Below are 89,434 nucleotides of genomic sequence, written 5' to 3'. Positions count from 1 at the left end.
TCCACGCCGTCATCCGACGGATCGTGGACGCGCCCCTTTTTCGCAGTCGACCGAACGTGGGCTACTGCTTCGCGGTCAGCTGGATGCTCATCGACTGTTCGTCGGCGTCGTAGTTCAGCGACAGGCGGCTTCCGGACTCGCCGTTGAGGTATGCGCTCGTGTCATAGGAGGAGTCCTCGGTGAAACCCTTCTCCTTGCAGGCTTCGATGTACTGCTTGAACTGGTCCCGGCTGATGCCGTAGGCGTCGTAGGAGACCGCGGTCTTATGGGCGTAGTTGTCGATGACGAGCTTGGACTTGGGCTTGGGCAGCGTCCTGGTCAGCGCATCATCCTTCCAGTTGACCGCATCCTTCACCTCGCTGTCGATGGTGGTCTTCCTGTTGACCAGGTCGTAGGTCGCCTGACCGATCTTGTTCGCGCTCTTGAAATACACGACGGTCATGACGTCGGGTTCCATGATCGGCAGAAAATCGCCGACGGCCTTCCACCCGCCCACGTCGCATCCCTGGTTCTCCACGGTCCCGCCCGATTCCACCAGCCGATCGCTGGTGCACTTCAACGGCAGGTCCTTGGACGAGGAGTATCCGTCGTCATCCATGCCGCCCTTCCTCAGTTCGGCGAACGCGGCCGTCTTCTGTTCCTCGGTGACGTCGCTCTTCTGACGATATGCCACCTGGACCGACGCTATGGCGAACCCGGTGTCGTTGGTATAGGACATGGCGAGCTGCCGCTTGCCGTCGATCGGCGTGGACTCCACCGAATACTCGATCTTCGACAGGTCGAGTTTTTTCACCGCCGCCGTGGTCGACTTGGCGGAATCGCCTCCCGCATTCCCCGTCCCGGATCCGCATCCGGCCAGCGCGGCCATGGACGCGGCCGCCAGACAGGCCACGACGCCCCTCATCATCGTTTTCATGGTCATGGGTTCTCTCCTTTTCACCGACGTCGACCCTGTTGTCTTCGTCAAATCCACCATACCGCCAATCATGTCAAAATATTAGCTATATGACATTGGATTATTCATATGTACTAAAAATATCCTTCCGTTGTCATGATTGACGATATCGGCAACCAACCCATGATTGCGCGACATACCACGTTCCGCATCAGTCGGCAACTGAATTTCCGACGGACGCCTATAGTGTGTTGACGTAGAGCCAACACGAATCGAATACGAGAGGTGATTGCTGATGGGAGAATCAGCGGGGGAAGAGACGACGTCCACGGTCAAGGAACCCGAGCACAAGGGCGCGGCCGTCAAGGCGGCGTTGGCGGCGAACATCGGCGTCGCCGTCTGCAAGGTGGCAGCGGCCGTCTTCACCGGATCGTCCGCCATGCTGTCGGAAAGCGTGCATTCGGCCGCCGACTGCTCCAACGAGATCGTGCTCATCATCGGCGAGAAGGCGTCGCATCACAAGACCGACGGCGACCACCCGTTCGGCCTCTACCGAGCGAAATACCTCGCCTCGTTCGTCGTCGCCACGCTGCTGTTCTTCGTCGGCGGCTTCTACTCCACATCCGAGGCCGTCAAGAAGATGCAGCTCGTGCTCTCCGACCCGGCCGCGCACACGGCGAACCGGTTCGAACTGGCCGTCGCGCTCGCCGTCTGCGTGGTCAGCGCCTGCTTCGAGGGCATGGGCCTGCACAAGAGCATCCTCGAGGCGCGCGAACGCATGCAGCGCGTCGGCGTCGAACGCATGGGATTCCTCAGGTTCTGGCGTCGCACCAAGTCGGCCGAGCTCGCCTCCGTCATCATGGAGGACACGCTCGCCCTCATCGGCCTGGCGTTCGCAGGCGCCGGAATCGGCATCGCCATCATCACCGGCGACGAGCTGTGGGATGCGGTCGGCGGCCTCATGGTCGGCCTCCTGCTCATGGTCGGCTCCGTGCTGCTGGCCACCAAGTCCGGCTCCCTGCTGCTCGGCGAGACCGTCGACACCGAGACCCGCACCAAGATCGTCGAGGCCGTCACCTCCACCCCCGGCGTGGAACGCCTGCTGAACATGCAGACGATTCATATGTCAGAGGATGACATCCTGCTGTGCGTCAAGGTGCAGACCTCCAAGCTCGACCGCGACTACGACGTGCAGACCGTCGACAAGATCGAGAACGCCGTGCGCACCGCCCTGCCTTGGTACCGGTTCGAGATCTACGTGGAACCCGACATCTACCGCCGCGACCACGACAAGTCCATCACCGGCGAACGCTGACCGCCCGCCACCATTCGGCGTCGGCGTCGGCGACGCCGACGCTACTCCACGGATTTGAGCGCGCCGAGCATGTCGACGTCGCGCAGCCGGCGGAACACCAGCCATCCAAGGACGGCCAGCACCACGCCGACCACCGCGGCCGGCACCGCGAACGCCTGCCACGCCAACGCAGGGTCGAACATGACCTCGTCGGGCGGCACCACGTCGATGATGTACCGGTGCAGGGCCGCTCCCCCAGCGTATCCGGCCAGAATTCCGAGCACGGACAGCAGCAGGGTCTCCCGGTAGATGTACATGGTCGTCTCGCCGCTGTGGAAGCCCAGCACCTTGATGGTCGACAGCTCGCGGATACGCTCCGACACGTTGAGGTTCGTCAGATTGTAGAGGATCACCACCGCCAGCAGCGCGGCGACGAGGATGAGCACCTCCATGATCTGGTCGAGCGAGTCGACGATGGTGCTCACCTGGTTCTTCGACGTGGTGTTCTGCACCACTCCCCTGACCCCGTCGAGCCCCATGAACGCGGCGCCCTGCGTCTTCGCATTGGCGATGGAGCCGTCCCCGAGTTTCACCAGATACGCGTTCGGCCGGTATGACGAGTGGAATGCGTGCTCGTAGCCGCCCGAGGTCATCACCATGACGTGTCCGATGTACATCTCCGAGACGCCGTCCACGCGCACGCGGCGCTGCGCACCGCTCTCGTCGGTCACGGTGATGATATCGCCGGTCTTGGCGTCCAGCATGGCGGCCATGCGTTCGGAGATGACGGCGCCGCGGTCGGTCAGCACCTGCGGATCGTGTGAGACACGGTCGCGCAGGGTGACGTAGTCGCCGAAATTGTAGGCGTCGTCGGTCACCAGCAGCGTGATGTTCTGCTTGTCGTTCTCCTTGCCGGCGATACGGCTCAGCTCCTCGTATCGGATGGGCGTCGAATCCGAGACGGCGTCCCGTTTCATCGCCTTGGCCACCTCGTTGCGCTGGTCCTGGTTGTTGTCGGATTTCTCGGCGACGATGAGGTCGTAGTGGATGATCTCATCGAACTGGCGTTCGCCGATCTGTCCGATGGACGCCTGCACGCCGAGTCCCGTGGTCAATAGTGCTACGGCGCCGCAGACGCCGAATATCGTCATCAGCCCGCGGGTCTTGTATCGGAACAGGTTGCGTGCCGTCACCTTGCGGGTGAAGCTCAGCCTGCCCCATAGCGGTCGTATGCGTTCGAGGAGGATCTTCGAGCCCTTCGCCGGTGGTTTGGGCAGCAGCAGGCCCGCGGGTTTTTCGCGAAGCTCCCGGAAGGCGGCCGCCCATGCCGGCGCGACGGCGCTCAGCCAGGCCAGGGCGAACGCCGCGACGGTGATCGCCGGATGGAACATCAGGCTGATGCGCGGCATGGTGAAGCCGGTGCCGTACGCGTGGTTCACGATGAGTGGCAGCAGTGTGTGCCCGGCGGCCACGCCGATGGCAGTGCCGATGGTGGAGGCGGTGAACCCGTAGAATATGAACTTCTTCATCACGTCCGCGTTGCCGTAGCCGAGCGCCTTGAGGGTGCCGGAGTTGACGCGCTCCTCGTCGACCATGCGTCCCATGGTGGTGAAGGTGACCAGTGCGGCCACGAAGTAGAGGAAGACCGGGAAGATGTTCGCGAGCCTGCCGACGATGTCGGCGATGATCTCGTACACGCGGTAGCCGTTCGAGGTCAGTCCCTCGCGTCGGCCGTCCACCGAGTAGGCGGGCACGTCGAGCGAATCGACTTTCTCCCGGGCGAGCCGGATGCTGTTCTCCGCGTCGGCGATCTTCTTCTCTGCCTCGGGCTTGGCCTTGTTGAATTCCTGTAGTTTGGCGTTGTATTCCTCCTCGGCTTTTTCGATGTCGCGTTTGCCCTGGATGAGCTGGCCGGCGCCGCTGCCCGCCGTGCCCGTGGATGCGGAGACGGCCGTGCCGAGTTCCGTCTGCTTGTCGGCGAGCTGGTTCGCGGAGTCGGCGATGGCCGCGGCGTTCCGCTGGTATTCGTCGGTTCCCTGCCGCAGTTCGCCGGCGGCGGCGTTCCATTGCCGCAATGCGGTGTTGTAGGCGCGCAGTTTCGTGTTGTAGTCGTCTGCGGCCGTGTTGTAGGCGTCCGCCGCCTGGTTGTATTTCGTGCTGACGTTCTCGTATATGCCGCCGGTCAGGCCGGTGTTCTCCCATTGCCGCAGCAGGGTGCCAACCTTGTCGAGCACCTGTTTGGATGCCTCCAGTTGGGTTCGTGCGGAGTCGAGTTGCGGTTTCGCCTGCGACAGTTCCTGCCATGAGCCGCTGAGCTGCGTCTGTCCTTGCGTCAGCCGCTGGGCTCCGGCCGCCAGCTGCGTCTGCGCGCCGGTCAGCGTGGAGCCGGCGGCGGCGATCTGGGCGACGGCCCCGGAGAGTTCGGCCGATGCCGATGCGGCCTGGTCGGCGGCTTCGCTGACGCTGTCGGCCATCTGGTCCTTTGCGGATTCGATCTGCCGTTTTGCTTTCCCGAGCTGGCGTTCGGAGTCGTTGAGCTGCTTCTTGGCGTCGTCGACCTTTTTCTGCGCCTTGTCGATCTGCCTGCGTCGTTCCTGTCGTATGGATTCGGCGCGGGCGGCCGGCTGGTTCGTCAGCCGTTTCGTCAGGTCGTCCTTGTGCTTCTGCACGCGGTCGCGGTAGTCGACGGTCCAATAGTCGACGCCCCGGGTGTCGTCGAACGTCACCCGGCCAATCATCGTCACGTCGGAGTCGAAGACATCCGGTGTGACGACGGCGTACCCGTTGAGTTCGCCGCTGCCGGCCGTGGACTGTCCCATGTTCAGCGTGGATACGGTCTCGCTGGCGTTGACGAAGCCGACCACGGTGAACGAGTCACGGCCGAGCACGGTGTCGCCGGCCATGTCCGGCCGTTCGGTGATGTTGATGGTGCTGTCGACGGCGAACCGGTCGCGTTCCCTGGAGTCCAGCGCGATCTCCGTCGACGTCTTCGGCAATCGTCCTTCCACGACCTGATAGATCGACACCCGTTCCGGATTGGAGTATATGCGCAGGCTGTGGTCGCTGCCGCGGATGGTCACGTCCTTGAAGTAGCCGAATTCCGCGTCTTTGACGCCGCTGGTGCCGCGCACGACGTTTTCGTCGTCCTTGGTGAGCCCGTAATCGCTGATCACCGTGACGTCGGCGAGGTTGTGGCTGTCGTAGAAGTCGGTTCCGGCGGCCTGCATGTCCGGTCCGGTGACGACCAGACCGACCAGGGCGAACGAGCCGAGCATCATCAGGCTGACGATGGAGAGGAACCGTCCCTTCGATTTCGCCATGGTCTGGCGGATGTCCTTCCACAGCATGCGTTTGCGCAATGAGACCGTCATGCGAGGGCCTGTCATGCGTCGTGCGGATGCCGCACGCGGGGCCTTGTGCCGTCTGCTCGTCATCGTCACCACTCCAGGTCCTTGATGTCCATGGGGTGTTCGTTGATCTCCACGCTTTTCACGCGGGCGTCGTGCATGCGGATCACCCGGTCGGCGATGGGCGCGATGGCGGAGTTGTGGGTGACGATGACCACGGTCGCGCCTTTCTCGCGGCTTTGGTTCTGCAGGATGCGCAGCACCTGCTTGCCGGTGTTGTAATCCAATGCGCCGGTCGGTTCGTCGCATAGCAGAATCTTCGGGTTCTTCGCCACGGCGCGGGCGATGGCCACGCGCTGCTGTTCGCCGCCGGAAAGCTGGGCCGGGAAGTTGTCGATGCGGTCCTGCAATCCCACGTCGGCGAGCGCCTGCACGGGGTCCTGCGCGTCGGGCACGATTTCGGACGCCAGTTCCACGTTTTCGCGTGCGGTCAGGTTGGCGACGAGGTTGTAGAACTGGAATACGAATCCGATGCCGTATCGCCGGTAGTCGGTCAGTTGGCGCGCGTTGTAGTTCGCGATGTCCTTGCCGTCGATGATGACCTGGCCTTCGGAGTTGGTGTCCATGCCGCCGAGGATGTTGAGCACGGTGGATTTGCCGGCTCCGGAGGCTCCGAGGATGATGGCGAGTTCGCCCTGTTCGATGCCGAAGGTCACGTCGTTGTTGGCGACGATGGTGGTGTCGCCCATGCGGTAGCGTTTGAAGCTGTGGACCATTTCGATGTACGCCATGGGTGTCTCCTGTTCCCCGTTGAATCGGTGGCATGCCCGCAATGCACAACATGTCGATTTTCTGGTCCGATTGTAGGAACGTGAATATGGTGCCGACAATGGTCAGAATCGTTGGAATTGTTCATAATGAACGGTTTTTCGGAAACTGTTCATTCCGTTTGCCGATGAACGGTATGTTGATATAACCTGTGGAATCAACGTCGGAGGAGACAGGGCGACGATGCCGTAAGGGAGGCGGATCATGGCGACGACGGCACGAAGGCAGACCAGGACCGAGGCGAGGATCCGGGACGCGTTCATCGAGCTCATGCAGGAGAAGGGGTTCGAGTCGATGACGGTCAGCGCCATCGTCAGGGCGGCCGGCGTCAACCGCGGCACGTTCTATCTGCATTATCTCGACAAGTTCGATTTGAAGCAGCAGCTCATCGACGACACCATCGACGACCTGACAGAGATTCTCGTCGGCGACGACATGCGCGGTGGCAGAAGGTCAGTGGATGACGTGCTGGACATCTTCCGTACGGAGGCGATCGCCGAGGCGCTGCGCTATGTCAAACGCGAGTATGCGTTCTTCGATGCGATCTCCCGTTCGGGCAGTGACATGCAGATGTACGACCGGTTCAAGGACATACTCAAGCGGATGCTGATTTCGCAGGCGAAGCGTCTGAATCTCACGTCCAACACGTATGCGGACATCCCCCGGCCGTATGCGATGGAGATTCTCGTGTCGTCGGTGTCGTCGATCATCTGGCTGTGGATTCGCGGCGGCTGCAAGGAGACGCCGGAACGTATCTGCTCGATCATCGAGAGGAACAAGACGATGGCGCCGGTCGACATCCTGCGGTGACGTGTTGCGGACCGTACCGCCTCGGGCGATTTACATCGTGCATACGTGTGCGCGGGACTTGCAGTCGCGCACATGAACGAGACCCCGGAGCTGTGTTTCAAACCCCGGGGCCTCATGGTTGTATGGTGTCTGCCATAGTCACCTCTTCAATTGTCGGGCGGATGGGTATCCGCTTGTCTGGTTCATGATGGTTCGATTATCACTGCCTGCCTCGTTGCGCATCCGCTCTCGACGTCCTCAGTCGGATGCGCGATCATCGTCGCGACCTCGTGCATCGCGATTCCTTCATATGCGTTCTCTTCAGTTATCGGCCGCCACCTTGCGGCCCTGCAACCTCGGTCCGTTGCCGTACCTTCCGCCGCTTCGTTGCGGCATCATGTCGAAGATCGGAAATCAAACACTACCTCGTGTTCGTTTTCTCTGGTTGAATATTTCCAACCTTCGCTTTCAGTATAGCACACGAACACAAATCGCGGCGTCAAAAAACGTTGGAACACCAACGATTATGCGGCTTTGTCACCAATTGTTCGATTCGTGGGAAGTGCCGAGGATATCGTGTTATTTGAGAGCAGTAACACGTATTTCCAACAGGACGATCAACGGCAGTCAGCACGCTTTCTGGTCCATATCGTCGTTTCCCTTGTCCGGGGACCGGACGCATATTCGCCAGATTCGGGGTATAGGCAACATAAGTGTTTGTGATATCTGCTATAACCTTGTCTTATGACACTGCTGCAGCTGAAATACATCGTCAAAATCGTCGAATGCGGCTCCATGAACGAGGCCTCGCACGAACTGTACATCTCCCAGCCGGCGCTTTCCTCCGCCGTCAAGGAACTGGAGAAGGAGATGGGCATCGAGATCTTCACCCGCTCCTCGCAGGGCATCGCCCTGACCGTCGACGGCGCCGAGTTCCTCACCTACGCCCGCCAGGTCCTCGACCAGTCCGCGCTGCTCGAGGAGCGCTACAAGAACGCCAAGCCGCGCAAGCAGCTGTGCCAGGTCTCCACCCAGCACTACATGTTCGCCGTCGAGGCATTCGTGGAGCTCATCAACTCCATCAAGTCCGACGAGTACGAGTTCACCATCCGCGAGACCCGCACCAAGGACATCATCAACCAGGTCGCCAACATGCAGTCCGAGGTCGGCATCCTCTACCTGTCCGACTTCAACAAGGACGTCATCGGCAAGCTGCTGCGCGAGAAGCACCTCGAGTTCCACCCGATCTTCCGTGCCGGACTGCACGTGTTCCTTTCCCGTTCCAACCCACTTGCCGGCCGCAAGAGCCTGACCATGGAGGATCTCAAGCCGTATCCGTGGATCCAGTACGAGCAGGGCGAGGAGGGCAGCTTCTACTTCGCCGAGGAGGCCGTGTGGCCCGAGTACTCCCCCAAGCAGATCAACGTGACCGACCGCGCCACCATCCTCAACTTCATCGTCGGCCTCAACGGCTACACGGTGTGCTCCGGCATCGACAACGAGGACCTCAACTCCGAGAAGATCGTCACCGTGCCGCTGGAATCCGACGAGAAGATGCTCGTCGGCTGGATCACCAACGAACGCGCCAAGCTCTCCAAGGCCGCCGAAGTGTATCTCGAGAAGCTCAAGTCCGTCATCGCCGACCACGGCTACACGCTGATCGACTGATTTTTCACAAACGGCCAGCTTTCCGTTACGGGCATACATAAAGGGCCGGTTGCATAAGACATCTTGTTACTTATGCAACCGGCCCTTTGCCATATTCGCATGCTTGGCATACTTCATACGCCGGCGTCGCTTCCGCTACTGCAACTCCCCCGCATCGATCATCACGCCGTCGAGGAACCAGTAGTCATGGTGGTCGCCGACCAACGCGGTGAACGGCTTCAATTCCACGCCCCGCTCCTCGGCCTTGCGCAGCAGATAGTTGCGGATGATCCACGGATCCTCAAGCACCCCGCTGCGCAGTTCGATGATGTCGACGATGTACTGCTCGTCCACGTCGAAGTATTTGGCGAGGTCGGCGGCCGTAAGCCCCAGCAGCCCGAGGTTCTCCTTGAATTCGCGAATGGTGTTCCTGCGTTGCGTCATGCTCAGCGACATTGTGATCCCCCGTTCCTTGGCAACCGCTACACCACTGTACCCGCCACAGCATTCACTCTTTTCGCCGGTTCCGCAAGGAGTGAACGGGAATGACCCCAAGAAAACATGACTTGCCTGGAATATCGACGATTCGACAGTCGAATGATGCTGCATTTCATGTATCCGCGATTCACTCCTTCACGGGCTGCGAAAAGAGTGAATCGCGAATTCCGGACGAATCCTACTCGCGGACCAGACGGATCTTCTTGACGCCTTCCTTGCTCGTCTCACGGTAGAGCACGAAACGGTGGCCGATGGTCTGCACCAGGTCGGCGTGCAGCCGCTCGGCGAACTCCTCGCCGGCCTCCTTGGCGGTGTAGCCGCAGCCGTCCAGCAGCGAGCACTTGATGAGCTCATGGGCCTCGAGGCTCTCCTCCGCCTGGGCGATGGTGGCGTCGGTGATGCCGTTCTTGCCGATGATGAGCTCGGGCTTGAGCTGCTGGCCGAGCGAACGGAGCTGCTTGATCTGCTTCTTGGTCAATGCCATGGGTTGGTTCTCTTTCTTCGGATTCCTAAAACGTTTGCGAACAAGCCACTGTATCATGCGGCGTTGAGGTTCACACGGCCTTCACGACCTTGCCGGCCCAATCCGTCAGCAGCCGGCCCGTCTCCTTCGGACGGTCGATGTGCAGGTTGTGTCCGGCGTTGTCCAACACCACGAACCTCGTGTTCGGATAATGCGGCAGCAACGCCCTCTGGTCCTCGTAGCCGACGATCTGGTCCTCATGGCCGGTGACGATGAGCGTGGGGCCTCCGAACGTGCCGAACACCTGCTCGGGCACGTCGTTGAGGAAATATCGTTCGCCGAGCCTCCTGCACGCCTCGCGGTCGCACAGCCGCACGCCGGGAAGGATGAACCTTTGGTAGCGTCGCCATGCCTCGAAGGACTGGTTGACGCCCATGGTGATGAAGTCGAAGACCTGTTCCTGAGGCAACGCGTGGGTGAGTTTCGGGTTCGGGTCGGCGATGACATGCTCCCCGACCCTGCGGTGTGCGTGACGCGGGTCGACCACGGGCGCGATGAGCGCGAGACCGAGCACACGCTCGGATTCACGGGCCAGTATCTCGCGGGCCAGGGCGCCTCCCATGGAGTTGCCGACCATGGCGAAAGCCGTGCGCGGTCCGACGATGTCGTCGATGATGGATTGCAGCCAGTCGGCCATCTCCGGCAGTCCGCCCGCGCCATCCAGAGCCGGGGTTTTGCCGAAGCCCGGCAGGTCCAGATAGATGCGGCGCGTCGGCTCGGGGAAGACGTCGTCCAATAGCATCAGCGAACGATGGTCGACGCCCAGGCCGTGCACGAATACGACGGGGATGCCATCGCCCTGCGTTTCATTCCCCCGTATGACCATGTTCGCCTTCGGCCGCGTCATTCATCGCCCTTTCGTTCGTCTTCCGGACGAGACGATGATACGAAGCCCGACGAACAAGACGCCACAGTCAAGTCGACGAATCCGTACCGATGAAGCGAGGAACCAGCTGCCCTCACCGACCGAGAAAATATAACTGGGCAACATGTTGAATCGTAATAAGATGGCGACTTTACGCCATCGTTATCGGCCGATCATTTTTTCGCGATGAAGAAGAACCGGCGGAACTTGAGGATGACCTCGCCGTTGGCCTGCGGCACGTAGGCGGAGTTCACGCGCCAGGCGACCTCCTGCTCGAAGCGTTCGGCAGCCTTCCCCGATTCGTCGCGTTCGTTCAGTGCGGCGATGTAGCGTTGCATGCGGGCACCCTTGACCCATTCGACGAGCGCGTCGGCGGACGGCATGCGGTGGTAGTAGGTCGTCTCCCATTGGGTGAAGTCGGAGCTGGTGGCGGCGAGGATGTCGAAGTATTCCTCGGGCTGCAGCGTACCGTTCTTGCCGCGCAATACGTCGCCGAGATTCCAGCGCGGGTCGTTGGCCACCTCGTAGATGATGCTGAACAGCGGCGTCTGCTCGACCATGGGGATCTGCACGGCGAGCACGCCGCCGGGGTTGAGCGACTCCATGAGCTGCGGTATGAGCAGCCGGTGGCCGGGTATCCATTGCAGGCAGGCGTTGGAGAACATGAGGTCGTAGCGGCCGTGCAGGTGATGCACGTCGCCGAGCAGGAATTCGATGCCGGGATGGTCCTTCTTGGCGCTGGCGATCATGTTCGGCGAGTTGTCGATGCCGAACAGCCGGGATTCGGGGAACGCGCGACGCAATACGGTGGTGCTGTTGCCGGGGCCGCAGCCGAGGTCGGCGATGATGTTCGGACCGGGGATGACCTGCTTGACCCTTCGGGCCAGATCGATCGACGGCTGCGTTCGCTCCGCCTCGAACTTCAGGTACTGCTCGGAATTCCAATCGGACAATGGGCTCACACTCCTTAGGCCCTGCAACTGCGTCGTTCGCCTGGCACTCGTGTTTCAGTGTAGTCCCATCCATGGTCTCGGCCATGGCCGCCGGCGTGGCCGGTCGTGGAATACGGGAACGTTCCGCACCCGCAGTGCGATAGACTCTCAATCATTGTGCCGACCGTATCGCAACCGGATTGTCAAGGACCGTTAAGGAGCGACATGAGCAACGAATCCCCCGTCACCGACGTCATCTTCGATTTCTGCGGCGTGCTGCTGGACTGGCGGTGCCGCGCCTGCCTCGAGGGGCATTTCCCGCCGGAGGTCGTCGACCGCATCTGCGCCGACGATGACCCGCATGGCTTCTTCCGCTACGAGGACCGCATGGATGCCGGCGAGGACGTGGCCGATATCATGCCTGACGTGGTGCGTGAGCAGGGCGAGTACATCGCCGGCATCTTCCGCTACTACGTGGACCATTACGGAGACGCGCTGCCCCGTATGCTGCCCGGCATGGAGCGGCTTCTGCGCGACCTGAAGTCCGCCGGCTATGGCGTGTGGGGACTGACGAACTGGTCGCATGAGACCATCCACATCGCGTTCGACAAGTTCCCGCAGCTGGACGAGCTGCTTGAAGGCACGGTGGTCTCCGGCATCGAGAAGCTGCACAAGCCGAACGCCGACATCTACGAGCTCGCGCTAAGCCGGTTCGGCCTCAAGGCCGAGTCCTCAGTGTTCCTCGACGACACCGCCAAGAACGTAACGGGCGCGCAGGCCGTAGGTATGCACGCGTTCCGCTTCATCGACGCCGAGCAGGCCCGCCGGGACCTCGCATCATTGGGCATGAAGTTCTGATCCGCGCCTTTCCGGCTCTCCGCCCCACCGGCTCATGAACGACGGAGCCGATGGGGCGTTTGCTATTCGTGGGCCCAGTCGACGACGGCTTCGATGTTGTTGCCGTCGGGGTCGAGCACGAACGCGGAATAGTATCCGGGATGGTAGTCGCGCGGGCCGGGGGCGCCGTTGTCGCGCCCGCCGGCCGCGAGCGCGGCGTCGTGGAAGTCCCGGACGGACTGTCGGCTTGGTGCGAGGAATGCGATGTGGGTGACAGGCGTGGGTGATGTGCCGTCGCCCTTGTTGCCGTCGGCATTGTTTGCCGGAGAGATGTAGAAGTCGGAGTGCGGGGTGCCGTCGTCGACGCCGAATCCGAGCGTGGACTCGTGGTGGGCTTTGACGATGTAGCCGAGTGGTTTGAGCGCCTTGGTGTAGAAGTCGATGCTGTGGTCGATGTCGCGTACGTGCAGTGTCAGATGGTCGAGCATGGTTTCATGCTACGCCGATGATTGCCAAATTCTTGCGAGCCACTTGTTAAAAATATCGTATTTCGATATAGTAATATTGTTATTCGATATATTTTGATTGCAGGAGGTGTGGTTATGTCGAAATACATGAATCCCTGGGTGCTTGGAGGGCTCAAGGCCATCGTCGTGCTCATCTGGCTGGCGTGCCTGTGGGGTCAGGTGTTCGCCGTTCCGACGTTGAGCGCCGCGATGGCCGGATTGTATCCCGGCCAGGCGGCGATGCGATGGCCGTATCTGGTGTTGGGCGTGCTGTTCCTGCTCTGTGTCGAAGCGGCGTTCGTCGGCGTATGGCGGTTGTTCTCGCTGTCCGGTTCGGGTGTGGTGTTCACGGCGAAGGCGCGGCCCTGCGTGAATCTCATCATCGGCGGCGCTTCCGTCGGAACGGTGTTGACGGCCGTCGTGCTGGCCTGTTTCGCTGTGACCGGCTCGTCCGACGCCGCCATGCCGGCCATGGATTTCTTCAGCGTTCTCGCGGTGCTGGGCGCGACATTGGTGGCCGAGATCGGGTTCATTCTGCTCATGGTCGTCATGAAGGGTCTGCTGCGGGCGGCGACCGACCAGTCCGACGAGTTGGAGCAGGTGATCTGACATGACGATCCGCATCAACCTCGACGTCATGATGGCCAAGCGCAAGATCGGCGTCGGAGAGCTCGCCGACCGCGTCGGCATCACTCCGGCCAACGTGTCCATACTGAAGAACGGTCGCGCCAAGGCGGTGCGGTTCACCACGTTGGACGCCCTATGCCGGGCGCTCGACTGCCAGCCCGGAGACATCCTCGAATGGGTGGACGATAACGAATAGTCGAGTGGCGCCGCATATGAAGCCGACGACGAATGTCCGCCCATCATCCATCACCACGGTGGCATAATCGGACTATGAGTCGTTTTCTTTCACGTTGGCTGGTATTGACGATTGCGGCGGGTGTCATGGTGGCGTTGCTGCCCGGCATGGAGGCGGTGGGCGAGCCGCCGGTTCTCGGCGTCGCCGCGTTCTCCCTGTTCCTGGCGCTCATCAACGCGTCCATCAAACCGGTGGTTCATCTGATCGCCCTGCCGATCTCCATTCTGAGCTTCGGACTGTTCGCGCTGATTCTCAACTGGCTTTTCATGGAGCTGGCCTCATGGCTGGCGATGTCGTTGTTCAGCGTCGGCGTAATCATCCATGGGTTCCTGTGGGCGGTGCTCGGGTCGTTCATCATGGCCGTCGTCTCCGGCATCGTCGACGCCGTGATCGGTGAGTGATGTGCAGAAGATTCGCGCTTGATCTGGATTGGGATGCCGTGGCGGCGCGGTTCGCCGTGGATGACGATGACGTCAACGCCGACGCGTTGCCCGAGCCCTCATATAACATCGCACCCAGGCAGGCCATCGCCGTCGTCGCCCGGAGCAGGGATGGACGTCACCATCTGACCGGTGCCGACTGGTCGCTCATCCCCCGCTGGAGCATGACCGACGACCTGCCGTATCCCACGTATAACGCACGCGTGGAATCGATTGCGACCAAACCCACGTTCGCCGACTCCACACGTTCCATGCGATGCATCATCCCCGCGTCGGGATACTACGAATGGCATGGCGCGAAACCGTTCTATTTTCACGCCGGCGACGATAATCCGTCCGGCATGCTGTCCATGGCCGGACTGTACTCATGGTGGCGAGTCTCGGCATCGGCACCATGGCGGCTGACGGCGACCATCATCACCTGCCAGGCCGTGGGCGGTCCGGCGACCGTACATGACCGTATGCCACTGCTGGTGTCGCCGGCGCTGTGCGATGCGTGGCTGAATCCGACCATCGACGGTTCGGCATTGCTGCCGCAGGTGCACGCGGCCGGCGAGCCGCTGTCCCGCGCGCTCGCCTTCCATGAGGTCGCGCCGCTGGACGGCGACGGGCCCGGACTCATCCGGCCCGTCATCCGCGAGGAGCCGCTTCGTCTGTTCTGACCGGCGTCCGAATCACTCCGCCGGATGCGCAGCATGATGACCGCCATGCGCGTGCGCATGCGTGGGAGCGGGCTTAGGCCGCACCTTGGCGGTGAGATATTCCGATTCGATCTTCCATACGGTCACGCTTCTGACCTGTGCGTCGGTGAATTCGACATGGGGCATGTGCGCCTGATGCGCCATCAGCAGCTGCATGCCATGGCGGCATTCGTCGAGATCGTCGACGATGGATGCGACGCCGTTGCCGACGACGGATTTGAACGATTCGCCCCAGTTGCATGCCGTGCGCCCCTCGACCACCTCGCAGTCCGTGCGCATGGCGAACGCGACCGGCAGACGGTTGCCGGCGGCGCGGATGGCGTCGAGCTTACGGCCGTGCGGAGCCGAATGCATCCACAGGACGAGTCGTCCGCTCCCCCGGTCGTATTCGTAGCCGAAGTTGACCGGCACGACGGTCAAGCCCTCGGCGTCCGTATATGCGACGTCGGCGATGTCACAGCCGTCGATAATTGAGGCGATGACGTCGGCATCCGTGACCTCACGGTCGGCGCGCCGCATCATGCGATGCGCGCCCGCGATTGTGCGCTCGTTCTCGCGACGGCGCACACGGCCGGCGCCGTCGTTCTCCTTTGCGTAGCCCACGCTCATCATCGGCCTCTTTTCCGTTTCGTCATGACGTCATGTTCATTGCATTATGCCGCGTATTCGCCATGCCGAACTTCCTCGGCGAGCAGTTTTCCGCGCGCCCGGGCCGGGGCGATCATGCGGCCGTGGCGTTGCAGATGAATCAGGATGGCAGCGGCGAGACCGCCGAGCACCAGTACCGGAACGACGCTGGCTTCGAGACCGAAGGAGCCGCCGGTGAGCAGGTCCGGGCCGGTCCATTGCGCGACCAGCCATGACTGCTGGGCTCCGGTGCCGGATACGATCGAGCCGAATATCGGTCCTTCGGCGATGTTCCACATGGCATGGAAGCCGATGCACCACCATAGCGATCGCGTTGCCAGATAGATTGCGCCGAACAGCAGTCCCGCCTCGATGGCAATGGCGATGCCGCCCCACAGCGTGCCGTCCGGATTGGGTACGTGCAGCAGACCGAACACGAGCGCGGACACCGCCACCGCGCCCCATGAGCCGAGACTCTCCTCGACCAGACGCAGAAGGATGCCGCGCATCATGATTTCTTCGGCAACGCCCGCGGTCAGGCCCAATGTCAGCAGATCGGCCCACGGATTATACCCGGCGTTGAATCCGACGATTCGATATCCGCCAAGCAGCGCGATGATACCGATGCTCACGGCGATGCACGCGAACGATGCGACGCCTCCGCGCACCAGATCAAGAGCGCGGGCCGGCGCCAGTTCGATTGGCAGGCGGCGGCCCTCCATCACCATCACGACAATCAGATACGCGATGATAGCGCCGAACAGTTCGCCCCACGATACGAGCGTCATATCAGGGGTCACACCCGCCCCGGAACCCGGCAGCGCCGCCTTGCCGCCGGAGCCGGCGCCGATGATCGCAATCGCCGCGACGATGAACACCACCACGAACATAAGGCCCCGCAAAGGTGCGCTGTAGAGTTTCTTGTCTTTCCCGCCATATCGGCGAACCGGATGGTCGTCGGTCATCAGATCGGTCTGACGGAATGCCGGAGCGTCACCCAGTAACATCCTGTGCATATCGTTCATCGTCATGCCCTTCTCAAGAATACGCCGTTGTCCTCTTCCAGTATGGCACCGCCGAGACGGCGACGCCACGGGCATTGATGCACCTAAGATGGTTTCCAACCGTATCGCAGAGGAGCGAAAAAGGAAAGGACGGTCAATGGGGAAACCGACGAAGAAGGGCAGTAGGAATAGGAAGGCCTTGCAGAAGGCTCAGCAAGCCGCTGCTCGTGATTTGGTCGCCGTATCGCATGCGGCCTCGGATCCGATTAACCATTATGCGCAATTCCGCCACCGTCAACGACGCTTCATTCTGCATGTAGGCCCCACCAACAGCGGCAAGACCCATGATGCATTGCAGACTCTCAAGGATTACGATTCCGGCATATACCTTGCCCCGTTGCGGCTGCTCGCGTTGGAGGTCGGGGAACGGCTGCGATCATCCGGCTTTGCGTGTGACATCATAACCGGAGAGGAACGGTCCCTCGAACAGGGAGCACGGTATTCGTCACGAACCGTCGAGATGGTCGACCTCGAACACCCCTATGCGTGTGCGGTAATCGATGAGGCGCAAATGGTTGCGGACGACAGACGAGGAGGGGCATGGACCCGCGCCATACTCGGTATCGATGCTGCGGAGGTACACGTGTGCATGGCCCCGGAGGCATTGGACATCGTGATGACGCTCATCGCCTTGTGCGGGGACGAAGCAAGTGTCATCCGTCACGAACGTATGACGCCGTTGAGCGTCGAACGGAACCCATTGGACGGTGACTGCGAGCCAGGTGACGCGTTGATCGCGTTCGACCGAAGGGAGGTCCTCTCCAAGGCGGCGAGCATCGAGGAGCGTGGAATCCCCACCGCCGTCATCTACGGCGCCCTGCCTTGGCCAGCCCGCAGGGCGGAGGCGGAACGGTTCGCCTCCGGCGAGGCGAAGGTGCTGGTCGCCACCGATGCTGTGGGCATGGGGCTTAATCTCCCAATACGTCGAGTGGTGTTCACCGCAGTAAGCAAATACGACGGAAGACGCAATCGTCCGCTCACCGCGTCGGAGGTACGTCAGATAGCGGGCCGGGCGGGACGTTTGGGCATGTTCGACCACGGATACGTCACCTCGACCTGCGATGAGAACGACTGGCTGAGAGAGAAGCTCGAAGCAGTGGTTCCTCCGATCACGTCGGCGCGATTGCCGTTCCCCCGAGAATTGGGGGAAGACGCCGAGGTTCCGTTGAGCATCGTGCTCAAGGCATGGTCAAAGTCTCCTCTCCGTTTCGATATGATGCGTCGCGTCAATTTGAGGGGGCCGATAACCATCGCATCCATGCTGGAACGACGGGGCGCTGGAACCGGTCAGGGAATTGCCTCCAGCCGACGTACCCTGCTGAAGATGGCTTTTCTGCCCGTCGACGAGAACCGTGACCTCGATGAGGTGAACGGTCTTTACCAGGGATTGAAACGCAAACGACACCCCATGCTTCCCGGCGGCGAAATATGGGAACGGCAGTACGATCGGGAGAATCACGATCTGGCGCAGCTTGAACGAATGGTCCGGACACTAAGCATCAGATTCGCCTTTGCACGGACGATTGGCCTGCTGAACGAAACCCTGGAAGCCCGGTTTGCCGAAGAGAGAATACGCTTGGAACGCCAGGTGATCGCCAAGGTAACCGGACCGAAGGCCCCGCTGATTGAAGATCGGCTTACGACGGATTTCCTTGACTCGGAAGGCAACGACGGAAGCGTGACTGGCGTTTGGAGATTCTGACGGTCCCGGAGAAATCCGCGAGACTCAGCGCCGGGTCTCGCGGATGGCGGCCTTGCAGGCCCATTTGGTGAGCAGGTACTGTCCATAGCAGCTCACGGCGATGACGCCGACCATGATCGCCGTGGACGCAATCGTCGGCACAAGGCCATCGCGGTTCTTCAACGCCTTCCATGGGCAGCATCGCATGGGTCCGTTGTCCACGATTTCGGGAGTGACATTTTCCATGTCGTCCATCCCGTTCATGTTCCTGATGTCATCGTTCACGGCAATCCTCCTTGATTGAATACGTGCATCCATGCCACATTCAGCTTAGCAACCAACATCAATCGCAACCAATCCCCATGGATGTCTCCGATAAGTTTTCAATATAGCCCCAAATGGTAAATCGAGGCATCATCCTCCGGAATGAGTTCCGGCATCGACAGCATCATGTGACTAGTCCTCACGCACGATATCGGAAACCGTCGTCCCTTCATATCGTCGGACTCAAGGCGACCGTGAGGATCCGGCCGACTTGGCGAAGGTAAGGACACGGATATGAGAAGCAATGAAGACCATACCGAAGGGACAATCGGCTGCGAAACCGCGGTCGAGGCCATCAATGTGCGTAAGACATATGGTTCCGGCGCAGCCAAGACGGCCGCGGTGGCGGGTATCACAGCCCGGTTTGCAAAGGGACAATTCACGGCGATTGTGGGTCCATCCGGGTCGGGCAAGACCACATTGCTGCATCTGCTGGCGGGTTTGGATACGCCGACTTCCGGCCGGGTGATTATCGATGGCGTGGATATTTCGACGCTGTCGGATGACGCGATTTCCGATCTGCGGCGTGACCGGATCGGGTTCATCTTCCAGGATTTCAACCTGCTGCCGTATCTGACGGCGGAGCAGAACATCGAGCTGCCGTTCACGCTGCGCGGCAGACAGCCCGACCGGCAGACAATACGCGGGATCGCGCGTGAGCTGGACATCGAGAACCGGCTCGATCACAAGCCGCAGGAGATGAGCGGCGGGCAACGACAGCGCGTGGCGGTCGCCCGCGCGTTGGCCGGGAATCCCGCGGTGGTGTTCGCGGACGAGCCGACCGGGGCGCTGGATGTGAAGTCGTCGCGTCAGTTGTTGGCGATTCTGCGGGATATGGCGTCGCGTCGCGGGCAGACGATCGTGATGGTCACGCATGATCCGAACGCCGCTGCCTATGCCGACCGGGCGCTCGTGGTGCGTGACGGGTTGATCGCGGCGGATATCGAGCATCCGACCGCAGCCGACGTGACGAGCACGCTTGAGCACGATGCTGATTCTCCCCTCCCGCTGGCGGGAGGTGTCGCCGCAGGCGACGGAGGGTGGTCGAACATTGCTTCTCGGAAAGAAGGCACGCGATGATCCGGGTGGCGTGGGCGCAGATCAGGCATTCCCCGTCCCGACTGCTCGCCGTCCTGTTGGCGGTGATCCTGTCGGCGGCGATGCTGGCAGGCACGGTCGTGTTCCAAGGCACGTCCACCGCAAGCATGGCCACGGTCACGGCCGCGCCGTTGAAACCCGTGGACGTCATCATCGACCCCGGCGACGCCGATGTGAAATCATTGAAGCCCTCGTGGGCCGATGACGTGCTCGCCAAGGCGAATGTCAGCGGCAAAGTGAAGGCGACGGCCCCGTATTATGCGGCCACGGTCACCGCATACGGCATGGATGCGCGTGGCACGGCGAACGTGTATTCCGTCCCCCGCGACCCGTCCCTGCGCTGGTTCGGATTGGAGTCCGGCGAATGGCCACGGTCCGCCGACCAGATCGTCATCTCGCAGGATACGGCCGACAAGCTCGGCGTGAACATCGGCGGCACGGTCACGTTGAAGTCGTCCGACGGTACGAAACATGTGGTGACGGTCAGCGGCATCAACGATGTGCGGTTCAAGCCGATGACCGGCACCGACTATGCGGTCTACGCCGACCCGTCATACTTCGGCGACATGACACCGGGTGAACTGTTCGTCAAGCTCAACGACCCCTCCGACATCGATTCGGTCACCCAACGTCTTATGGCGGCCGCTAGGACGGATGGCGTCACGGCGGTCACGGGCGCGGAGATGATTCGGCAGGCGTCGGCGATGATGGCCGGCGGCAGCACGCAGCTGACCGTGATCATGGTGGTGTTCGCGGTCATCGCCCTGTGTGCCGCGATGATGGTGATCTCCAGCACTTACCGGACGCTGATCGCGCAGCGTACGCGGGACATCGCCATGCTGCGTCTGATCGGAGCCAGACGCGCGAGCATCCGCTCACTCGTGCTGTCCGAAGCGCTGATCACCGCCATAGCCGGAACAATCATCGGAACCCTGATCGGCGTAGGCGGCGGATACGCGGCCATGACGGCGATGGGTCAGGCGTTCGGCGGATTCGCCGCCAACCCGATGTTGCTAGCTGGAACGTTGCTGCTGACGGTTCTGGCCACGGTATTGACCGCATGGACGACCGTGCGTCACGTCACACGCATCCCACCCATCCAAGCGTTGAACGGAACCGCACAGACCGATGACATGGCCGGCGTGAAAACAGGCGACAAGGTGTGCAACGGCCATGTTCCGCGCATCGTGCTCGGAATATTGTGCTCGGTTGCTGGCGTTGCGCTGCTGTCGATCGGAGCGGCCGGGTTCCACATGCCCGTTGCACTGACCGGCGGACTCGCTTTGGCGCTCGGCCTCATACTTGCATTGCCCGGACTTATCGCGATGCTCATGCCCGTCATCGCTGCGGTCCTGTCCGTCTGCGGATTGGCGGGCAAACTGGCTGCGGCAAGCCTTTCGGCGAACGCGCGGCGCGCGGGCGGCACCGTCACCGCGGTCGCGTTCGGCGTCAGCCTAATCGCCGCGCTCTCCTCGGCCGCGTCCACCGGCACCGCCACCATCAACGCCGACCTCGACCACCGATATCCGGTCAGTGCCGCCCTCTACACGCCGGACAACAGCACACTCGCCGACAAGGTCCTGCAGCAGGCCAATGAAATCACCGACGCACGAGGCTCCTACCCGGTACGCACCATCGCCATCGACCATGCGCCGGACGGGGCCAAGACCACGCCCCAAATACTTGACGTCATCCCCGACAAGGCTGCCGCCGTATTCGCCAAGGACGACCAGTGGCATACCGGCGAGGAGAACGGCATGCCGGTCGCGCTCGTCCACCCGCGCTACATGAGCGCCATCGGCATCAGGGAAGGCGACACACTCACGCTCACCGTCGCCGGTACTCCCGTCACGGTCAGGACGCACGCCTCGCAGCTCACCGAATCACCGAAACTCGCGGTCATCATCACCGACAGCCAACTCGCCGCGATCCCGCACGCCGACGCCATCGAACCGGCATTGAAGACCAGCATGATCTGGTTCAAGGCCAAGCCCGGCATCGACCGAGCCAAGCTCGCCAATCAGATCAACCGACTGGCCGTATCCGACCCGAACGCCACGGTCGGCGGCGGCATCGCCGAAAGCAACGACATACTCAACGTGCTGAACATGCTGCTCATGCTCTCCTACGCGATGCTCGCCATCACCGTCATCATCAGCCTGACCGGACTCGCCAACCAGCTCGCTCTGTCCGTCATCGAACGCACCAACGAGATCAGCATGCTGCGCGCCCTCGGCACCAGACGCGGCGTCATCCGCACGGAAATCGCCATCGAAGCGTTGACTCTGACCGTCATTGGCACCATCATCGGGCTGCTCGTCGGCCTGCCGCTCGGCGTCGCCGGCGTCAAAGCCCAGATCGGCGGCATGACCAGCCAATTCACCACACGACTGCCGTGGACGCAGATCGGCATACTCATCCCCGTCATCCTCATAGCGGCACTTCTCGCCGCGGCCATCCCCGCACACAACGCCACCCGAATCCAACCCGCACAAGGCCTCACACGATAACAAAAGCCCGTCGGCCACATATCGTGCCGGCGGGCTTTTACGCGAATCAACAGTGTTCTATACGCTCAGTCGCCCCACACCTCGTCGGCGATGGACTTGACGAGGGCGATCTTGGCCCACTGCTGCTCCTCGGTGAGCTTGTTGCCCTCCTCGGTGGAGGCGAAGCCGCACTGCGTGGAGAGGCACAGGCGCTCGAGCGGCACGTACTGCGCGGCCTCCTCGATGCGTGCCTTGATGGCGGCCGGGTCCTCGAGCTCGGGCGTCTTCGACGTGATGAGGCCGAGTACCACCTTCTTGTTCTCGGAGAGTTCGGCCAGCGGTGCGAAGTCGCCGGAACGGTCGTCGTCGAACTCCAGATAGTAGGCGTTCACGTTCTCCTTGCCGAACAGGTTCGCGGCGACGGGCGCGTAGCCGCCGGAGGAGAGCCACGTGGAGTGGAAGTTGCCGCGGCATACGTGCGTGTTGATGGCAAGGTCGGCGGGCTGGTCCTCAATCACCGCGTTGATGATGTCGAGGTTCTGCCGCTGCAGGCGTTCGGCGTCCTCGTCGCTCCAGCCGAGGCGTTCGCGCACGGCCGGGTCGCACAGGCGGGTCCACGTGCAGTCGTCGAACTGCACGTTGCGACAGCCGGCCTCGTACAGGTCGGCGATGGTCTGGCGGTAGGCCTTGACGATGTCGGCGGCCAGCTCCTCGTCGGTGGCGTAGAACTCGTCGTACAGGTAGGCGGCCTTGTTGCCGGTGAGTACGAACAGGGTCTGTGCGGGCGAGGGCATGGTCTGGCGGGCCACGGTGTTCTCGTCCTCGAACTGCTTGACAAACTTGAAGTGCTCGACGAACGGATGGTTGTGGCCGTCGAGCCTGCCGGTCACGGCGGCGGTGTCGGCGGGGGTGACCTCGTCGTGGAAGGCGACGCGGTGGGCGGCGGCCTTGTGCTCCACTCCGGCGAAGCCCCACATGAAGTCAAAATGCCACCAGCGGCGGCGGAACTCACCGTCGGTGATCACGTGCAGGCCGGCCTGCTTCTGTCTGGCGACCAGCTCCTCGATGGCCTTGTCCTCGACGGCCTTGAGCGCCGCCGCGTCGATGTTGCCGGCCTCGTAGTCCGCGCGGGCCTGCTTGAGGGCCTCGGGACGCAGGTAGCTGCCCACCACGTCGGCGTGGAAGGGTGCGTTGCTCGCATATGCCATGGTTGCTCCATTTCCTCGGAAAATCGTTTGACTGCGGTGTTCGTCGTATTCGGACGGCATGCCGCAATGCTGACTTTGGTACCTTACCGCGATTCCACGGATTGCGTGTGAGTGTCCCTTATCGCGGACAATCCCCCATTCCAAATTCGGTGTAGGCCGCGGAATCAGGCTATGGCATTCCCCGCCTCGGCGGCGATCTGGATCAGGGCCTCGCCATCGGGGATGGTGGCATGACTGCGGCAGCGGATCCATTCGCCGAAGATCTCGATGAGCGTGTTGACAGCGATAGCGTATCGCAGCCGGGTGGAGAATCCCTCCGCGTCCCCATCATCGACGGGGAACATGTCGGCGAGTGTTGCCGACCATTGCGGTATTCGGGCGAACATGGCACTGCGCAGGGTGTCGGTATCGTTGATGATGGTCAGGCTCCGCGCCAGCGAATCGTATTGTTCGTCGTCAAGTCGATTCGCGACCTCCTCAACGACAATCGAGGCGATGGCGAACGGCGACGTGGGCGATGGTTCGTCCGATGTCCTCGACTCGATTGCGGATGCCAGTTCGGCGGCCTGCGGAGGATCGATGACGATGTCCTCCTTTTTGGGGAAATAGCGGAACAGGGTGATCGGCGTCACGTTCGCGGCCTTGGCGATCTGCTGGACGGTGACCTCGTCGTAGCCGTGTTCGAGGAAGAGCGCGATGGCCGCCTGCCGGATGCGTCTGCGGGTCTGTCGTTTCTTCTCCCGCTGCCATTGCTCGCGGGACGAGACCGCCTTCGCCGATACTCCCCTGGCGTTGCTGTGCTCCGATGTCATGCCTGGCGTCCTTTCCTTCGAACCCTTTCATACTATGCCGTATGTCATTTACCTCGTCGTAATGGGGTTACGAGCATATTGCCGCGGACCGATTGCCGCTGCGGCATACGTGCGGGAACGGCCGGTATCACGCTTGGCCGGAGGTTTCCGCGGGCGTGGTGCAGCGGACCGTGGCAAGGTAGAGGATCCATGCGAGGGGCATGGCGAGCATGAACAGCGGGTAGAACCATTCGATGGGCACGTTGCCGTACAGCAGGCCGCCGATGATGGGCCCCAACGACATGCCGAGGTCGATGCCGGCGTAGTACGTGCTGTTGGCGATGCCGCTGCGCGCCTTGCCTGCGATGATGACTGCCTGCGCCTGGGTGACCGAACTCATGATGCCGTAGCTGCCGGCCATGAGAACCGCGGCGAGGATGAGCGGGATGTCGTTACGCATGAGGTCGAGGCACAGCAGCGTGGCGAGCATGAGCAGCGAGCAGACGCGCATGAAGAACCGGAAGCTTTTCTCGTCGAACAGGTCGCGCAGGGTGACTCGCATGATGAGCAGGGCCACGGCGTAGAGCGGGAAGAACAGGCTGACCTCGACGGTCAGATGCCGTGCCGACACGTAGGAGACGAGGAACGACTGGGTGGCGAAGTACGGGATGGCGAACAGCATGAACACGAGCGAGAGCGGCACGACGCGCGGCTCGACGATGCTGCGGATGCCGAACCGGTGGGGGCGTCCCGTTTTCTCCCTGGACTCGTTCTGCGCTGCGGGCGCCTTCGCGACCGGCCGTCCGCCGTTGCGCACGAACAATACGGAGACCACCATGAACACGGCGACGACTGCGGAGATGAGGAACGTGTGCCGGTAGCCGATGACCTGCTGCGCCTTGATGCCGATGGCGGGTCCGATGGCCATGGCCAGTGCGTTCATGGTGCCGTAGAGACCCATGCCGGCGCCCATGTGTCGGATGGGCAGCAGCAGCGACATCCATGTGGCGAGGCAGACCGAGCAGCAGGCGAAGCCCACGCCGTTGACCATGCGTGCGGCGATGAGCGACGCCGGGCTTGAGGCGAGCGAATACCAGATGCTGGCCACGAGATAGAGCGCCGAGCCGACGCCGACGAGCATGCGCTTGCTGGTCTTGTCGGCGAGGTTGCCGGCGATGGGACGGCAGAACAGGGCGATGATGTTCATCATGCCGGAGACGACGCCCATGAGCGCGCCCGATGCGCCGAGGTGCTCGGAGTAGCCGGCCATCAGCGGCGTGGCGAGCATGTTGCTGGCCATGAAGCAGAATGTCGCGACCATGACCAGGACCACGTCGCGGGTGAGCAGTCTGTCGTCGTTGTTTTTCGTCAACGTTCTCATCTCCGGAAAAAATCATATGATATTGATGCCAATATGAAAGCCCTCCCCCTTTTGTCGCGGGGAGGGCTTGCGTGTGCGGGTTTATGTACGATGCCGGCTGTCAGGCGCCGTAGCGTTCGAGGTAGGCGTCGGCCGCGACCTTGATCTCGTCCGTGACGTACGGGGTGCCGTCGGCCGTATTGATGCGCCGGCCGGCCTCGAAGATCTCACGCACGTTGGCGATGGCGAAGACGGGGAAGCCGAACTCCTGTTCGACGGCCTTGACGGCGGAGAGGTCGGAGTCCTTGGTCTTCTCCATGCGGTCGACGGAGAGCACGAGGCCCACGACCTCCACATTCGCTTCGGCCTTGAGCTTGGGGATGACCTCGCGCACGGCGGTGCCGGCGGTCATCACGTCGTCGACGAGCAGCACCTTCATGCCGTCGGTCAGCTGGGTGCCGACCATCATGCCGCCGTCGCCGTGGTCCTTCTTCTCCTTGCGGTCGAAGGTGTAGCCCACCTCCATGCCGTGGGCGGAGGTCAATGCGATGGCGGTGGAGACGCCGAGCGGGATGCCCTTGTACGCCGGGCCGAACACGGTGTCGATGTCCTTGGGCAGGTTGCCGGCCTCGATCTCGGAGACGGTCTTCTCGGCGTAGAACGCGCCGAGCGTGGCGATCTTACGGCCGTCGTTGAAGGCGCCGGCGTTGATGAAGTACGGGGACTTGCGGCCGGACTTGAGGGTGAACTCGCCGAACTTCAGCGCCTCGGATTCGAGCAGGAACTGCGTGAAGCGAATATCGAGCGATGCGGTGTCGGTCATGTCTTTATTCTCCTTGTGGTTTGGTGTCAGCGCCAGGTCTTGCCTTCGGCGAGTTTGGCGGCGAGTTCGGGACGATCGTCGAGCAGGTCGTCGAGCTCGCAGGCGACGCGCAGCGGCGCGACGGGGTCGAACAGGGCGGCCGCGCCGACCTCGACGGCATTCGCTCCCGCATACAGGTATTCGAGCGCCTTCTCGCCGGTGTCGATGCCGCCGATGCCGATGATCGGAATGTCGGGCAGTGCGGAACGCACCTGCCACACCCGTGCCAGGCCGATGGGCAGCACGGCGGGGCCGGAGACGCCGCCGGTCACGTGGTCGATGATGGGCTTGCCAGTGCGGGTGTTGATGCGCATGCCGACAATGGTGTTGATGAGGCTCAGCGCGTCGGCGCCCGCTTCCACGGCAGCGCGGGCGGGCACGGTGATGTCGGTGACGTTCGGCGTGAGCTTGACGATCATGGGCTTGTCGGTCATCTTGCGCAGTCGGGTGATGAGCCGGCTCAGCGCCACTGGGTCGGCGCCGACGCTCATGCCGCCGGCGCCGACGTTCGGGCAGCTCACGTTGATTTCCAGCATATCGGCCGGCGAGTCGGCAAGCTTGGCCACGACCTCGGCATAGTCGTCGTCGCAATGGCCGGCCACGTTGGACACGACGTTCGCGCCGATCTTCTTGAGCTTGGGCAGGTCGTCGACGAGGTAGTGGTCGACGCCGGGGTTCTGCAGGCCCACGGCGTTGATGTTGCAGGCGGGGCCTTCGGCGGTACGGACGCCGGGATTGCCTTCCCACGGGACCGGGGAGACGCCCTTGGTGGTCACTGCGCCGAGCTGGCTTACGTCATAGAACCAGCGGACGGCCGCGTACTGGAAGGTACCGGAGGCGGTGCCCACGGGGTTCTTCCATGGCACGCCGGCCACCACGGTGGGATGCTTCCACTCGTGGTCGTACAGGTCCACGGTTTCGGTTTCGGGGTTCGCTGCGGTCGCGGTCATGGACATCACTCCCATCCAAGCTGTTCGCGGGTGAATACGGGACCGTCCGCGCAGACCTTGAGCCTGCCGTTCACGGTGTCGGTGGTGCACAGCACGCAGGTGCCGTAGCCGCAGCCCATGCGCTGTTCGAGGCTGAGCTGGCAGGGGATGTCTCGCTTGGCGGCCCAGGAGGCCACGGCCTTCATCATGGGCAGCGGCCCGCAGGAGAGAATCACCGGGGGCAGGTCGCCGGACTTCAGCTCGTCCTCGATGCGGTCAAGCAACGTGACCACGTTGCCTTCCGACTCGTCGATGCTGTAGGTGCGGTCGGCATAGCGGTCCACGTATTCGTCGGCGAAATGGTTCTTCCGGTAGCCGAACACGGCGGTGGATTCACTGTTCTCGTCGCCGGCGATGTGCTGCGCGGCATGGATGAGCGGCGGCACACCGAGTCCGCCGGCGACCAGCACGTAGTTCGCCGGGGCCTTGGTGTCGAATGCGTGGCCCAGTGGCCCCATCACGTCGATGACGTCGCCGGCCTTGAGCTCGGCGAACTCCCCGGTACCCTTGCCGACGACGGCGAAGATGAAGCTCACCAGGTCGTCCTGAATCTCGCTGATGCCGAACGGACGCGGCATGGGCTTCATGGGATCGTGGGTGAAGAAGTCCACGAACTGGGCGGGACGACCGTGCGCGGCTATGTACGGGTCGCGGATGGTCATGCGCACCACGCCGGCGTCAAGCTCGGCGATGTCCGCGATCTCGACGGTGTGGCGGGGCGGGAAGAACCCATGGCTGACCGCCGCGTCGACGACGGCTTTGCCATGGGTCAGCCGTTCCTCCGTGGCGGTGGGAATGAACGTGTCTGCGGTCAAGGTCTCTGGTCTCCTTCTCGGGGTTCAGTGCTGCAGGGCGGAGTCGAGGTCGTCGCGCATGCGTTCGGCGGCTTCACGCGCGCTTTCGCCGACGATCTGCAACGCCTCGTCAAGGTCGAGGTCCTCGTTGTAGGCGGGGTTCTTCTTCCAGGCGCCGATGATACCACGGGAAGAATTCACGATTGCTCCCGAACCGTTGCCGTCGAACATGCGCGCCACGTCGGCGGCGGTGCCGCCCTGTGCGCCGTATCCCGGCACGAGGAAGAACGTGTGCGGCATGCGCTCGCGAAGCTGTGCACCCTCCTCGGGATGGGTGGCGCCAACGACGGCGCCGGCACGCGAGTACCCGTGTTCGCCGATGGTGTCCGAGCCCCACTGTTCGACCAGATCGGCGACGTGCTCGTAGACGCGTCCTCCGTCCTTGAGCTCCAGCTCCTGGATCTCGCTGCTGGAGGGGTTCGACGTGCGCACGAGGATGAACACGTCCTTGTCGGAGGCCTTGGCGGCGTCGATGAACGGCGTGATGCCGTCGGTGCCGAGATACGGGTTCACGGTGACGGCGTCCTCATACCATTCGGAGCCGAACTGGAATTCGTCGCCGTTCTCGTCGTAGTCCTCCACATCGGCGGCGAGTGCGGCGGCGTTGCGCTGCACGTTCTCGATCTCGTCCTCGCTGGCCACGTCGGCGAACCGCAGCGGGAAGCCGCTCAGATGATGCGCGTAGGCCTCGGCCGTGGATCCGATGTCGCCGCGCTTGACGTCGCCGAGCACATACAGCCCGTTGTCCTGCGCGTACTTGCAGGTTCGTGCGTACATCCACAGGCCGGCCTCGCCCAGCGCCTCGTACATGGCGATCTGCGGCTTGACCGCGGGGACGATGTCCTTCACCGCGTCGATGATCGTCGTGTTGAATTTCAGGTACATGGCAGCGAAGTTGATGGACCATGCGGCCTCCGCCTCCATGGGGTTGCCCATCTCGCTTTCGCTGACGGTGGCCTCGCGCGCATGGTCGATGAGCTGCTTGGGCAGCAGCGCCGGCTTCGGGTCGAGTCCGACGACGCTGGGGTTGTTCTTCGCCGCGATGGCGTCGATTAGGCGGTCCATGAGTGTCCTTTGTCCTTTCCGGGAACGAGTGAATGGGAAGCGGCGCGCAGGTATTACAGCCGGCTGAAAACGAGCTTGGAGCCGATGATCGTGGCAAGCGGACGACCGGTGACGTCCCATCCTCCGAACGGCGTGTTGCGTGCCTGGGAGTGGAATCGCTCAGGGTCGACCTTCCATTCGGCGCCGGTGTCGAGCACGACGAAATCGGCGGTCTCGGGATGTTCCACCGCGCTCAGGTCGAGCGTGCGGCGGCCCTCGTCCGTACCGGTCTCGCCGAGCATCGCATCGATGTCGGCGGGCTCGTGGCCCATGAGCCGCTGCGGCTCGGTGGACATGAGCTCGATGAGCCTGTGGTCGGAGATGTGCCCACCGTCGACGAGTACCTTATGGCACACCCCATAGGCGCATTCGAGCCCGATGATGCCGTTGGGGGCCTCAAGGAATCCGCGCTCCTTTTCCTCGAGCGTGTGCGGGGCATGATCGGTGGCGAGCAGGTCGACGGTGCCGTCGGCGATGGCTTCGATGGTGGCCTGGCGGTCGGCCTCCGAACGCAGCGGCGGGTTCATCTTGGCAAGGGTGCCGTATTCGAGCAGCGCCTCGTCGCTCAGGGCCAGATAGTGCGGCGCCGTCTCGCAGGTGATGGGCAGGCCTTCGGCCTTGGCCTTGCGGATGGCGTCGAAGGAGATGGCGGTGCTCACGTGCTGGAAGTGGATGTGCACGCCGGTTTCACGGGCCTTCTCGATGTCACGGGCGACGATCTTCAGCTCGGTGTCTTCGGGGATTCCCGGCACGCCGAGCTTGCGCGATACGGGACCGTCGTTGACGGCACCGGTGTCGTGATGCTCGCAGTGTTCGATGAGATAGAGGCCGGATTCCTTCGCCATGCGCAACACATCGTCGAGAATCTCCGGGGTGACGGCCGAGCCGTCGTCGCTGATCGCGGTGATGGGGTGGGCGAGCTGGGCCGAGTCCTTCTCCCCCTCGGCCACGCCGCGAATGTACCAGCGCCAGTCGTCGAGGTCGGTGGCCTCATAGCCGGCGCGGTCCTTTGAGGCGCAGACGCACAGGTCGTAGCGCACCGGCAGGCTCACGTCGTGGGCGGAGTCGTAGTGCTGGAGGAAGTCGATGACGTTGTCGAAGCCCTTGCCAAGCACCTCTTCGGCGCCGGGTTTCGTGGAATCCGTGATCGTCACGCCGTCCAACGCCGGCACGGTGTTCGGCATGATGAGCACGTCCGTGTATCCGCCGGATGCCGCGGCGGCAGCGCCGGAGACCATGGACTCCTTGTACGTCTGGCCGGGGTCGCGGAAATGCACATGCGGGTCGGCGAAGCCGGGCGCCAGCGTAAGGCCCGTGGCATCGAACTCACCGTCGAAGACGGCGTCCTCATCGCGGAAGAACCGCTTCTCGTCGGCCTCCGGAATCACCAGGTCGATGGTCTCGCCCGTGTTCCACACGGTGATGTTGCGCAGTGTGAGCATGTGCATTTCCTTTCACGGTTGGTGCGGAAGCGGCGGGCTCCGCCGTCGCTTCCGCGCGTCTGGGACTGGCTAGAACTTGGCTTCCTCGTCGCAGTAGTCGCAGCGGTATTCCATGCGTTCGGAGTGCACGAGGTGGAAGCGCTGTTTGATGCCGCGTTCGATGGTGGTCACGCAGCGCGGGTTCACGCAGCTGATGACGTTGGTCACATGCTCGGGCAGGTTCGGGGTGAGCTTCTGCACGATGCTGCCGCCGTGCACCACGTCGACGGTCGCCTGGCGGGCCACAAGGCCGAGCACGTCGAGGTCGATGTCCTGCTCGCCTTCGATCTTGATGATGTCCTTGGAGCCGAACTGGTGGCTGGTCGTGTTCATGATCAGCGCAAGCCGGGTCGTGGCGGGGTTGATGTTGAGATAGTTGAGCACCTTCAGCGCAGTGCCGGCGGGCACGTGGTCGATGATGATGCCTTCAGTGATGCTGGTCACCTCCATCAGGCGGCCACCTCCTTCGCGTTGACCGCGTCGATGCCTTCAGGGTCGAATCCGGGCAGTTCGTCGCCCAGCACGGAGCATTCCAGCGCCATGCGCATGAGCATGCCGTTCTTCACCTGCTCGAAGTATGCGGCACGCGGGTCATGGTCCACCTCCACGGCGATCTCGTTGACTCGCGGCAGCGGATGCAGCACGGCCATGTCCTTCTTGGCGAGCTTGAGCTTGTCCTCGTCGAGGATGTAGGTGTCGCGCAGACGCAGGTAGTCGTCCTCGTTGAAGAAGCGCTCCTGCTGCACGCGGGTCATGTACAGCACGTCAAGGTCGCCGATCACCGAGACGAGGTCCTTGACCTCCACGTAGGTGCAGTTCTCGGTGGCGTTGATGCGGTCGATCACGTACTGCGGGGTCTTCAGCTCGTCGGGGCTGATGAGCACGAAGTTCACGTTGCCGAAGCGGCACAGCGTCTCGATGAGCGAGTGCACGGTGCGGCCGAAGGTGAGGTCGCCGCACAGGCCCACGGTGAGGTTGTTGACGCGGCCGAAGCGCGACTGCAGCGTGCACAGGTCGGCGAGCGTCTGCGTGGGATGCATGTGTCCGCCGTCGCCGGCGTTGATTACGGGGATGTCCACCGCCTCGGAGGCCACCAGCGCGGCACCCTCCTTCGGGTGGCGGATGGCGACGACGTCGACGAAGTTCGCGACGGTCTTCAACGTGTCGGCGATGGATTCGCCCTTGCTCACCGACGACTGCTGGGCGCCGGCGAAGCCGATGACACGGCCGCCGAGACGCAGCATGGCGGTCTCGAAGCTCAGACGTGTGCGGGTGCTCGGCTCATAGAACAGCGTTGCGATGATACGGCCATCGCAGGTATGCGAGACCAGTTTGCGATTTGCGTCGATGTACTGCGCCTTACGCAGCAGAAGCTCGATCTGCTCGGTGCTGAGATCGTCGAGCGTGACAACGCTTTTTCCGATGAAATCCTCGCTCGGGGATATTGATGACATGCGCGCCTTTCCGTCGTTGTTTGGATTCAGGCGGCCACAACATCGTCGCGACCTAATCAAGTCTAAATTCCCATAGGGACGGAAAAGCGCAAAAACATGACACGCGTTGTTTACGTTGGCTTCGGCGGCCGTTTACCCCGACCTCGCGACGGCCTTTACTCCTCGCTCCCCCGCTTCTTTGCGGCGACGACCTCCAGCTGGTCGAGGAAGTCGGTGAGGTAGTGGATGACGCGTCGGCCACCGGCGAGCACACGCTCGTCGACCGCCTGGTTGCGGCCCGCCTTGAGCTGCGTGACGATGCGATCGCCCTGCTCCTCGCGTTTGGCGCTGAACCGGCACAGTACCACGGCGTCCTGCGGGGGCTCCTCGCAGATGGAGATGGCGTAACGGGCCACGACCACGGGATCGTCGTCATGGGGAAGCTGCTGGTTGATGAGCATGGCCAGTGTCTCCAGCACGCGGCGCTGGCCTTCGGACGCCTTGACCTCATCATTGACGCGCACGCTCACGGCCACGCCGTTGAGCTCCTTGGACGGCTGGTCGGCGCAGATCACCGCCTCGAGGTTCATGTCGTCGATCTCGGCGTCGGCGTCGAACGCGTAATAGTAGCCGAGCGTGCTGAAACCGTCGGCGTCGGTGCTGGTCTTCGTTGCGTCATCGCTCATGATTCGGCTCCTTGTTTGGAAGAGAAACGTCTATGCACAGCATAGCGGATGATCGCCGTCCTGAAGATAAAAAGAAGCCTCCCTCTGACGAGGGAGGCGGAGGCCGAAAGGAACGATGGGGAACCCGAACGCCCGAAAGCATGCCGTGCCCGTCAGAGCACTGCGGTCCTGTAATTAAGGACTGCCTACGGCAGCGTTTTGCTGGCCAATCGGCTCGATAGAATCGCCGATTGGCACGCAGTGCTCGTCAGAGCACTGCGTCCGCTTGCATGAGGTAGACGTTTTGGCGCATCATCTTGGCCTGGCTGCGCGTGATCTCCTCCTCCTCGAGCATCTCGCGTATCGTCTCCATCTCCAGGCGATACGTCTGCGTGCGGATGTCCTCCACACCCTTGCGCGACGGCAGCGACGAAAGCGTGGGCAGCGACGAGGACTTCGCGTGCAGGGTGCTCAATGCGGCACGGTATTCGCCGATCAGACGGGCGATGATCTCCGCGTTGTCCACATCGGTGAGCACCTCGCTCTTCAGATGCTCGATGGTCGCCTCGAACAATTCGATCTGTATGCTGCGCATCATATCGGTCTTACGAGGGTCGAGACCGGGGGTCACACGCGCCAGCACGGCCCAGATGCGACGCAGCAGGATCATGGCCTGGCGACGCGGCTTTGCCTGACGAATCTGGATGTGGTGTCCGCCCGATCCGGTCAGGTGGTTGAGCGAACTGTTGAGACGGGTGATGAGCTGTTCGGCGGCCTCCTCCTTTTCGGGATGCGCCTCGAGCAGGTCGTTCAGCCACTCGCGTTCCCATTCGAGCGTCGAGACGCGGACCTTCTGCTCGCGTTTGATGGTCTCCTGGGGAACCGCGAGCTTCACGCGGTCGATGCGCTCCGTGTAGGAGTGCATGACGGCACGGACCTCCTCATGGGTCTCCGGGGTGTCGAGCTCGGCGATCTTCGTGAGCGTGCGACGCAGCATCTCCACGTTGTCCTTCGCATACTCCTCGCCCTTCACATCATCGTCTCGTGGTGCCAGCAGCGGCAGGATGATGTTCGCCAACACCAGCGACACCACGATGTATCCGGAGACGATGAACAGCAGGGCGCTGCGAAGCGGAATATGCGTGGCCTCGTCGATGCCGTTGGGCAGCGTGAACGCCAATGCCAGCGAAATCGTGCCCTTGGGTCCGCCGAACGTCATGACAAGGGCGCTGTGCACTCGCTCCTTCGTGAGCTTGCGACGCTTGCGGGTGACCTGGTCCTTCGTGACGCGCAGCATACCCAGCATCCACAGGAACCGGATGGCGAGGGACACCACGGTGAGCACTACAACGGCCAGTACGAGCATCCAGCTGCTCACCGACTCGTTCTGCCAGCTGGATCGCATGGCGATGGGCAGTTCGATGCCGAGCAGCACGAACACGGAGCCGTTCAGCGTGAACTCGATGAACTGCCATACGGAGTTCGACACCAGGTTGGTTCGGGCGATGTCGCTGCCGAAGCCGTATCGCTGGAAGGTGATGAGCAGGCCGGCGGCGACCACCGCCAGCACGCCGGAGACATGCAGGTGCTCGGCGCCCACATAGGCCGCGAACGGAATCAGCACCTCGATGCCGATGCGCAGGGTCATCGTCTCCATGCGGTATCGACGCAGCAGCAGCACGAGCTTGTTGAACACGAATCCGGCGACCACGCCCACGGCGACGCCGCCGAAGAAGCTCACCGTGATGCCCTGGGCGAACTGCGCGAGGGAGAACGTGCCCGTAAGCGCGGCGAGACAGGCGAACTGGAAGCCCACGATGCTGGCCGCGTCGTTGAACAGGCTTTCGCCGCGCAGCACGTTCAGCTGCCGTTCGGTCAGCTTCGCCTCCTTGCTCAGCGAGGCGACGGCCACGGCATCGGTGGGTCCGAGCGCCGCGCCGAGCGCCAGCGCCGCGGCAAGCGGCACCGCAGGCCACAGCACATGCAGCGTGATACCGGTGACGGCGAGCGAGAGCAGCACCAGTCCGATCGCCAAGGACAGCGACGGCCCGAGGTTCTTCGCCACCTCGCGGCGGGGGACGTTACGGGCCTCGAGGAACAGCAGCGGGGCGATGAACAGCACCATGAACAGTTCCGAATCCAGTTCCAGATTCGGCAGGAACGGCGTGAAGTACCAGACCACGCCCAAGACGATCTGCACGAGCGGCGTCGATACGCGGGGAATGAAGCTGCTCAGCGCCGACGACACCAGAACGGCGATGAGCACCTCGAGGACCAGTGTGAGTTGGGCCATACGGGAAGGACCTTTTCTTCTCTCTTATTGACAAAACCTATTTGAAATGCTAGCAGTCAAACGTTTTCATCGCGTTAAGGATTCGTCCATGGCTTATTCATTTTTCGCGGGAAAGCCATGCTCCCGAAGATCTCCGTCCGCGAGGGAAGGCATCGGCGAGTGGTCACAGTCCCGCCTTCTTGAGCTCGGCGACGATGCCCACATAGAACTCGCGCACATCGAATCCTTCGATGTTCTCGCGGTTGAGGTCGATCATGTCGGCATGCGAGATGCCACGTCTGCCATTCGGCTCCAGCCAGATGAACCGCTCCCCCCACGGGAACGACGGCTTGGATACCAGTCCGTCGTTTGGGCCGTCGAACCACTTGACCAGCGGATACGTGAAGTTCAGCGGGAATTTTCCGGTCGTCGCATGGGCGAGCCTCGAACCCACGCTCTGGCAACGTATGCCGGGGAACGGTTCGAGGCCGATCTGCCCGTTGATGCGGGCGCATCCCTCCTGCGTGAGGTCATGCACGGCGGCCATGAAGTCCGGGGCCTTGTCGCCCAGACGGGCCGCCGCGGTATTGTAGGCGACCTCGACCTTGCGCTGGGCGGAGACGGGGATATGCGACAGCAGGTAGTCGGCGAAGCCGCATCCCCGATGCGGCGTGTTGATGGTGGTCAATGACGCAACCCATCGGCCGGCGCCGCATCGCGCGATGGCGTAGCGCATGTCGAGCCCGCCCTTGGAATGGGCGATGACATTGACCTTCCCGCAGCCGGTCTGCTCCACGATCCGTCGTATGCGTTCGGTGAGTTCGGAGGCACTGTCCGCGACCGACGATGCCGACTGGTGCTCGCCGTAGAAGATCCGCGCGCCGTTGCGTTCCAGCTCGTCCGGTATCCGCCCCCAGTAATTCAATGCCTTGGTGTCGCGGAAGAACACGCCGTGCACCAGCAGGACCGGGTACCGGGTCTTGCAGATTCCGGCAGGCGCCCGGCGTCTATCGAACGCGTCCTTTTCCGATTCGAACCGCACCTCGCGCTCGACGGTGCGGATGATCAGCCGCAATGCGACCAGATTCACAATCGGTATCCATCCGCACAGGATGCCGATGACGCGAATCTTCAACCCCAGCTGCACGGAGGTGAGATAGACGGCGATGATGCCGATCCAGAAGACGATGGATTCCACCAGCGCGAACACCGCCAGCGCGGAAACCCAGGGCACCCATCGGGAGGGCAGGGCAAGGAACGCCGACACGACGAACGCGGCACCGCCGATAAGCACGGTCCACCAGAACACCTTCAGAAGAATCACACCGAACCGGCAGATCGCAATACGGCGCGAACCGGCCATCCCACCCGTTTTCCTTTTCATCCCGTTCACGCCTCCATTGCACCACGAACCATAAACTGAGGAGCCTTCGAGGGCCATGGCGCCGTTCATCGGCGCAACAATCACTGGACATCATGTCGTCTTGTTATTTTCCATGGAAATCCCCGACAATATCCAGACGCCGGACGCACAATTCCCATGAATACCCGCATACGCCGCATACAATGGGAATCGGGATTCATTCATGCGCCTACCTATGGCCCTGATTCATGGACAGCGAGGCACCCATGGCAATTCAATCCACCATCACCCTGAACAACGGCACGGTCATCCCCCAGGTCGGTCTGGGAGTGTTCCAGACGCCGGACGGCGACACCACGGTGAATGCGGTGCAGGCCGCGCTGGAGGCCGGATACCGGCATATCGACACGGCCATGATCTACCGCAACGAGACTTCGGTGGGCGAGGGCATCCGCCGCTCCGGCGTTCCGCGGGAGGACATCTTCCTCACCACGAAGCTGTGGAACGACGATATCCGCGCCCATCGCGCAAAGGACGCGTTCCAGGAGAGCCTCGACCGGCTTGGACTGGACTACGTCGACCTGTATCTCATCCACTGGCCGGCGGACGGCTGGCAGCAGGCGTGGGACGACATGCAGGAGATCTACGCATCCGGCCGAGCGAAGGCCATCGGCGTGAGCAACTTCCACGAGCATCATCTCAACGACCTGCTGGCGAACAGCGACGTGACGCCGGCGGCCGACCAGATCGAGTCCTCGCCGCAGTTCCCCAACCAGCCACTCATCGACGCGGTGCAGGCGAAGGGCATCGTCGCAGAGGCATGGAGCCCGCTCGGCGGCACGGGAGGCAGCCTGCTCGGCGACCCCGCATTGGCCGAGATCGGAGCGAAATACGGCAAGTCACCGGCACAGGTGGTGATCCGCTGGCATATTCAGCGCGGCGTGGTCGTACTGCCGAAGTCCACGCATGCCGAACGCATCAGGCAGAACCTCGAGGTGTTCGATTTCACGCTCACCGACGACGACATGGCCGCCGTCAGCGCATTGAACACCGGCAAGCGCAACGGTTCCGATCCGGACGACTTCGCTTTCTGATTCAAATCACAGGCCCCGTTCAGGGGCCTGTTCGCTATCCACCGTCCATTCCGTCATTCATTTCGTCTTCCCATCGCCAACCCATCAGCTTTTTCGAACATGCCGATGCAATGATTGCAAAGGAGCGGTTATGTCGTTCGCCACGGTCCATCAGGACATCACCACCATGCAGGTCGATGCCATCGTCAATGCGGCCAATACCCGGCTGCGTATGGGAGGAGGGGTCTGCGGCGCGATCTTCCACGCGGCGGGGGCGGAAAAGCTCCAACGGGCCTGCGATCGCCTCTCCCCCATCGCCACCGGCCAGGCCATCGCCACCACCGGCTTCGATCTGCCGTCGCATTACGTCATCCATACGGCGGGTCCCATCTGGCATGGCGGCGATCATGACGAGGAACGCCTGCTGCGCGACTGCTATCGAAATTCGCTGAAGCTTGCGGACAAGCTGCATTGCGCAAGCATCGCCTTCCCGCTGATCTCCAGCGGCATCTACGGGTATCCGAAGGACCAGGCCCGCAACGTCGCCGAGGATGAGATCCGCTCCTATCTTGCCGAGACGCCGTCGACGGACATTAGCGTGTATCTGGTGCTGTTCGGCTGATGCGCCCGGTCGGTGCCGGCATCTAACGCAGCGTCGGGTCTCCGAAACGACGGTTGGCCAATACGGGCAGACTCTGCCGGACCGAGGCCAGCACGCCTTTGTCCAGTTTTGCCGTGATCATGCCCGGCTGCGCGCCGGCGTTTGCGAGCACCTCGCCCAACGGGTCGACGACTCGGCTCAGACCGATGTTCTGCCCGCTCACCTCACTGCACGCCAATACATAGCAGGTGTTCTCCACCGCGCGGGCGGCGGCCATCAACGCCCAATGCCTCTCCTTCAACGCTCCGCGCACCCATGCCGCGCTGACCACGATGGCGTCCGCGCCGCGCACCGCCAGCGAACGCGCGGTTTCGGGAAAACGTACGTCGTAGCAGGTCATGACGCCGATCTTCCAGCCGTCGACGTCGACGACTGGCGGCAATGCGTCGCCGGGCAGCACGGTGTCGGATTCCTTTTCGGCGAATGCATCGTACAGGTGAAGTTTGCGGTAGGTGGCGATGATGTCGCCGTTCCGGACGACGAGGAACGTGTTGGCGACTCGGGAATCATCCCCCGTTCCGTGTGTCCGGCCTGCGGTCGCCTCATCAGGTTCAACGACGGTGCCTGAAGCGTTTCCGGCCGACGGACGTTCATGCACGGTGCCCATGAGCGTGACGCCGGTCTCCCGACTGATACGGCGCAGCCCCGTTACGAACGGCCCGTCCAACGGCTGCGCGCGATTGGCCACGAACGCTCCATCGCCGCCGTTGCGTGCGATGAGCCCTTCGGGCAGGGCCAGCAGCCGCGCTCCTTCGTCGGCCGCCTGCCGCGCATAGCCGCGTATCGCGACCAAGTTGGCGTCCGGTTCCGGCCCCACGGTGAACTGCGCCACCGCCACCGTCAGCACGTCGGTGTCTCTCATGTCACTCATGGCCCCCATGATACGGTTCCGTGATTACACTCGAATCATGACAGTTCCATCGAAGCCGCTGCTGTATGAATTCGAGACCATGTTCGACGATGCGCCGCACATCCTCGAACGCGCCCTCGGCTATTGGGAGGATGACCATGTGGGCCCGGTGGAGGAGATCGCCCCAGCGCTGTTCCATGCACATGTGGCCGGCAGCGAGGAGACGCCCTACGACGTGGACATCCGCCTTGATGGCGGAGGCACCGGGAACGATACGTCTCATCCGTGCGAACGGCATGTGATGTCCGCCGCATGCACATGCCTCTATCATCGGACCCCGTACTGCAAGCACGTGGGCGCCGTATTGTACGCGCTTCGCGCACGGCTGGAAGGCGACGGACGCCGCCCCACGACGCCGGATGACGAGATCGCCGACCGCAACCGCAAAACCACTGTGCCGAAATACATCCTCGACGGCATATGCCGTCGCATCGACGAACGTGTGCGGCAGTCGGATGGCCGTGATGTTCTGTTCTTCTGGTCCACCGAGTGCCTGCGACAGGCCGAGCGACTTCGCTCCGGAGCGGAGGAGCCGCTTATTCCCGCCAAGGAGGCCGGACGCATGATTCTTGGTCCCATGGACGAGTATCATCGCCGCCATAATCTCAGCGACCACGATCATGGCCCCGGCGGTCTTGGCGAAGGCACGGAGCCGCCGTCATGGCCCGCATCCGGCGAGACGCATCGACAAGGCGCGTATGACGGGGCGCTTTCCGGTCTGCGTACGGTGGTCGATAATGCCCTGCATTCCACGGACTACGACGATGCCTGTCTCAACCTTGCCCTATGCATGCAGGCGCTGGCCGCGTTCACGAATTCCGTGGACGACGATTATCACGAGCTGTCCAATGAGAACGACCAGCTCGCCGATCGGATTCGCTGCTATATGGAGAACGTGGCCGCATACGCGGATTCCGCGACGGCGGGCATCGCGCTCGGGCACATTGCGAAGGTCGCGTATGAGCCGGAGATACAGTTCTACGATCCGGCGAACGCGGCGATGCTGTTGGCGAGCGCCTGCGCGTTCGCCCGATACGAGGACAGGACGATGTGGGCTTATGACGTGATTGATACGGCCCTTGAACGCTTCGGCCCATCGCATGACGACGAACTGTCGCATGACATGCTCGTCGCTCCTCGACATGTGTTGTACCGGTATGTGCTGATGGTGGCCTATGATCTGCGTCGGTTGGCCGGCGACGAGGAAGGGTGTCGGGAACTGTGGGGCACGCGTCCTTCGTCTGGTCCCTTGCTGCTGATGCATGCCGTCGTCCTGATACGGCAGCGACGGTTCCGGGAGGCGTATCGTCTTGTGTCCGGGCATCTTGACCAATGCATGGACCAGATTGATGCCGACAGGCAGATCGTGCACAACGGTCTTCTGCAGGGATTGCTGCCGCATGGCTGGCATTCGCTGCTGGAATGCTGCGCGGAGGGTATGGACGATGCGGACGCGCTTGCCGTCGTCTACCGGTTCGTCATCGTCAATGGCAACGACAGGGCGGATGCGACGTATGTGGGCAGATTACGGCGCCTGATTCGACTGGGTGGGGCAGACGACGAGCAGTGGAGCGAGGCAGCACGGTCTTTGGCTCGTGAATGTGCGAGGAACATCGCGGAGCGCATTCGCACGCAGCCCGAAATACCGTGGGACGCCATCGGACCGGAGCGGCGCAGCAGCTGGCGCAACCCGGCGTATGAGCGGCTCATCGTGGATGAGCGGTTGTCCGATGCGGCGCTCACCTATTGCGTGACCATCGACTATCCTCCGCTGCCTTTGCTGAAGACCATGGCGATCGATCATCCTCAGGAGGCCCGTCAGGTGATCTATGACGCGTTGCCCACAGGCGCGCTGGATGCGAATGTGGTCGTTCCGGGCACGGGACGTCGTGGCATGGACGCGCATCGCACCAAGTACCGTCAGGTGGCGAAGCAGCTGCGGCGCTACCGCGAGGTATTCGGGGAGGAGGAGATGCGGGGGCTCGCCCGCCGCATCGTCGAACAGTATCCGAACCGGAAGGCGTTGCGTGACGAACTGTCCTTCGCGCTGTAGCGAATCCGACGATTCGCTGAGGGCCGACGCCGATGGTCGCAGAGTAGAGTTGGGCTTGAGAACCGAAACCATTGCAAAGGAGCCTGCCATGGCATTGCTTGAACCTCCCGAGATTCCGACCCGCAAGGCGCATGACGGCCTGGAACTTCCGGCCATCGGATTCGGCACCTATAAGGTGAACGGGTTCGCCGGGGTCGCGGCCGTCGCGTCGGCGCTTGAGGTCGGATACCGTCTGATCGATTCCGCGTTCAATTATGAGAACGAGGGTGTGGTGGGCAAGGCCATCCGCGAATCCGAGGTGCCGAGGGAGGACATCATCGTCACCTCGAAGCTTCCCGGACGTCATCATCAGTACGATCAGGCGCGCACCACCATAGAGGAGTCGGTGGCCCGCATGGGGCTTGACTACATCGACCTGTATCTCATCCATTGGCCGAACCCGTCGCAGGGCCAGTTCGTGGAGGCGTGGCAGGCGCTTGTCGACGCGCAGGAGCAGGGCATCGTGAAGCATATCGGCGTGAGCAATTTCCTGCCCGGCCATATCGACCTGCTCATCCGCGCGACCGGCGTGACACCGGCGGTCAACCAGGTCGAGCTTCATCCGTTCTTCCAGCAGAACGAGCAGCGCGCATATGACGAGGCGCACGGCATCATCACCGAGGCGTGGAGCCCGTTGGGCCGCGCCAACCAGATGCTCAAGGACCCGACAATCGTCCGCATTGCACGCAAGCATGACGTCTCCCCCGTCGCCGCGATTCTGCGCTGGCATCTGCAGCTCGGAGACGTGGCCATCCCGAAGTCGATGGACCGCGGTCGTCAGCGCGCCAATCTCGATCTCACCGGTTTCGAACTCGACGAACAGGATATGCGCGACATCGCCGCCATGGACAACCCCGAGGGCCGTACGTTCGAGCAGGATCCCCACTGGCACGAAGAGGACTAGCTTTTCGCCAGTAGGCAGCGTGTTATGCCCGTTGCCGCCGATTGGATTCGACCGGTGGCAACGGGCTTGTTCTTTACCCTTTACGGCTCACCATTGGCGGCTCATCATCAGCTGCCAGACCCGGTCCCCCTCATGCAGGCTGCGCGGCGTCATCGGCCGCAGAGTAGGGTCTTCGAGCAGGTTCCGGGCACGTTCCACGTCACCGTGGAGCACCTCGTATTCGGCCAGTTGGATCTGCCATCCGACCCGGCCGTGGTGGCTGGGCTCCTCCTCCATGCGATGCGCGATGTAGTCGGCGTCGGCGTGGGTCCACGAGGATGCCGGACGGAACCAGACGCCCATGTCATGGAGCAGCCCCTCGAGCATCATCCGCTCGACGGAGCCCGGACGCCGGCGGGAGACGATGCCTCGCAGCTGCTCCACCGCGGCATCGCGCCGGCGGTAGTCGCCCATCATGTGGCATGCGATCGCGCCGATGTTGAGCATCATGATCCGCAGGTTGCCGTCGCCCGAAACATGCAGGGCCCCCAGACGGTCCACGGCCCTGCGCGGCTCGTCGTCGAGATAGTCGCATCGCGCGTATTCCACGGCGAGACGGTCGGCGGAGAGATTGAGCCTGTCGTGCCGTGCATACCGGTCAAGCACCGCACGGTATTTGTCCACGTCGCAATCCTGAACGACGATGGGCGCCAGGGCGGCGAACGCACGGGCGAGGCATCGACGGCATGAGACGGTGACGAGCCAGGTCACGATGACGAACATGACGATCGTCAGGTAGAACAGGCCCGCCGACTCCATCGACGCCATCAGCATGTAATACACGACCGCGACCATCAGCAGTATCGCGATGTGTCCGGCCCGGATCCTCCGTGTGCGTGCGGCATAGACGCCCCACACCCGGTCGGCGTCCATGCCATACCATTCCGAACGGGAGCCATCGTCGCGCATCGTCGGCATGTCTTCATCCTCGCTTTCCGTGTCATCCGCCGACATCATCGGCAGACATGTGTCGTGTTGTATGCGGCCGCGTCTGCGGCGGCCGCGATCGTCATTCGGCGTCGGCCGCCGTCAGGGTCGCCTCCTGCAGATAGGAACGGCCGGTCCCCGGATCCCTGTAGGCGACATAGGCCTTCGTGGCGATCTCGAGAATCTCCGCGGTCTTGCTTTCCGGCGCCGACACGATGACCTGGAATCCGAGGCGCGGCAGCACCGAAAGCGCTCGCTGCGTATAACGGCCGTCGGCCTTGATGAGAGCCTCGTCGAGAAACAGCGTGGTGTAGGTGGGGCGTCCGGAAACGTCGCCTCCCAGCAGGTAGATGAGTGCGGCGCCGTAGACGAACGAAGTAAGCTCCTGCAGGGCGCCGCCGGATTTGCCGCCGGTCGAGGTGATTCGCTCGTCGGGGATGTCCGCATGCCTCACTGTCGCATAGAACGAGGATCGGCAACGCGGGTCGAGGTTGCGGGCGCCGTAGTTCTTGATGCCGTTGGCATCGCGGACCTGTTCGAGCTCGCGGCGGAGCGCTTCGACCAATCCGGTGCATGAGGCGAACGTCTTCCTGGCGACGGCCATGCGGTCCGACGAGCGCTCCGCCTCCGCATGCCATTCGCCGAGCGCGGCGATGGTGCGCTTCAGACGGGCGGTGAACGAGCGTTCGGGGCGTCTCACATCGGCGCCGATGGACAGGCTGCCGTGTCGCGGGCCGAACTTCTGTCCGCGCAGCATGGCGTTGATGCGGTCCAGCTGGTCGGCGATGTCGTTCGCGTCGGTGTCGAGTGCACGGTTGATCTGCGTGAAGTTCATGAGCAGCTTGTCGAGGCTGTTGGCGTACTCCTCCTCGGTGGCGGCGGAGGCCGTCAGCCGTTCGAGGTCGGTCAGTTCGTCCAGATAGTACTTGTAGTCCTCCACGCTCGCGGTCAGGGAGCCGTCGTCCCCCGCATACAGGTCGAGATACGTGGCCATGCGGGTCTCCGTTTCGGTCCGTCGCGTTCCGGCGGTTTCGGCGAGTGCGGCGATTCTTTTCCTGACGGCCTCGCTTACCCGCTCCACCACATGCCGTTCGAATGCGTCGCCGCGCGTGGCGGAACCGGCCCCGACGATGATGTGGGGGCGGTCGGCGCGGTTCACCACGCCGGCGAAGTTGTCCTCGTATGCCGAGTCCAGCAGTTCAACGACCGGTTCGGGCAGTTGCGGTCCGTCATGCCCCTCATGGTCTGGGTCGTCATGCGTTTCGAGCCATCGGCGGATGGCCGCCGTGGCACGCTGCAGCGACTCGTATCGGGTCTTCGCCTGGTAGAGTTTCTGGTTCTCCTGCGCCAGTTCGGCTTCAATCTCGTCGCGCATGGCGGCGAGCCCGTCGGGCTCCTGGTCGTCGCGTCGGGCGGCCACATCCTTCAGCTCGTCGATGCGGCGCCTGATGCCGTCGGCATCGACCTTTTCCCATGGCGTGTAGTCGAGTTGTTCGGCAAGGCCGTGTTCCTTGTGCAGTCTGTCGATGCGTCGTTTCTGTTCGGCATAGGCCGCGTCCGCCTGTTGGAGGCGTGCCTTGGCGTCGTTCACCGATTGGGCGAGCCGTTCCAGATACGAGTCGTCGGCGAATCCGATGACGGGATGAAGCCCCTTGGTGCCGTGGTAGCCGCGGTCGCCGGATTTCATCTGCCCGTCCGTCTGCACCTGACGGTCCCCGTCGCCATCGTCGATGACGTCGACGCATCGGGCGTCGAACCGTTCGGAGCCCGTCTGCTCCTTGAGCCAGCCGACGAACGGGGAGTCCTCCCGATATCGGAGCTTGTCCGACATCCACCCGGCATTGGAGCCGGTGTCGTATTCACGGGAGGTGTCGACGAACCGCCATGTGCGTCGGATCATCGTCGTCGGGTCTATGGCGCTGACCTTTTCGGCGAATCCCCGCTCATGGCGCTTGTCGACGAGGATGGTCTGCGCGATGGGGGCGTATGCGACGTTCATGGCGGCTCGCCAGCGTTCGCAATCCTCGCGCACGTCCATGAGTTCGGCGACGTATGGCAGTTCGTCCACGCCCAGGCCCGTGGCACGGGCAAGCAGGGCCCTCGCGTCGTCCATGGCCTGGGTGATGCGTGTCCTGCGCCTGCTCTGGCGTTCATGGTCCTTGCGCAGGCGAGCGAGGTCGGTGGCGGCTTCGGAACGGTCGCCGACCGCCTCGTCGCGAAGGCGTTCGCATTCGGCGAGTTCGTCTTCGTACGTCTGTTCGAAGGCGAGCGCGGTCCGTCGTCGGGCGTCCCATGCCGAGGAGTCTGCGGGCATGGTCTCATCGAGTCCGCGGAACTGCGTTTCCATGCGTTCCCGCTGCCGTCGCGCGTCGTCGAGGTCGCGCCCGGCCTGGTCGAGTTCCGTTTCCAGGCGGATTCGTCCGCCACCATCGACTCCCTGCATTCGAGCGCTGATATCGACGATGCGATGCTGCAGTGAATCCGCATGCCGTTGCAGTCGTTCCGTTTCGCGTCGCTGCAGTTCGGCCTCATGCTCGTCGTCCGGCAGCTGCGCGGCCACCTCTTCCGTCAGCCGTCCGATGACCCAGTGTTCCAGGGTTCTGCGTCCGCTCTCGCCTGTGGGATCGACCGGTTCGAAGGCGCGGGACCGCCGCAGCACGTTCGCGTATTCGCCGTAGGCCTGCTGGATGCCGCGCAGACGGGCCACCCTCCTGGCCTTCTCCTCCATGCTGCGGAAGTTTTCGTCGTATCGGTCGTAGTCCTCCACGGTGCTGCGTGCCAGACCCAACGCCTCCGGCACGCCGAGGACGCCCTGCTTGAAGATGTCGTCGAGCCTTGACGGCGCATCGGCCGACTGGATCTTGTACAGCAGGCGGCATGCGGATTCGCTCAGTCCCAGTGTGCGCCAGATGTGCGCGTGGAAGGCGTCGGCGTTCGAGAACTGCAGGCATCCGGGGTATGTGGATTTCAACGCGGTTGGCGTGAACGGTGCGTCGCGGAACGCATCCATCATCCTCGGGTCCATCTTGCGGTCCCATACGACGTACTGCCGTCGTACGTCCCCCCTGCCGTCGCCCGGGGAGAGGTAGAGGAACTTCGCGCAGGAGAGGATCTCTCCCCCTGTGCGGTTCTCATAGGTGTCGACGATGGCGCCCCAGACCGACTGGGGCATGCCGTCGTCGTCGCGGCCCCGCAGGTAGATGGGCACGTCGCCCGTGCCGTCGTTGCTCATGCCGAGCATGCCGCGCAGGTACGTGTAGTCGTTGCGTTCGGAACGGCCGGCGTTCGAGGCCTTGTTGTATGGCGTTCCCGTGGGGTACAGCAGCGATATCTGTGCGTCGACGAGCGTGGATTTGCCTGATTCGCTGGCTCCGGCGAGCAACGTCACCGGTTCCCCCGAGTCGGTCGATGGCCTGAACTCATGGTATCCGTCGTATGAGCCCCAGTTGACGAGCTGCCGGCTTGTCAGCATCCATCGGTCGGCGATGATCGCCATCTCGTCCTTCATCGTCCCTCCTCGATATCCGCGGAACCGTCTTCGACGATGGCTCCGACGTCCATGGCGTCGTCGTGCATGGCGGCGCTTTCGTCCGCATCCGGCGCGGAGTCGTGCTCCGACGTCTCGTCCTGCGTCTCGACGTCCGCGCCCAGCCATGTCTCGGCGAGGCGCCGGTCCAGCACCACGGGCACCAGTGGAGTGATCGTGTACATGCGTTCATCGTCGTCGTTCCTGGACAGGTACCCGTAGGTGGTCAGGGCCGAAACCGTGGCGGCTATCTTCTTCAGCACGCCCTCCTCGTCGTTGCGCGAGGCCAGGTAGCCGGCCCCGGTGGTCAGCGCGTTGCGGATCTCCTCGAAGCCGACGATCCATCCGTCCGGCTCCGTGCGGGTGTTCTCGTATTCGAGCACGCGTATGCGCAGGTATGCGAGTGTGGCGGCCTCCTCGCGGGTGAGGCTGGCACGGGTCTTGAGTGCGCGCATGGACACGTCGGATTCGCTCACCGGAGTGGCGTACATGATGTGGTAATGCCGGTTCACGACGAGCTCGAGCATGTCGTTGTTCAGCGAGCGCACGACATCCTCGCGGTTGTCGAGCACCAGGTCGTAGAGGTCGCCGGTGATATAGCGGTCGCGTTTGAGCGCGATGGCCGCGATACGCGCGTCGGCGCACATGTCGCCGGTGTCTCCTTCGAACAATGCATGGGGGTTCATCGTCGCCATGAACTCATCGGACTTGGCATCGCCGGCCGTGGCATCGTCCGCAGGGACATCCTTGGGGGCGCCGCCCATGTCGTTTCCGTTCCGTGCCATGTTCATCCTTCCTCCACGATGTCGTCCAGGGTCTTCATGTCGGCCAGCAGCGGCCGCGTATGCCATTGCCGCTCCCCGCCGGACAGCGATATGCAGTGCCATGTCACCCGGGGGCCGGTACTGGTCTGCAGGCCTCCGAGGAATCCCACGAGCTCGCTTTCCCTTCGCTCGTCGGCCGGCAGGAGGTTGAAGCTTGCCGCCATGTCCACGTATTCGCCCCGCATGACCGGGTTTCGGCAGATGAGCTCCACCATGCGGCGGAGCCGTGGGCCGCCGACCTCGACCATGGCCTGCAGATCGGGGGCTTCGATATGCTGCGGCATGGTGTCGGAGGAGTCGTCGAGGCCGGGCGGCGACGTATAGGTCAATGGCCGTGCCGGCCGCAATGGGAGACGTCCCAGGCGGACCGTGGCGACGTTGGTGTCATAGGGCTGGTTCGTGTCGTCGGGGCGGGCCTTCGCCTCGGCGTTGAGCTTGGCGAAGAGGCGGTTCAAGGTGCCGAGCATGGTGCGGTATCTCGTATCGGTCTGTTGGCGCACCAGCCTGCTGACGGCTTCGTCCGAAAGCCTCATCTGACGTCTCACGTCCTCGATGCCGTCGTAGATGAGGGAGAGTTCGGCCTTGATCTGGTTGAGCAGCACGGCGGAGTCGCCGGCCAGATACGGGGTCCGCGCGATGTCTCGTATGGCGTCGTCGATCTGGTGGCGTCCCTCTTCGGTCACGATGACCTGGAATGCATCGGCGAACCGGCGGCCGCTGTCCGATTCACGGAACGACTTGCGGTAGTCGTCGTGATACAGGGAGAGTATGTCTTCGACCGACATGGCGCCGGCCTGCATGCGCCGGCGCAGGGCGTCGCCGTTGTCCCGTTCGGACAGCGCCAGTTCCTTGAGGTCGACGGGTACGCCGCGCAGCGTGTTGTGCAGCACGCCGATGATGTCCGCCACCTGGTCCTGCGAAAGGGTCTCATCGGATCCGCCGTGCTCGATCTGCTCGATTTCCCTTCGGCGTTCCTCTATCTCCGCGTTGAGCAGCTCGACTCGTTTCTTCGGATCGGCGGTCAGCCGCATGCGGGCATGCTCGACCTCCATGATGATGGAGTTCGCCTGGGCCCCGGAAAGCACCTGGGTGTCGTCCTCCAGGCGGGAGAGCGCGTCGATGGCCCGGTGCGCCCTGGCCGTGAGCCTGTACAGGAACCGGTGCGAGACGATGTCGAGCGAGTTCGCCAGCCAGGCGTAGTCGCCGTCGCCTTCACGGGTGAGCTCGACGAGTATCTGATGGGCGGCGTCGGAAAGCGTCTGGTCGTCCCTCAGCGTGTATTCGCCGGTTTCGATGAGCCCCGACAGCCCCTGTGCGAAGCGGTCTTCGAGGATCTCACGAGGCAGCTCACCGGTGAGCGGTTCGAACGCCGCGCGGAGCAGCGCCACGTACATCATGGAGTGCTGGCGCAGAAGCAGACGCAGCACCCCGGTCTCATAGACCGGCCTGAGCCTTTCCATCTCCTGACGGACGTCGGCCAAATTCAACCTCTTTCATTCTCGTTCAACATGTCGGCCATGCGGATGCCGTTGCGATCAGGCTTCCTCGTCCTTGCCGTAGAACAGCCTGTCGGTTACGAGACGACATTTGCGCATGATGCCGAGCAGCTCGTTCTCGAACGCCTGGCCGCGGTGCGCGGGCTCCTTGAGCACCGCCGCGATGCCGCCGAGCGAATAGGTGTCGTCGGGAAGCACGTCGGCGCGGTTGGCCCTCCCCGACCACAGGTAGTTCGCGTTGCGGGCATTCGTGGCCATGGTCCATGCCTGGCGCAGTATCGCGGCGTCGTCATGGTCGATCTCCCCCAGCTCCTCGAGCCTGTCGAGGGCCGGCATCGTGGAGACGCACTGCAGTTCGGGATGGTCGTGGGCCTTCTGCAGCTGCAGCAGCTGCACGGTCCATTCCACGTCGGACAGGCCTCCCTTGCCGAGCTTGAGATGACGTTCGCGCCGGACGCCTCGGGGCAGACGCTCCGCCTCCACACGCGCCTTGAGCCTGCGGATGTCCTTGATCTGCGCCTCGGAAAGCGGCTGGTCGGGATATCGCAGCGGGTTCGCGAGCAGGGTGAGGAAGTCGTGGGCGAGCCGTTCGTCGCCGGCGGCGTATCGTGCACGCAGCAGCGCCTGATGTTCCCATGTGCTTGCCCATGAGGAGTAGTATTCCCGGCAGGATTCGTAGGAGCGGACCAACGGGCCGTTCTTGCCTTCGGGACGCAGATCGAGATCGAGCTCGATCTTGTTCTCCATCGAGACCGGTCCCATGAGGATCCTGCGCAGATCGTCGACCACGGCCTTGGCGAAGGTGAACGCCTGACGGTCCTCCGCCGAACCGTTCGGACGGTAGATGATGATGACGTCGGCGTCGGAGCTGAAGTTCACCTCCCTGCCGCCGTATCGCCCCATGCCGATGACGGCGAGCCTTGCGGCCGGCTGATCCAGCCCCTGCTCACGGCATTGGTGGTCGATGGACCAGTCGAGAGCGCTATCCAGCAGGGCGTCGTAGACGACGGTCATGGCCTCGAGACAGTCGCCATCGGCGATGACGCCGCTCATCCATCCGAGTCCGATGCGTTCGATCTCATGACGACGCAGCGAGCGCAGCAGCGTGGCGAAGTCGTTGACACGGTCGGGGAACCGCATACGCGCCGCATGGCACTGGATGTCCAGGCTTTGGCGGGAACGCGGCTGCATCTCCTCGTCGTGGCCGAGCCAGGTGACCGATTCCATGGATTTGTTCATGGCGTCGCCGAGATACCGTGAGTTCGACAGGATGTGGCATAGTCGCTGGCCCGCGGACGAGGAGTCTCGCAGAAATCCGAGGTAGTCGCTGCCTTGTCCGAAGTTCTCCTCGAGTTTGCGCCATGCCAGCAGACCCATGTCGGGGTTCTGTCCGTCGCCAAGCCATTGCAGCACGGCCGGCAGGATGATGCGGTTGATCTTCGCCGATCGGCTGATGCCCTCGGTGAGCGCCTGCACGTGCCGCATGGCGTTCTCCGGGTCCCCGAAGCCGATGGACGCGAAACGCTCCTTGGTGGCCTCCGGGCTCAGGCTGATCTCGCCTTCGCCCAGGGTGGCGATGTTCGGCAGCATCGGACGGAAGTAGATGTCCAGATGCAGCTGGCGGACTTCGCGGCGCGTGGCGTCGAAGCGTTCGATCAGTTCGTCGGGGTGGGTGCCCAGTGCGCGAGCGAGCCTGCGCAGTTCGGCGCTGGAGTTGATGAAGTCTTTGTCGAGCTGCCGTTGCGACTCGATGCCGCCCTCGTTGCCCCGCCCCAGGTCGGGGAACAGGTGGGTGCGCTTGAGCGCCCACATCTGCTGCCGGTGCTCGAGCACGCGCTCGAATCCGTAGTCGGCCGCCAGCTTGGCGGCCTGTTTGCGCGAGACGTATCCGCCGGCGGCCAGCGCCTGCAGTGAGTCCAGCGTGGATGCGGTGCGCAGCGCCTCGTCGGTGCGGCCGTGCACCAGCTGCAGCATCTGCACGGTGAACTCCACGTCGCGCAGGCCTCCGCGACCAAGTTTGATCTCTCGGTCCTTCTGCGGCTTGGGGATGAGGTCCTCCACGCGTTTGCGCATCTGCTGGCAGTCGTAGACGAAGTTGTCACGCTTCGACGCGCTCCAGACCAGAGGGCGGGTCCTGTCATAGTATTCCCGGCCGAGCTGCGGGTCGCCCGCGACCGGGCGCGCCTTGAGCAGGGCCTGGAATTCCCAGCTTTCCGCCCATTTGTCGTAGTAGCCCATATGCGAGTCCAGGGTTCGCACCAGCGGGCCGTCCTTGCCTTCGGGGCGCAGGCCGCCGTCGATCTGCCACAGCGTCGGTTCGGCCACGCCCATGACCACGGACTGGCATACCTTCTGCAGGGTCACGCCGAGTCTGGTGCCGATGCGGATGAGTTGCTCATGGCCGAGCCCGTCGTCGGCCGGTTCGACCACGTAGATGAGGTCCACGTCGGAGACGTAGTTGAGTTCGCGGGCGCCAAGCTTGCCCATGCCGATGATGGCGAACCGGCATCGGCTGCTATCGGGCACCTCGCGCCGTGCGATGGCCAGTGCGCCCTCGAGCGCCGCGTCGGCAAGGTCGGAGAGATTTCGGCTGATGGCCGGCTGGATGGTCAGCGGATCGTCGGCGGTGACGTCCCTGGCCATGATGGCGGCGAGCTGCTCGCGGTAGCAGCGACGCAGTTCCGTGGTGGATTCGGCAAGCGACAGTGTGCTTGCCGGCGCATCGGAGGCCGGATCGGCGCCGATGCGCCGGAGGATCGCCGCCCTGCGCTGGTCATGGTTCCACAGATGGGACTCGTATTCCTCGCCCGTGACCGCCTTGATCAGCATGGGACGCGACAGCATGAGACGCCCGATCTCATCGGAGGCGCCGAGCACCGCCACGAGACGCGAGAAACCGTCAAGACCGGAGAACAGGGATTCGATGGGTTCGCCTTCGTCATGGACGCGGTTCGCCAGCTCGGTGATGTGCCGTAGGGCGGTGTCGGGGTCATCGGCCTGGGAAAGCGCCCCCAGCAGTTCGGACCGATAGTATCCTTCGACGCCAAGCTCGGACAGTGAGGCGAACAGCTTCTGCGCCGTCTCGAGATTGGCCATGCCTGCCCGGATGAGTTCGCGCAGCGATACGCGTGAGGTTTCCTTGTCCATTCTGCCAATTGTACAGCGCCGGGGGCCGCTCCCCCGGCATGGACATCAGCCCTCCTGGAAGAGCGGGGCCACGTTGCGCCAGATACGACGCGTGGTTCCGGGATGGTTCATCGTATACAGGTGGATGCCGTCGACGCCTTGGGCCACCAGGTCGTTGATCTGCTGCGAGGCGTAGATGATGCCGGCGCGGCGCAGCGATTCGCGGTCGTCGCCCCACTTCTCCAGCATCGCCTCAAGCTGCCGAGGGATGATCGTGGCGTTCTTGACCGCCATGTTGCGCACGGACTTCGCGCTGGTGACCGGCATGATGCCGGCCTCGATGGGCACGTCGATGCCGGCGGCCCGGGCCTTGTCCACGAAACGGAGGAAGTCCTCGTTGTCGTAGAACAGCTGGGAGATGAGGTTGGTGGCGCCGGCGTCCACCTTGATCTTCAGGTTGCGGATGTCTTCATCCAGCGAGGGGCATTCGATGTGCCCCTCCGGGTAGCAGGCGCCGAAGATCTTCAGGTTCGGACGACGGTCGCGGATGTAGGACACGAGGTCGCTGGCATGTTCGAAGACGCCGACCTCTCGCTGCCCCTCGATCACATCGCCGCGCAAGGCGAGCACGCCGAATACGCCGGCGGCGTCGAACATATCGAGGGCCTGGTCGACGACGTCCTTGTCGGAGTAGAGTGCGGTGAGATGGGCCACCGTGGGGATGCCGTACTCGGAGCGGACCGTATTGGCTATCCTTGCCGTGGCGGTACGGTCGGAATGGGTGCCGTGGCCATAGGTGACGGAGATGAAATCGGGGTTCACGCCTTCGAGCCCGTCAAGGGTGTCGTAGATGGTTCCCACCGGGGCGTTGCGCTTCGGGGGAAAGACCTCAAGGGAAAACTGCGGGGAATGCATGGGATGATCCTTCTTGTCTTGACGGCTGATGCTATGCCGAAACAACGATGGGGGCGAAACTCAAGGGTTTCGCCCCCATCATGTGGTCATATCGCGAGGGAATCCACGTCGGACTACTTGGCGAGTTCGGCGCGGACCTTCTTCGTGGCGGCGACCATGTGCTCGAGGCTCGGCCAGGTCTCGGCGTTGCCGCGGGTCTTCAGACCGCAGTCGGGGTTGATCCAGACCTTGTTCACATCCATCTTCTTGAGAATCTCGTGGATGCGGTCCACGATCTCGTCCTCGGACGGGATGCGCGGGCTGTGGATGTCGTAGACGCCGGGGCCCGCCTCGGTCTCGAAGTTGGCGTCGTGGATGGCGTCGAGCACCACGAGGTCGCCGCGGGAGGCCTCGAAGGAGATGACGTCGGCGTCCATGGCGTCGATGTCGCGGATGATGTCGTTGAACTCCGAGTAGCACATGTGGGTATGGATCTGCGTGCCCGGCTTGACGGCGGAATGCACCAGGCGGAAGGCCGGAACGGCCCAGTCGAGGTACTTCACATGCCAGTCGGAACGGCGGACCGGCAGCTTCTCGCGCAGTGCGGCCTCATCGATCTGGATGACCTTGATGCCGGCGGCCTCGAGGTCGAGCACCTCGTCGCGGATGGCGAGGGCGAGCTGCGTGGTCTGCGCCTCATGCGTGATGTCCTCGCGCGGCCAGGACCAGTTGAGGATGGTCACCGGACCGGTGAGCATGCCCTTGACCACATGGTCGGTCTTGGACTGCGCGTACGAGCTCCATTCCACGGTGATGGGATTGGCGCGGGAGACGTCGCCCCAGACGATCGGGGGCTTGACGCAGCGGGTGCCGTAGGACTGCACCCAGGCGTTCTTGGTGAAGAGGAAGCCGTTGAGGCTCTGGCCGAAGTATTCGACCATGTCGTTGCGCTCGAACTCGCCATGGACGAGCACGTCGAGGCCGATCTCCTCCTGCTTCTTCAGCACGTCGTCGATCTGCTCGGCGATGAACTTGTCGTATTCGGCCTTGCTGATCTCGCCCTTGCGGAACTTGGCACGGGTGGAACGCACCTCGCGGGTCTGCGGGAAGGAGCCGATGGTGGTGGTCGGAAGCTCGGGAAGGCCGAGCTCCTGCTTCTGGATGGCCTGGCGCTCGGCACGGGCGGGCTGGCGCACGTACTCGTCGGCGGTGAGCTTGGCGACACGGTCGCGCACGGCGGCGTCGGGAGCGACGCGGGTGCCGTCGAACAGCTGCTGGTTGGCGGCGAGCTTGGCGTCGGCGGCGCGGGCGGCGTCGTCCAGTTCGGCCAGCTCGGCGACTTCCTTGAGCTCGCCGAGCTTTTCGACGGCGAAGGCGAAGTGCTTGAGCACGTCGGCGGCAAGCTTGTCCTCGCCTTCGGTGCTGAACGGCACGTGCAGCAGGGAGTCGGCGGTGGAGACGGCCACATGGGAGGCCTTGGTCTTCACGGCGTCGAGCAGGCCGAGGCTCACGGCGTAGTTGTTGCGCCAGATGTTGCGGCCGTTAATCACGCCGGCGAAGATGGTCACGTTCTCGGGGGCGCCGTTCTCCTCGAGGGCGGCGAGGTTCTCGTCCTTGCCTTCGATGAGGTCGAGGCCGATGCCGTCGAAGCCGAGTTCGATGGCGGTCTTGTAGGTGTCGGCGATGTGGCCGAAGTAGGTCTGCAGCAGCACCTTGACGTCGCCCTTGGCGGCGAGGATGGTGCGATACAGCGTGGAGAAGAGGTCGAGGTCGCCGTCCTCCTTGTCGAGCACCAGATACGGCTCGTCGAGCTGCACCCACTGGGCGCCGAGCTCGTTGAACTTCACGAGCAGGTCGGCGTAGGCCTTGGCGGTGTCGGCCACGAGCTTGTCGGTCAGCTCGAGGTCGGCGCCCTCGGCGCCGCGGGAGAGCTTGAGGAAGGTGTAGGGGCCGATGACGACGGGCTTGGTCACGATGCCGAGTTCCTTGGCCTCGTTGAACTCGTCGAACGGCTTGGTGCCGGTCAGGGCGATCTCGGTGTCGGCGGTGATCTCGGGAACCAGGTAGTGGTAGTTCGTGGTGAACCACTTCTTCATCGGCTGGGCGGTCACGTCGCCCTTGTCGCCCTGGTATCCGCGGGCGATGGCGAACAGCGTGTCCTCGGCGCCGAGGCCGAGGTCCTTGTAGCGCTGCGGGACGGCGCCGAGCAGGATGGCGGTGTCGAGCATCTGGTCGTAGTAGCTGAAGTCGTTGCTCGGGATCAGGTCGATTCCGGCGTCCTTCTGCAGCTTCCAGTGCTTGGCGCGAAGACCGGCCGCGGTCTCCTTGACCTCGTCGATGCCGTTCTTGCCCTTCCAATAGCCTTCGATGACCTTCTTCAGCTCACGGTTGCCGCCGATGCGCGGGAATCCGATGACAGAGGTGAGTTCACTCATACATGCTCCATTTTTTAGCGTGTCAAAACCGCAAAAAGACTAGCAAATTTCATCGGTGAACATGGTATCTATCGAACTTGCATGTCGCTATAAAAGGTGTTTATTACCGGAATTCCACTATGTCGAAACCTGTTTGCATGGTGGACGGGCGCCATCGGCCACCATGGCCGCATCACACATGACGTCGATGCCGTGACCGGCGTCAGCCGCAGTCCTTCGCGGTGAGCACCGCGACGAGATTGCCGTCCCTGATTCCCCATTTTTCGAACGGCTTGTCGGATCCCATGATAACAACCGTGGCGGGAGACATGCCAAGTCCGAGGATGTTGAGCATGGCCTGGTCGGAATCCGGCGACGCCAGCCACTGGCTGGCCACCGACACGGTGGGGTCGTGGCCGATGATCATCAGCCTTCTTGTCCCGGACTTCACATGCCCCAGTTCGTCCAACAGGGCCTGCATGCCGCCGTCGTACAGACTCTGCCGATAGTCGACGGACGGCTTGTCGCCGAAGTACTTCAGCATGCGTTCCAGCGTCTGGCGGGTACGCACGGCACCGGAACAGCTGATCTGGTCGGGTACAAGCGAAATCGCGGCCAGGGCCTTGCCCACCTTCTTGGCCTGCTTGCGGCCTTTCTCGGACAGTTCGCGGTCGATGTCCCCTCCGGATGAACCGGACTCCGCCTTGGCGTGCCTCATGATGATGAGCTGGTACTGGTATGCGTTCGCCTTCTTGGCGACCTTGTTCAGGTTGACCCCCATTGTCTGGCCTTTCCGGCGGGCAGCTGCAACGCCCGCCGGAATCTATTCTTACAGGCCCGAGGGGATATTCGCCACCTGCGTGTCCAAATCCTTGAGGACCTTGCGCAGCTTGCGGTCGGAGATGTCCCGGAGCTCGAGTTCCTCGAGACGCGCCTGCTGCTGTTCGGGGGTCATGTCGTCGATGTCGGTGTAGGTGTCCTTCGTGCCGCGCTGACGCTTGTGCAGGGCCTGCACGTCCGGCGCCATGGCACGTGCCGTAACGAGGAATCCGGTGTGTCCGATCATCTCGTGATTGGGACGGACGGCGAGGCCCTGGGCCTTCCATCCGCGTTCCAGCGTCTCGCCTATCTCCGGCTCCGTCCACTGTCCCGAGGCCCGCATGGCCTCGGCCACGCGACTCATCTGCGTGGTGGTGGTCACGTAGCAGGTGAGCACGCCGCCGGGGGCGATCACACGGGATGCCTGCTCAAGCCGGTTCCACGGGTCGAGCATGTCGAGGAAGATTCTGTCGAACGAATGCTCCCCGAGCGTGGCCGCGACGGAGTCGAAGTCCCCTGTCAGCAGGTTCCACCATGAGGGGCGTTCGCCGAAGTACACGGTGGCGTTCGCCTCGCAGACGCGGGCGAACTCCGGACGCATCTCGATGGTGGTGAGCGATCCCTCATCGCCGACGGCATCGAGCAGATGCAGGCTCATGGCGCCGCTGCCGCCGCCCGATTCAAGCACGCGCATGCCGCGGCGGATGTCGCACACCTCGAGCACCTGCGCGATGTCCTTTGGGTACATGATCTGGGCGCCTCGTGGCATGGACAGGATGAAGTCCTGCAGCCTCGGGCGCAGCACGGTGTACTGCCATCCGCCGATCTTGCGCGTGTTCTTCCAGGGTTTGCGGGGATTGCTCCGGTACGCCTCGGCGGCGCTGCCGACCGTGCCCTCGCTGGTGACGGTGGCGACCACCGCGCCTTCGGGTCCGCCGATGATCTCGTCATGGCGGATCATGCCGCGCTCGGTCTGGGTCTCCTCACCGGCGACGAGCTGTATGGTGATCTTCTTGCCCTTGCGATCGGTGAGCTGCACTTTTTCACCTGGCTGCAGCGGTCCGCGACGTACCATGAACGCTCCTCGTGGTCTTGCCCTTCGCCGGCGCGGTTGCGACCGGTCGTGATTCGATTGCCGACGGCTCAGTATACCGGCCGTCGAGCATGTGGCCAAAACGGTTCAGGCGGCGAATGCCTGCCAGCGGCCGCCGTCGTGGCGAACGGTGAGGGGCAGCCCGAAGATGTCCGACACCCGCTGCGAGGTCAGACCGTGTTCAAGGTCGCCGGTGTAGATGATGGTGCCCGGTGCGGGGTCGCCTCCCTGCACCTTGACGGCGTGCGCCGTCTTCTCATCACCGGAGAGCCGTCCCATGACGGCGATGCGGTCGAATCCCTCGGGGATCTCCTCGAGCCTGTGGGTCACGAGCACCACGGCACGGTCGGAGCGCTCGCGGCCCAGATCGCCGAGAGCCTTGACGACGAGCTCCCTGCCTCCGAGGTCAAGACCCGTGGTGGGTTCGTCGAGGATGGCGAGCTCGGGGTCCGCCATGAGGGCGCGGCAGATCAGCACACGGGTGCGTTCGCCCTCCGAGAGCTTCCACATCTGCTTGCCCTCGAGATACCCCACGCCGAATCGCCGCAGCAATGCCCGCGCCCTGTCCATCTCCTCCTGCGTATAGGAGTCACGCCAGCGGCCGGTGGTGGCGGTCAGTGCCGTGACCACGGCATCGAGCGGGTCCTCGTCGGGCGGGAACGCACGTGAGAGTTCGGCGGAGGACAGGCCGATGCGATGGCGGTACGAGAACACGTTCACCTTGCCCAACCGGTTGCCGAGGATGTCGACGGTCCCGTCGCTGGGGTGCAGGCGCGTGGCCATCATGGCGATGAGCGTGGACTTGCCGATGCCGTTCGGCCCGAACAGAACCCACCGCTCCCCCCGCCGGATGGTCAGGTCTACGCCGGTGAGGATCACCCTGCCCTGTCGGCGGAATTCCACGTCGGTGAGCTGCAATGCGATGTCGTCGGTCATGGGATGATGAGGGCCTTTCGGAAGAGGATGTTCAGGACGTTGATGTTGACGGCGATGGTTCGATGCCGTCTTGGCGCCGGCGAACCGCCGCCGGTAAACGACATTGCCGTATCGCACGGAATCACTTCGTACGATACGGCAATGTGCGACGCCTCCGGCGGATCAGCCGTTGAGGATGGCGTTGTAGACCTTGATGGTCTCGTCGGCGATGGTCTCCCAGCTGAACACGTCGCGGGCGCGGGCGTATCCGGCCTCGCCCATCTTCTTGGCGAGTTCGGGATCGCGCATGACCTTGTTGATGGCGTCGGCCATGTCATGCACGAACTTGTCCGGATTGGTGGGGGTGCCGGTGCCGTCGTGCAGCTGGTCGATCGGCACGAGGTAGCCGGTCTCGCCGTCGACGACGACCTCGGGGATGCCGCCTGTGGCGCTGGCCACGACGGGCAGGCCGCAGGCCATGGCCTCGAGGTTCACGATGCCCAGCGGCTCGTAGATGCTCGGGCAGATGAATGCGTCGCAGCCGTGCTCCAGGGCGCTCAGCTCGTTCTTCGGCAGCATCTCCTCGATCCAGATGATGTTGCCGCGCTCCTTGTCGAGCTCGGCGAAGGCGGTCTTGACCTCGGCGGCGATCTCCGGAGTGTCAGGCGCGCCGGCGCACAGCACCACCTGCACGTCCTTGTCGACGAAGTGCAGCGCCTTGAGCAGGTACGGCAGACCCTTCTGGCGCGTGATGCGGCCGACGAACAGCAGCGTGGGCTTGCTGCGGTCGATGTTGTAGCGTTCGAACACGCCCCAGCCCGAATCGTCGGCCGCAGGGGTGGCGAACTCGCTCATGGTGATGCCGTTGTATACCACATGCACCTTGTCTGGGTCCACATTCGGGTAGGCGGCGAGGATGTCCTTCTTCATGCCGCCGGAGACGGCGATGATGCCGTCGGCGTGCTCGTAGGCGTCGCGCTCGGCCCAGGAGCTGAGGTTGTAGCCACCGCCGAGCTGCTCGCGCTTCCACGGTCGGAAAGGCTCGAGGCTGTGCGCGGTGATGACCAACGGGATCTCGTGCAGCTGCTGCGCGAGGCGGCCGGCCAGGCAGGCGTACCACGTGTGTGCGTGGACGAGGTCGGCGTCCACGTCGTTGGCGATCTGCAGGTCGACGCCGAACGTCTTCAATGCGGCGTTCGCGTCGGCAAGCTCGGTCGGCGTGTCATAGCCGACCACGGTGAGACTGCCCTTGGGGTCGGTTCCCGGAATGGCCGGTACCTCGTCGGCCTTGCGCGGGCCGTCGAATGCGCGGACGGTCACGTCGATGCGTTCCGCCAGGACCTTGGAAAGCTCTTCTGCATGAACTCCGGCGCCACCGTAGATGTGCGGGGGAAATTCGCGGGTGAGGATATCGACTTTCATAGGCGTCTCCTTCGTTGCTCTGATTGCGAACACTCCCAAGTATAAAAAAGAACCGCCAATATCGGCGGTTCTTGAGGGTGTCCGTGTCGTGCGGGTCCTTCGTCACACGGCGGTGCCGTATTCGTCGACGTTGGGGTTGTCCTTGGGGTCCCCCGAGACGAAGAACAGGCTGAGCACGCCGACGGCGAACACGGCCGACACCACGATGACCGACCATGTGGGCATGTTGGGAATCCACATGACCACGAAGAACGCCATGGCGGACAGTACGATCAGCAGCCAGCAAAGGAAGCGGATCCAGCCGCGGGCCGTATGGGGCAGGCTCAGCTTGCCGGGCTCCCGAACGGTGGAGGACGTGCTCTGGACGGGCAGGTCGGTCTTGGCCGAGGGCTTCCACTCCCCCGTCTGGCCGTCCTGCAGACGAATGGACTTCTCCTGCAGCGAGTATTCGTCGACCAGTCCTTCGCGGGACCTGGCCTGGTAGCGCGCCGGCTGCTTCACGGTACCTTTGCGGTTGCGTTTGGCATTGGCACGGCGTTCGGCACGATTGGGCATGGAATCACTCCTGTTGTGATGGGTTTATGCTGCGCACCACTTTACCTCACATCCATCCGAGGTCATGGCGCTGGAAACGTGTTTCACGGATGACGGCCCGCCTCCGTGCGCATGCAGGAGACGGGCCGTCACGTTCGTCGGGCCGACCGGCGGTCAGCGGCGCGGCAGCGCCATCGGGCGCTGCGAGGCGACGATGGGAGCCGGCAGCTCGGTGCTTCCGGTGAGGTACTTGTCCACGGCTGCGGCGCAGCTGCGGCCCTCGGAGATGGCCCATACGACGAGCGACTGGCCGCGTCCGGCGTCGCCGCAGGCGAAGACGCCGTCCTGACTGGTGGCGAAGGAGTCGTTGCGCGCCACGTTGCCGCGGCCGTCGAGGTCGACGGGCAGCTGGTCGACGAGCGTGTCGGTCTCCGGGTGGAGGAAGCCGACGGAGATCAGCACCAGGTCCGCGGGGATGATGCGCTCGGTGCCGGCCTGGCGGGTGAATGGCCCGTTCTCGCCGGGGGCGACCTTCACGATCTTCAGGCCGGTGACGTGTCCCTTCTCGTCGGAGACGAAGCCCTCGGTCTGCACGCCGTCGATCTCATGGATGTTCTCGGGCAGCGTGGTACCTTCGAATTCCACGGAATCGGTGTCGTAGATGTAGGTGCCGCCCTCCTCCATGGAGGAGGTCTTCTGGTACAGGCGGGCGAAGGTCGGCCAAGGCTGGTTGGCGGGACGCTCCGTGGGCTCCTGGGACATGATCTGCAGCACGGTGACGGACTTGGCTCCCTGGCGGATGGAGGTGCCGAGGCAGTCGGAACCGGTGTCGCCGCCGCCGATGACCACGACGTGCTTGTCCTTGGCGGTGATGTCGTTGATCGGCTTCTTGCCCCAGACGCGGCGGGTGGCGTCGGGCAGGAAGTCCATGGCGAAGTGGATGCCGTCAAGCTCGCGGCCGGGCAGCTTCATGTCGCGCGGAACGGTGGAACCGATGGCGACGACCACGGCATCGTAGCGGGAGCGCAGCTCGTCCCACGAGATGTCCTTGCCGATCTCCACGTTGGTGTGGAACACGGTGCCTTCGGCCTCCATCTGCTCCACACGGCGGTCGAGCAGCGACTTGTCGAGCTTGAAGTTCGGGATGCCGTAGCGCATGAGTCCGCCGATGGCGTCATGACGCTCGTAGACGACCACGGTGTGGCCGGCGCGCGTGAGCTGCTGGGCGCAGGCGAGGCCGGCGGGACCGGATCCGACGACGGCCACGGTCTGATCGGTGAGTCGCTGCGGAGGCTGCGGCTTGACGTAGTCGAGATTCCATGCCTGATCGATGATGGTCTGTTCGTCGAGCTTGATCATCGTCGGCGGCTGATGGATGCCGAGCACGCAGGCGGCCTCGCACAGGGCCGGGCAGATGCGGCCGGTGACCTCGGGGAAGTTGTTGGTCATCGACAGCTTGTTGTAGGCGTCCTCCCACTGGCCCTGGCGTACCAGGTCGTTGAATTCGGGGATGACATTGCCCAGCGGGCAGCCGGTCATGCAGAACGGCGTGCCGCAGTCCATGCATCGCGCGGCCTGTTCCTGCGTCCACGGCTGCAGACCGGACTCGGCATGCACGTCGAGCCAGTCCTTGATGCGCTCCTCGACCGGGCGTTCGGCAAGCTCGCGGCGGGAACGGACCTTCAGAAAACCTCTAGGATCGCCCATGTTCAGCGCACCCCTTCCATAACCTGCTCGTAGACCTTCTCCCAGGCCCCCGGAGCGTTGAAATCGACATTATTCTCTTCGGCCTGCTTCATCGCGCGGGTCATGGCGACGTACTGCGTGGGCACCACGTGCGTGAACCGCTTGACGGAGTCGGACCAGTTCTCGAGCAGCTCCTTGGCGATGCTCGAATCGGTCTCCTCGGCGTGCTTCTTGACCAGCGCGTGCACGGTCTCGGCCTCCTCGCCTTCCAGCGGGAGGAACTTGAGCGCACCGCTCTTGACGGCGGAGGGGTTCACCTTCGCCATGTCGAGGTCGAGCATGTAGGCGTTGCCGCCGGAGAATCCGGCGCCGAAGTTGCGGCCGGTGGGGCCGAGCACCACCACGGTGCCGCCGGTCATGTACTCGCAGCCGTGATCGCCCACGCCCTCGACGACGAACGTGGCGCCGCCGTTGCGCACGGCGAATCGCTCGCCCGCCCTGCCGGCGACGAACATCTCGCCGGAGGTGGCGCCGAAGCCCGTCACGTTGCCGGCGATGACGTTCGTATGCGGGTCGAAGGTCACGCCGTCCTCGGCACGCACGATGATGCGGCCGCCGGAAAGACCCTTGCCGGCGTAGTCGTTGACCTCGCCGTAGATTCGCATGGTCTCACCGCGCGGGATGAACGCGCCGATGGACTGGCCTCCCGAGCCGTGCAGCGTCATGTCGATGGTGTCGTCGGGCAGGCCCTCTGCCTCGTAGCGCCTGGTAATCTCGTAGCCGAGCATGGTGCCGACGGTGCGGTTGACGTTGCGGATCGGCAGCTCGATGCGGACGGGCTCCTTGCGCTCCAAGGCCGGCTGTGCAAGCTCGATGAGCTTGTTGTCAAGAGCCTTCTCGAGCTCGTGGTTCTGCTTGGTGGTGTTGTGCAGAATCGTGCCGGGGGTCGGTCCGGCCTGCATGAGCACGTTGCTCAGGTCGATGCCGTCGGACTTCCAACGCTTGATGGCCTCGTCCTGGTCGAGGCACTCGACGTGGCCCACGGCCTCCTCGAGCGTACGGAAGCCGAGCTGGGCGAGGATCTCACGAACCTCCTCGGCGATGAACATGAAGAAGTTCACCACGTGCTCGGGCTTGCCGCGGAAGCGGGCGCGCAGCTCCGGATCCTGGGTGGCGATGCCCTGCGGGCAGGTGTTCTTCTGGCAGGCGCGCATCATGACGCAGCCCTCGACGATCAGCGCGGCCGTGGCGAAGCCGAACTCCTCGGCGCCCAGCAGCGCGGCGATGACGACGTCGCGGCCGGTCTTGAGCTCGCCGTCGCACTGCACGACGATGCGGGAGCGCAGGCCGTTGAGGATCAGCGTCTGCTGGGTCTCGGAAAGACCGATCTCCCACGGGGTGCCGGCGTGCTTGATGGCGTTGAGCGGTGCCGCGCCGGTGCCGCCGTCGTAGCCGGAGATGAGCACGACGTCCGCATGGCACTTGGCCACGCCGGCGGCGATGGTGCCCACGCCGAACTCGGAGACGAGCTTCACGTGGATGCGTGCCTTCGGATTGGCCATCTTCGCATCGTTGATGAGCTGCTTGAGGTCCTCGATGGAGTAGATGTCGTGGTGGGGCGGCGGGGAGATGAGCTCCACGCCGGGCGTGGCGTGACGGACCTTGGCGATCCACGGCGGGACCTTGGCGCCGGGCAGGTGGCCGCCCTCGCCGGGCTTGGCGCCCTGGGCGAGCTTGATCTGCAGGTCGGTGGCGTGCACGAGGTAGTCGCTGGTCACGCCGAAGCGCGCCGAGGCGATCTGCTTGATGCGGCTATAGCGCTTCGGATCGTTGATGCGGTCGTCGGATTCGCCGCCCTCGCCGGAGTTGGAGCGTGCGCCGATCTGGTTCATGGCGATGGCGAGCGTCTCGTGCGCCTCCTGCGAGATGGAGCCGTAGCTCATGGCGCCGGTGGAGAACCGCTTGACGATCTCGCTGGCCGGCTCGACCTCGGAGATGTCGATGGGCTTGCGCTTGTCGTTGAACTTCATGAGGCCGCGCAGCGTCATCAGGCGGTTGGAGGTGTCGTTGATGTGGTGCGTGTACTTCTTGAACATGTCGTAGTCGCCGCGCTGGGTCGACTGCTGCAGCAGGAAGATGGCCTCCGGATCGTTGAGGTGATCCTCGCCGGTGCGGCGCCACTTGTACTCGCCGCCGGTGCGCAGGTTGCGGTGCGGCGTGGCGGTCCACTGGTTCGGGTAGGCCACGCGGTGCCTGATGGCGACCTCCTCGGCCAGTTCGTCGAGGCCGACGCCGCCGACGCGGGACGTGGTGCCGGTGAAGTACTTGTCGATAACGTCCTCGCTCAGGCCGATGGCCTCGAACAGCTGGGCGCCGCGGTAGCTCATGATGGTGGAGACGCCCATCTTGCTCATGATCTTGAGCACGCCGGTGGAGAGCGCCTTGATGAGGTTCCTCACGGCCTTGGCGGGCTCGACGTTCACGTAGCCGCGGTTGGAGAGGTCCTCCACGGATTCGAGTGCCAGGTACGGGTTCACGCAGGCGGCGCCGTAGGCGATGAGCAGGGCGACGTGATGGATCTCCCTAACGTCGCCGGCCTCAACGGCCATGGAGACCTGGGTACGGGTGTGACGGCGCAGCAGATGATGCTGCACGGCGCTGGTGAGCAGCAGCGACGGGATGGGGCCCCACGTGTGGTTGGAGTCGCGGTCGGAGAGCACGAGGAAGTTCTTGCCGTCGGCGATGGCCTCGTCGATCTCGTTGAAGATCTCCTCGAGACGCTCCTCGAGGGCCTTGCCGCCGCCGGCGACCTGGTAGAGGCCCTTGACCACGAACGGCTTGTAGTAGCCGCCGAGGATCGGCGCACGGTCGAGGCGCTTGAGCTGGGCCATCTCGTCGCTGTCGATGACCGGCAGCGGGATGAGCACCTTCTTGGCGTGCAGCTCGCTGTCCTCGAGCAGGTTCGGCTCGGGGCCGATGGCGGATTCGAGGCAGGTGACGATCTCCTCGCGCTCCCAGTCGAGCGGCGGGTTGGTCACCTGGGCGAACTTCTGCGTGAAGTAGTCGAACAGCATGCGCGAACGCTTGGAGAGCACGGGCAGCGGAACGTCGTTGCCCATGGAGCCCAGCGGCTCCTTGCCGGTGTTGGCCATCGGCGTGAGCAGGAGCTTGAGGTCCTCCTCGGTGTAGCCGAAGGCACGCTGACGGCGCTGCACGGACTGTCCGGAGTGACGCACGTGCTCGCGGGCGGGCAGCTGGTTGAGCTCGATGGAGTTGCCTTCGACCCACTGGCGGTACGGGTGCTGCGAGGCGAGGTTCCTCTTAATCTCCTCGTCGGGGATGATGCGTCCTTCGGCGGTGTCGACGAGGAACATCTTGCCGGGCTCCAGACGGCCCTTCTCGACGATGTGGTCCTGCGGAATCTCGTTGAGCACGCCGGTCTCGGAGGCGAGCACCACGTAGCCGTCGTCGGTCACCTGCCAGCGGCCGGGGCGGAATCCGTTGCGGTCGAGCAGGGCGCCCACCTGGGTGCCGTCGGTGAACACGATGTCAGCCGGGCCGTCCCACGGCTCGATGAGCGTGTTGTTGTACTCGTAGAACGCCTTGACGTCCGGGTCGAGCGCGTCGTTCTTCTCCCAGGCCGGCGGCAGCATCATGGAGATGGCGTGCGGCAGGGAGCGGCCGGCGAGGTGCAGCAGCTCGAGGCATTCGTCGAAGGTGCCGGAATCGGAGTATCCGGGGGTGTTGATGGGCAGCAGCGGCTTGAACTCGCCGAGCAGTTCGGAGCTCAGACGGCCTTCACGGGCGGAGAGCCAGTTGCGGTTGCCCTGGATGGTGTTGATCTCGCCGTTGTGGGCGAGCAGGCGGAACGGCTGGGCCAGAGGCCAGCTCGGGAACGTGTTGGTGGAGAAGCGGGAGTGCACGATGGCCACGCGCGCCTTCATGCTCGGATCGGAGAGGTCCTCGAAGAAGGGCTTGAGCTGCATGGTGGTGAGCATGCCCTTGTAGGTGATGGTGCGGCTCGACAGCGAGGCGAAGTAGACACCCACCTCGTGCTCGACGCGCTTGCGCACGCGGAACGCCTTGCGCTCCAGTTCGATGCCGCCGAGCTTCGCGTCGTCGGCATCGGCGAAGACCAGCGTCTTGAAGGCCGGCATGGAGGCCAGCGCCTGCAGGCCGAGGCCGTTCGGGTTGGTGGGCACCACACGCCAGGCCAGGACCGTGAGGCCCTCCTCCTCCACGATCTTGGCGATGGCCTGCTCCTGCTGCGCGCCGGCGGCGATGTCGCGGTCAAGGAACGCGATGCCGGCGACGTAGTGGCCTTCCTCGGGCAGTTCGACGCCGACGGTGTTGCGCATGAACTCGTCGGGCATGGACATCAGGATGCCCGCGCCGTCGCCCGTGTTCTCCTCGGCGCCCACGGCGCCGCGGTGGTCGAGGTTGATGAGCACCTCGATCGCGTCGTCGACGATCTTGCGCTCGGGAATCTTGTTGAGGGTGGTGACCATACCAACGCCGCAGGCGTCATGCTCCGAGGTAGGGTCATACATCCCTTCGGGAGTATGTATCGTCAGATCAAGCGGAGCGTGTAATGTCACCGAAATCACCTCTGGTCTAGGGCAGGCCTTCGCCTGCGTTTTATTTGCCTTGACAGAATACAGCCAAAATGTATCTTAGATGCAACCAGGGGCATATATCACAATTGCCAAAAGTTTTAAAGACTTTTCTTTTCTAAGGCTCACTAGAGTTCCATATAATGAGACACTTTTCGATGGCGGTCGCCGTCGACCCTAACCGAAGCGCTTTCCGCCGAAGCCTTTCCACCCTCGGGACACACCGAATGGCGACTCCTCCGAAACGAGTCGCCATTCGGAATGCGATGGCGTCCTTCGGCGCCGACACGCCCGGGCGCCATGGAATTACAGGCCGCAGATCCCGAAGCATTCGGCGATCAGGGAATCGTTGAGCAGACGTCCACGCCGGGTGGGGACGATCCGTCCGTTCTCGATGACGGCGAGACCCTCGTCGAGGACCGGACGGAACATGTCCGCCGTCAGCTCGCGGCCGAGTTCGACGGACAGCCGGTCGAGCCCGAGCCCCTCCCGCAGCCGCAGGCCGAGCATGATGGTCTCCTCCGCGTTCTCGTCGTAGGTGATGGTCTCCTCCCCCTGCCATGGGACCTCGTCCAGACTCACCTTCCGACCCCACATCCTCGGGTGGGCGATGTCCCACGAACGGATGCCGTAGGCGTCCTCCCCGCGTCCGCGCCCGTCGTCAGGCCGATCCGGCATGGCGTAGTGGGAGTGCGCGCCGGGGCCCATTCCCGCCCAGTCGACGTTGCGCCAGTATCCGAGGTTGTGGCGGCTCTCCTGACCGGGTCGGGCCCAATTGGATATCTCGTACCATTGCAGTCCCGCCGCGGAGAGCAGGTCGTCGGCGATCTCGTACTTGGCGGCCTCGTCGTCGTCATCCGGCTTGGGAAGGGTGCCCGCCGCGATGCGCCGCCCCATCTTCGTGGTCGTCTCCACGGTCAGGGCGTATGCCGAGACATGGTCCACGCCAAGGTCGATGGCCGCGCGCACCGACGTCCGCCAATCATCGAGGCTCTCGCCCGGCGCGCCGTAGATGAGGTCGACGCTGCTGCGCAGCCCGCAGCGCCCGGCGGCCAGCACCCCGGCGGCGACGTTCTCAGGGGTATGGGTCCGGTCGAGGGTGCGCAGCACGTGCGGCACGGCGGATTGCATGCCGAAGGAGATCCTGGTGAACCCGCCGTCGGCGAGCTCGCGGATGTAGTCGGCGTCCACGGTGTCGGGATTGGCCTCGGTCGTGATCTCCGCATCAGAGGCGAGGCCCCATGCATCGCGTATCGCATCGACCATGCGTACCAGATCGGACGCGGGCAGGATGGTGGGGGTGCCGCCGCCGAAGAAGACCGTGGACGCGGCGGGTTCGTCGATGCCGTGATCGAGCTGCCAGCGCCGGACGGTCCTCATCTCGCGGATGACCATGTTGGCGTAGTTGCCCCGCGAGGCGCCGGCACCGAGATCGGTGGCCGTATACGTGTTGAAATCGCAGTAGCCGCAGCGCCGAAGGCAGAACGGCACATGGATGTAGACTTCGTACTCCATCTTTTCGGAAAAACACTCCCCTCGCATGCCGTCCGGCTCCCAGGCGGGGGCCGGACGGACGACTCAGCCTTCCTTCTTCTGCGCCGCGCGGATCTTGTCCTTGGTGTCCCGGTCGGTGGGCTCGTCGGTGGACAGCGCCGCGATGAACGCCTCCTGCGGCACCTCCACATGGCCGAGCATCTTCATGCGCTTCTTGCCGGCCTTCTGCTTTTCGAGCAGCTTGCGCTTACGGGTGATGTCGCCTCCGTAGCACTTGGCGAGCACGTCCTTGCGCAGGGCGCGGATGGTCTCGCGCGCGATGATGCGCGAGCCGATGGCCGCCTGGATCGGAATCTCGAACTGCTGGCGGGGAATGAGCTCACGCAGCTTCTTCGTCATCATGACACCGTAGCTATAGGCCTTGTCGCGGTGGACGATGGCGCTGAACGCATCGACCTTGTCGCCCTGGATGAGGATGTCGACCTTGACGAGGTCGGCGCTCTGCTCGCCGTCCTCATGGTAGTCGAGCGAGGCATATCCCTTGGTGCGACTCTTGAGCTGGTCGAAGAAGTCGAACACGATCTCGGCGAGCGGCATGCGGTAATGCATCTCCACGCGCTCGGTGGAGATGTATTCCATGGTGCCCATCTGTCCGCGATGCTCCTGACACAGGTCCATCACCGCGCCGATGAACTCCTTGGGAAGGATGATGTCGGCGGCAACCATCGGCTCGACGATCTTCTTGACCTTGCCCTCGGGGAATTCACTCGGGTTGGTCACATGATGCATCTTGCCGTCCTCGCTTGTCACCTCATAGGTGACGTTGGGGGCGGTCTGGATGAGGTCGAGCCCGAATTCACGGCTCAGGCGCTCCGAAACGATCTCCATGTGCAGCAGGCCGAGGAAGCCGCAGCGGAAGCCGAAGCCGAGGGCCACGGAGGTCTCGGGGGTATAGATGAGGGCGGCGTCGTTGAGCTTGAGCTTGTCAAGGGCCTCACGCAGTTCGGGGAACTGGGCGTTGTCCACGGGGAACAGGCCGGAGTAGACCATCGGCTTCGGGTCCCGGTATCCGGGCAGCGGTTCGGCGGCGGGCCTGACCGCGGAGGTCAGCGTGTCGCCCACCTTGGACTGGCTGACGTCCTTCGCGCCGGTGATGATGTATCCGACCTCGCCGGCCCCCAACGCCTTCGTCGGCGTCATGTCGGGGCTGATCACGCCGATCTCGATGGGCTCATGGGTCATGCCGATGCCCATCATGTGCACCTTCTCGCGCGAGTGCAGTTCGCCGTCCTCCATACGGATGTAGGTGACGATGCCGCGGTAGGAGTCATACACGGAATCGAAGATCAGCGCGCGGGCCGGGGCCTCGGGGTCGCCTTCGGGGGCCGGCACCTCCATCACTATCTGGTCGAGCAGGTCGGCGACGCCCTCGCCGGTCTTGCCGGAGACCCGCAGCACGTCGGAGGGGTTGCATCCGATGAGTCCCGCGATCTCCTCGGCGTGCTTTTCGGGCTCGGCGCTGGGGAGGTCGATCTTGTTGAGCACGGGAATGATGGTCAGATCATGGTCGATGGCCATGTACAGGTTCGACAGCGTCTGCGCCTCGATGCCCTGGGTGGCGTCGACCAGCAGCACGGCACCCTCGCACGCCGCCAGCGCACGCGACACCTCATAGGTGAAGTCGACGTGGCCCGGGGTGTCGATCATGCCGAGCGTGTATTCGGTGCCGTCGAGCGTCCACGGCACGCGGACGGCCTGCGACTTGATGGTGATGCCGCGTTCCTGCTCGATGTCCATGCGGTCGAGGAAGCGGTCCCGCATCTCGCGCTCGGGCACGATGCCGCTCAGCTGCAGGATGCGGTCGGCGACCGTCGACTTGCCGTGGTCGATATGCGCGATGATGCAGAAATTCCTGATCAGCGACTGATCGGTATACCCGGGCTTGTTGTGCTGCTCTTTCGCCAAGCGCGTCTCCTTGTTCGTCCTTCGGCTGTATCACGACAGCGGCTCAAAGTTCCATACCAAAGCCACTAGTCTAGCGTCAGCTCTCGGCAACGCGAAGACGCGCCCGGCGACGGGCCGCGGACCGTCAGGAGACGTTGCCGCGGGAGAACTGATCGGCCCACGACTGGGAGTTGACGTTCGTGGCGGGATCGCCGGAGATGCGCCCCTGCGGCGTATGCAGCGCATCGATGGCCGCCATCTCCTCGTCGGTGAGCGAGAACCCGAAGATGTCGAGGTTCTGGCGCATGCGGTCGGGATGCGACGACTTGGGAATGACCACGCGTCCGGACTGCACGTGCCAATGCAGCACCACCTGCGCCGGCGTGACGCCGTGCGCCTCGGCCGCGCGCAGTACCTCGGGCGCGTTCATGTCGCCGCCGTGGCCCAACGGCGAGTATGCCTCCACCGCGATTCCGTGGCTTGCGCAGTATTCCCTCACGTCGGGCTGGGAGAAGCGCGGATGCACCTCGATCTGGTCGATGACGGGGGCCTCGCCGGTCTCGTCGATAAGGCGCTGCAGATGCTCCGTCAGGAAGTTCGATACGCCGGCCGCGCGCAGCGCGCCCTGCTCCTTGATCTCGAGGATCGCCCTCCAGGTCTCCACATAGCGGTCGATCAACGCGAACGGCCAGTGGATCAGATACAGGTCGAGCACGTCCACCCCGAGCTTGCGGCGGGACTCCTCGAAGGCGACCTTCGCCGCGTCGTAGCCCTGATCGCAGTTGCGCAGCTTCGTGGTAACGAACACCTTGCCCGCCATGCCGGTGGCCCTGAGCGCGGCGCCCACGCCCTCCTCGTTGTAGTAGGCGGCCGCCGTGTCGAAGTGCCGGTAGCCGATCTCCAGGGCTTCCTCCACGGCCCGCTGCGTGTCCTTGCCGGGAATCTGGAACACGCCGAAGCCGACCTGGGGGATGTTCACCCCGCCGGCGAGCTCGATGTCGGGAACCGTATCATTCGTGGTTGTCATGGCCTTCCCTTCCCAATGATGTGTCCGGTGATGCGGCGGACCCCGCGGCGTCGATGCCCGGCATCCGTCGCCTTCCAAGTCTAGCCGGCACTTCGCCTCGACGGACGGAACCATCCCGGCGAATGTTCACCGAATACCGGAAATTCACCGAACGGTAGTGTTCCCGTGAAATTCGTGGTATCATATCCGTTTGTATGTCCGTTTAGCAAACGTCGTTTGGAGTACATAGTGGCAAACATCAAGTCGCAGAAGAAGCGCGTCCTGACCAACGAGAAGGCGCACATCCGCAACGTCGCCTACAAGAGCGAGCTGAAGACCGTGATCCGCAAGGTTCGCGAGGCCATCGCCGCCGGCGATAAGGAAGCCGCCCAGGCCGCCTACAAGGTCGCCTCCCAGAAGCTCGACAAGGCCGCCGGCCGTGGCGTCATCCACAAGAACCAGGCCGCCAACCGCAAGTCCGGTCTTGCCAACGCCATCAACGCCCTCTGACGGCGAACCGCGTTTCGATAAAAAATCCCGCAGTATTCATGATATCTGCGGGATTTTTTATTGCCCGGAACCGGCCAATGGGCGGAGGGACATCGAGCCGTCTACTCCGCCGGCCCGGAACCGTCCTTCGTATCCGTGGATTCGGGATGGATGACCGGGCGCCTGAGATACCGTCCCTGTGCGGGCAGGTGCATCCGACGACGCTCCACGGCCCCGGGGAAGGTGATGTTGAACGCCACCGACAGCATACGCAGCGCGAAGACGACGATGACGATGCAGACATCCAGCACCATCTCGCCGTTGAGTCCAAGGTGCCAGTGGTCGGTGGCACGGGCGGCGAAGACGGTGAGCAGGCATCCGATGAAGGACGGCACCGCGTACAGATGCTTGTCACGCAGGATGGAGGGCACCTCGTTGAGGAGGATGTCACGGATGGTGCCGCCCGCCAGGGCGGTGAACATGCCGAGGAACGCGGCCGTCATACCGGAGGAGTGATATGCCAGGGCCTTCGCGGTGCCATTGACGGCGAACAAACCCAGGGCCAGGGCGTCGGTGACTATCATGGACCATTTCAGATGTTCGATCTCGGGATGGACGATGGCCACGATGAATCCCGAGGCCAGGGCCGTCAGCACGAATCCCCTGTCGGTGATGCCCACCGGGGGCAGGGCGCCCAACAGCACGTCACGGGTGATGCCGCCGCCGAGGGCCGTGACCCACGCAATGACGAGGATGGAAAAGAGATCGTATTTCTTATGAATGGCCGACAGCCCTCCCGACAGCCCGCAGATGAACGTCGCCAGATACTCTATGCCCAGGAACACGGCATTGCTTTCGAGCGCCACCTGGTCCATCGGCCCCTCCCCCGTCTTCATGCCTACCGGCATCTCCGCACAAAAAACCGGTAAGACATTAGCACTTTGAACTCCGAACACGCCGAAGGCGGGGGAAGGTTCATCATCCGTTCATGTTGGCGCGCTCATGACCTCCGCCGTCGACCCCGAGCGTGCCGTAGATGTAGCCTTTGTACGCGGCGGGGTCGAGCGCGCTGCATATGCGGATGTTGGGTTCCTTGCCGGAGAACCGGTTGCGGTCGACGATCACGGAACCGTAGCCCGGTCCCGGCGTCGTGTCTACCTGGCAGTAGTAGGGGGCGCATTCGGCGACGCATTCGGGATGCAATGCCGCGGCCATCGCCGCAGGGTCCGCCATATCAAGGCAGGGGACGCCGAAACGTTCGCGGTTCAGTTCCGCCAGCACGTGGTTGATGTCGATGACGAAGCGCCCGAGGTCCCCGCTTTCGCGGATGCGTCGCATCTCCTGTTCGTTCAGCATGCTGTAGCCGAGCGAGGCGTCCCATCCGACGAACGTGATGTCCGGCAGGCCGGATTCCGCCACGATGCGTGCGGCCTCGGCGTCCTGCCATACGTTGAATTCGGCCACCGGAGTCACGTTGCCCGCGCCGAGGCCGGCGCCGGCCATGGCGACGATGCGTCCGACCCGCCGCATCGTCGCGGGATCGAGCTTCAGGGCGATGGCGATATTGGTCAGAGGCCCCAGTGCGACGATGTCGATCGTATGCGGCTCATGGTCTCGCAGGGCCTCGAGCATGCGCAGCACGGCATTGCCTTCGGAGGCCCGAAGCCTTTGCGGCGTATATCCCAGGTCGCCCATGCCGTCGTCGCCGTGGGTCTCATACGCATAGACGAGCGGATTGAACAGCATGGACGCGCTGCCCCGGTATACGGGCGGCTCATAGGTGCTGGAACGTTCGATGGTGGTCAGCGTGTTGTCCACTGCCTGTCCGAGCGGAACGTTGCCCGCCACCGTGGTGAACATCAATATGTCGTATGCGGGGTCGTTGAGCGCCATGGCGATGGCCATGGCGTCGTCCGATCCGCAGTCCGTGTCGATGATGATAGACCTGGCCATCGTAGCCGCTCCCGTCGTATCTCGTTTTCCGGAAAAAAGAAAAATCGTGTGGGCCTGATGATACAGGCTCCACACGATTCGTTCATGCCACGGAATCGATTCCGGCTAGCAGACCTTCCACATCCAGTTGTGCGGATCCTCGATCTCGCCAAGCTGGATGCCGAGCAGCTGGTCGCGCAGCGACTGGGTCAGCTCGCCGACGCCGCCTTCGGCGACGGTGACGTCGAACTTCTCGGACTTGAAGCGGCCGATCGGGGTGATGATGGCGGCGGTGCCGCATGCGAACACCTCGGTGACCTCGCCGGACTTGATGTCCTCAAGCAGCTGCTCGAGGGCGATCATGGTCTCGACCACGTCGTGGCCGTTGTCCTGCAGCAGCTGGATGAGCGAGCGGCGGGTGACGCCGGGCAGGATGTTGCCGGTCAGGGACGGGGTCTCCACGTGGCCGTCCTTGTGCACGACCATCATGTTCATGCCACCGAGCTCCTCAAGATAGGTCTTGGTGGCGGCGTCCACGAAGCACACCTGCTCGCAGCCGTTCTCGATGCCGGTGTACTCGCCGAGCAGGGATGCCGCGTAGTTGCCGCCGCACTTGGCGAAGCCGGTGCCGCCGGGGCCGGTGCGGAACCACTTGTCCTCCACCCAGATGCTCACGGGCTTGACACCGCCCGGGAAGTACGGGCCGGACGGGGAGGCGATCACGCAGTAGTCCACTTCCTGCGGGGCGCGCACGCCGAGGAACGGCTCGGAGGCGAACATGAACGGACGCATGTACAGCGTGTATTCGCGACGGGTGGGCACCCAGGCGGCGTCACGCTTGACCAGGGCGGCCACGGAGCCGAGGAAGTCGTCGATGGACAGCTCCGGCAGGTACAGGCGCTTGGCGGAGTTCTGGAAACGCTCGGCGTTGGCATCCGGACGGAACAGCCAGACGGAACCGTCGGCGTGATGATAGGCCTTGAGGCCCTCGAAGCACTCCTGCGCGTAGTGCAGCACGGAAGCACCCGGGTCCATCTTGAGCGGGGCGTACGGCTCGACGCGACGATCCGACCAGCCTTCGCCCTTGGTCCACGTCATGTGGGTCATGTTGTCGGAGAAGACCTGTCCGAACGCCGGCTTGTCGATGAGCTCCTGACGCTTGGCGTCGGATGCCGGGTTCTCGTTGGGCAGGACGGTGAAGGCGTCGGCCAGCTTGGACAGCGCCGCCGGATCGTGATGAGTATTTTCTGTCATTCTTAGCTTCTTTTATTCCATTGCCGGACGAGGATTCGCCCGGCTGCGGGTATGCCATCGATGCTTCTGGCATCGAACTGAGTAACACTCTCTCACATGAGGATTATCCGTCACTGAGAAAGTTCACATTATGAAAAGCGGCCGCACGGAGACGCGGCCGTCCTCCATTCCAATGCAAAGAGCCCACACCGAGGTGGGCTCTTTGCCTATGCGGCCCTGCGGGCCACTGGTTCAGCGTCCTATCGACGAGGTCACTCGGCGTCGGCGGCCGGAGCGGCGGCAGAGTCGACGGTGGCGTCGGCGGCCGGAGCGGCGGCCTCGGAGGCGTCCTCAGGAACCTCGACGGTGACGACGGACTCTTCCGGATCGTCGTGGATGAGCTCCACGCCCTCCGGCAGGACGACGTCCTTGGCCAGCACCTTGGTGCCGTCCACGAGGCCTTCGACGCTCACGGTGATGCGCTCGGGCAGGTTGGCGACATCGGCCTTGACCTTGAGCTCCTGGATGTCGACGAACGCCACGGCGGCGCCCTTCGGGGTGCCTTCGACGAAGACCGGGACCTCGACCTCGATCTTCTCGCCGGCGCGCACCTCGTAGAAGTCGACGTGCTCGATCTGCTGCTTGACGGGGTTGCGCTGCACGTCCTTGACGACGGCGAGCTTGGAGTCCTCGCCGAACTTCAGCTCGAACAGGGCGTTCGTGCGACGCAGGGCGTTGGTGGTCTCCTTCATCGGGAGCTGCAGGAAGGTGGGCTCTTCGCCGCCGGCGTACACGGTGGCCGGAACCAGCTTGGCGACGCGCATGCGGCGGGCAGCGCCCTTGCCGAACTCGGTGCGGACAGCGCCTTCGAGGGTGATATCTGCCATGATGTTCTCCTTTAGATCACAACAATCGGTAATTCGTCTTTTTCGTTTCGGCGCATCGACGCGCCGCAGAGAACACCGTGAACGGAGAACCATACGTCGAGTCGATTACGGAAGCGCGAATCCGTTCGCCTTCCCTCGCCAAGACAACAGTCGTCAAGAATAGCATGGATGACGCGATTTGTCACGCGGCAGTGTCCATCGACGCCTGCAGATCGGCGTGGCTGCGGTTGGACGCATGCTCGTCCCCGGAGAACGTGACGACGACGGCAAGCATCACGCAACCGACCCCGATGAGCTCCCCGATGCCCGGAACCTCGCCGAACATGAGGCCGACGCCCACGGCCACCGCCGGATACATGGACTGCATGACCGAAAAGGTGCCGGGCGTTGTCTTGCGCATGACCACCTGGTCGATGACGTATGGGAAGAAGGAGCTGAGCACCGACACCACGAGCATGAGCAGCAGCAGGTGGGCGATGCCCCACGCGCCTTCATCGACCAGCCAGGTGGCTGAGGCGGGCGGCTGGAACAGGCCGCGCACCGCAGGGACCGCAAGAAACAGGGACTGGGCGGCGAATCCTATGCACATGGCTACGGAAAGGCGGTTGAGCGGGCTGCCGGCATGCGCCACCTTGCGCCCCATGACGATGTAGATCCCCCACATCGTTCCGCCGACGAGGATGGCCGCGAGACCGATCAGGAAGCTGCCGCCGTCGGGAGAGGCGATGGAGACGCCCGCGAGCAGGACGACGCCCGCGGCGGCGATGGCGACGCCGATGCGTTCGCGCCAGTTGCGTCCGCTGATGACGGCCACGCCGAGCGGGCCGATGAATTCTATGGCGACGGCCATGCCCATGTTCATCTCGCTGATCGCCAGGTAGAACATGGTGTTCATCGCCACGATGGCAAGTCCGCAGCCCGCGGTGATGAGCCAGTCGCGCCGCGTGTTGGGAAGGGTCTGGCGTACTTCCCTGCGCCATGGGCGACGCCAGGCCAGCATCATGACGGCAAGGAATCCGAAACGGTACCATGCCGCGCACAATGGATTGATCTGGGTGAACACGCTTTTGGCCACGCCGGTGGCGAAATACATGAGCATTCCCTCGACGGCCACGATGACGACGGCCGGGGTCTTCTCCAACACGCAATACGCTATCTTCCTCACAGGCATGTAAGCGTATCGTCATGTTTCCGGTATGTAAACCAGGGAACGCCGATGTTCCATGTTCTGTATGAAAGCCACACACTTCCGATACGAGAAACGCCGTGGAATCCAAATCCGGATTCCACGGCGCTTCTCGAGAGGATCACATAATGTGTGCGGCTTCTAGGCGCGGAGCACGAAGGCGTACAAGGGTACGTCGAGTGCTCCGCAACGCGGATGACGCTCCGTCACGCGATCAGTTCCTTGACGGAGGCGATGATGGCCTGCAACTCCTTCTTCGCATCGCCAAACAGCATCTGCGTGTTGTCGTTGAAGTACAGCTCGTTTTCGATGCCGGCGTAGCCCTTGCCGCGGCCGCGCTTGATGACGACGACGTTTTCGGACTTGTCGACGTCGAGGATCGGCATGCCGGAGACGGGGGTGCCGGGGCGACGGGCGGCGGGGTTGGTCACGTCGTTGGCTCCGACGACGAGGGAGATGGTTGCGGTGGGGAACTGCGGGTTGATGTCGTCGAGGTCGACGAGCTCCTCGTAGGGGACGTTGGCTTCGGCGAGGAGCACGTTCATGTGTCCGGGCATGCGTCCGGCGACGGGGTGGATGGCGTAGGCGACTTCGACGCCGCGGCTCTTGAGCAGTTCGCCGAGGTCGGCGAGTTCACGCTGGGCCTGGGCCATGGCGAGGCCGAAGCCGGGGACGAAGATGACCTTCTGCGCGTAGACGAGCTGGACGGCGACGTCGTCGGCGGAGGTCTCCTTCATGGTGCCGGTCACGCCGTCGTCCCCACCCGCCGCGTTGTCGCCGCCGAAGCCGCCGGCGAGGACGGAGAGCAGCGGTCGGTTCATGGCCTGGGCCATGAGGATGGAGAGGGTGACGCCGGCTGCGCCGACGAGGGCGCCGGCGACGATGAGGGCCACGTTGTCGATGGCGAGGCCGGACATGGCCACGGCGGTGCCGGTGCAGGCGTTGAGCACGGAGATGACGACGGGCATGTCGGCGCCGCCGATCGGGATGACGAACACGAGGCCGTAGCACAGGGCGAACACGGTGGTCAGGACGGACCACAGGAGGCGCTGCTCGGGCTGGACGCACAGCATGACGAACGCGGCGACGGTGAGCACGATGAACAGCACGTTCCAGAAGCTCTTGCCGGGCAGCCTGAGGTTCTTGACGAACTTGACGCCCTGGAGCTTGCCGGCCGCGATGAGCGAGCCGGTGAAGGTGACGGAACCGATCATGATGCCGAGGCCGGCGGTGATGAGCACGACCAGGGTGGGCAGCTCCTCGTTGGTGAGGATGTCGTTGAGCGCGACGAGCGCCGCCGCGCCGCCGCCGACGGTGTTGAACACGGAGACGAGCTGCGGCATGTCGGTCATCTTGACCTTCTTGGCGGAGACGACGCCCGCGACGGCGCCGATGAGGATGCCGACGACAAGCACGACGACCGCGGTGACGGAGATGAAGCCCTTGACGAAGAGGTGCACGAACGCCATGACGACGGCGAACACCATGCCCGTGGCCGAGATCTGGTTGCCCTTGCGGGCGGTCTTCGGCGAGTTCATGAAGTGCAGGCCCATGACGAACATGACGGCGGCCAGCAGGTACACGAACCAAGCGACGATATCGATGGGTGTTGCGGTCATTACTTATCGCCTTCCTTCTGGTCCTTCTTGGAGGGCTTCGAGCTCTTGAACATCTCCAGCATGCGGTCGGTGACCACGTAGCCGCCGACGACGTTCATGGTTCCCAGCACGGCGGCGAGGAAGATGAACACGTAGGCGAGCGGGGTCTGCGCCTCGGCGGCGACGATGACGACGCCGACGATGACGATGCCGTGGATGGAGTTGGCGCCCGACATCAGCGGCGTGTGGAGGGTCGCCGGCACTTTGCCGATGACTTCGATGCCGATGAGCAGGGCAAGGACGAACAGGGTGATCGAAACGACGAGATCGGGCATGATCACTTCTCCTCTTCTTCTGCGGCCGGTGCCGGCGCTTCGACGCGGCCGGCGACGATGAGCGCGTTGTCGAGTTCCTCGGTGAGGTCCATGGCGAGCCTGCCGTCGTTCACGAAGTGGGCGAGCACGTCGGCGACGTTGCGGGCGAGCAGGTTGGACGCCGTGGTGGCGACGCCGCTGGCGAGGTCGGGGGCGCCGATGAGCTGCACGCCGTTGTCGGTGACGACGGTCTGGTTGGGCTTGGAGCCTTCGACGTTGCCGCCGAGGTCGCTGGCGGCGCAGTCGACGATCACGGCGCCGCGGTGCAGGCCGTCGACGCCGGCCTTGGTGAGCAGCATCGGGGGCTTGCGTCCGGGGACCTTGGCGGTGGTGATGACGACGTCGAACTCCGCGGCCTTCTTGTCGACGGCGGCCTGCTGAGCGGCCTGCTCCTCTGCGGTGAGCTGACGGGCGTAGCCGCCCTCGCCCTGGCCCTTCGAGAAGTCGAGGCCAAGTTCGAGGAACTTGGCGCCCAGGGATTCGACCTCGCCCCTGGCCGCGGGGCGCACGTCGTATGCGGTGACGACCGCACCGAGTCGGCGGGCGGTGCCGATGGCCTGGAGTCCGGCGATGCCCGCACCCAGGATGAGCACCTTGGCCGGACGTATGGTGCCGGCGGCGGTGGTCATCATGGGGAAGAATGAGCCGTAGGCGTCGGCGGCCTTGAGCACGGCCTTGTATCCCATGACGGAGTTCTGGCTGGTCATCTCGTCCATGGACTGCGCGGAGCTGAGCTGGCGGGGCAGCTTTTCGATGCCCACGCCGACGAGCCCGGCCTTGTCAAGACGGTCCACATACTCCTGGTCGGTGAACGAACCGAGCATGCCGATGACCCAGGAGCCCTTGGGCAGGCGGGCGACGAGATCGTCGTCCGGACGTTCTACGAATCCGAAGGCCTGCGACTGTGCAATGACCTCATCCTTGGTAACGACCCTGGCTCCTGCCTTGATATAATCGTCGTCGCTGAATCCTGCGGCATACCCTGCATTGCGTTCGATGACGCAATCGACGGCGGAACGCTTGAGTCGTTTGACGATGTCCGGGGTGAGCGCCACACGAGACTCATGCTCGCCGGCCTCATTGAAAATTCCATAAGTGATGGTCGATTGCGTATCTTCCGCCACCTGGTCCTCCCTCGTAATCTTTCTGTAACAGCGTCGCAACAGTTCGCGGCGCCCCGTCAAGTCTATATCAAAGTCAACAAATGGCAACAATTGCCCATCATTCGATATATGCGGCGTATTGCCCGACGCCGACGCGCGTCCCTACGGTAGCGTAACGGGAGGCCCTCCTACTAGAGTGCGTTAGGACTATTGAATGAAGGAGAACTCGTGGGTCTTATCGGTTCCGCAAAAAACGCAGTGGCCACCGCGGCGCATCGCGCGGCAAATCTCGGACGCAACTATCTGGACTACCCCGGCAGCGACGATCTGAACGACGACGGACTTCCCGACAATCCGACCGCGGAGGAGCCCGTCTCCCCCGACGATCTTCCCCATGTTGATTACTGGGGGCCGGACTACCCCACCACGACATACATGGACAACGGTCTGCTTGCGGCCCGCACCGACGGCAACCCCCCGCTTGACGAGGGGACCAGCATCTACGATATCTACGCCGACCGCGCCGACCGCATGGGCGACAAGCCGCTGTACACGTTCAAGAGGGACGGCCAGTGGGTGACGAAGACCGCCGACGAAACGCTCGCCGACATCCGCATCACCGCGAAGGGCCTGCTGCATTACGGCCTGAAGAAGGGCGACGCCGTGGCGTTCATGTGCCGCACCAGCTACGAATGGAACATCGTGGATGCGGCGATCATGGCCTGCGGAGGCGTGCTCGCCACCATCTACGACACCGATTCCGGCGAGCAGATCCGCAACATCGCCAATAACTCCGACGCCCGTCTGCTGATCGTCGAGACCACCGACATGAAGGCGGAGGCCGAGAACGTGCTGGCCCAGTGCCCCACCGTCGAGCACATCGTGTGCCTCGAGACCGGCGGCCTCGACGAGATCCAGGCCTATGGCGCGTCCGTCTCCGACGCCGTGCTCGACGAGCGAATCGATTCGGTGAAGAAGACCGACCTGTGCTCCATCGTGTACACGTCCGGCTCCACCGCGGCCCCGAAGGGCGTGGAGATGACGCATGAGCATTACTGCGCCGACGCGTTCAATCTGCCCGACTACATGCCCGACCTGCTGCATGACGAGAAGAACACCATCCTGCTGTTTCTGCCGCAGGCGCATTCCTTCGCCCGCGCCATCAACTACATCGTGGTGGCAAGCGCCCTGCACGTCTACATCGCACAGGGCATCAAGACGCTGATCTCCGATCTGCAGGTCGCCAGGCCGTCAGTGATGATCGTGGTTCCGCGTGTGCTGGAAAAGGTGTACAACGCAGCCTCGCAGAAGGCCGGTCATGGCGCCAAGGGCCTGGTGTTCGCCGCCGCCGTCACCGCCGCGCAGGACTATATGAAGGAGGTGGCCGAGAAGGGCAGGGCCGGAGCGCTCATCAGCGCCCGTCGCGCATCCTTCGACCCCATCGTGTACAAGTCGCTGCGCGATGTGCTGGGCGGCCGCGCCCGCTGGATCGTCTCCGGCGGCGCTCCGCTCGACCCCGAGCTGCTCGCGTTCTTCCGCGGCGCCAAGGTGCCGGTGTACGAGGGCTATGGCGCCACCGAGACGACCGCGCCGTGCGCCTTCAACCCGCTGGGAGTGCCGTTCCGTCAGGGTTCCGTCGGCATCCCGTTCCCCGGGTTCACGCTGCGCATCGCCGAGGACGGCGAGATCCAGATCAAGGGCGCCTCGGTGTTCCCCCGCTATCACAAGAACGAGGAGGCCACGCGGGCGTCGTTCACCGAGGATGGCTGGTTCGCCACCGGCGACCTGGGCCGCCTCGACGGCGAGGGTTTCCTGTACATCACCGGCCGCAAGAAGGACCTCATCATCACGGCCGGCGGCAAGAACGTCTCCCCCGGTCCGATCGAGGAGGTCATCCAGCGCTGCGAGATCGTGTCGCAGGCGCTGGTGCTCGGCGACAAGCGCCCGTTCATCTCCGCGCTCATCACCCTTGACGAGGACGCGCTGCGCCCGTGGCTGGAGTCCAAGGGACTCGACCGCGAGATGTCGATGGAGGACGCCGCGGGCAATGCGGCGGTGCGCGCGGAGATTCAGAAGTTCGTCGACCTGGCGAACGAAGGCGTCTCCCGCGCCGAGTCGGTGCGCAAGTTCATCGTGCTTCCGGAGGAGTTCACCCAGGAGAACGGCCTCATGACCGCCTCGATGAAGGTCATCCGCCCGAAGGTCATCGCCCGGTATGCCACCCTGCTCAACACGCAGATGTACAAGCCGCGCAAGAAGGCGTGAACGGCCGACGCTGGACAATCATGGAAAAAGGGTTCCCATCCGATTCAGGATGGGAACCCTTTTTCCATGACGTTCAGACCGCATCGAGACCGCGGTCATGCCCGCTTCAGTGCTCGAAGGGGTAGACCTCGCCCCATTGGGCGCGCAGGTCGTCCATGACGCCCATGATGCGCAGCGTCTCCTCATGCGGCATCTCGGGGCATTCCTGATCGCCGTCGAGTATGGCCTTGGCGGCGATGGCCACCTGGTACTCGTATCCGGTGATCTGCTCCGGGACCGGCAGCGTGTCGACGAGCCGATGATCGGGGGCGAACACCTTGATCTCCTCCGGATTGTTGATGTTCTCGACGATGAGGTAGCCGTCGTCCCCCTGGACGATGCCCTGCCTGCTGCCGACCGCCGTCATGGAGGCGTCGACGACGGCCATCACGCCGTTGTCCAGCCAGAAGGTGGCGCAGAACTGCTCGTCCACTCCCCTGTCGGTGAACACACAGCTGCTGGTGACGCGGGAGACGCCCGCTTCGGGGAACGCCATGGCGACGAAGTTGATAGGGTAGACACCGACGTCGAGCAGGGCGCCGCCCGCCATGGCCGGGTCGGTCATGCGCGCCTTGCCGGAAACAGGATACGACAGATTGGCGTATACCTGACGGGGCTCGCCGATGACGCCGGAGCGGATGGCATCGAGGATGATGTCCCGGCTCGGCATGTACCGTGTCCAGATCGCCTCCGTGCACAGCAGTTTCGTCTGCCGGGCGATGTCCAGCACCTTTCGCGCCTGACCGGCGTTCGCAGTGAACGACTTCTCCACCAGCACGTTCTTTCCGGCGAGCATGCATGCGATGGCGTGCTGGGCATGCAGCGCGTGCGGCGTGGCGATGTACACCAGGTCGATCTCGGGGTCTGCGAGCATCGTCTCATAGGTGCCGTACGCCTTGTCGAATCCGTATTCATCGGCGAATTCCACGGCACGGCGCTCGTCGGCGCGGGTGGCCACGGCATATGGACGGATCAGATCGCGATAGCGTTCATCCAGCGACATGGACCTCAGCGTCTGAGCCATGTGACGGGCGATCCTGCCGCAACCAAGTATGGCGACGTTCACCGTTCCCTCGTGCATCCCGTTGCGTTTGCTCACAATCGGCTCCTTTCTCTCGAATCTTTCGATGTCGGCCCCGTGCGTCTCAGAATCCGAGTCTCTCCAGCTTCTTGGGATCGGACTGCCATTCCTTGGCGACCTTCACGTGCATGTCAAGCTTGGCCTTGCCGCCCACGATGCGGTTGATCGGCGTGCGCAGCTTCTTCCTCACTCGCACCAGATGCTCGGCCTTGCGGCCGATGATGATGGGCTTCTGCGAATCACGCTCCACGTAGACCGACACCAGCACCTGCACCTTGGGCTTCGGGCCATCGGCTTCGTCCCCGGATTCATCCTCGTCCGGATAGATGATGTCATCGACGACGACGGCGAGGGAATGGGGCAGCTCGTCGTCAAGCTCCTCGAGGAACGCACCGCGCACCAGTTCGGCGATGGCCTCCTCCGGCGGCTCCTCGGTGATCTGATCGTCCGGATACATCTGCGGGCCTTCGGGCATCGCGTCGATGAACAGCTGACGCACCTCGTCGAGATTGTCGTGCTCCAGCGCGGAGACCGGCACGATGTCGGTGAAGTTCGCGAATTCGTTGATTTCGATGAGCTTGTCGACCAGCTGCGAGCGATTGAGCTCGTCGATCTTGGTGACCACGGCGATCAGCGGCACCTTCCATTCGAATGCGCCGTCGTCGTTCTTCCTGGCGAACTGGCTGCGCAGACGGCTGAGAATGCGCCTGTCTCCCGGTCCGATCTCCTGATCCGCCGGCAGGAGGAACGCGATGGCGTCCACTTCGGAGAGCGACTCGTCGACGATGTCGTTCAGTCGCTGGCCGAGCAGCGTGCGGGGACGATGGATTCCCGGGGTATCGACCAGCACGATCTGGGCATGGTCCGTCGTCAATACGCCGCGGATGGCCTTGCGTGTGGTTTCCGGACGGGAAGATGTGATGGCGACATGGGAACCGATCAACGCATTGATCAGTGTCGATTTGCCGACGTTGGGTCGTCCGACGACCGCGATGAATCCTGATTTGTAAGCTTCCTGCATGGAACACCACTGTACCGTGAGGACTATGCAAACACGGTGGCGACATGGGCGTTCGCACCATGCCGCCACCATCAGCCAGCGACATCCTCGTTTCAATCACATCATTCGGAGTCGGCGTCATCCTTGTCGTCCGGGGCGTCGATGCCGGCCGGCGACGCCTTCTCCACCAGGATGGTCGAGACCTTCTTGCGACGGCCGGCGGAATCGACCGCCGTCAGACGCAGTCCGTGGGTGTCGGCATGCGAGCCCACGAGCGGCACTTTGCCCAGGGTCTTCGTCAGCAGGCCGTACACCGTGTCGACGTCGTCCTCGTCAAGGTCGATTTCGAAGATCTCCTCGATGTCCGCGATGGATGCGCGGGCGGGGAACCGCCATCGCCCCGGCTCGACCTCCTCGGGCTCGGCCTTCTGCGTGCGGTCGTGCTCGTCCTCCAGTTCGCCGACGATCTGCTCGATGGCGTCCTCGATGGTGACGAGGCCGGCGATGCCGCCGTACTCATCGACCACGACGGCCACATGCTGGCGCTGGCGCTGCATCTGATGGAACAGGTCGTCCACCGGCTTGGATTCGGGAACCAGCAGGGGGTCGCGGCTGATCGAGACGACCGCGCGGTCGCTTGCGGCCGGGTTGAAGGCCACCGCCCGCACGGCGTCCTTCAGGTATGCCATGCCGATGAGGTCATCCACGGAGTCGCCGATGATGGGCACGCGGGAGAACCCGGAGCGGGAGAACATCTTCAGCACGTTGCCGAGCGTCTCGTCCTTGCCTATGCAGATCATGTCGGTCCGCGGAACCATGATTTCGCGGGTGAGGGTCTCCGACAGGGTGAGCACGTTGCGCATCATTTCGGAGATCTCGGGATCGAAATCGTTGGTCTCCACCAGCCTGTCGATCATGGCACGACCCTGTTCGAGGTGAATCTTCTCCAGTTCCTCGTCGTCGGAGAGCTCGGTCTTTCCCGAGTTGATGCCGTTGACCCGCGCGAACGGCGTAAGCCATACGACGAAGGAGACGACACCGGAATGGCGCAGCATGATCTGTATGGGCCGTGACGCCCCGGTACTGCGCGGACGGACGAGTATGGACACCACGCCCACGATGAGCGCGAACACCAGGCCGCAGATGAGCGTGAGCCAGATCGGGGCCCCGAGGGCGTCGGCGATGCACGCCACCAGCACGCCGTCGAGGATGTTGCACACGATGCGGAAGAACGCGCAGGACCCCGACGTGGCGAACCGGTCGGAGACGAGCCGCTGGACCCTGTGGATACGGCCCAGCTGCTTCATCTTGTTGAACTGGCTGTCGGTTCCCGTCTGCACCTCGAGGATGAGGTTGTTCAGGCTGGACCTGGTGACCCTCGACACGGCCCCCTCGGTGGAGGCCATGAGCAGAGAGAACCACACCAGCAGCAGCGACGCCACCGCCAATGCGGCGACCATCGGTATCACGGGGTCCGTCATCATAGCTGATTCACGCTCTTTCGTGGATTGTGCCGCTTACCGGCCTGTCTTGGAATCGTCCGAACGATGCTCGGCGTCATACTGCGCCAGGAGGTCCGGCGCGCCGTCGGGCAGCCGGACATCGTCGAGCACGCCGGGACGCAGGGCCAGAAAGGTCAGCAGCAGCTGGCGCTGCAGTCCGAACATCTGGCGTTCCTCCGCGGCCGTGGCGTGGTCGTACCCGAGGAGGTGCAAAGTGCCGTGGATGGTCAGCAGCAGCATCTCCTGGATGGTGGAATGCCCCGCGGCCCTTGCCTGTTCGCGGGCCACATACGGGCAGATGACGATGTCGCCGAGCACCCCCTCCGGCAACGTCTTGCCGGTGCCGGGACGCAGCTCGTCCATGGGGAAGCTCATGACGTCGGTGGGGCCCTCGAGGTTCATCCACCGCTCGTGCAGACGCGCCATGGACGCGGGGTCATTGAACATGATGGTCAGGTCGGACTGGGTGCTGACCCTCATCTGGTCAAGCACCCAGACCCCCAGGTCGGAGAAGACCTTGGGGTCGATGGTCCACGGCGTCTCATTGGTGACTTCAACGCTCATGCGTTCTCCTCCTGCTTCTCCTGACGACGATGACCGTCGTGCCGTTCCCGGCGCTCTCTACGCGCGTCATCGAAACGGCCGTATGCCTCGACGATGCGTCCGACAAGCTCATGACGGACCACGTCCGTCGGGTCGAGGTGCACGAATGCGATGTCGTCGATTCCGCCGAGCACACGTTCGATGGTGGCGAGGCCTGAACGCGGCACCGTCAGATCGACCTGCGTGATGTCTCCGGTGATGATCATGCGCGTGTTGAAACCCAGTCGCGTGAGGAACATCTTCATCTGCTGTTCCGTGGTGTTCTGCGCCTCGTCGAGAATCACGTAGGCGTCGTTCAGCGTACGGCCGCGCATGTAGGCCAGCGGCGCGACCTCGATGGTCCCGTCCGCCAGATACCTATGCAGCTGGTCGGCGCCGAACATGTCGGAAAGCGCGTCATACAGCGGACGCAGGTAGGGGTCGACCTTCTCGCTGAGCGTACCGGGAAGAAAGCCGAGGTTCTCCCCCGCCTCGACGGCGGGCCGCGTGAGGATGATCTTGCGCACCTGCCCGTCCTCGAACGCCCGCACGGCCTTGGCGACGGCAAGATACGTCTTGCCGGTTCCCGCAGGACCGATGGCGAACGTGATGGTGTGCTTCTCGATGGCGTTGACGTACCTGATCTGTCCGGCCGTCTTCGGCCTCACCGGCACGCCCAGGGCGAATGTGATCACGCCGGGGACCTGCACGCGCTTGCGGTCGACGGGAGCCGCCGCAGTGGGATGTGACGCGGGACGGGACACGGCCCGACGGGAGCCGATGTGCTCACGGACGCGAGCCTCGATGCCGCCCCGCGAGTGGGATGTGCTCAGAAGCCTGCGCACGGTATCCGCATCCATGGGGGCCGTATACGCGGTCTGGATGATCGTGTCTATGATCTCCTGGGCCTGATTGGCCTGGGCCTCGGTCTGCCTGGACCGGGACATGATCGCCACACGATTGCCGCGCACGATGATGGTCAGTTCGGGAAACGCCTTCTCGACCTCGCGGATCACCTGGTCCGCCGGCCCGAGCACCGCGACCGGATCAAGTTCCGAAGGTATGGTGATGGTGCGTGTTGTTGTCGCCACGTTAGGTTGTCGTCTCTTTCCGTTCTTTCCGTTCGGTCGTTGGATTGCCGGCATTCGTCCCGCTACTCGTCAAGCACCTCGCCGGTCAGCACGTGGGCATGCACGTGGAACACCGTCTGGCCGGCGTCCTTGCCCGTGTTGAATACCAGACGGTATTCGCCATGGAAGGCGTCGTCGGCGACGGACTGCGCCACCTCCACGATGTGGGCCAGCAGGGAGGCATCCTCCTTGGCAAGGGCCGCGACGTTGGCGTAATGGCGCTTCGGCACGATGAGCACATGCACCTTGGCCTTCGGATTGATGTCCTTGAAGGCGTAGACGGCATCGTCCTCATACACCTTCTCGCTGGGGATGTCACCGGCGATGATGCCGCAGAACAGGCAGTTGTCCTGGCTCATATTCACACTCTCCTTTGTCTGGCGCCCTGCCGGCGCCGCCACATCGTCAATGCTATTGCGCGCTTGGGATAAAACCCGTCATCGCCGCGCTCAGCGAAATCGCATTCATCGAATGTTCATCTCGGGCCCTTCCCCGCCCACTGTCTCGTGGAGGTCACTCGAACCGTCCCAGCACGCGGGCGAGCAGCGCCAGCGCCACGGGACCGGCGCTGGAGGCACGCATGATGTTGCTCCCCAGAACCACGGCCGACGCTCCGGCCTTCACGAACGAGGCGACCTCCTCCTCGCTGATGCCGCCCTCGGGCCCCACCACCACGCTGATGGTACGCTCCCTGCCATCCTCCAGACAACGGTCCGCGATGGACGAGACCTTGCGTTCGATGGAATCCCACGTGTCGGTGGCATCCTGGTGCAGGACTATGACCATGTCGCCGTGAACGCCGGCCCGCAGGCACATCTCCACGATGTTCTTGCTGGTCGCCTTGGGCTGCAGCAGCGGCGCCCACGCACGACGGGACTGCTCGGTGGCCGCGTCAAGCAGCTGACGCCACTTGTTCGCGGCCTTCGCCTCCTTCGCCCCCTTCCATTGCACGATGGATCGGTTGGCCTGCCACGGCACCACGGAATCCACGCCGATCTCCGTGGCGGTTTCTATCGCCTGCTCGTCACGGCCGGATTTGGCCAGCGCCTGCACGAGCTGCAGACGGGTCACGGAGGCCGGTTCCCGGCCCACCTCCTCCACCTTCACCTGCCGGTTCGCCGGATCGTGCACGGTGGCCAGGATGCGCAGGCCCCTGCCATCGGAAAGCCACAACCTGTCGCCGACATCCAGTCGCATGGACCGGAACGCATGCCGCGCCACGTTCTCCGGCACGGTAAGCACCCAGCCGTCGTGCAGTTCGTCGCCGTTCACCGGGGTCTCGTCCTTGCTGGGGTCAATCAGAAATAGCGGGAAAGTCATGGCTCAAACGTACACGACACGCCGGATAACCTCCGGATTTGACATACCACCCCGATGTGATGCTATAGTTCCATCTCGTTGCCAAACACGGCACCTGTCCGGGTGGCGGAATGGTAGACGCGCTAGCTTGAGGTGCTAGTGGTTATTTTATACAACCGTGCGGGTTCAAGTCCCGCTCCGGACACCAGCAAGACCCCTTGGATTCCAAGGGGTCTTCTTGTATCTCACGACAATCTTCATCTTCAAGGCAAATGGCTGCGGGCCTCCCCATGCACCCGCGAGAAGCCGCCCCTCGCCAGACGCTCCCCATCCGATGATTCGCGGCTGCCGCGGGACACCGGAAAAGCAGTGCGACACGCCGGATAACCTCCGGATTTGACATACCACCCCGATGTGATGCTATAGTTCCATCTCGTTGCCAAACACGGCACCTGTCCGGGTGGCGGAATGGTAGACGCGCTAGCTTGAGGTGCTAGTGGTTATTTTATACAACCGTGCGGGTTCAAGTCCCGCTCCGGACACCAGCAAGACCCCTTGGATTCCAAGGGGTCTTCTTGTATCTCACGACTGCAATCCACCTACGGAACGGACATCCGGGCTATAGGAACTTTTGTGGTGTTTTAGGTTTGTCTTATCTCCGTTCTGAGTGACGGCCACGTCCTGCCCTTGCAT

General features: G+C 63.5%; 74 protein-coding genes and 2 tRNA genes. 19 read left to right on the top strand and 57 right to left on the bottom strand.

The genetic code is table 11. From position 1 onward, the window contains the following. Positions 1 to 61: 61 nt before the first annotated feature. Complete coding sequence (locus GFD18_RS05670) at positions 62 to 922, bottom strand: DUF6591 domain-containing protein (protein WP_163200403.1); 861 nt, start codon at positions 920 to 922, stop codon at positions 62 to 64. 268 nt (positions 923 to 1,190) lie between these two features. On the opposite strand from GFD18_RS05670, the gene GFD18_RS05665 reads away from it, so the two are divergent. Then, positions 1,191 to 2,210: a cation diffusion facilitator family transporter gene (locus GFD18_RS05665; RefSeq protein WP_163200404.1), complete on the top strand. Its 1,020-nt coding sequence runs from the start codon at positions 1,191 to 1,193 to the stop codon at positions 2,208 to 2,210. A gap of 41 nt (positions 2,211 to 2,251) precedes the next feature. Here the strand turns inward: GFD18_RS05665 and GFD18_RS05660 are convergent, their stop codons facing one another. Both GFD18_RS05660 and GFD18_RS05655 read right to left on the bottom strand, forming a co-directional pair. Further along, positions 2,252 to 5,560: an FtsX-like permease family protein gene (locus GFD18_RS05660; protein ID WP_225432914.1), complete on the bottom strand. Its 3,309-nt coding sequence runs from the start codon at positions 5,558 to 5,560 to the stop codon at positions 2,252 to 2,254. A 65-nt stretch (positions 5,561 to 5,625) separates the two neighbouring features. Then, the gene (locus tag GFD18_RS05655) at positions 5,626 to 6,327 is read right to left on the bottom strand and encodes an ABC transporter ATP-binding protein (RefSeq protein WP_163200405.1); all 702 of its coding nucleotides are present in this window, start codon (positions 6,325 to 6,327) and stop codon (positions 5,626 to 5,628) included. A gap of 241 nt (positions 6,328 to 6,568) precedes the next feature. Here GFD18_RS05655 and GFD18_RS05650 point away from each other — a divergent pair, with 241 nt between their 5' ends. Together GFD18_RS05650 and GFD18_RS05645 are read left to right on the top strand one after the other, a co-directional pair. Continuing rightward, on the top strand, positions 6,569 to 7,174 hold the full coding sequence (locus tag GFD18_RS05650; protein WP_163200406.1) for a TetR/AcrR family transcriptional regulator: 606 nt from the start codon (positions 6,569 to 6,571) through the stop codon (positions 7,172 to 7,174). Between the two features lie 723 nt (positions 7,175 to 7,897). After that, entirely contained in the window at positions 7,898 to 8,821 is a 924-nt protein-coding gene (locus GFD18_RS05645) for a LysR family transcriptional regulator (protein ID WP_100511029.1), read from the top strand. A 135-nt stretch (positions 8,822 to 8,956) separates the two neighbouring features. Here the strand turns inward: GFD18_RS05645 and GFD18_RS05640 are convergent, their stop codons facing one another. From GFD18_RS05640 to GFD18_RS05625, 4 genes are all read right to left on the bottom strand, one after another. After that, the gene (locus tag GFD18_RS05640; RefSeq protein WP_163200407.1) at positions 8,957 to 9,256 is read right to left on the bottom strand and encodes a DUF2316 family protein; all 300 of its coding nucleotides are present in this window, start codon (positions 9,254 to 9,256) and stop codon (positions 8,957 to 8,959) included. Between the two features lie 220 nt (positions 9,257 to 9,476). Then, complete coding sequence (locus GFD18_RS05635) at positions 9,477 to 9,782, bottom strand: YhbY family RNA-binding protein (RefSeq protein WP_163200408.1); 306 nt, start codon at positions 9,780 to 9,782, stop codon at positions 9,477 to 9,479. Positions 9,783 to 9,852: 70 nt separating this feature from the next. Further along, positions 9,853 to 10,668 (bottom strand): alpha/beta fold hydrolase, encoded by an 816-nt coding sequence (locus GFD18_RS05630; protein WP_163200409.1) that lies wholly within the window; start codon positions 10,666 to 10,668, stop codon positions 9,853 to 9,855. A 191-nt stretch (positions 10,669 to 10,859) separates the two neighbouring features. Beyond that, a complete protein-coding gene (locus GFD18_RS05625; RefSeq protein ID WP_163200410.1) occupies positions 10,860 to 11,639 on the bottom strand; it encodes a methyltransferase domain-containing protein in 780 nt (259 codons plus the stop codon). Positions 11,640 to 11,843: 204 nt separating this feature from the next. Here GFD18_RS05625 and GFD18_RS05620 point away from each other — a divergent pair, with 204 nt between their 5' ends. Further along, entirely contained in the window at positions 11,844 to 12,476 is a 633-nt protein-coding gene (locus GFD18_RS05620) for an HAD family hydrolase (protein ID WP_163200411.1), read from the top strand. A 62-nt stretch (positions 12,477 to 12,538) separates the two neighbouring features. Here the strand turns inward: GFD18_RS05620 and GFD18_RS05615 are convergent, their stop codons facing one another. After that, positions 12,539 to 12,943 carry a VOC family protein gene (locus GFD18_RS05615; protein ID WP_163200412.1) on the bottom strand — a complete coding sequence of 135 codons (405 nt, stop codon included), beginning with the start codon at positions 12,941 to 12,943 and terminating at the stop codon, positions 12,539 to 12,541. Between the two features lie 114 nt (positions 12,944 to 13,057). Between GFD18_RS05615 and GFD18_RS05610 the strand changes: the two genes are divergently transcribed. The 4 genes from GFD18_RS05610 (at position 13,058) to GFD18_RS05595 (ending at position 14,925) form a co-directional block, all read left to right on the top strand. Further along, on the top strand, positions 13,058 to 13,570 hold the full coding sequence (locus GFD18_RS05610) for a DUF2975 domain-containing protein (RefSeq protein WP_163200413.1): 513 nt from the start codon (positions 13,058 to 13,060) through the stop codon (positions 13,568 to 13,570). A 1-nt stretch (position 13,571) separates the two neighbouring features. Beyond that, positions 13,572 to 13,784: a helix-turn-helix domain-containing protein gene (locus GFD18_RS05605; protein WP_163200414.1), complete on the top strand. Its 213-nt coding sequence runs from the start codon at positions 13,572 to 13,574 to the stop codon at positions 13,782 to 13,784. Positions 13,785 to 13,858: 74 nt separating this feature from the next. Beyond that, positions 13,859 to 14,224 (top strand): phage holin family protein, encoded by a 366-nt coding sequence (locus GFD18_RS05600; RefSeq protein WP_163200415.1) that lies wholly within the window; start codon positions 13,859 to 13,861, stop codon positions 14,222 to 14,224. Continuing rightward, entirely contained in the window at positions 14,224 to 14,925 is a 702-nt protein-coding gene (locus GFD18_RS05595; RefSeq protein ID WP_163200416.1) for an SOS response-associated peptidase, read from the top strand. Before GFD18_RS05600 ends, GFD18_RS05595 begins: the two co-directional genes overlap by 1 nt. 12 nt (positions 14,926 to 14,937) lie before the next feature. Here GFD18_RS05595 and GFD18_RS05590 read toward each other — a convergent pair whose 3' ends face one another. Both GFD18_RS05590 and GFD18_RS05585 read right to left on the bottom strand, forming a co-directional pair. Next, on the bottom strand, positions 14,938 to 15,573 hold the full coding sequence (locus tag GFD18_RS05590; RefSeq protein WP_163200417.1) for a pyridoxamine 5'-phosphate oxidase family protein: 636 nt from the start codon (positions 15,571 to 15,573) through the stop codon (positions 14,938 to 14,940). A gap of 44 nt (positions 15,574 to 15,617) precedes the next feature. After that, positions 15,618 to 16,622 (bottom strand): CPBP family intramembrane glutamic endopeptidase, encoded by a 1,005-nt coding sequence (locus GFD18_RS05585; RefSeq protein WP_163200418.1) that lies wholly within the window; start codon positions 16,620 to 16,622, stop codon positions 15,618 to 15,620. A gap of 130 nt (positions 16,623 to 16,752) precedes the next feature. On the opposite strand from GFD18_RS05585, the gene GFD18_RS05580 reads away from it, so the two are divergent. Then, entirely contained in the window at positions 16,753 to 18,357 is a 1,605-nt protein-coding gene (locus tag GFD18_RS05580) for a DEAD/DEAH box helicase (protein WP_163200419.1), read from the top strand. Between the two features lie 24 nt (positions 18,358 to 18,381). Here the strand turns inward: GFD18_RS05580 and GFD18_RS05575 are convergent, their stop codons facing one another. Further along, positions 18,382 to 18,621: a hypothetical protein gene (locus GFD18_RS05575; RefSeq protein ID WP_163200420.1), complete on the bottom strand. Its 240-nt coding sequence runs from the start codon at positions 18,619 to 18,621 to the stop codon at positions 18,382 to 18,384. A 273-nt stretch (positions 18,622 to 18,894) separates the two neighbouring features. Here GFD18_RS05575 and GFD18_RS05570 point away from each other — a divergent pair, with 273 nt between their 5' ends. Together GFD18_RS05570 and GFD18_RS05565 are read left to right on the top strand one after the other, a co-directional pair. Then, positions 18,895 to 19,740, top strand: a complete 846-nt coding sequence (locus tag GFD18_RS05570; RefSeq protein WP_163200421.1) for an ABC transporter ATP-binding protein — start codon at positions 18,895 to 18,897, stop codon at positions 19,738 to 19,740. Continuing rightward, a complete protein-coding gene (locus tag GFD18_RS05565) occupies positions 19,737 to 22,268 on the top strand; it encodes an FtsX-like permease family protein (protein ID WP_163200422.1) in 2,532 nt (843 codons plus the stop codon). Before GFD18_RS05570 ends, GFD18_RS05565 begins: the two co-directional genes overlap by 4 nt. 65 nt (positions 22,269 to 22,333) lie before the next feature. On the opposite strand, the gene GFD18_RS05560 is transcribed toward GFD18_RS05565, so the two are convergent. From GFD18_RS05560 to GFD18_RS05500, 13 genes are all read right to left on the bottom strand, one after another. Continuing rightward, a complete protein-coding gene (locus GFD18_RS05560; protein ID WP_163200423.1) occupies positions 22,334 to 23,455 on the bottom strand; it encodes a 5-methyltetrahydropteroyltriglutamate--homocysteine S-methyltransferase in 1,122 nt (373 codons plus the stop codon). A gap of 164 nt (positions 23,456 to 23,619) precedes the next feature. Beyond that, the gene (locus tag GFD18_RS05555; RefSeq protein ID WP_163200424.1) at positions 23,620 to 24,267 is read right to left on the bottom strand and encodes a TetR/AcrR family transcriptional regulator; all 648 of its coding nucleotides are present in this window, start codon (positions 24,265 to 24,267) and stop codon (positions 23,620 to 23,622) included. A 127-nt stretch (positions 24,268 to 24,394) separates the two neighbouring features. After that, positions 24,395 to 25,618, bottom strand: a complete 1,224-nt coding sequence (locus tag GFD18_RS05550; RefSeq protein WP_225432913.1) for an MFS transporter — start codon at positions 25,616 to 25,618, stop codon at positions 24,395 to 24,397. Positions 25,619 to 25,727: 109 nt separating this feature from the next. Then, positions 25,728 to 26,429, bottom strand: a complete 702-nt coding sequence (pyrE, locus tag GFD18_RS05545; RefSeq protein WP_163200425.1) for an orotate phosphoribosyltransferase — start codon at positions 26,427 to 26,429, stop codon at positions 25,728 to 25,730. A gap of 26 nt (positions 26,430 to 26,455) precedes the next feature. After that, entirely contained in the window at positions 26,456 to 27,424 is a 969-nt protein-coding gene (locus GFD18_RS05540) for a dihydroorotate dehydrogenase (RefSeq protein WP_404801610.1), read from the bottom strand. Next, positions 27,424 to 28,254 carry a dihydroorotate dehydrogenase electron transfer subunit gene (locus GFD18_RS05535; RefSeq protein WP_404801614.1) on the bottom strand — a complete coding sequence of 277 codons (831 nt, stop codon included), beginning with the start codon at positions 28,252 to 28,254 and terminating at the stop codon, positions 27,424 to 27,426. The genes GFD18_RS05540 and GFD18_RS05535 overlap by 1 nt, the downstream gene beginning before the upstream one ends. A 42-nt stretch (positions 28,255 to 28,296) precedes the next feature. After that, on the bottom strand, positions 28,297 to 29,376 hold the full coding sequence (gene pyrF / locus GFD18_RS05530; RefSeq protein ID WP_163200427.1) for an orotidine-5'-phosphate decarboxylase: 1,080 nt from the start codon (positions 29,374 to 29,376) through the stop codon (positions 28,297 to 28,299). A gap of 53 nt (positions 29,377 to 29,429) precedes the next feature. Continuing rightward, positions 29,430 to 30,857 carry a dihydroorotase gene (locus GFD18_RS05525; protein WP_163200428.1) on the bottom strand — a complete coding sequence of 476 codons (1,428 nt, stop codon included), beginning with the start codon at positions 30,855 to 30,857 and terminating at the stop codon, positions 29,430 to 29,432. Positions 30,858 to 30,926: 69 nt separating this feature from the next. Next, the gene (locus GFD18_RS05520; protein WP_163200429.1) at positions 30,927 to 31,346 is read right to left on the bottom strand and encodes an aspartate carbamoyltransferase regulatory subunit; all 420 of its coding nucleotides are present in this window, start codon (positions 31,344 to 31,346) and stop codon (positions 30,927 to 30,929) included. Further along, a complete protein-coding gene (gene pyrB, locus GFD18_RS05515; protein ID WP_163200430.1) occupies positions 31,346 to 32,350 on the bottom strand; it encodes an aspartate carbamoyltransferase in 1,005 nt (334 codons plus the stop codon). The genes GFD18_RS05520 and pyrB overlap by 1 nt, the downstream gene beginning before the upstream one ends. 155 nt (positions 32,351 to 32,505) lie before the next feature. Continuing rightward, positions 32,506 to 33,015 (bottom strand): hypothetical protein, encoded by a 510-nt coding sequence (locus tag GFD18_RS05510; RefSeq protein ID WP_163200431.1) that lies wholly within the window; start codon positions 33,013 to 33,015, stop codon positions 32,506 to 32,508. Between the two features lie 247 nt (positions 33,016 to 33,262). Further along, positions 33,263 to 35,287, bottom strand: a complete 2,025-nt coding sequence (locus GFD18_RS05505) for a Na+/H+ antiporter (RefSeq protein WP_163200432.1) — start codon at positions 35,285 to 35,287, stop codon at positions 33,263 to 33,265. A 163-nt stretch (positions 35,288 to 35,450) separates the two neighbouring features. Beyond that, positions 35,451 to 36,629 carry an esterase/lipase family protein gene (locus GFD18_RS05500; RefSeq protein ID WP_225432912.1) on the bottom strand — a complete coding sequence of 393 codons (1,179 nt, stop codon included), beginning with the start codon at positions 36,627 to 36,629 and terminating at the stop codon, positions 35,451 to 35,453. A gap of 266 nt (positions 36,630 to 36,895) precedes the next feature. On the opposite strand from GFD18_RS05500, the gene GFD18_RS05495 reads away from it, so the two are divergent. Both GFD18_RS05495 and GFD18_RS05490 read left to right on the top strand, forming a co-directional pair. Beyond that, entirely contained in the window at positions 36,896 to 37,723 is an 828-nt protein-coding gene (locus tag GFD18_RS05495; RefSeq protein WP_163200434.1) for an aldo/keto reductase, read from the top strand. A gap of 130 nt (positions 37,724 to 37,853) precedes the next feature. Next, on the top strand, positions 37,854 to 38,324 hold the full coding sequence (locus GFD18_RS05490; RefSeq protein WP_163200435.1) for a macro domain-containing protein: 471 nt from the start codon (positions 37,854 to 37,856) through the stop codon (positions 38,322 to 38,324). Between the two features lie 22 nt (positions 38,325 to 38,346). On the opposite strand, the gene GFD18_RS05485 is transcribed toward GFD18_RS05490, so the two are convergent. Beyond that, positions 38,347 to 39,225: a carbon-nitrogen hydrolase family protein gene (locus GFD18_RS05485; RefSeq protein WP_163200472.1), complete on the bottom strand. Its 879-nt coding sequence runs from the start codon at positions 39,223 to 39,225 to the stop codon at positions 38,347 to 38,349. Positions 39,226 to 39,271: 46 nt separating this feature from the next. On the opposite strand from GFD18_RS05485, the gene GFD18_RS05480 reads away from it, so the two are divergent. Then, positions 39,272 to 41,326, top strand: coding sequence for an SWIM zinc finger family protein (locus tag GFD18_RS05480; protein ID WP_163200436.1), 2,055 nt, complete (start codon positions 39,272 to 39,274; stop codon positions 41,324 to 41,326). A gap of 94 nt (positions 41,327 to 41,420) precedes the next feature. Continuing rightward, positions 41,421 to 42,269, top strand: coding sequence for an aldo/keto reductase (locus GFD18_RS05475; RefSeq protein WP_163200473.1), 849 nt, complete (start codon positions 41,421 to 41,423; stop codon positions 42,267 to 42,269). Positions 42,270 to 42,356: 87 nt separating this feature from the next. Here the strand turns inward: GFD18_RS05475 and GFD18_RS05470 are convergent, their stop codons facing one another. From GFD18_RS05470 to GFD18_RS05390, 17 genes are all read right to left on the bottom strand, one after another. Continuing rightward, positions 42,357 to 43,226 (bottom strand): hypothetical protein, encoded by an 870-nt coding sequence (locus GFD18_RS05470; protein WP_163200437.1) that lies wholly within the window; start codon positions 43,224 to 43,226, stop codon positions 42,357 to 42,359. Positions 43,227 to 43,317: 91 nt separating this feature from the next. Beyond that, on the bottom strand, positions 43,318 to 46,743 hold the full coding sequence (locus GFD18_RS05465; RefSeq protein WP_163200438.1) for an ATP-binding protein: 3,426 nt from the start codon (positions 46,741 to 46,743) through the stop codon (positions 43,318 to 43,320). Further along, positions 46,740 to 47,525: a DUF4194 domain-containing protein gene (locus GFD18_RS05460; protein ID WP_404801613.1), complete on the bottom strand. Its 786-nt coding sequence runs from the start codon at positions 47,523 to 47,525 to the stop codon at positions 46,740 to 46,742. Before GFD18_RS05460 ends, GFD18_RS05465 begins: the two co-directional genes overlap by 4 nt. A 23-nt stretch (positions 47,526 to 47,548) precedes the next feature. Next, a complete protein-coding gene (locus tag GFD18_RS05455) occupies positions 47,549 to 49,066 on the bottom strand; it encodes a DUF3375 family protein (protein ID WP_191997331.1) in 1,518 nt (505 codons plus the stop codon). Positions 49,067 to 49,120: 54 nt separating this feature from the next. Continuing rightward, positions 49,121 to 52,228, bottom strand: coding sequence for a bifunctional [glutamine synthetase] adenylyltransferase/[glutamine synthetase]-adenylyl-L-tyrosine phosphorylase (locus GFD18_RS05450; RefSeq protein ID WP_163200439.1), 3,108 nt, complete (start codon positions 52,226 to 52,228; stop codon positions 49,121 to 49,123). A 45-nt stretch (positions 52,229 to 52,273) separates the two neighbouring features. Then, positions 52,274 to 53,122: a methylenetetrahydrofolate reductase [NAD(P)H] gene (gene metF / locus GFD18_RS05445; protein WP_163200440.1), complete on the bottom strand. Its 849-nt coding sequence runs from the start codon at positions 53,120 to 53,122 to the stop codon at positions 52,274 to 52,276. A 113-nt stretch (positions 53,123 to 53,235) separates the two neighbouring features. Next, complete coding sequence (gene metE, locus GFD18_RS05440; RefSeq protein WP_163200441.1) at positions 53,236 to 55,536, bottom strand: 5-methyltetrahydropteroyltriglutamate--homocysteine S-methyltransferase; 2,301 nt, start codon at positions 55,534 to 55,536, stop codon at positions 53,236 to 53,238. A gap of 202 nt (positions 55,537 to 55,738) precedes the next feature. Further along, positions 55,739 to 56,296 (bottom strand): SixA phosphatase family protein, encoded by a 558-nt coding sequence (locus tag GFD18_RS05435; protein WP_163200442.1) that lies wholly within the window; start codon positions 56,294 to 56,296, stop codon positions 55,739 to 55,741. Positions 56,297 to 56,344: 48 nt separating this feature from the next. Then, positions 56,345 to 57,409 (bottom strand): tRNA (adenine-N1)-methyltransferase, encoded by a 1,065-nt coding sequence (locus GFD18_RS05430; protein ID WP_163200443.1) that lies wholly within the window; start codon positions 57,407 to 57,409, stop codon positions 56,345 to 56,347. A gap of 105 nt (positions 57,410 to 57,514) precedes the next feature. After that, on the bottom strand, positions 57,515 to 58,363 hold the full coding sequence (locus tag GFD18_RS05425) for an ABC transporter ATP-binding protein (RefSeq protein WP_163200444.1): 849 nt from the start codon (positions 58,361 to 58,363) through the stop codon (positions 57,515 to 57,517). Positions 58,364 to 58,525: 162 nt separating this feature from the next. Beyond that, positions 58,526 to 59,764 carry a glycogen synthase gene (glgA, locus tag GFD18_RS05420; RefSeq protein ID WP_163200445.1) on the bottom strand — a complete coding sequence of 413 codons (1,239 nt, stop codon included), beginning with the start codon at positions 59,762 to 59,764 and terminating at the stop codon, positions 58,526 to 58,528. A gap of 102 nt (positions 59,765 to 59,866) precedes the next feature. After that, complete coding sequence (locus GFD18_RS05415; RefSeq protein WP_163200446.1) at positions 59,867 to 60,319, bottom strand: tripartite tricarboxylate transporter TctB family protein; 453 nt, start codon at positions 60,317 to 60,319, stop codon at positions 59,867 to 59,869. Between the two features lie 153 nt (positions 60,320 to 60,472). Further along, positions 60,473 to 62,005: a glutamate synthase subunit beta gene (locus GFD18_RS05410; protein WP_100511088.1), complete on the bottom strand. Its 1,533-nt coding sequence runs from the start codon at positions 62,003 to 62,005 to the stop codon at positions 60,473 to 60,475. A gap of 2 nt (positions 62,006 to 62,007) precedes the next feature. After that, positions 62,008 to 66,582, bottom strand: a complete 4,575-nt coding sequence (gltB, locus tag GFD18_RS05405; RefSeq protein ID WP_163200447.1) for a glutamate synthase large subunit — start codon at positions 66,580 to 66,582, stop codon at positions 62,008 to 62,010. Between the two features lie 321 nt (positions 66,583 to 66,903). Further along, positions 66,904 to 68,112 carry a radical SAM family heme chaperone HemW gene (gene hemW, locus GFD18_RS05400; RefSeq protein WP_163200448.1) on the bottom strand — a complete coding sequence of 403 codons (1,209 nt, stop codon included), beginning with the start codon at positions 68,110 to 68,112 and terminating at the stop codon, positions 66,904 to 66,906. 63 nt (positions 68,113 to 68,175) lie between these two features. Beyond that, complete coding sequence (gene lepA / locus GFD18_RS05395) at positions 68,176 to 70,056, bottom strand: translation elongation factor 4 (RefSeq protein ID WP_163200449.1); 1,881 nt, start codon at positions 70,054 to 70,056, stop codon at positions 68,176 to 68,178. A 124-nt stretch (positions 70,057 to 70,180) separates the two neighbouring features. Continuing rightward, positions 70,181 to 71,062, bottom strand: coding sequence for an aldo/keto reductase (locus tag GFD18_RS05390; RefSeq protein WP_163200450.1), 882 nt, complete (start codon positions 71,060 to 71,062; stop codon positions 70,181 to 70,183). A 228-nt stretch (positions 71,063 to 71,290) separates the two neighbouring features. Here GFD18_RS05390 and rpsT point away from each other — a divergent pair, with 228 nt between their 5' ends. After that, a complete protein-coding gene (gene rpsT, locus GFD18_RS05385) occupies positions 71,291 to 71,551 on the top strand; it encodes a 30S ribosomal protein S20 (protein ID WP_100511090.1) in 261 nt (86 codons plus the stop codon). Between the two features lie 101 nt (positions 71,552 to 71,652). Here rpsT and GFD18_RS05380 read toward each other — a convergent pair whose 3' ends face one another. The 8 genes from GFD18_RS05380 to GFD18_RS05345 all read right to left on the bottom strand — a co-directional run bounded on the left by GFD18_RS05380 (position 71,653) and on the right by GFD18_RS05345 (position 79,864). After that, complete coding sequence (locus GFD18_RS05380) at positions 71,653 to 72,405, bottom strand: trimeric intracellular cation channel family protein (RefSeq protein WP_163200476.1); 753 nt, start codon at positions 72,403 to 72,405, stop codon at positions 71,653 to 71,655. Between the two features lie 103 nt (positions 72,406 to 72,508). Further along, a complete protein-coding gene (locus tag GFD18_RS05375) occupies positions 72,509 to 73,483 on the bottom strand; it encodes a nucleoside hydrolase (RefSeq protein ID WP_163200451.1) in 975 nt (324 codons plus the stop codon). A gap of 105 nt (positions 73,484 to 73,588) precedes the next feature. Beyond that, positions 73,589 to 74,716 carry a branched-chain amino acid aminotransferase gene (locus GFD18_RS05370; protein ID WP_163200452.1) on the bottom strand — a complete coding sequence of 376 codons (1,128 nt, stop codon included), beginning with the start codon at positions 74,714 to 74,716 and terminating at the stop codon, positions 73,589 to 73,591. Between the two features lie 251 nt (positions 74,717 to 74,967). After that, positions 74,968 to 75,582, bottom strand: coding sequence for a 50S ribosomal protein L25/general stress protein Ctc (locus tag GFD18_RS05365; protein ID WP_163200453.1), 615 nt, complete (start codon positions 75,580 to 75,582; stop codon positions 74,968 to 74,970). A 181-nt stretch (positions 75,583 to 75,763) separates the two neighbouring features. Continuing rightward, the gene (locus GFD18_RS05360) at positions 75,764 to 76,747 is read right to left on the bottom strand and encodes an EamA family transporter (RefSeq protein ID WP_404801612.1); all 984 of its coding nucleotides are present in this window, start codon (positions 76,745 to 76,747) and stop codon (positions 75,764 to 75,766) included. A 227-nt stretch (positions 76,748 to 76,974) separates the two neighbouring features. Next, positions 76,975 to 78,387, bottom strand: coding sequence for an NAD(P)(+) transhydrogenase (Re/Si-specific) subunit beta (locus GFD18_RS05355; RefSeq protein ID WP_163200455.1), 1,413 nt, complete (start codon positions 78,385 to 78,387; stop codon positions 76,975 to 76,977). Then, the gene (locus GFD18_RS05350; RefSeq protein WP_100511285.1) at positions 78,387 to 78,701 is read right to left on the bottom strand and encodes an NAD(P) transhydrogenase subunit alpha; all 315 of its coding nucleotides are present in this window, start codon (positions 78,699 to 78,701) and stop codon (positions 78,387 to 78,389) included. The genes GFD18_RS05355 and GFD18_RS05350 overlap by 1 nt, the downstream gene beginning before the upstream one ends. Positions 78,702 to 78,703: 2 nt before the next feature. Next, positions 78,704 to 79,864: an NAD(P) transhydrogenase subunit alpha gene (locus GFD18_RS05345; RefSeq protein ID WP_163200456.1), complete on the bottom strand. Its 1,161-nt coding sequence runs from the start codon at positions 79,862 to 79,864 to the stop codon at positions 78,704 to 78,706. 306 nt (positions 79,865 to 80,170) lie between these two features. Here GFD18_RS05345 and GFD18_RS05340 point away from each other — a divergent pair, with 306 nt between their 5' ends. After that, complete coding sequence (locus GFD18_RS05340; protein ID WP_404801611.1) at positions 80,171 to 82,108, top strand: AMP-dependent synthetase/ligase; 1,938 nt, start codon at positions 80,171 to 80,173, stop codon at positions 82,106 to 82,108. Between the two features lie 106 nt (positions 82,109 to 82,214). On the opposite strand, the gene GFD18_RS05335 is transcribed toward GFD18_RS05340, so the two are convergent. From GFD18_RS05335 to GFD18_RS05305, 7 genes are all read right to left on the bottom strand, one after another. Continuing rightward, on the bottom strand, positions 82,215 to 83,228 hold the full coding sequence (locus GFD18_RS05335) for a Gfo/Idh/MocA family protein (RefSeq protein ID WP_163200477.1): 1,014 nt from the start codon (positions 83,226 to 83,228) through the stop codon (positions 82,215 to 82,217). Between the two features lie 64 nt (positions 83,229 to 83,292). Continuing rightward, entirely contained in the window at positions 83,293 to 84,249 is a 957-nt protein-coding gene (era, locus tag GFD18_RS05330) for a GTPase Era (RefSeq protein ID WP_163200458.1), read from the bottom strand. A gap of 101 nt (positions 84,250 to 84,350) precedes the next feature. Then, on the bottom strand, positions 84,351 to 85,709 hold the full coding sequence (locus GFD18_RS05325; protein WP_163200478.1) for a hemolysin family protein: 1,359 nt from the start codon (positions 85,707 to 85,709) through the stop codon (positions 84,351 to 84,353). A 36-nt stretch (positions 85,710 to 85,745) separates the two neighbouring features. After that, complete coding sequence (gene ybeY, locus GFD18_RS05320; protein ID WP_163200459.1) at positions 85,746 to 86,294, bottom strand: rRNA maturation RNase YbeY; 549 nt, start codon at positions 86,292 to 86,294, stop codon at positions 85,746 to 85,748. After that, positions 86,291 to 87,403 (bottom strand): PhoH family protein, encoded by a 1,113-nt coding sequence (locus GFD18_RS05315; RefSeq protein WP_163200460.1) that lies wholly within the window; start codon positions 87,401 to 87,403, stop codon positions 86,291 to 86,293. Before GFD18_RS05315 ends, ybeY begins: the two co-directional genes overlap by 4 nt. Positions 87,404 to 87,465: 62 nt before the next feature. Beyond that, complete coding sequence (locus tag GFD18_RS05310; protein ID WP_163200461.1) at positions 87,466 to 87,801, bottom strand: histidine triad nucleotide-binding protein; 336 nt, start codon at positions 87,799 to 87,801, stop codon at positions 87,466 to 87,468. A 154-nt stretch (positions 87,802 to 87,955) separates the two neighbouring features. Next, positions 87,956 to 88,762, bottom strand: a complete 807-nt coding sequence (locus GFD18_RS05305) for a 16S rRNA (uracil(1498)-N(3))-methyltransferase (RefSeq protein WP_163200462.1) — start codon at positions 88,760 to 88,762, stop codon at positions 87,956 to 87,958. Positions 88,763 to 88,858: 96 nt separating this feature from the next. Between GFD18_RS05305 and GFD18_RS05300 the strand changes: the two genes are divergently transcribed. Continuing rightward, positions 88,859 to 88,949: transfer RNA gene (locus GFD18_RS05300), tRNA-Leu, on the top strand. 246 nt (positions 88,950 to 89,195) lie between these two features. Then, positions 89,196 to 89,286: transfer RNA gene (locus tag GFD18_RS05295), tRNA-Leu, on the top strand. Positions 89,287 to 89,434: the final 148 nt, after the last annotated feature.

This window comes from Bifidobacterium saimiriisciurei (assembly GCF_010667655.1).
In the GTDB taxonomy this organism is placed as follows: domain Bacteria; phylum Actinomycetota; class Actinomycetes; order Actinomycetales; family Bifidobacteriaceae; genus Galliscardovia; species Galliscardovia saimiriisciurei.
Note: the sequence above shows the minus strand (reverse complement) of the source record. Positions and strands in the feature narration are given on the sequence as shown.

What these genes read in the sequence shown, in the direction of transcription:
- GFD18_RS05670 (WP_163200403.1), bottom strand. Translation starts at nt 922, where the DNA reads ATGACCATGAAAACGATGATGAGGGGCGTCGTGGCCTGTCTGGCGGCC.
- GFD18_RS05665 (WP_163200404.1), top strand. Translation starts at nt 1,191, where the DNA reads ATGGGAGAATCAGCGGGGGAAGAGACGACGTCCACGGTCAAGGAACCC.
- GFD18_RS05660 (WP_225432914.1), bottom strand. Translation starts at nt 5,560, where the DNA reads ATGACGGTCTCATTGCGCAAACGCATGCTGTGGAAGGACATCCGCCAG.
- GFD18_RS05655 (WP_163200405.1), bottom strand. Translation starts at nt 6,327, where the DNA reads ATGGCGTACATCGAAATGGTCCACAGCTTCAAACGCTACCGCATGGGC.
- GFD18_RS05650 (WP_163200406.1), top strand. Translation starts at nt 6,569, where the DNA reads ATGGCGACGACGGCACGAAGGCAGACCAGGACCGAGGCGAGGATCCGG.
- GFD18_RS05645 (WP_100511029.1), top strand. Translation starts at nt 7,898, where the DNA reads ATGACACTGCTGCAGCTGAAATACATCGTCAAAATCGTCGAATGCGGC.
- GFD18_RS05640 (WP_163200407.1), bottom strand. Translation starts at nt 9,256, where the DNA reads ATGTCGCTGAGCATGACGCAACGCAGGAACACCATTCGCGAATTCAAG.
- GFD18_RS05635 (WP_163200408.1), bottom strand. Translation starts at nt 9,782, where the DNA reads ATGGCATTGACCAAGAAGCAGATCAAGCAGCTCCGTTCGCTCGGCCAG.
- GFD18_RS05630 (WP_163200409.1), bottom strand. Translation starts at nt 10,668, where the DNA reads ATGACGCGGCCGAAGGCGAACATGGTCATACGGGGGAATGAAACGCAG.
- GFD18_RS05620 (WP_163200411.1), top strand. Translation starts at nt 11,844, where the DNA reads ATGAGCAACGAATCCCCCGTCACCGACGTCATCTTCGATTTCTGCGGC.
- GFD18_RS05615 (WP_163200412.1), bottom strand. Translation starts at nt 12,943, where the DNA reads ATGCTCGACCATCTGACACTGCACGTACGCGACATCGACCACAGCATC.
- GFD18_RS05610 (WP_163200413.1), top strand. Translation starts at nt 13,058, where the DNA reads ATGTCGAAATACATGAATCCCTGGGTGCTTGGAGGGCTCAAGGCCATC.
- GFD18_RS05605 (WP_163200414.1), top strand. Translation starts at nt 13,572, where the DNA reads ATGACGATCCGCATCAACCTCGACGTCATGATGGCCAAGCGCAAGATC.
- GFD18_RS05600 (WP_163200415.1), top strand. Translation starts at nt 13,859, where the DNA reads ATGAGTCGTTTTCTTTCACGTTGGCTGGTATTGACGATTGCGGCGGGT.
- GFD18_RS05595 (WP_163200416.1), top strand. Translation starts at nt 14,224, where the DNA reads ATGTGCAGAAGATTCGCGCTTGATCTGGATTGGGATGCCGTGGCGGCG.
- GFD18_RS05590 (WP_163200417.1), bottom strand. Translation starts at nt 15,573, where the DNA reads ATGAGCGTGGGCTACGCAAAGGAGAACGACGGCGCCGGCCGTGTGCGC.
- GFD18_RS05585 (WP_163200418.1), bottom strand. Translation starts at nt 16,622, where the DNA reads ATGACGATGAACGATATGCACAGGATGTTACTGGGTGACGCTCCGGCA.
- GFD18_RS05580 (WP_163200419.1), top strand. Translation starts at nt 16,753, where the DNA reads ATGGGGAAACCGACGAAGAAGGGCAGTAGGAATAGGAAGGCCTTGCAG.
- GFD18_RS05570 (WP_163200421.1), top strand. Translation starts at nt 18,895, where the DNA reads ATGAGAAGCAATGAAGACCATACCGAAGGGACAATCGGCTGCGAAACC.
- GFD18_RS05565 (WP_163200422.1), top strand. Translation starts at nt 19,737, where the DNA reads ATGATCCGGGTGGCGTGGGCGCAGATCAGGCATTCCCCGTCCCGACTG.
- GFD18_RS05560 (WP_163200423.1), bottom strand. Translation starts at nt 23,455, where the DNA reads ATGGCATATGCGAGCAACGCACCCTTCCACGCCGACGTGGTGGGCAGC.
- GFD18_RS05555 (WP_163200424.1), bottom strand. Translation starts at nt 24,267, where the DNA reads ATGACATCGGAGCACAGCAACGCCAGGGGAGTATCGGCGAAGGCGGTC.
- pyrE (WP_163200425.1), bottom strand. Translation starts at nt 26,429, where the DNA reads ATGACCGACACCGCATCGCTCGATATTCGCTTCACGCAGTTCCTGCTC.
- GFD18_RS05540 (WP_404801610.1), bottom strand. Translation starts at nt 27,424, where the DNA reads ATGTCCATGACCGCGACCGCAGCGAACCCCGAAACCGAAACCGTGGAC.
- pyrF (WP_163200427.1), bottom strand. Translation starts at nt 29,376, where the DNA reads ATGGACCGCCTAATCGACGCCATCGCGGCGAAGAACAACCCCAGCGTC.
- GFD18_RS05525 (WP_163200428.1), bottom strand. Translation starts at nt 30,857, where the DNA reads ATGCTCACACTGCGCAACATCACCGTGTGGAACACGGGCGAGACCATC.
- GFD18_RS05520 (WP_163200429.1), bottom strand. Translation starts at nt 31,346, where the DNA reads ATGGAGGTGACCAGCATCACTGAAGGCATCATCATCGACCACGTGCCC.
- pyrB (WP_163200430.1), bottom strand. Translation starts at nt 32,350, where the DNA reads ATGTCATCAATATCCCCGAGCGAGGATTTCATCGGAAAAAGCGTTGTC.
- GFD18_RS05510 (WP_163200431.1), bottom strand. Translation starts at nt 33,015, where the DNA reads ATGAGCGATGACGCAACGAAGACCAGCACCGACGCCGACGGTTTCAGC.
- GFD18_RS05505 (WP_163200432.1), bottom strand. Translation starts at nt 35,287, where the DNA reads ATGGCCCAACTCACACTGGTCCTCGAGGTGCTCATCGCCGTTCTGGTG.
- GFD18_RS05500 (WP_225432912.1), bottom strand. Translation starts at nt 36,629, where the DNA reads ATGGCCGGTTCGCGCCGTATTGCGATCTGCCGGTTCGGTGTGATTCTT.
- GFD18_RS05495 (WP_163200434.1), top strand. Translation starts at nt 36,896, where the DNA reads ATGGCAATTCAATCCACCATCACCCTGAACAACGGCACGGTCATCCCC.
- GFD18_RS05490 (WP_163200435.1), top strand. Translation starts at nt 37,854, where the DNA reads ATGTCGTTCGCCACGGTCCATCAGGACATCACCACCATGCAGGTCGAT.
- GFD18_RS05485 (WP_163200472.1), bottom strand. Translation starts at nt 39,225, where the DNA reads ATGAGAGACACCGACGTGCTGACGGTGGCGGTGGCGCAGTTCACCGTG.
- GFD18_RS05480 (WP_163200436.1), top strand. Translation starts at nt 39,272, where the DNA reads ATGACAGTTCCATCGAAGCCGCTGCTGTATGAATTCGAGACCATGTTC.
- GFD18_RS05470 (WP_163200437.1), bottom strand. Translation starts at nt 43,226, where the DNA reads ATGCCGACGATGCGCGACGATGGCTCCCGTTCGGAATGGTATGGCATG.
- GFD18_RS05465 (WP_163200438.1), bottom strand. Translation starts at nt 46,743, where the DNA reads ATGAAGGACGAGATGGCGATCATCGCCGACCGATGGATGCTGACAAGC.
- GFD18_RS05460 (WP_404801613.1), bottom strand. Translation starts at nt 47,525, where the DNA reads ATGGGCGGCGCCCCCAAGGATGTCCCTGCGGACGATGCCACGGCCGGC.
- GFD18_RS05450 (WP_163200439.1), bottom strand. Translation starts at nt 52,228, where the DNA reads ATGGACAAGGAAACCTCACGCGTATCGCTGCGCGAACTCATCCGGGCA.
- metF (WP_163200440.1), bottom strand. Translation starts at nt 53,122, where the DNA reads ATGCATTCCCCGCAGTTTTCCCTTGAGGTCTTTCCCCCGAAGCGCAAC.
- metE (WP_163200441.1), bottom strand. Translation starts at nt 55,536, where the DNA reads ATGAGTGAACTCACCTCTGTCATCGGATTCCCGCGCATCGGCGGCAAC.
- GFD18_RS05435 (WP_163200442.1), bottom strand. Translation starts at nt 56,296, where the DNA reads ATGGGGGTCAACCTGAACAAGGTCGCCAAGAAGGCGAACGCATACCAG.
- GFD18_RS05430 (WP_163200443.1), bottom strand. Translation starts at nt 57,409, where the DNA reads ATGGTACGTCGCGGACCGCTGCAGCCAGGTGAAAAAGTGCAGCTCACC.
- GFD18_RS05425 (WP_163200444.1), bottom strand. Translation starts at nt 58,363, where the DNA reads ATGACCGACGACATCGCATTGCAGCTCACCGACGTGGAATTCCGCCGA.
- glgA (WP_163200445.1), bottom strand. Translation starts at nt 59,764, where the DNA reads ATGAAAGTCGATATCCTCACCCGCGAATTTCCCCCGCACATCTACGGT.
- GFD18_RS05415 (WP_163200446.1), bottom strand. Translation starts at nt 60,319, where the DNA reads ATGCCCAATCGTGCCGAACGCCGTGCCAATGCCAAACGCAACCGCAAA.
- GFD18_RS05410 (WP_100511088.1), bottom strand. Translation starts at nt 62,005, where the DNA reads ATGGGCGATCCTAGAGGTTTTCTGAAGGTCCGTTCCCGCCGCGAGCTT.
- hemW (WP_163200448.1), bottom strand. Translation starts at nt 68,112, where the DNA reads ATGGAGTACGAAGTCTACATCCATGTGCCGTTCTGCCTTCGGCGCTGC.
- GFD18_RS05390 (WP_163200450.1), bottom strand. Translation starts at nt 71,062, where the DNA reads ATGACAACCACGAATGATACGGTTCCCGACATCGAGCTCGCCGGCGGG.
- GFD18_RS05380 (WP_163200476.1), bottom strand. Translation starts at nt 72,405, where the DNA reads ATGGACCAGGTGGCGCTCGAAAGCAATGCCGTGTTCCTGGGCATAGAG.
- GFD18_RS05375 (WP_163200451.1), bottom strand. Translation starts at nt 73,483, where the DNA reads ATGGCCAGGTCTATCATCATCGACACGGACTGCGGATCGGACGACGCC.
- GFD18_RS05370 (WP_163200452.1), bottom strand. Translation starts at nt 74,716, where the DNA reads ATGACAGAAAATACTCATCACGATCCGGCGGCGCTGTCCAAGCTGGCC.
- GFD18_RS05365 (WP_163200453.1), bottom strand. Translation starts at nt 75,582, where the DNA reads ATGGCAGATATCACCCTCGAAGGCGCTGTCCGCACCGAGTTCGGCAAG.
- GFD18_RS05355 (WP_163200455.1), bottom strand. Translation starts at nt 78,387, where the DNA reads ATGACCGCAACACCCATCGATATCGTCGCTTGGTTCGTGTACCTGCTG.
- GFD18_RS05350 (WP_100511285.1), bottom strand. Translation starts at nt 78,701, where the DNA reads ATGCCCGATCTCGTCGTTTCGATCACCCTGTTCGTCCTTGCCCTGCTC.
- GFD18_RS05335 (WP_163200477.1), bottom strand. Translation starts at nt 83,228, where the DNA reads ATGCACGAGGGAACGGTGAACGTCGCCATACTTGGTTGCGGCAGGATC.
- era (WP_163200458.1), bottom strand. Translation starts at nt 84,249, where the DNA reads ATGCAGGAAGCTTACAAATCAGGATTCATCGCGGTCGTCGGACGACCC.
- GFD18_RS05325 (WP_163200478.1), bottom strand. Translation starts at nt 85,709, where the DNA reads ATGACGGACCCCGTGATACCGATGGTCGCCGCATTGGCGGTGGCGTCG.
- ybeY (WP_163200459.1), bottom strand. Translation starts at nt 86,294, where the DNA reads ATGAGCGTTGAAGTCACCAATGAGACGCCGTGGACCATCGACCCCAAG.
- GFD18_RS05310 (WP_163200461.1), bottom strand. Translation starts at nt 87,801, where the DNA reads ATGAGCCAGGACAACTGCCTGTTCTGCGGCATCATCGCCGGTGACATC.
- GFD18_RS05305 (WP_163200462.1), bottom strand. Translation starts at nt 88,762, where the DNA reads ATGACTTTCCCGCTATTTCTGATTGACCCCAGCAAGGACGAGACCCCG.